Origin of the sequence: Moraxella sp. CTOTU47616 (genome assembly GCF_032017465.1) — a bacterium.
Lineage (GTDB): Bacteria > Pseudomonadota > Gammaproteobacteria > Pseudomonadales > Moraxellaceae > Faucicola > Faucicola tetraodonis.
On record NZ_DALZPU010000004.1, the window covers coordinates 57,672 to 173,014 of the forward strand.

Annotated in this window: 101 protein-coding genes (2 of these 101 cut by a window edge); 34 read left to right on the forward strand and 67 right to left on the reverse strand. The window is 44.3% G+C overall.

Going from position 1 to position 115,343, the window contains the following annotated elements; translation table 11 throughout:
• Nucleotides 1–435, reverse strand: partial view of a monofunctional biosynthetic peptidoglycan transglycosylase gene (gene mtgA / locus RTS10_RS05960; protein WP_083710758.1) — the 5' portion only. 306 nt of this gene lie to the left of the window's left edge; 435 of the gene's 741 nt are visible here — the first part of the coding sequence; it begins with the start codon at nt 433–435; the stop codon falls past the left edge of the window.
• Nucleotides 436–549: 114 nt separating this feature from the next.
• Between mtgA and RTS10_RS05965 the strand changes: the two genes are divergently transcribed.
• Both RTS10_RS05965 and RTS10_RS05970 read left to right on the forward strand, forming a co-directional pair.
• Nucleotides 550–837 (forward strand): glutaredoxin family protein, encoded by a 288-nt coding sequence (locus RTS10_RS05965; protein WP_312539611.1) that lies wholly within the window; start codon nt 550–552, stop codon nt 835–837.
• A gap of 188 nt (nt 838–1,025) precedes the next feature.
• Entirely contained in the window at nt 1,026–2,243 is a 1,218-nt protein-coding gene (locus RTS10_RS05970; protein ID WP_309592966.1) for an alpha-hydroxy acid oxidase, read from the forward strand.
• Nucleotides 2,244–2,339: 96 nt separating this feature from the next.
• Here the strand turns inward: RTS10_RS05970 and RTS10_RS05975 are convergent, their stop codons facing one another.
• The 3 genes from RTS10_RS05975 to RTS10_RS05985 all read right to left on the reverse strand — a co-directional run bounded on the left by RTS10_RS05975 (nt 2,340) and on the right by RTS10_RS05985 (nt 4,262).
• Nucleotides 2,340–2,705, reverse strand: coding sequence for a hypothetical protein (locus tag RTS10_RS05975; RefSeq protein ID WP_309592967.1), 366 nt, complete (start codon nt 2,703–2,705; stop codon nt 2,340–2,342).
• A 101-nt stretch (nt 2,706–2,806) separates the two neighbouring features.
• On the reverse strand, nt 2,807–3,460 hold the full coding sequence (locus RTS10_RS05980) for a methyltransferase domain-containing protein (protein WP_312539612.1): 654 nt from the start codon (nt 3,458–3,460) through the stop codon (nt 2,807–2,809).
• A 22-nt stretch (nt 3,461–3,482) separates the two neighbouring features.
• A complete protein-coding gene (locus RTS10_RS05985) occupies nt 3,483–4,262 on the reverse strand; it encodes a thioesterase family protein (protein ID WP_409418191.1) in 780 nt (259 codons plus the stop codon).
• A gap of 391 nt (nt 4,263–4,653) precedes the next feature.
• Between RTS10_RS05985 and polA the strand changes: the two genes are divergently transcribed.
• Entirely contained in the window at nt 4,654–7,500 is a 2,847-nt protein-coding gene (polA, locus tag RTS10_RS05990; protein WP_312539614.1) for a DNA polymerase I, read from the forward strand.
• Between the two features lie 119 nt (nt 7,501–7,619).
• Here the strand turns inward: polA and RTS10_RS05995 are convergent, their stop codons facing one another.
• The 3 genes from RTS10_RS05995 to RTS10_RS06005 all read right to left on the reverse strand — a co-directional run bounded on the left by RTS10_RS05995 (nt 7,620) and on the right by RTS10_RS06005 (nt 12,857).
• Complete coding sequence (locus tag RTS10_RS05995) at nt 7,620–8,354, reverse strand: RloB family protein (RefSeq protein ID WP_312539616.1); 735 nt, start codon at nt 8,352–8,354, stop codon at nt 7,620–7,622.
• The gene (locus tag RTS10_RS06000; RefSeq protein WP_312539618.1) at nt 8,338–9,672 is read right to left on the reverse strand and encodes an AAA family ATPase; all 1,335 of its coding nucleotides are present in this window, start codon (nt 9,670–9,672) and stop codon (nt 8,338–8,340) included. Before RTS10_RS06000 ends, RTS10_RS05995 begins: the two co-directional genes overlap by 17 nt.
• 119 nt (nt 9,673–9,791) lie before the next feature.
• On the reverse strand, nt 9,792–12,857 hold the full coding sequence (locus tag RTS10_RS06005; protein WP_312539620.1) for a valine--tRNA ligase: 3,066 nt from the start codon (nt 12,855–12,857) through the stop codon (nt 9,792–9,794).
• Nucleotides 12,858–13,008: 151 nt separating this feature from the next.
• On the opposite strand from RTS10_RS06005, the gene RTS10_RS06010 reads away from it, so the two are divergent.
• Both RTS10_RS06010 and RTS10_RS06015 read left to right on the forward strand, forming a co-directional pair.
• Nucleotides 13,009–14,082, forward strand: coding sequence for an AAA family ATPase (locus tag RTS10_RS06010; RefSeq protein ID WP_095356173.1), 1,074 nt, complete (start codon nt 13,009–13,011; stop codon nt 14,080–14,082).
• Nucleotides 14,082–14,744, forward strand: a complete 663-nt coding sequence (locus RTS10_RS06015) for a DUF3226 domain-containing protein (protein ID WP_060995081.1) — start codon at nt 14,082–14,084, stop codon at nt 14,742–14,744. Before RTS10_RS06010 ends, RTS10_RS06015 begins: the two co-directional genes overlap by 1 nt.
• A 40-nt stretch (nt 14,745–14,784) precedes the next feature.
• Here the strand turns inward: RTS10_RS06015 and purE are convergent, their stop codons facing one another.
• From purE to RTS10_RS06035, 4 genes are all read right to left on the reverse strand, one after another.
• Entirely contained in the window at nt 14,785–15,342 is a 558-nt protein-coding gene (gene purE, locus RTS10_RS06020; protein ID WP_203171455.1) for a 5-(carboxyamino)imidazole ribonucleotide mutase, read from the reverse strand.
• Nucleotides 15,343–15,462: 120 nt separating this feature from the next.
• Entirely contained in the window at nt 15,463–16,377 is a 915-nt protein-coding gene (locus RTS10_RS06025) for a bestrophin family protein (RefSeq protein WP_203171454.1), read from the reverse strand.
• 98 nt (nt 16,378–16,475) lie between these two features.
• Nucleotides 16,476–17,411 carry a metallophosphoesterase gene (locus tag RTS10_RS06030; RefSeq protein ID WP_312522674.1) on the reverse strand — a complete coding sequence of 312 codons (936 nt, stop codon included), beginning with the start codon at nt 17,409–17,411 and terminating at the stop codon, nt 16,476–16,478.
• A gap of 143 nt (nt 17,412–17,554) precedes the next feature.
• On the reverse strand, nt 17,555–18,184 hold the full coding sequence (locus tag RTS10_RS06035; RefSeq protein WP_060995078.1) for a rhomboid family intramembrane serine protease: 630 nt from the start codon (nt 18,182–18,184) through the stop codon (nt 17,555–17,557).
• Nucleotides 18,185–18,702: 518 nt separating this feature from the next.
• Between RTS10_RS06035 and RTS10_RS06040 the strand changes: the two genes are divergently transcribed.
• Nucleotides 18,703–19,917, forward strand: a complete 1,215-nt coding sequence (locus tag RTS10_RS06040; protein ID WP_203171452.1) for an OmpA family protein — start codon at nt 18,703–18,705, stop codon at nt 19,915–19,917.
• A 76-nt stretch (nt 19,918–19,993) separates the two neighbouring features.
• On the opposite strand, the gene RTS10_RS06045 is transcribed toward RTS10_RS06040, so the two are convergent.
• The gene (locus tag RTS10_RS06045; RefSeq protein WP_312539622.1) at nt 19,994–21,241 is read right to left on the reverse strand and encodes an FAD-dependent monooxygenase; all 1,248 of its coding nucleotides are present in this window, start codon (nt 21,239–21,241) and stop codon (nt 19,994–19,996) included.
• Nucleotides 21,238–22,509 (reverse strand): FAD-dependent monooxygenase, encoded by a 1,272-nt coding sequence (locus tag RTS10_RS06050; RefSeq protein ID WP_312539623.1) that lies wholly within the window; start codon nt 22,507–22,509, stop codon nt 21,238–21,240. The genes RTS10_RS06045 and RTS10_RS06050 overlap by 4 nt, the downstream gene beginning before the upstream one ends.
• Before the next feature lie 134 nt (nt 22,510–22,643).
• Between RTS10_RS06050 and RTS10_RS06055 the strand changes: the two genes are divergently transcribed.
• From RTS10_RS06055 to argG, 7 genes are all read left to right on the forward strand, one after another.
• A complete protein-coding gene (locus tag RTS10_RS06055; RefSeq protein WP_312539624.1) occupies nt 22,644–22,877 on the forward strand; it encodes a hypothetical protein in 234 nt (77 codons plus the stop codon).
• Nucleotides 22,878–23,131: 254 nt separating this feature from the next.
• On the forward strand, nt 23,132–24,325 hold the full coding sequence (gene carA, locus RTS10_RS06060; RefSeq protein ID WP_312539625.1) for a glutamine-hydrolyzing carbamoyl-phosphate synthase small subunit: 1,194 nt from the start codon (nt 23,132–23,134) through the stop codon (nt 24,323–24,325).
• On the forward strand, nt 24,326–25,177 hold the full coding sequence (locus RTS10_RS06065) for a PhzF family phenazine biosynthesis protein (protein WP_312383851.1): 852 nt from the start codon (nt 24,326–24,328) through the stop codon (nt 25,175–25,177).
• Nucleotides 25,178–25,288: 111 nt separating this feature from the next.
• Entirely contained in the window at nt 25,289–28,534 is a 3,246-nt protein-coding gene (gene carB / locus RTS10_RS06070) for a carbamoyl-phosphate synthase large subunit (protein ID WP_312539627.1), read from the forward strand.
• Nucleotides 28,535–28,688: 154 nt separating this feature from the next.
• Nucleotides 28,689–29,240 (forward strand): phosphatase PAP2 family protein, encoded by a 552-nt coding sequence (locus tag RTS10_RS06075; RefSeq protein WP_040403597.1) that lies wholly within the window; start codon nt 28,689–28,691, stop codon nt 29,238–29,240.
• A gap of 261 nt (nt 29,241–29,501) precedes the next feature.
• Complete coding sequence (gene greA / locus RTS10_RS06080; protein WP_007116148.1) at nt 29,502–29,978, forward strand: transcription elongation factor GreA; 477 nt, start codon at nt 29,502–29,504, stop codon at nt 29,976–29,978.
• Nucleotides 29,979–30,140: 162 nt separating this feature from the next.
• Nucleotides 30,141–31,505, forward strand: coding sequence for an argininosuccinate synthase (gene argG, locus RTS10_RS06085; protein WP_312539628.1), 1,365 nt, complete (start codon nt 30,141–30,143; stop codon nt 31,503–31,505).
• A gap of 56 nt (nt 31,506–31,561) precedes the next feature.
• On the opposite strand, the gene RTS10_RS06090 is transcribed toward argG, so the two are convergent.
• The 3 genes from RTS10_RS06090 to RTS10_RS06100 all read right to left on the reverse strand — a co-directional run bounded on the left by RTS10_RS06090 (nt 31,562) and on the right by RTS10_RS06100 (nt 33,908).
• Nucleotides 31,562–32,101, reverse strand: a complete 540-nt coding sequence (locus tag RTS10_RS06090) for a YecA/YgfB family protein (RefSeq protein WP_312539629.1) — start codon at nt 32,099–32,101, stop codon at nt 31,562–31,564.
• Nucleotides 32,102–32,182: 81 nt separating this feature from the next.
• On the reverse strand, nt 32,183–32,419 hold the full coding sequence (locus RTS10_RS06095; protein ID WP_060995306.1) for a PA3496 family putative envelope integrity protein: 237 nt from the start codon (nt 32,417–32,419) through the stop codon (nt 32,183–32,185).
• Nucleotides 32,420–32,528: 109 nt separating this feature from the next.
• Nucleotides 32,529–33,908: a hypothetical protein gene (locus RTS10_RS06100; RefSeq protein ID WP_312539630.1), complete on the reverse strand. Its 1,380-nt coding sequence runs from the start codon at nt 33,906–33,908 to the stop codon at nt 32,529–32,531.
• 81 nt (nt 33,909–33,989) lie between these two features.
• On the opposite strand from RTS10_RS06100, the gene serB reads away from it, so the two are divergent.
• Nucleotides 33,990–34,991, forward strand: coding sequence for a phosphoserine phosphatase SerB (serB, locus tag RTS10_RS06105; RefSeq protein WP_312539631.1), 1,002 nt, complete (start codon nt 33,990–33,992; stop codon nt 34,989–34,991).
• 99 nt (nt 34,992–35,090) lie between these two features.
• Here serB and RTS10_RS06110 read toward each other — a convergent pair whose 3' ends face one another.
• From RTS10_RS06110 to RTS10_RS06130, 5 genes are all read right to left on the reverse strand, one after another.
• Entirely contained in the window at nt 35,091–36,191 is a 1,101-nt protein-coding gene (locus RTS10_RS06110) for an FUSC family protein (protein ID WP_312539632.1), read from the reverse strand.
• Between the two features lie 165 nt (nt 36,192–36,356).
• Complete coding sequence (purC, locus tag RTS10_RS06115) at nt 36,357–37,085, reverse strand: phosphoribosylaminoimidazolesuccinocarboxamide synthase (RefSeq protein WP_096488471.1); 729 nt, start codon at nt 37,083–37,085, stop codon at nt 36,357–36,359.
• A gap of 134 nt (nt 37,086–37,219) precedes the next feature.
• On the reverse strand, nt 37,220–37,519 hold the full coding sequence (locus tag RTS10_RS06120) for a hypothetical protein (protein ID WP_060995311.1): 300 nt from the start codon (nt 37,517–37,519) through the stop codon (nt 37,220–37,222).
• Nucleotides 37,516–38,409 (reverse strand): 4-hydroxy-tetrahydrodipicolinate synthase, encoded by an 894-nt coding sequence (gene dapA, locus RTS10_RS06125; RefSeq protein ID WP_060995312.1) that lies wholly within the window; start codon nt 38,407–38,409, stop codon nt 37,516–37,518. The genes RTS10_RS06120 and dapA overlap by 4 nt, the downstream gene beginning before the upstream one ends.
• A gap of 225 nt (nt 38,410–38,634) precedes the next feature.
• Nucleotides 38,635–39,795 carry a metallophosphoesterase gene (locus tag RTS10_RS06130; RefSeq protein ID WP_312539634.1) on the reverse strand — a complete coding sequence of 387 codons (1,161 nt, stop codon included), beginning with the start codon at nt 39,793–39,795 and terminating at the stop codon, nt 38,635–38,637.
• Nucleotides 39,796–40,302: 507 nt separating this feature from the next.
• On the opposite strand from RTS10_RS06130, the gene nadB reads away from it, so the two are divergent.
• On the forward strand, nt 40,303–42,000 hold the full coding sequence (gene nadB / locus RTS10_RS06135) for an L-aspartate oxidase (protein WP_007116158.1): 1,698 nt from the start codon (nt 40,303–40,305) through the stop codon (nt 41,998–42,000).
• 83 nt (nt 42,001–42,083) lie between these two features.
• Here the strand turns inward: nadB and tmk are convergent, their stop codons facing one another.
• The 4 genes from tmk to RTS10_RS06155 form a co-directional block, all read right to left on the reverse strand.
• The gene (tmk, locus tag RTS10_RS06140) at nt 42,084–42,725 is read right to left on the reverse strand and encodes a dTMP kinase (protein WP_312539635.1); all 642 of its coding nucleotides are present in this window, start codon (nt 42,723–42,725) and stop codon (nt 42,084–42,086) included.
• Between the two features lie 12 nt (nt 42,726–42,737).
• On the reverse strand, nt 42,738–44,054 hold the full coding sequence (gene mltG / locus RTS10_RS06145; RefSeq protein WP_312539636.1) for an endolytic transglycosylase MltG: 1,317 nt from the start codon (nt 44,052–44,054) through the stop codon (nt 42,738–42,740).
• A gap of 86 nt (nt 44,055–44,140) precedes the next feature.
• Nucleotides 44,141–45,067: an aminotransferase class IV gene (locus RTS10_RS06150; RefSeq protein WP_312539638.1), complete on the reverse strand. Its 927-nt coding sequence runs from the start codon at nt 45,065–45,067 to the stop codon at nt 44,141–44,143.
• Between the two features lie 60 nt (nt 45,068–45,127).
• On the reverse strand, nt 45,128–45,904 hold the full coding sequence (locus RTS10_RS06155) for a hypothetical protein (RefSeq protein ID WP_157819351.1): 777 nt from the start codon (nt 45,902–45,904) through the stop codon (nt 45,128–45,130).
• A gap of 241 nt (nt 45,905–46,145) precedes the next feature.
• Between RTS10_RS06155 and aroE the strand changes: the two genes are divergently transcribed.
• Nucleotides 46,146–46,964 carry a shikimate dehydrogenase gene (gene aroE, locus RTS10_RS06160; RefSeq protein ID WP_060995414.1) on the forward strand — a complete coding sequence of 273 codons (819 nt, stop codon included), beginning with the start codon at nt 46,146–46,148 and terminating at the stop codon, nt 46,962–46,964.
• 116 nt (nt 46,965–47,080) lie between these two features.
• Here the strand turns inward: aroE and RTS10_RS06165 are convergent, their stop codons facing one another.
• The 6 genes from RTS10_RS06165 to rlmE all read right to left on the reverse strand — a co-directional run bounded on the left by RTS10_RS06165 (nt 47,081) and on the right by rlmE (nt 52,574).
• Nucleotides 47,081–47,803 carry a YidB family protein gene (locus tag RTS10_RS06165; RefSeq protein WP_312522336.1) on the reverse strand — a complete coding sequence of 241 codons (723 nt, stop codon included), beginning with the start codon at nt 47,801–47,803 and terminating at the stop codon, nt 47,081–47,083.
• Between the two features lie 162 nt (nt 47,804–47,965).
• A complete protein-coding gene (locus tag RTS10_RS06170) occupies nt 47,966–48,487 on the reverse strand; it encodes a hypothetical protein (protein ID WP_203171435.1) in 522 nt (173 codons plus the stop codon).
• A gap of 9 nt (nt 48,488–48,496) precedes the next feature.
• The gene (locus RTS10_RS06175) at nt 48,497–48,763 is read right to left on the reverse strand and encodes an FAD assembly factor SdhE (protein WP_065253600.1); all 267 of its coding nucleotides are present in this window, start codon (nt 48,761–48,763) and stop codon (nt 48,497–48,499) included.
• A gap of 50 nt (nt 48,764–48,813) precedes the next feature.
• Nucleotides 48,814–49,692 carry a dihydropteroate synthase gene (gene folP, locus RTS10_RS06180; RefSeq protein ID WP_062334907.1) on the reverse strand — a complete coding sequence of 293 codons (879 nt, stop codon included), beginning with the start codon at nt 49,690–49,692 and terminating at the stop codon, nt 48,814–48,816.
• A gap of 104 nt (nt 49,693–49,796) precedes the next feature.
• Entirely contained in the window at nt 49,797–51,698 is a 1,902-nt protein-coding gene (gene ftsH / locus RTS10_RS06185; RefSeq protein WP_040403605.1) for an ATP-dependent zinc metalloprotease FtsH, read from the reverse strand.
• A gap of 243 nt (nt 51,699–51,941) precedes the next feature.
• A complete protein-coding gene (gene rlmE, locus RTS10_RS06190; protein ID WP_007116170.1) occupies nt 51,942–52,574 on the reverse strand; it encodes a 23S rRNA (uridine(2552)-2'-O)-methyltransferase RlmE in 633 nt (210 codons plus the stop codon).
• A 330-nt stretch (nt 52,575–52,904) separates the two neighbouring features.
• On the opposite strand from rlmE, the gene RTS10_RS06195 reads away from it, so the two are divergent.
• Complete coding sequence (locus tag RTS10_RS06195) at nt 52,905–53,222, forward strand: YhbY family RNA-binding protein (protein ID WP_082168297.1); 318 nt, start codon at nt 52,905–52,907, stop codon at nt 53,220–53,222.
• Between the two features lie 7 nt (nt 53,223–53,229).
• Nucleotides 53,230–54,000 carry a DOMON domain-containing protein gene (locus RTS10_RS06200; protein ID WP_312539640.1) on the forward strand — a complete coding sequence of 257 codons (771 nt, stop codon included), beginning with the start codon at nt 53,230–53,232 and terminating at the stop codon, nt 53,998–54,000.
• Between the two features lie 88 nt (nt 54,001–54,088).
• Here RTS10_RS06200 and RTS10_RS06205 read toward each other — a convergent pair whose 3' ends face one another.
• Complete coding sequence (locus RTS10_RS06205) at nt 54,089–54,784, reverse strand: M23 family metallopeptidase (RefSeq protein WP_128680248.1); 696 nt, start codon at nt 54,782–54,784, stop codon at nt 54,089–54,091.
• A gap of 191 nt (nt 54,785–54,975) precedes the next feature.
• On the opposite strand from RTS10_RS06205, the gene RTS10_RS06210 reads away from it, so the two are divergent.
• The gene (locus tag RTS10_RS06210) at nt 54,976–55,464 is read left to right on the forward strand and encodes a DciA family protein (RefSeq protein WP_312383810.1); all 489 of its coding nucleotides are present in this window, start codon (nt 54,976–54,978) and stop codon (nt 55,462–55,464) included.
• Nucleotides 55,465–55,803: 339 nt separating this feature from the next.
• Here the strand turns inward: RTS10_RS06210 and lpxC are convergent, their stop codons facing one another.
• The 7 genes from lpxC to murG form a co-directional block, all read right to left on the reverse strand.
• Nucleotides 55,804–56,682, reverse strand: a complete 879-nt coding sequence (gene lpxC / locus RTS10_RS06215) for a UDP-3-O-acyl-N-acetylglucosamine deacetylase (protein WP_312539741.1) — start codon at nt 56,680–56,682, stop codon at nt 55,804–55,806.
• 194 nt (nt 56,683–56,876) lie between these two features.
• A complete protein-coding gene (ftsZ, locus tag RTS10_RS06220; RefSeq protein ID WP_065253596.1) occupies nt 56,877–58,097 on the reverse strand; it encodes a cell division protein FtsZ in 1,221 nt (406 codons plus the stop codon).
• 149 nt (nt 58,098–58,246) lie between these two features.
• Nucleotides 58,247–59,527: a cell division protein FtsA gene (ftsA, locus tag RTS10_RS06225; RefSeq protein ID WP_312539643.1), complete on the reverse strand. Its 1,281-nt coding sequence runs from the start codon at nt 59,525–59,527 to the stop codon at nt 58,247–58,249.
• A gap of 25 nt (nt 59,528–59,552) precedes the next feature.
• On the reverse strand, nt 59,553–60,428 hold the full coding sequence (locus tag RTS10_RS06230) for a cell division protein FtsQ/DivIB (protein WP_312539644.1): 876 nt from the start codon (nt 60,426–60,428) through the stop codon (nt 59,553–59,555).
• Between the two features lie 197 nt (nt 60,429–60,625).
• The gene (locus RTS10_RS06235) at nt 60,626–61,549 is read right to left on the reverse strand and encodes a D-alanine--D-alanine ligase (RefSeq protein ID WP_144918303.1); all 924 of its coding nucleotides are present in this window, start codon (nt 61,547–61,549) and stop codon (nt 60,626–60,628) included.
• Nucleotides 61,550–61,785: 236 nt separating this feature from the next.
• Nucleotides 61,786–63,195, reverse strand: a complete 1,410-nt coding sequence (gene murC, locus RTS10_RS06240; RefSeq protein ID WP_312383975.1) for a UDP-N-acetylmuramate--L-alanine ligase — start codon at nt 63,193–63,195, stop codon at nt 61,786–61,788.
• A gap of 148 nt (nt 63,196–63,343) precedes the next feature.
• Nucleotides 63,344–64,462: an undecaprenyldiphospho-muramoylpentapeptide beta-N-acetylglucosaminyltransferase gene (gene murG / locus RTS10_RS06245; RefSeq protein ID WP_312539646.1), complete on the reverse strand. Its 1,119-nt coding sequence runs from the start codon at nt 64,460–64,462 to the stop codon at nt 63,344–63,346.
• A 346-nt stretch (nt 64,463–64,808) separates the two neighbouring features.
• On the opposite strand from murG, the gene RTS10_RS06250 reads away from it, so the two are divergent.
• Nucleotides 64,809–66,875: a PhoX family protein gene (locus RTS10_RS06250; RefSeq protein ID WP_312539647.1), complete on the forward strand. Its 2,067-nt coding sequence runs from the start codon at nt 64,809–64,811 to the stop codon at nt 66,873–66,875.
• Nucleotides 66,876–66,946: 71 nt separating this feature from the next.
• Here RTS10_RS06250 and gshB read toward each other — a convergent pair whose 3' ends face one another.
• The 8 genes from gshB to RTS10_RS06290 all read right to left on the reverse strand — a co-directional run bounded on the left by gshB (nt 66,947) and on the right by RTS10_RS06290 (nt 77,709).
• On the reverse strand, nt 66,947–67,909 hold the full coding sequence (gene gshB / locus RTS10_RS06255; protein WP_312539648.1) for a glutathione synthase: 963 nt from the start codon (nt 67,907–67,909) through the stop codon (nt 66,947–66,949).
• A 54-nt stretch (nt 67,910–67,963) separates the two neighbouring features.
• Nucleotides 67,964–68,545 carry a hypothetical protein gene (locus RTS10_RS06260; RefSeq protein WP_060995581.1) on the reverse strand — a complete coding sequence of 194 codons (582 nt, stop codon included), beginning with the start codon at nt 68,543–68,545 and terminating at the stop codon, nt 67,964–67,966.
• 66 nt (nt 68,546–68,611) lie between these two features.
• Nucleotides 68,612–69,334 carry an orotate phosphoribosyltransferase gene (pyrE, locus tag RTS10_RS06265; RefSeq protein ID WP_219331900.1) on the reverse strand — a complete coding sequence of 241 codons (723 nt, stop codon included), beginning with the start codon at nt 69,332–69,334 and terminating at the stop codon, nt 68,612–68,614.
• Nucleotides 69,335–69,370: 36 nt separating this feature from the next.
• Nucleotides 69,371–70,303, reverse strand: a complete 933-nt coding sequence (locus RTS10_RS06270; RefSeq protein ID WP_312539650.1) for a hypothetical protein — start codon at nt 70,301–70,303, stop codon at nt 69,371–69,373.
• A gap of 75 nt (nt 70,304–70,378) precedes the next feature.
• Nucleotides 70,379–71,290, reverse strand: coding sequence for an NAD-dependent epimerase/dehydratase family protein (locus RTS10_RS06275; protein ID WP_312539651.1), 912 nt, complete (start codon nt 71,288–71,290; stop codon nt 70,379–70,381).
• Between the two features lie 78 nt (nt 71,291–71,368).
• Nucleotides 71,369–72,262 carry a carboxylating nicotinate-nucleotide diphosphorylase gene (gene nadC, locus RTS10_RS06280; RefSeq protein WP_312539652.1) on the reverse strand — a complete coding sequence of 298 codons (894 nt, stop codon included), beginning with the start codon at nt 72,260–72,262 and terminating at the stop codon, nt 71,369–71,371.
• A gap of 62 nt (nt 72,263–72,324) precedes the next feature.
• Nucleotides 72,325–74,004, reverse strand: a complete 1,680-nt coding sequence (locus RTS10_RS06285; RefSeq protein WP_312539654.1) for a DUF3999 family protein — start codon at nt 74,002–74,004, stop codon at nt 72,325–72,327.
• Between the two features lie 531 nt (nt 74,005–74,535).
• Nucleotides 74,536–77,709: a DUF2339 domain-containing protein gene (locus tag RTS10_RS06290; protein WP_312539656.1), complete on the reverse strand. Its 3,174-nt coding sequence runs from the start codon at nt 77,707–77,709 to the stop codon at nt 74,536–74,538.
• Between the two features lie 180 nt (nt 77,710–77,889).
• On the opposite strand from RTS10_RS06290, the gene ampD reads away from it, so the two are divergent.
• The gene (ampD, locus tag RTS10_RS06295; RefSeq protein WP_409455589.1) at nt 77,890–78,468 is read left to right on the forward strand and encodes a 1,6-anhydro-N-acetylmuramyl-L-alanine amidase AmpD; all 579 of its coding nucleotides are present in this window, start codon (nt 77,890–77,892) and stop codon (nt 78,466–78,468) included.
• Nucleotides 78,469–78,635: 167 nt separating this feature from the next.
• A complete protein-coding gene (gene murJ, locus RTS10_RS06300) occupies nt 78,636–80,222 on the forward strand; it encodes a murein biosynthesis integral membrane protein MurJ (protein WP_312539659.1) in 1,587 nt (528 codons plus the stop codon).
• Between the two features lie 145 nt (nt 80,223–80,367).
• On the opposite strand, the gene fur is transcribed toward murJ, so the two are convergent.
• On the reverse strand, nt 80,368–80,805 hold the full coding sequence (gene fur, locus RTS10_RS06305; protein ID WP_201664863.1) for a ferric iron uptake transcriptional regulator: 438 nt from the start codon (nt 80,803–80,805) through the stop codon (nt 80,368–80,370).
• Nucleotides 80,806–81,126: 321 nt separating this feature from the next.
• Between fur and RTS10_RS06310 the strand changes: the two genes are divergently transcribed.
• A complete protein-coding gene (locus RTS10_RS06310; protein ID WP_007115778.1) occupies nt 81,127–81,510 on the forward strand; it encodes an outer membrane protein assembly factor BamE in 384 nt (127 codons plus the stop codon).
• An 87-nt stretch (nt 81,511–81,597) separates the two neighbouring features.
• On the opposite strand, the gene RTS10_RS06315 is transcribed toward RTS10_RS06310, so the two are convergent.
• The 6 genes from RTS10_RS06315 to RTS10_RS06340 form a co-directional block, all read right to left on the reverse strand.
• Nucleotides 81,598–81,873 (reverse strand): RnfH family protein, encoded by a 276-nt coding sequence (locus RTS10_RS06315; RefSeq protein ID WP_312539660.1) that lies wholly within the window; start codon nt 81,871–81,873, stop codon nt 81,598–81,600.
• Nucleotides 81,870–82,961 carry a hypothetical protein gene (locus tag RTS10_RS06320; RefSeq protein ID WP_312539661.1) on the reverse strand — a complete coding sequence of 364 codons (1,092 nt, stop codon included), beginning with the start codon at nt 82,959–82,961 and terminating at the stop codon, nt 81,870–81,872. The genes RTS10_RS06315 and RTS10_RS06320 overlap by 4 nt, the downstream gene beginning before the upstream one ends.
• Before the next feature lie 302 nt (nt 82,962–83,263).
• Nucleotides 83,264–83,872 (reverse strand): TerD family protein, encoded by a 609-nt coding sequence (locus RTS10_RS06325; protein ID WP_007115781.1) that lies wholly within the window; start codon nt 83,870–83,872, stop codon nt 83,264–83,266.
• 91 nt (nt 83,873–83,963) lie between these two features.
• Nucleotides 83,964–84,716 carry a TIGR00266 family protein gene (locus RTS10_RS06330; RefSeq protein ID WP_309575017.1) on the reverse strand — a complete coding sequence of 251 codons (753 nt, stop codon included), beginning with the start codon at nt 84,714–84,716 and terminating at the stop codon, nt 83,964–83,966.
• Between the two features lie 159 nt (nt 84,717–84,875).
• The gene (locus tag RTS10_RS06335) at nt 84,876–85,451 is read right to left on the reverse strand and encodes a TerD family protein (protein ID WP_312522357.1); all 576 of its coding nucleotides are present in this window, start codon (nt 85,449–85,451) and stop codon (nt 84,876–84,878) included.
• Between the two features lie 329 nt (nt 85,452–85,780).
• Nucleotides 85,781–86,854: a DUF475 domain-containing protein gene (locus RTS10_RS06340; RefSeq protein WP_312539662.1), complete on the reverse strand. Its 1,074-nt coding sequence runs from the start codon at nt 86,852–86,854 to the stop codon at nt 85,781–85,783.
• A gap of 274 nt (nt 86,855–87,128) precedes the next feature.
• Here RTS10_RS06340 and RTS10_RS06345 point away from each other — a divergent pair, with 274 nt between their 5' ends.
• The gene (locus RTS10_RS06345; protein WP_007115786.1) at nt 87,129–88,040 is read left to right on the forward strand and encodes a LysO family transporter; all 912 of its coding nucleotides are present in this window, start codon (nt 87,129–87,131) and stop codon (nt 88,038–88,040) included.
• A 19-nt stretch (nt 88,041–88,059) separates the two neighbouring features.
• Here the strand turns inward: RTS10_RS06345 and RTS10_RS06350 are convergent, their stop codons facing one another.
• Together RTS10_RS06350 and nemA are read right to left on the reverse strand one after the other, a co-directional pair.
• Nucleotides 88,060–88,431: a hypothetical protein gene (locus RTS10_RS06350; RefSeq protein WP_312114662.1), complete on the reverse strand. Its 372-nt coding sequence runs from the start codon at nt 88,429–88,431 to the stop codon at nt 88,060–88,062.
• Nucleotides 88,432–88,639: 208 nt separating this feature from the next.
• Nucleotides 88,640–89,764 (reverse strand): N-ethylmaleimide reductase, encoded by a 1,125-nt coding sequence (gene nemA, locus RTS10_RS06355; protein WP_312539663.1) that lies wholly within the window; start codon nt 89,762–89,764, stop codon nt 88,640–88,642.
• 394 nt (nt 89,765–90,158) lie between these two features.
• Here nemA and RTS10_RS06360 point away from each other — a divergent pair, with 394 nt between their 5' ends.
• The gene (locus RTS10_RS06360; protein ID WP_050325430.1) at nt 90,159–91,337 is read left to right on the forward strand and encodes an iron-containing alcohol dehydrogenase; all 1,179 of its coding nucleotides are present in this window, start codon (nt 90,159–90,161) and stop codon (nt 91,335–91,337) included.
• A gap of 61 nt (nt 91,338–91,398) precedes the next feature.
• On the opposite strand, the gene RTS10_RS06365 is transcribed toward RTS10_RS06360, so the two are convergent.
• From RTS10_RS06365 to RTS10_RS06400, 8 genes are all read right to left on the reverse strand, one after another.
• A complete protein-coding gene (locus RTS10_RS06365; RefSeq protein WP_312539664.1) occupies nt 91,399–92,907 on the reverse strand; it encodes a cation:proton antiporter in 1,509 nt (502 codons plus the stop codon).
• A gap of 170 nt (nt 92,908–93,077) precedes the next feature.
• Complete coding sequence (locus RTS10_RS06370) at nt 93,078–94,745, reverse strand: GAF domain-containing hybrid sensor histidine kinase/response regulator (RefSeq protein ID WP_312539665.1); 1,668 nt, start codon at nt 94,743–94,745, stop codon at nt 93,078–93,080.
• A gap of 45 nt (nt 94,746–94,790) precedes the next feature.
• Nucleotides 94,791–95,591: a tRNA threonylcarbamoyladenosine dehydratase gene (locus RTS10_RS06375; RefSeq protein ID WP_227522669.1), complete on the reverse strand. Its 801-nt coding sequence runs from the start codon at nt 95,589–95,591 to the stop codon at nt 94,791–94,793.
• An 8-nt stretch (nt 95,592–95,599) separates the two neighbouring features.
• Nucleotides 95,600–96,520 carry a TatD family hydrolase gene (locus RTS10_RS06380; RefSeq protein WP_312539666.1) on the reverse strand — a complete coding sequence of 307 codons (921 nt, stop codon included), beginning with the start codon at nt 96,518–96,520 and terminating at the stop codon, nt 95,600–95,602.
• A gap of 148 nt (nt 96,521–96,668) precedes the next feature.
• Nucleotides 96,669–96,842, reverse strand: coding sequence for a hypothetical protein (locus RTS10_RS06385; protein ID WP_312539667.1), 174 nt, complete (start codon nt 96,840–96,842; stop codon nt 96,669–96,671).
• A gap of 169 nt (nt 96,843–97,011) precedes the next feature.
• The gene (locus RTS10_RS06390) at nt 97,012–97,266 is read right to left on the reverse strand and encodes a hypothetical protein (protein WP_312539669.1); all 255 of its coding nucleotides are present in this window, start codon (nt 97,264–97,266) and stop codon (nt 97,012–97,014) included.
• Between the two features lie 164 nt (nt 97,267–97,430).
• On the reverse strand, nt 97,431–97,835 hold the full coding sequence (locus RTS10_RS06395) for a DUF596 domain-containing protein (protein ID WP_083106467.1): 405 nt from the start codon (nt 97,833–97,835) through the stop codon (nt 97,431–97,433).
• Nucleotides 97,836–97,840: 5 nt separating this feature from the next.
• Nucleotides 97,841–99,421, reverse strand: coding sequence for a peptide chain release factor 3 (locus RTS10_RS06400; protein ID WP_312539670.1), 1,581 nt, complete (start codon nt 99,419–99,421; stop codon nt 97,841–97,843).
• A gap of 221 nt (nt 99,422–99,642) precedes the next feature.
• Between RTS10_RS06400 and RTS10_RS06405 the strand changes: the two genes are divergently transcribed.
• Nucleotides 99,643–100,791, forward strand: coding sequence for an AI-2E family transporter (locus RTS10_RS06405; RefSeq protein ID WP_312539671.1), 1,149 nt, complete (start codon nt 99,643–99,645; stop codon nt 100,789–100,791).
• A 13-nt stretch (nt 100,792–100,804) separates the two neighbouring features.
• On the opposite strand, the gene RTS10_RS06410 is transcribed toward RTS10_RS06405, so the two are convergent.
• Complete coding sequence (locus RTS10_RS06410) at nt 100,805–101,908, reverse strand: RNA-guided endonuclease InsQ/TnpB family protein (protein ID WP_312114646.1); 1,104 nt, start codon at nt 101,906–101,908, stop codon at nt 100,805–100,807.
• 427 nt (nt 101,909–102,335) lie between these two features.
• Between RTS10_RS06410 and RTS10_RS06415 the strand changes: the two genes are divergently transcribed.
• Nucleotides 102,336–102,824: an FKBP-type peptidyl-prolyl cis-trans isomerase gene (locus RTS10_RS06415; RefSeq protein ID WP_065254139.1), complete on the forward strand. Its 489-nt coding sequence runs from the start codon at nt 102,336–102,338 to the stop codon at nt 102,822–102,824.
• 308 nt (nt 102,825–103,132) lie between these two features.
• The gene (locus RTS10_RS06420; protein WP_060995603.1) at nt 103,133–103,342 is read left to right on the forward strand and encodes a CsbD family protein; all 210 of its coding nucleotides are present in this window, start codon (nt 103,133–103,135) and stop codon (nt 103,340–103,342) included.
• Nucleotides 103,343–103,671: 329 nt separating this feature from the next.
• Here the strand turns inward: RTS10_RS06420 and RTS10_RS06425 are convergent, their stop codons facing one another.
• Nucleotides 103,672–105,855, reverse strand: a complete 2,184-nt coding sequence (locus RTS10_RS06425; RefSeq protein WP_312539672.1) for a carboxy terminal-processing peptidase — start codon at nt 105,853–105,855, stop codon at nt 103,672–103,674.
• 151 nt (nt 105,856–106,006) lie between these two features.
• Nucleotides 106,007–107,779, reverse strand: a complete 1,773-nt coding sequence (locus RTS10_RS06430) for a proline--tRNA ligase (protein ID WP_312539673.1) — start codon at nt 107,777–107,779, stop codon at nt 106,007–106,009.
• A 296-nt stretch (nt 107,780–108,075) separates the two neighbouring features.
• On the opposite strand from RTS10_RS06430, the gene RTS10_RS06435 reads away from it, so the two are divergent.
• The 6 genes from RTS10_RS06435 to RTS10_RS06460 form a co-directional block, all read left to right on the forward strand.
• Nucleotides 108,076–108,780 carry a DUF4230 domain-containing protein gene (locus RTS10_RS06435; RefSeq protein ID WP_312522367.1) on the forward strand — a complete coding sequence of 235 codons (705 nt, stop codon included), beginning with the start codon at nt 108,076–108,078 and terminating at the stop codon, nt 108,778–108,780.
• Nucleotides 108,781–109,109: 329 nt separating this feature from the next.
• The gene (locus RTS10_RS06440) at nt 109,110–110,741 is read left to right on the forward strand and encodes a hypothetical protein (RefSeq protein WP_312539674.1); all 1,632 of its coding nucleotides are present in this window, start codon (nt 109,110–109,112) and stop codon (nt 110,739–110,741) included.
• Nucleotides 110,742–110,891: 150 nt separating this feature from the next.
• Nucleotides 110,892–111,422 (forward strand): GTP-binding protein, encoded by a 531-nt coding sequence (locus tag RTS10_RS06445; RefSeq protein ID WP_312522369.1) that lies wholly within the window; start codon nt 110,892–110,894, stop codon nt 111,420–111,422.
• Nucleotides 111,423–111,566: 144 nt separating this feature from the next.
• Nucleotides 111,567–111,998 carry a roadblock/LC7 domain-containing protein gene (locus RTS10_RS06450; protein ID WP_128680284.1) on the forward strand — a complete coding sequence of 144 codons (432 nt, stop codon included), beginning with the start codon at nt 111,567–111,569 and terminating at the stop codon, nt 111,996–111,998.
• A 429-nt stretch (nt 111,999–112,427) separates the two neighbouring features.
• Nucleotides 112,428–114,836, forward strand: coding sequence for an ATP-binding protein (locus RTS10_RS06455; RefSeq protein ID WP_312539675.1), 2,409 nt, complete (start codon nt 112,428–112,430; stop codon nt 114,834–114,836).
• A 142-nt stretch (nt 114,837–114,978) separates the two neighbouring features.
• Nucleotides 114,979–115,343 carry the start of a response regulator gene (locus RTS10_RS06460; RefSeq protein ID WP_312539676.1) on the forward strand. 565 nt of this gene lie beyond the right edge of the window, so 365 of the gene's 930 nt are visible here — the first part of the coding sequence; it begins with the start codon at nt 114,979–114,981; the stop codon falls past the right edge of the window.

Below are 115,343 nucleotides of genomic sequence, written 5' to 3' on the forward strand. Positions count from 1 at the left end.
ATACGAGCGATTGGGGTATAAAAATAAATTCTTGGCAAGCTGTTGGCTAATGGTTGAGCCGCCCGCGCTGATAGCCCCCGCTTTTTCATTTTTCTTAATCGCATTCTCAATGCCCTGCACATCAAAGCCAGCATGATTGACAAAGTTGGCATCTTCACTGGCAATCGCCGCGCGTTTTACATTCACCGAAATTTGATTATCATCCACCCACGTCTGGCTGACAGGGGCAAAATTGCCCAAGCGATACAGTATCATGAACATACTGTTATTGATAGGCTGGGTTTTCCAGACAACCAATAAGGCTGCAACTATTACATGAAACGCAACAAAACAGGCAATGACTATGAGCAAAATACGCTTGAACCAGCCGCCAAACCCGATACCGCGGTTGGTGGGTGGTAAAGCTGTGTTGACAGGTTTGGGCTTTAACGACATTTTGGTAGCGGGTTTGGTCACGGTGTATTCCTAACGGCGGGGGCAAAAGCAGCGATGGCTTAAGCTAAAAATATAACGTATTATGGCATTTTTGGCTACATGCTAAGGCAGAATATGTCCGACTTCGACGCGCAACACATGACAAATCCGCACGATCACATGATGGCTGACCCAACTACTTGGCGATTATATGGCACAGTCGGGTGTCATCTGTGTGAAATCGCTGAAAGCTTATTGCTGCAAGCACAAGCCGTTGCCGATATACGCTGGCAGTCGATTGATATTGCCGAGCTGCCAGAACAAGAGATGCTGAAATTTGCTGATAAAATACCTGTGTTGGTCACCGCTACCAAGACGTTATATTATCCTTTTTCCATCATGGATGTTATGGCGTTAAGCTGAAAAGCCCATATAGATTATTGGCATAATATTAAAAATTTAATTCATTATGTCTTGGCAGATTTTTTTTATAATCAACTCCTTAACGCTTATTGCCCATTGTTCGCATCGCAATCTGATAAATCGCAACCTAATAATCCTTATGCGTATTATTTTAAAAGCATAGCTAGCCCCTTTGCAAAGGACACACCATGAAAGACTTATCCAAAATGACGCATATCGAAGACTTACGCCGCGTGGCCGAGCGTAAAGTGCCGCGTATGTTTTATGATTATGTAGACTCTGGGTCGTGGACGCAGACGACCTATTACAATAATGAAACCGATTTTGACCGTATCAAATTACGCCAAAAAGTGCTCCGCAACATGGATGGACGTAGCCTAGCCACCACTATGATTGGTCAACCTGTCACCATGCCGGTGGCCATTGCACCCACGGGATTTACTGGGATGATGTGGGCAGATGGCGAGATGCATGCGGCGCGGGCAGCAGAAAAATTTGGTATCCCCTTTTCGCTATCCACCATGAGTATCTGCTCGATTGAAGATGTCGCCACCCATACCACGGCGCCTTTTTGGTTTCAGTTGTATGTGATGCGCGACCGTGAATTTATGAAAAATCTCATCGCCCGTGCCAAAGCAGCCCATTGCTCGGCATTGATTTTGACCGCAGATTTACAAGTGCTAGGACAACGACACAAAGACATTAAAAATGGCTTGTCTGCCCCACCCAAGCCTACTATCACTAACCTACTAAACCTCATGACCAAGCCTGAATGGTGCTTGCATATGCTCGGCACCAGACGTCATACCTTTGGCAACATCGTCGGACATGTCAAAGGCGTGGAAAACATGTCATCGCTGGGTGCTTGGACGTCGCAGCAGTTTGACCCGACGTTAAGCTGGGATGATGTGGCATGGATCAAAGACTTATGGGGTGGCAAGCTTATTATCAAAGGCATCCTTGACCCTGATGATGCTGTGATGGCGGTACGCAGTGGCGCCGATGCGATAGTAGTGTCAAATCACGGCGGACGTCAGCTTGATGGCGCGGCATCGAGTATTTCAATGCTGTCAGATATCGTACAAGCCGTACAAGCAGAAAGTGGCACCCATGCCACTAGCTGCGAGATTTTCTTAGACAGTGGCGTACGCTCAGGTCAAGATGCGCTCAAAGCCATTGCCCTTGGCGCAAAAGCCGCCATGATTGGTCGGGCATTTTTGTATGGCTTGGGGGCGTATGGCGAGGACGGTGTGCGCCGCGCGCTTGAAATTATCTACAACGAGATGGACATCAGTATGGCATTTGGTGGCTATACCAATATCCAACAGGTGAGCAAAGATATTCTCATCAAAGGCACGTATGAAGACTTGCTGACTCGTCCCTTCATTGTGCGAGAGCGTACTTAGTTGACCGTAGCAAACAGAAGGACGGATGTTAAGTGTTTGTGCACTTTGCCCGTCCTTTTGCTAACCTCTTGTTAACAGCTTTTTTTAAAGCTGATTTTAAAGCTTAGGTAATTGTTTTTGAAGCAGGCTTGCATCCATTTCCCGCGCTTCAAAACCCTGCGCTTCTCTCCAGCCTGCTTCATCACCAAAGTACAAGCGATTAAATTGTTCATCACGATAAAACCGCATGGGCTGACCATTGTCGCCTTGAATCACAAAATTTTGTACAACTTCGCGAAATTTGGCACGGATATTGGCTTCATTGTGGTCGCTTGCAAGCGTCGGGGTGATGATATAAGCCAAATCGCTGTAAAGCTCGGGGCTTAACTGTCTAAACACCGCCTTGTTCTCAAGTAACTTGTGGACGATACGCTTCATATCCTTCAAACCAATCGTGCCTTCATGAAGTTCAAGAAACATCATTTTGATTGCCTCAATGTGTATCAGTATGTATCGCCAAAAAAATGCTAGGGTAACGATTAGCAGTTGAAAAATTAGTGGTTTAACGATTAGTAGTATAACCCTTAAAAAATACGTGCGTTCTCTACCTTCTTTTGGCTTAGGATAAAAAATAATTCGCTACCCTGTCTGGGCTTAATTGAATTATAGCAAGGCGCCAGTTTATCAATGGTGAAAAACTGCTGAAATAATGTTTCATATTCCTGCTTGTCGCCACCAAACGGTGGATTGCTTTCAAAATGCTTATCTAGCAACAAGCCCACCAATTTACCCGTGGGTTTGAGGAGCTTTTGCATTTGCTTGGCATAATCGCTGCGTCTACTGGGGTCAATCGCGCAAAAAAACGTCTGCTCAATAATATAATCAAACTGATACTGCGCAGGGTCTAAGCCAAAAAAATCCGCTTGTAGCAGGTGCGCTTTGGGAAAACTGGGATAGCGCTTGGCAAAATTATCCAAAGGCAGCCTAGCAAAATCCACCACATAAACATGGCTAAAACCTTGTTCATGAAGATAGCCTGCTTCGTAGGCGTTGCCCGCCCCCGGGATTAAAATCTGTACCGATTTACTCACGCCGTTGTCGAGTAAATGCTCGATATAGGCTTGCAGGGGTGGCGAAACTTTACCGATGTCCCACCCAGTGTAGCCATTATCATAGCGTTTTTGCCAAAATTCGGCGTCGTTGACCGAGTGTTCAGTTAGTCTGTTGTTATCTTCCATGATTGCTGCTCCTGATAGTTTTTTAGGCTTTTCGAATGGTTAAAATTTGCTCGCTTCGACCAAATGCGCCGTGTGCGTCATGCAGCACGCTACTGGTCAGACCTACGCCATCGCCCCCAAATTGTTGCACGGTCTCAAGTCCCAACCAACGCCCAACAGGCATACGGTGCAGATGGATTTGCAAATCTAAATTGGGGAAAAACCATTCAATGGTATTGGGTTGATGAATACGCGGTACCACGCCATTGGCGGTATCGACCATGCCCATCAAATGCACAAAGTCGGAGGTGGGCGGTACTTGACCGTTTTCTTCGACCATGTCGATATCGGTATTGATCCACACGATGCCATCGCCTTGGCGGTTATCGGGGTCAGCTTTAAGATAAATACTGTCAATATAGCCGCCGCCCCAATGCTTCATACCGTCCCAGTTCGGGTAGCTTTCTGGATGACCGATTCGCTCATCTTCCAGCCCAGCAATCTCTGATGTGTCGCTGGTTTGCATACGCCACGCGCGGGCAACGATACAGGTTTTGCCATTGGCCGCCATTGTGGTTTCGATCAGTTCGATAGTGCGACCCGGACGGATGATGTGGGTGGTCACGCTAACATCGCCAAAATGAATCAGCCCAAAAATATCCAGACTGATGCGCCCGATACGCATATCACTGCGCGGTTTAAATTGTTCAAGCTCGTAAGCCAACAGTCCGGTCGCTGCCGCCATGTGTTGTTCGTTGTCATTCCATGCGCCTTGGCAGTGGATATTGCAGCGGTAGTTTGATGTGGTGATATCATCGGTCATGGTGCGGTCAAGCAGTGTGTAATAGGTATTGCCCATAAAGTTCCCTTTCGTGACTAAAAATTGGTTGTGCCTAAAAATTGGTAAAGTGCCTAAAATTGCTAAAAAATTGTAGCACATTGGCTATCGGCTATTGGTGGAATTTTTGCAAAGTTGCCGCTATCACGACCCCCAAAACTTCGCACTTGCTTAGCATACACCCGATTTGCATCCGCCAAAATCTATTCACCTTCTGCCAATCGATGAGTTTGAAATGCTTAACGATTAGCCGCCAAAAGCCAGTATAATATGCGGATAATATAAAATTTTTTCCTGTATTTTGACACTATCTTATATTTTGATACTCGCCTGTATTTTGACAGCATATTTTAACAACATAAAGATAAGTAATCCTATGACTGCAACTGCCTTACTTGATACCGATCACATCAACACCGACAAGCCGCCGTTTATCTTGGTGGACGGCTCGTATTATATGTTCCGCAATTTTCATGCCTTGCCTGTCACCATGCAAACTACCCAAGGCTTGCACACCAACTCCATCCGCGGCACGCTCAACGCACTCAAAAAACTGATGGAAAAATACCGCCCGACGCACATGGCGGTGGCGTTTGACACCAAAGCGCCGACCTTTCGCCACAAGCTTTCCCCCATTTATAAAGGCGACCGCCCAGAAATGCCCGCCGAGCTTGCCGAACAAATCCCTTACATTCACAAAATGATACAAGCGATGGGCATACCGCTACTCGCTATTGAAGGCGTAGAAGCTGACGACATCATCGGCACACTCGCCCACCGTGCTTGCCTAGAAGGTCATCATGTCATCATCTCCACAGGCGACAAAGATATGTGCCAATTGGTCAATCCCTGTGTCATCGTGGAAAACAGCTTTGATGACAAACGCTATGACATCGCAGGGGTCAAAGACAAATTTGGCGTCGAGCCGCGTCAAATCATCGACTATCTCACTCTCATGGGCGACGCATCGGATGGTATCAAGGGTGTCGCAGGCATCGGCGCAAAAACCGCGCAAAAACTGCTTGAGCAATACGACAGCATTGACAATATCCTTGCCAATGTCGACCAGTTAAAAGGCAAGCAACAACAAACCTTTTTGCAAAGCACCGACAGCATTGCGCTGGATAAACACTTGGCGACCATTATTACCGACCTTGATATCGTGCCTGACTGGGAGACTTTGCGGCTACCCACTGACCCAAGTTTTAACATAGCAGAAAAACGCGCAATTTTTACCGAACTGGAATTTAAAAGTGAAATAGCGTCGCTCAATCATCCGTTTCACCCGTCCAATAACGGCAATTTTAAAGCCGCTGAGCCTGCTCAAAATGCTGTGGTGGAAGCGATTAAAGCTAGCCAAGATAGCAAAAATACTGCCAAAAAGCAGTGGCATACTGTCACCAGCCAAGCCGATTTTGATACGTTAATCCAACGCCTTGGCGCATCAAAGCATTTTGTCATTGATACCGAAACCACCGATGTAAATTGGCAACATGCCGAGCTTGTCGGCTTATCGTTTGCGCTGCAGTCTCATGAAGCCTATTATGTACCTGTTGCCCACGTTGATGAGATGGGCAATCGGATTGAACAACTTGCCCGTGAGGATGTTTTAGCCCAGTTAAAACCGATTTTGCAAAATCCACAAATCGGCAAAATCGGTCAGCACTTAAAATATGACGCGCATATTTTGGCAAATTACCATATCGACTTAATCAACGAGCCGAGCAACTGGGCAATGGATACCATGCTTGCCAGCTATGTGATTAACGCTGTTGCTACCCGCCACGGTATGGACGACTTGGCGCGCCACTATCTACACACCCAAACCATCACCTTTGAAGATGTGGCAGGTAAAGGCGCCAAGCAAATCACCTTTGACAAAGTCCCTTTAACCGTGGCAAGTGACTACGCCTGTGAAGACGCCGATATCACCTATCAGCTATTTGAACTGTTTAGCGAAAAACTCAAAGCCGAACCGAACAACGCCAAGCTACTCCATGAACTAGAAATCCCCGTTGCCCAAATCCTGTGCCAAATGGAGCATGATGGGATTTTGCTCAATAAAGCGTTTTTGGGGGAACTATCCGCGCGCTTTGATGAAAAAATCCAAGCACTTGAAACAGTCGCCTTTGCGCAAGCGGGCGAAACCTTTAACCTTGCCAGTCCAAAGCAGTTGGGTGAAGTGCTGTTTGACCGCTTAGGCATCACAGGCGGTAAAAAAACCAAAACAGGTCAATACTCCACCAGTGAAGCGGTGCTTGCCACCATCGACCATCCGCTAATTGAAACCGTGCTTGAGCATCGCAGTCTGTCTAAGCTTAAAAGCACCTACACCGATGCGTTGGCAAACGTGGCGGACAGCAACGACCGTGTGCATACCAGTTATCATCAAGCGTTGACGACCACAGGACGGTTGTCATCGACTGAGCCGAATTTGCAAAATATCCCGATTCGCACTGATACTGGGCGGTTGATTCGTGGCGCGTTTATTGCCCCCAAAGGTCGCAAAGTGCTATCGGCGGACTATTCGCAAATTGAGCTTCGGCTGATGGCACACTTTGCCAATGATCCTGTGCTCATCCGTGCGTTTCAGGAAGGGCATGACATTCACCGCGCCACTGCCGCTGAGATTTTGGGCAAGGCGTTTGATGATGTGACGAGCGAAGAACGCCGCCAAGCCAAAGCGGTGAACTTTGGGCTACTCTATGGCATGAGTGAATTTGGGCTTGCCAAGCAGTTGGGCTTTACTCGCCAGCAAGCGCAAGACTATATCAAGCTGTACTTCGCCCGCTATCCCAATGTGCGTGCCTATATGCAAGCCACCCGTACGGCTGCGCAAAACCAAGGCTATATCACCACGATTTTGGGGCGTAAGCTATTCACCCCCGATATGCAGCACCCCAATCGCGGCGTGCGCCAAGCGGCAGAACGTGCGGCGATTAATGCGCCACTACAAGGCAGTGCTGCCGATATCATCAAACTTGCTATGATTGCAGTAAATAATGTATTGCCAAAAGAAAACGCTAAAATGCTCTTGCAAGTGCATGATGAGTTGGTGTTTGAAGCGGATGAAGACAAAGTCGATGAAATCGCTAAACTTATAAAGAACGCCATGCAAGAGGTGTTGTCAAAAACCGCTAAGGAAAAAGGCTGGGATGTGGATTTTGCGGTGCCGCTGGTGGTTGAAGTGGGTATTGGTGATAACTGGGATGAAGCGCATTGATTTTAAATGTAAAATAGAACCCACAGATTTTGTGGGTTTTTTATTCCAATTTTTAGTATAAATAAAAAAATATATGATCATATATAATCTTTAATAGTCAAATTTTTTATAAAGCCTAATTATTGAGCAATAAAATATATACTATTATTTGGATATATTATTATTTTGGGCGTTTCCGTTTTTAAATGAATTAAATATTTAATTAATTCATGAACTTGCGTACTAGGATTCGTAACCCCGTTACTGATAGCAATTTTTAAGGTATTTTGAGAATTAGCTAACGGAATCTTTATATCAATATTTTTTAAAAGTTCATAACTCTTAGATTTACCTTTATCATAATTTTCATTAAAAGTTTTCCTCCATTCAATATTTAGTAGTTTCACGCAGTTATCACCAGAACTATTATTGCCAGTACTAACAATTTCTTTAGTATATTGGGTAAAATGGCATAAATACCAGTATTCAAAACAAGGATCTGAGGCAACCCAATGAATTGGATAGCCATTGTTTCTATATTGGTTTACCTTATTTAGTGCATTACTGAAGTTCGGATGTTTATCTCGATCAACTAGACAGAATACTTGATCGTATTTTGCAGCTAGATTGGTTTCGTTTAAGCTCTTCTCATAAATTTCAATAGCCTTATTAACAACTGACATAGGGTCTGAGCCACAATCACCTGTAACTCTAACATTGGCAGAAGATAGTCTTTCAGATCTAATTAAATCTTCGAAGTATTTTGGGCTAGACTTTGAGTCTTCACAAACAATCAATACCCGATCATAATCTTCTACTTTTGGACCCTTACGTACAAGACTTCTATTCGTTGGCCGTCTACTTTGATTTACCATCAATGAATTCCTCATACTTAAGAATTTCTTGGATTGGAAATTGGAATTCATCAATAATCGGCTTTCCTCCATAGCGTCCATATAAGTAGCATTCCTCAATATCATCCCGCTCTTTATGAGGGCTAAAATCAGTTAATGGATATAGATTAGTTTCCATCAATTTATTTTTTTCACAAAACCAAATCTGATCACGACGTAGTAAATCTTTTCTTAGAATAGATGTTTCATGAGTTGTAAAAATTAACTGACCATTTTTGAAATTTTCTTTAGAGTTAAATATTTTTACTAGATAGCGTACTAAATCAGGATGTAAACTTTTATTAAATTCATCAATTACTAATGTACCACCATTACCTAGCGTTAAAAAAATTAAAGAAGCAAACTCAAATATTTTCTGTGTTCCATCTGACTCTTCACTTAACATTATTTCTACTTTGCCACCTTGAGAATCAGTATGCACAAAATATACTTCATCTTCTTCTAAAATATCTTTAGTAATTCGGTTTTGTAACTCCACTGGCAACCCTTTAGGGAACTTAATATTCTTAATATTTGGTTTTTTAAAAATAATGTCCTGAACATCAATATCTGCTTGTTTTAATAAAGATAATATCAGCTCTTTTATAGCTCCATGTGATTTACATGCTTCCTTAGTAACCTTATTATCAATCCTATCCCCACCTATAATTTTTATGTTATCTGTTAAAGCATTATAAATGGGTTTTAATTGTTCACTATTTAAATGCACTGCAGTTGAGAGAAAAAGTTGGTCTGATCGAGTGTTCTTTTTCCATGTACTCTTTTCACCTTTAAATATTGCAGAATCTGTCCATTTATACTCTTTTTTTTCTTCATCATATATACGATGAAACCACGATTGTTCACGACTTTTAGGATAAACGCTTAACCATTCTTCAAATACAATTTTTTGATTAGCCGAAAAACCATACTCTACTTTTGTAGGTTGCATAATATTTTCTGAATTGGGTAAATTTACAACAAAAATGATATTAAATGTTGTAGGCTTTACTCGGCTTATAGGGCAAAATCTAAAAGGAATGACATTAATAGGTTCATCAATATCTTTCTTAAATGAGTCTTCAATAATTTCCTGCATATGAAATAAAGACTTCAATAAGCTTGTCTTACCTGATGCATTCGCTCCATAAATAACTGCTGTTTTAAGCAATTCAGGGGTTACAGGTGCTTTAGAGTCAAAATAATTATGGGGATATTCATTTGAACTATTTTTTACTAATGATAGTATTTGCTCTTCTTTAATAGATTTAAAGTTCTCTACTGAATACTCTATGATCATAACTAATATTCCAATTTAAAAAACAGTTTTTATTCTTATAAAAACTGTTTTCCAAGGGTTTTTTAAGTATTATTTACCTAAAATATCACTAAAAATGATTTTTGTCTATATCCAATCAATCAAATTGCCTTTAATTGCTCTATTTGCTTATTCATTTCCGCCAGTTGATTATCCATTTCAGCAAGTTTCGCTTTCTCGCTTTCCACCACATTGGCAGGGGCTTTACTCACAAATGCTTCATTAGACAGCTTACTACGCAGACTTTCAGCTTGTTTGGTAAGTTTTTCTTGCGCTTTGGCAAGGCGATTAAGCTCCGCCGTTGGGTCAATCAAGCCTTTCATCGGCACGAGCACTTTTAACTGCCCGACCATACTCGATGATGACAACGGTAACGCTTTATCAGCGCCGTCACCCGCATTCACAATAGTCAGCGTATCGACTTTGGCAAGCGATTTAAACTGATTTTCAATACGGCTAAGACGCGCGGTTTCCTCATCGCTGATATTGTCAAGTAGCACAGGCAGGCGCACCGCATTGCCAAGCTTCATCTCACCGCGGATGTTACGAATCGCCCCAATCAGCGCTTGTAGCCACGTCATGTCATGCTCGGTCTGTAGGCTGATTAGGCTATCATCCGCTGTTGGGAAGGCAGCAGTCATAATACTGTCAGTTGCTTTTTTATCGATGATAGGCGCAATGGTCTGCCAAATGCTCTCGGTGATATACGGCATAATCGGATGGGTAAAGCGCATGGCGACTTCAAGGCAGTTGAGCAGCACATAGCGGATTTGGGCTTTACGCTCGGCACTCACCGACTCATCGTTTAGGCTCGATTTGGCAAGCTCGACATACCAGTCGCAGTATTCATTCCAGATAAACTCATAAATATCTTGGCTCACCAAGTCAAAACGGTACTGGCTCATGTGCTCATGGATGGCTTTCACCGTGGAGTTTAGACGGCTCATAATCCACTGCTCTGGCAATTCCCACAGTGCGGTATTGGCGGTTTTATCAATGTTTAGCGCATTGCCGTCTTTATCGACACAGTTCATCAGCACAAAACGGGTGGCGTTCCAAATTTTATTACAAAAATTGCGATTGCCTTCAATGCGTTTGAGGTCAAAATTGATATCACGTCCCGTACTGGCAAGCGACGTGAAAGTAAAGCGCAGCGCGTCCGTGCCAAACGCAGGGATACCGTCGGCAAATTCTTTGCGCGTGGCTTTTTCGATTTTTTGCGCATCTTTCGGGTTCATGAGACCTGTGGTACGTTTGGCGACTAGGGTTTCTAAATCAATGCCGTCAATCAGGTCAATCGGGTCAAGCACGTTGCCTTTGGATTTGGACATTTTTTGCCCTTGTCCATCACGCACCAAGCCATGCACATACACCGTCTTAAACGGCACTTGCGGGTTGCCGTCTTTGTCTTTGATAAAGTACATGGTCATCATCATCATACGGGCAACCCAGAAGAAAATGATGTCAAAACCTGTGACCAATACGCTGGTTGGGTGGAAGGTTTTGAGCGCTTGGCTGTAGTCGTCAAAGTTTAGCTCACCTGTCCAATCAAGGGTGCTAAACGTCCACAATGCCGAGCTAAACCAAGTGTCTAATACGTCACTATCTTGGCGCAGCGCTAGGCTGTCAGCAAGGTGGTATTTTTGGCGGACTTCTGCTTCATCTCGCCCGACATAGATATTGCCCTCGTCATCGTACCACGCAGGGATACGGTGTCCCCACCAAAGCTGACGGCTGATACACCAGTCTTGGATATCGCGCATCCACGCCATATACATATTTTTGTACTGGGCAGGGACAAACTCGGTGCGCCCGTCTTCCACCGCGTCGATGGCAGGTTTTGCCAGTTTTTCGATGGACACATACCATTGGTCAGTGAGCCACGGCTCAACGATTTCACCACTGCGGTCACCTCTATGAGCTTTGATAGTATAATCTTCAACTTTATCAAGCCACCCTTCTTTTTCAGCTTGCTCAACTAATTTTTTTCTTGCATCGAACCGATATAATCCCCTGTATTCTTCTGCAATACAGTCATAACCATTATATCCATGTTGAGTAAAATTAGTTTTTACCCCATTTATTTCTTTGGATTCAAATTCATCAGGTCTATGCGATTGACTATTTCTTTGACTTGATTGTTCTAAATCAAACATCGGATTAGACAATAAGTTTGCATAACTATCAAAGATATTAATCAAGCCATCATCTGCAAGTTCATTTTCTCTAATAATAAATACGCCAGAATCTTTATGACGTTTCCAAACCTCATAATCATTAAAATCATGAGCAGGAGTAATTTTTACACAACCTGTTCCAAAGTCTGATTCCACATAGTCATCGGCAATAACTGGAATTAATCTTCCTGTAATTGGTAACTTTAATGTTTGCCCAATTAAATCACTATATCTTTCATCTTTAGGATTAACAGCAACTGCAATGTCACCAAACATTGTTTCTGGTCTTGTAGTTGCTACAACAAGATAGTTTTTCCCATCTTTAGTTTTAGCATTTTCATTAGAAAAATAATATCTAAAATGCCATAAAAATCCTTTCTCATCAGTTTTTTCAACTTCCAAATCTGATAAAGCTGTTTGTAATTTAACATCCCAGTTGACTAGACGTTTACCGCGATAAATCAGTCCATCTTCGTACAGACGCACGAACACTTCTTTGACGGCATTGGACAAGCCATCATCCATGGTAAAACGCTCACGGCTCCAGTCCACCGAGCTACCTAGACGGCGGATTTGGCGGGTGATGTTGCCACCGCTCTCGGCTTTCCACTCCCAAATCTTTTCAAGGAACTTTTCGCGCCCCAAATCATGGCGTTTGATGCCTTGGGCGTTCAATTGACGCTCAACGACCATTTGCGTGGCAATCCCTGCGTGGTCAGTGCCTGGTTGCCAGAGGGTATTTTCGCCCAGCATTCGGTGATAGCGGGTGAGCGTGTCCATGATGGCATTGTTAAAGCCGTGCCCCATGTGCAGTGAGCCTGTGACATTCGGCGGTGGCAGGGCAATAGAAAACGATTGTTGTTTATCATAGCTTGGCTGAAAGTAGCCTTTGTCTTCCCACACTTGGTACATGCCGTTTTCGACGTCGCTTGGGTTGTAAGCGTTTTCTAAAGACGTTAAGGCTTGGGCGATTTGATGTTGCGTGCTCATAGATGGTCAACTTTTGCAATAAAAAAGAAAGGAATGTCAAAAAGGTAATTAACGGATTTTACCGTAAATTGCCTAGATTGTAGAGTATTTTGTGGGTAAGATAGCGGTTGATAAAATAATAAATGGGTTAATAACTCGTAAGGTTTGCGTTATGCACTTAGACTCTCTAAAGATTAAGAACTTTCGGATTTTGGAAGATGTGACGATTGAGAAATTGGGTCATGTGAATTTGATTGTGGGAAAAAATAATTCGGGGAAAAGTACTGTTCTTGAAGCCTTAGCTTTGTTAGCGAGTGGGTTTAATCCTGAAGTAATGCTATTTATTTCAAATAATAGAAATGTATATCGTCATCTAAATACAAAAGACATAGAATCTAAGGTATTTTCAATTGAAAATATTATAAGTAAATCTAATGAAGACCCCTTTTTGAATTGGACTTATATTGGAAATCAAAGCCATTATTTAACTTTTGGTTATGTTAAGAATGGTAAAAATAATAATTTGGACATAGATAGAGAAAAAGGATATTCATTTACCTATTTTATTGATGATAGAAATTTTATGAACTTTGAAGTCAAAGCTATAAGTAATAGAGCTTTATTTATGGATATGTCCGAAAATTCACATCATATGAAAAAGAAAGCTTTTAATTTTGGTTATATCACTACTAATAACATTGACTTAAATTTGTTTGCTTCTTCATGGGATAAAATTGCATTAACAGATGATGAAAATTTAGTTTTGGAAATGCTTAAGTTGATTGATAGCGATATAACTAACTTGGCTTTTCTAAGTTTGGTGGATTCTGAAACAAGAATACCATTTGTTAGACTTAAAAATATTGAAAGAAGAATACCATTACATCAAATGGGTGATGGAATTTTCAGACTATTACAGATTATTTTAGAAATTCCAAAGTCAAAAAATAGTATCCTTTTAATAGATGAATTTGAAAACGGACTACATTACAGCGTTCAGCCCAAAGTTTGGGAACTTATCTTTGAACTCGCCCACCGCTTTAACATCCAAGTATTTGCCACTACCCACAGTTGGGACTGTATCGAAAGTTTTTCCCAAGTCGCCAAAGACCGCACCGACATGGAAGGCGTACTATTTCGCATGGGTCACAGCGTCCGCAAATCTGATAAAGGCAAACTTATCGCCACCGTATTTGATGAAGATGACTTATACAATCTAACCAAAATGAATATTGAGGTTAGATAATGATAAAGCACCTTATTGTTGAAGCAGAATCAGATAAATTATTTATCCAAACTTTTTTGCGTCATGAAAATCTAAACCTTCAATTAAACATTGACGTAGCAACACCCCAAGACCTTGAGCCAACCGCCTACACGACAAAACAAGCAGTATTGCAACAGCTGCCAAGGTTAGTAAAACTTTTAGAAACAGGACAAGTAAGCCATATTGGTATTTTGGTTGACATGGATTTTACTGATAAAACCGATATTAAAACCCAAAATCTACGGCAAATTAGCGAGCGATTAAACCCATTAGGATTTTATCAATTCCCACAACAAAATGATGAATTAGGTATTTATTTTGAAAATTTAGATTACGATAACCCAATTGGCGTTTGGCTAATGCCAAATAATCAAGATGAAGGCTATCTCGAAACTTGGATAAAAATGACGATGCCAACGAATGAACAAAATCATTTTGGACAAATCGAAAACTTTATCCATAGCCTTGGAACAAGCCATTTTAAAAATCCTACCACATCACTGGATAAAGCACGGATTTATACATGGCTTGCCACCCAATCAAAACCCACCCAAGATTTATCAAAAGCCTTGGCACTAGCTGACCCAAACACCGCTACCTACCAAAATTTTAAAAACTGGCTTATTACCACATTTGGATAAAGCAAAAAACCGCCATTTTAAAGGGCGGTTTTTATTAAAATCAATCCATTTTACCAGGCACAGGATTATCCAAAATTGTTTGGGTTTGTTTGGCGCGAAAATCACTGATTTTTTGCGCAAGGGTGCTATCACCAATCGCCAAAATTTGCGCTGCCAGCAGCCCTGCATTTGCCGCGCCCGCTGCCCCGATGGCAAGCGTACCCACCGCCACCCCTTTGGGCATTTGCACGATGGATAGCAAACTGTCCCAGCCGCTTAGGATGGAGGACTTGACAGGCACGCCAAGCACAGGCAAATCTGTCTGAGACGCACACATCCCGGGCAGATGCGCCGCGCCGCCTGCCCCTGCGATAATCACAGACAGGCCGCGAGCTTTGGCAGTTTTGGCATAGTCAAACAATCTATCAGGGGTGCGATGTGCCGATACCACTTCACACTCAAATGGCACCCCAAAATCCGCTAACATTTGCGCGGCGTTTTGCATGGTTTCCCAGTCAGATTGACTACCCATGATGATACCGACTTTGACTTGACCTTGTGGCGATGGGATGGGAGGTGGTAGCTGGTGTGTTTGGGCGTTTGGCTGACTTGCTGACATGGAAAATTCCTTTTGCCAAAAAATTGACGGACTAAAAATAAAAAAACGTGCATGAAATGCACGGTTAAAACTTAATATAGCATGATTTTTTACCCTTGAAAATCAAAATCTATGAGGTAACTATATCACCACATTGGCGGGTACTCGCGGCTTTTGCTCAGGGGCAAATTGTTGATGACTAAGCATGGCCAGCTGCGTCTCAATCGTATCGCACATCATCCCTAGGGGCAATTCGTTTTCCCCCGTACCAAACGGCTCGCTGATTTCATCGACGATTTCATTGAGCGCCATAAAGGTGTAGCCAACAAAACTGACTACAAATGGCGTTACCCAGCCAATCGCATTGCCCAATCCAAATGGCAGCATAAAGCAATACAGATACACAGTGCGATGCAGCAGCACAAAATAGGCATACGGAATCGGTGTGTTATTAATGCGTTCACAGCCCGCTTGGATATGGGCAATTTCACCCAAGGTGTTATCTAAGCTTTGCCACTGCCAAACATCGATTTTTTGCTCGGCTTGCCAGTTGGCGAGCATCTGCCCCATGATTTGGGTCAAGCGTAAGGCAATAAAGTTTTGCCCAACCACGGCTTGCTGTTCTTCAACCGTTAATAGCCGCTGCAGGTTTGCTGTATTATCCTCACTCCGCAGCTGTTGGCGTAGACTGTGGACAAAAGCGATTTGATGACGGATAAAGGCTTGTTTTTCCGCCATACTGACATTCGGCAGTGTCATCACTTGACGGGCGATGTTGCGACTTAGCCAAACCAGCGTGCCCCACAGCTTGCGCCCTTCCCAAAACCTATCATACGCTGCGTTATTACAAAACCCGTGGAAAATCGCAAGTGAGATACCGAGTATCGCAAACACCGAAGGATTGAGCGGTACAGGCTCGGTGGCGATATGGGTTTGATAAAAATAGATGAAAAAGGAGAAAATAAACAACAAAACTTGTGGCACAATCAGCCGTTTAAAGTACGAGCCTTGCAGCACAAATAGCATCTTTAGCGGCTCAATCGGACGTCGAATCATACCTAACCCATCTTAATCGTTTGCTCACTGGCTATCATTATTAGCCGTAAGCTTTAAACAAATATTTTAATTTATGTTACACCCATTTTAGCCTTGGGTTAATGCTGATATTGAATAAAATTCGCTGAGCTCAAAGCCGGATGATCGGTATCAAATTGATAAGCCGTCAAAAACCCATCTTTGGCAGCAGAATAATCCACACAGACCACTTGATGACTAAGTAGCTCAGGCGTGCCATTGAGCCAATAATGCCCGACAAAAATAGGTTTGTCGTGGTCAAGACCAAACAAAATCTCAGCGCTCAGCGTGTCTTTAGGGATATGAATCAAATCCTCTTGACTGGCGCGCGCAATCTGGTGAATCGGCTGAAACGACAAACTAGGCTGCCACCACTGCACGCGTACATTTTTACGTTGATGACCTTCTTTATCGACCAAATGAATGCCTTCAGGTAGCGGTGCTTCCACACCTTTAAGCACTCTTTCCAGTGCCTCAAAAGGTGGCGTGCCTTCCTCACTGGTTTTTTGTAGCGCAACGGGCGTCAAGCGATTGTCGGTCGTTAATAACGGTTTTAAAATCGCCATCGCATCACTGTCCCAACAAGCATGCACAAAACACGCATCATCCAATGCTAGCCACAGCGGTAATTCATAAAACCGCTTGAGCCAAAACTGGTGCAACTCACTACCAAACCCTACTTCATCAAGGAACGCTTGATGCTGCGAGGTATTTTTATCATTATGTTGTCGTAAATATTGGCTTGCATCGCGGGCATCGGGTGTTGCGTAAGCTAACGCATTATACTCGTGATTACCCATGACCGCGAGCGCTTGCCCGTGGTCAATCATCGCAAATACGATAGATAAGGTTTGCAGCTGTTGACTGCCCCTATCAATCAAGTCGCCTATAAAAATCGCTTGGTGATTAGGAGGCGCTTGAAAACACTGACCATCATGTTGATAGCCCAACTGCGTCAGTAACCCAATGAGTTTATCTGCCTGACCATGCACATCACCAATCACATCATAAATCATATTTTTTACCTTTTACTGCTTTTTACGACTTTACCGTTAACCAGCCAAGCGACTGTTAACTAGGCAACCTGTGGCTGTACAACCTATGAATGGGCAAGCTGTAATCAGGCAAGCGGCGCCACGCAATTTTTTGCCCCCAAATGTTAGCCACCAAAGCCTAAAAATCTTGGGTGCATTAATTGGTTAAAAAAATGCGCCACAATACCGGGCTCAATGGCAATCGTGGCTAACATACCAAAAATACCACCCACCAAATGTGCCGAATGATTGATACTACCGCGACCTTGCCCATCCGCCCACACACTATACGCCACATACGCCACCGCGAACACAATCGCAGGTACAGGAATCACAAACAGCAACAATGTCGACCACGGATTCATCAAGATATAGCTAAAAATTACTGCTGAAACAGCGCCCGATGCGCCTAGACTGCTATAGCGAGGATTGTTCTTTTGTTTTAGATAGGTTGGCACAATCGCCACCACCAAAGCGGCAAGATAAAACAGCACAAATCCTAGACTGCCGAGTTTGGACATGAACAATCCCTGCACCGCTTGTCCAAACGAATACAGGGTAAACATATTAAAAAATAAGTGCATCCCATCGGCATGGATAAAACCATGGGTGACAAAGCGATCGACTTGCCCTCGCTTCACCGCAGGCGGATAAAAAATTAACCTTTGCATCAGTTGGGGCGATTGCCAAGCTAATAAACTGACAACCACCGTAATGATAATGATAAATAAAGTATGGTTAGAAAAGAGTGACATAGCACCTCAAAATAGCAATAAATAATGATAAGTAGGATTATGATAAAGATAGCGTATTATCTCAATAAGCCAAATGTGAATTTATTGATGATAGGTAATACATAAATCTGCCTTGCAGTATAACGTTCAATTTGCCGTATGAAACTAATGACAAACCCTTCAAATTTTAGCAACACACTTTTACCCAAGTTTACCCAAAATGGGGAAGATTTGAATTTTTAACACAATATTTACGCAATAGTTACCTTAACATAACTGAAGGCGTGCCGATTTTGCTTTAATTTATTAGCTATATTTGAGTAATACTGCAAAAGACTTAACAAAATCTGTTGAATTGCGGCAGTCTTTCTCAGTATTGTTAAGCGTAAACTAAATAGCAATGCAATAACAAACCCAACAACCATAAATAATAATTTTTGAAAACATATAATAGAATTATTGGCTAGTGTGCTGGATATAACAATAATACATTGGTTTTATGGTGGTTGATAACCCTTTATTTTTTTGAGGATTGAATTATGAATATCATTGAACATTTAACCCGTACAGTAACACCCGTTCTTTTAAATAATGCAACTGACGAAAACCGCTCATCTTTATTAGAAAAATTATACGCTATTATGGTTGCCCGTCTTGCTGACGGTACCATCTCCAACAGCTTTGCTAATGCAACCATCGCTGATGATGACCATGGCTTTTTTGACCGTGTACTACCAGATACTACCCACCGTACAGAGCTAGTCCAACAGCTTTCACGTCATTACAGTGTACCAGAGCAAGAAACTAGTTCGTTGGTAAGCCGTGCTGCGCCGCTGGTACTGCGTGAATTACGCTCACTTGCAGGTACGACACCGCTCAATACTTTCTTATCAAACAATATTGCGTCTGTGGCTTCTGTGATTCCTGCTTGGGCATATGCATTTATCCCAGCGGGCATTTTGACTATGTTGAATTTGTCGCCTGCGCATGCAGCCACCACGCCTACTGTCCAAACCACTACTCGTACAGAGGAGCATTTGGTTGCTACGCCTAAACGCGATGAAGGCGGCTTGATGAAAATGTTACTGCCAATCATTGGTTTATTGATTTTAGGCGCACTCGCTTGGGCTTTATTAAAATCATGTAACAAAACTGAGCCAGTCGCGACGCCAGTTGTGGCTTCTACCACTGCTTCAACAACGACAACGACTACCACGACTGAAGTCTCTGCGGCAAGTGCAACAGATACCTCAGCCCTAGCTGTGGCGTCCGCTACTGATACCGCTGTTGCTAGTATGCCAATGGCTTCTGGCACTACGATGACCACCACTGAGACAACGGCAACAACTATCTCTAGCACTGAGCCTTCAGTGGTATTTGAAAATGGTCGCTTAAGCTTTTACTTTGCTACAGGTAAAGCACAAGTTGCTGGTAATGCCAAAGAAAAAGCCAATGATATCCTTGAAGCCGCTAAACAAGGCAAAAAAATCGGTATCAGTGGTTATACTGACAGCACGGGCAATGCCGCTGCCAATGAGAAGTTAGCAAAAGAGCGTGCCCAAGCGGTTAGATCATTCTTAGTAGCTAATGGTGTGCCACAATCACAACTTGAATTGATCAAACCTCAAGACACGACAGGTGCTGCAGGTAAAGACCAAGAAGGCCGCCGTGTCGATGCATACATTGTTGATGACAATGCAATTCCTGCAACCGGTACCACAACCGTTACAACCATTGCAAGCCCAGCGAATTAAACCACCTTTCACAGTTGCTTCATCATTAAAAATCCTCGATAGCCTATCGAGGATTTTTTTTTGCTGTTAAAAATTTTTAGATGCCACTGGCTTTTTGGGTAAAAAATTTCATCAAGGGTGTGATTTTGCTAACCACGCTCACGCCTTCACTGCGTAGCTGCTGAATCGGACGTAACTGTGTACCAAAAATCCAATTAATCCCAGAAAAACTGTGCATCATCATCGCGTTATTAGCATAGCGTTGACGCTCATAACGCTGTAAGGTCGCAAAACTTGCCCATACCTTATTGCCTGACCGCTGATAATCTTTTTGTAAAATATCGCTCAAGGCAATAATATCGAGCATACCCAAGTTTAAACCTTGTCCCGCCAAAGGATGCACCCCATGTGCGGCATCGCCAAGCAACGCCAAGTTGGCTTTGACATAATTTTTGGCATGTTGGGCACCCAGTGGGAAACTGGCGATTGACTCAATCTCAGTGATATCCCCTAAGGCATAGCCACTGGCAAAGGCGAGTTCTTTGGCAAGCTCTTTTGGCGTGAGCGTAAGTAAATCAAGGGCAGCATTGGTCGGCAATGTCCATACCACCGATTGCCAATGTTGCGGGTTCGCCTGATCGTCAGCCGTCACATCTGCCAACGGTAAAAGTGCCAAAGGCCCTGTCGGCAAAAACACTTGTCTGGCTGTCGCCTTGTGTGGCTGCTCGGTTTTGATGGCGCAGCAGATTGCCGTTTGCTGATACGCCAAAGTATCTAACCCAATCCCTGCCGCTTGGCGTACCATAGAGCCGCGCCCGTCAGCCCCGATTAATAGCTTACCTTGATGCGTGGTGCCATCGTCTAAGCTAACTTGATACCCTAAATCTTCACCTTGCCACGCAATATCAGTGACCTTATGCCCTGCAATATGGCGCAAATAGGATTGACCCTGATGGACAAGACGCTCATCGTCAAAACCGTCATACAGCGCTTTTTCGATGATAAAAGGTTCGACCATACTGCCCAATAATTGCGGTGTTTGAGCATCACCAAAATTTAGCTCACCCACGCCATTGGTTTGCCATACCTGCATTTGGGTATAGTCGGCTTTGCGTTTGCTTTGTTCAATACGCTGCCATGCACCAACCTCTTTGAGTAGGTTGATACTGGCAACGCTTAGGGCATAGACACGAGCATCACGCTGGGTGAGTTTGTCGTGCCAATCGGCTGCTAAAAGTTTTGGGCGAGCATCGATTAAGGTGACAGGATGGCGCGCTTGGGCAAGCTTTAGTGCTAAGATTGTCCCAACGATACCGCCGCCGATGATGAGGGTATTATTTTTCATGATTTCAGCCCCATCGCAAAGGTAGCCACAGCTGGCTTCACAAATGGCACTTTATCAAAGGCAATCAAGCCCACATTGCGAGCGATTTTTAATAGTGGATTTTGTAGCATAAAGCTATACACGACGGTATCGCAGAAAATTTCTACCCGTTTTTGGTCGGCTTTACGGCGTTTGGCATAAGTTTGTAGCATGCGACTATCGCCGATATCTTCGCCGCGCATCACTTGCTGTGCCAGCATTTTGGCGAGCGTATCAGCATCGCGCATACATAGGTTAAAGCCTTGTCCTGCCACAGGGTGCAAGGTGTGGGCAGCATTGCCCATGATGACGCAGCGTCCTTTGACTTGACTATCTGCCAATATTTTCACCAGTGGATACGCGCCGCGTTTACCCGCTTTGACAAACTTGCCTGCTAAGCTGCCAAAGGCTTGTTGAATGGTGTCAAGAAAGTATTGGTCGTCGTCTAGATAGCGCTGTTCTTCGCCTTTTGGGCACACCCATACCACAGAGCGGCGGTAGCCTTGCTGGGCTTGTCGTCCATCCCCTTGACTGATATCAAACGCATCAACCAAAGGCAACACAGCAACTGCGCCCATTTTATTAAAGCGTTCAATCGCTTGATGCTGGTGCGGTTTGTCCGTCATGACCACGCCCACGACACCTACTTGGTGATAATCGTGTGCAGTTGCGCCAATGCCCAGTAGTTGCCGGCTTGGCGAGTGCTGACCATCACAAGCCACCAATAAATCAGCTGTTAAGGTTTGGCGAGCTTGGTGGGCTTGGTCAAAGCGAATGGTGACATCGGTTGCCGTCTGTTGTATATCGGTCAAAGTGGCACCGTCTAGCAAGGTTATCAGCGGATTGTTTTGCACGGCGAGCAGTAATTTTTTGCCAAGCCATGCGTTTTCCATCACTTGTCCAAAACTTTCTACTCCTTCAGCGTGTTTGTTGAGCGTCGCTTTACCAAAACTACCTTCTTCACTGATGTTAACTTCATCGATGCGGCAGGCATGGCTTTGTAAATCATCCCATAGCGCTTTGCCATTAAAGGTGATACCACGATAAATTTGTACCGTACGGCGTGACAGCGCGATGTTACGGCTGTCAAATTGCGCGCGGTCTAAGTCATCATCAGGGCTGATGGTCGGATAGTTGGCTTTTTCTAGTAACGTACTTGAGATGCCTTTGTCGGCAAGCAGTAAAGCAAAGGATAAACCAACATTGCCGCCACCGATAATCACCACAGTTTGGGGGGTAAGAATATTCATGATTGTTCTCTTTTTTAAAGGGCGGTTAAAGCGCACCTTATCAGAATTTTTTACCAGTTTAGCACAAATCCTTACGCGCTTTGTGGCGGCAATTGGGTAAAATCCATAAAGCAGATGTTCAAGGAATAAGCAAAATGCCAGTGCTGCAATGGTTATTGCTGTTTTTGCTTAGGAGTATATTTTATGGTTGGGTGCTGCTGGAAAATGGCGCAAAATGGCTAGAAGGTTGGCAATCGTGGTGGCTAATTGGCTGGTTTTCGCTAGATTGGACAGTCGAGCAAATCCGCTTGTATGTACTGATCATCTGGATTGTTGAAACGATTTGGTTTGTGGTCGGTTTGTTTCAACCAAGTTTACGTAGTTTTTAGACTGTATTTCGACAAAAATTTTGGCTACCTTTTTTTGTGAGGTTCTGTTAAAATAGGCAAAATCAAACCTTAGCGAGTTGGCATGATAAAGTTAATGGCACAGACTGGTAACGCATTAAAACCAGTTAGCTATTTTCTTTAAAATCAATGTCTTCTCGCTTTTTTGTGGGCGATACTTTTTACAGTTGCATTGACTGGGCATAATTTACCGTCGCACACATAGGTAGAACACAGGATACGAGCGGAGGCACTAGGTGAATACGAATTACGCAAAAGCAATTTTGGCATTGGCAGATGGTACGGTTTTTTATGGTCGCAGCATCGGTGCTAGCGGACACACCGTTGGTGAAGTCGTGTTTAATACCGCGATGACAGGTTACCAAGAAATCTTAACCGACCCAAGCTACGCCCAGCAAATCGTCACCTTAACTTACCCGCATATCGGTAACACTGGCACCAACGATGAAGACACAGAGTCAGGTCGTATTCATAAAGTGTGGGCAAATGGACTGATTATCCGTGATTTGACCATGGCGACCAGTAACTTTCGCTCAAGCCAATCACTGAGCGAGTATCTGATTAACCATAACACCGTTGCCATCGCTGATATCGACACCCGTAAACTCACTCGCCTATTACGTGAAAAAGGCGCACAAAACGGTTGTATCATGACCGCCGATAGCGACGGTCAGCTCGATGAAGCCAAAGCAATCGAACTTGCCAAAAGCTTTGCCGGTATCAAAGGCATGGACTTGGCGAAAGTCTGCTGTGACCAAGCAGGTTTTACGTGGACGCAAGGCTCATGGCAATTAGTAAGTCCAGAAGTGAGCCCAACTTGTGGTCGCTTTAAAGAATTGGGCACTGACATCGAGCAAAAATTTAACATCGTGGCGTATGACTTTGGCATCAAAACCAACATCTTGCGTATGCTCGTTGACCGCGGCTGTCATGTCACCGTTGTGCCAGCCCAAACGCCTATCAGCGAGGTACTCAAACACAACCCAGATGGTATTTTCTTATCCAATGGTCCTGGCGACCCTGAACCTTGTACTTATGCCATTGATGCGATTAAACACATCATTACGCAAACCGATATTCCGCTGTTTGGTATTTGTCTAGGTCATCAGCTATTGGCACTGGCTAGCGGCGCGCAAACCTTGAAGATGAAATTTGGTCATCATGGTGCCAACCACCCTGTGCAAGATATTGAAGCAGGTACGGTGATGATTACTTCACAAAACCACGGTTTTGCGGTGGATGAAGCCACCCTGCCAAGCAATGTGAAAGTGACGCATCGCTCATTGTTTGATGGCTCAAATCAAGGCATTGAGCTCACTAATAAGCCTGCGTTTAGTTTTCAAGGACATCCAGAGGCAAGCCCAGGACCCCATGACTGTGCGCCACTATTTGATAAATTCGCAGCTATGATGGCAAAGGCGAAAGCGTAAATGCAACAATACCCTTTTCACCTGGTTAATGTCTTTGCCGAAAGCCATTTTGGTGGTAATCCGCTTGCCGTATTTCCCCATGCCGATGGGCTAAATGATGAGCAAATGCAGTCGATTGCTCAGCAGTTTAACTTGAGTGAAACGGTGTTTATCTTTGCGCCCACTGATTTACATGGTACAAAAGCCGTCGCCAATTTACGTATTTTTACCCCAAATTATGAAATGCCACTGGCAGGTCATCCCACGCTTGGCTCGGCGTTTGTTTTAAAACAATTAAATGATTTATCGACTAATTTTATGCTAAATACAGTCGCCAAACCCGTACAAATCACCGCCAACGACAGCCATATCACGCTATCGCTAACAGGCTTTGACCATCAAATTAGTCACGCCACCGCAGAAGAATTAGCAAAGGCGGTCGGCTTGACGGTGAATGGCATTGATAGTCAAGCGTATTGGCTAAATAGCGGTTCACCCCAGTTGTTTTTGCAGGTATTGAGCAAAGAAAGTCTGTTTAACGCCAAGATTGATAAAGATTTATTGGCAACAATTTGCCAAAAAAATCAAGGACGAGAGATGATTTGTCTTTGGGCGATGGAAAAAGACATTATCTTCGTGCGTTTTTTCTCTTTAGAAAATGGGACAATTATCCAAGACAGCGGAACGGGGTCAGCGTGTGCCAATTTGGGGGCGTATTTTATCCTACAAAATAAATACCCAATTGCCAAAACCATTTATCAAGGCGATGATATGGGGCGACCCAACCGCTTGACGCTCAACGTCGATAACGAGCAAAACATTTTTGTGGGTGGCAATGTCATCGAAGTGGGCAAAGGTGAGTTTTATTTATAATAAAAAGTGCGTTAATCGCGCTTTTTTTAAAATTAGGATTTTAAAACATCATTTAGTACTCAGTTTTTTATTTTAAATTTTAAGTAATGCAGTTAAAAAGGGTGTAAAGCAATGCCAAAACGTACCGACATCAAATCCATTCTTATCATCGGCGCAGGTCCTATCGTCATCGGACAAGCCTGTGAATTTGACTATTCAGGCGCACAAGCTTGTAAAGCCTTACGTGAAGAAGGCTACCGCGTCATTCTGGTTAACTCAAATCCCGCCACCATCATGACTGACCCCGTCATGGCAGATGCCACCTACATCGAGCCCATCACCTGGCAAACGGTAGAGCGCATCATTGATAAAGAACGCCCTGATGCTATCTTGCCAACCATGGGCGGACAAACCGCGCTCAACTGTGCGTTAGACTTGGACAAGCATGGCGTACTCGCCAAATATGGCTGTGAGCTGATTGGCGCGACCAAAGACGCCATCGAAAAAGCCGAAGACCGCAATTTATTTGATAAAGCGATGAAAAAAATCGGCTTAGAGTGCCCACGCGCCGAAGTGGCCGAAACCATGGAACAAGCCTTCGCCATTCAAGCCAAGGTCGGCTTTCCCTGCATCATTCGCCCATCGTTTACCATGGGCGGTTCGGGTGGTGGTATCGCTTACAACCGTGACGAATTTGTCGAGATTTGTGAGCGTGGTTTTGACTTATCGCCCACTCACCAACTATTGATTGACGAAAGCTTAATTGGTTGGAAAGAGTACGAGATGGAAGTTGTCCGTGACAAAAAAGACAACTGCATCATCGTCTGTTCGATTGAAAACTTTGACCCTATGGGTGTGCATACAGGCGACTCTATCACTGTGGCACCTGCTCAGACTTTGACGGATAAAGAATACCAAATCATGCGTAATGCGTCATTGGCGGTGCTGCGTGAGATTGGTGTGGAGACCGGTGGTTCAAACGTACAATTTGGTATTGACCCAAAAACAGGTCGTATGGTCGTCATCGAGATGAACCCACGTGTCAGCCGTTCATCCGCCTTGGCATCTAAAGCCACGGGTTTCCCGATTGCCAAAATCGCAGCAAAACTTGCGGTCGGTTACACGCTCGATGAACTTAGCAATGATATTACCGGCGGCTTGACCCCAGCTAGCTTTGAGCCCGCCATTGATTATGTGGTAACCAAAGTACCGCGCTTTAACTTTGAAAAATTCCCCCAAGCTGATAGCACCTTATCTACCCAGATGAAATCGGTGGGTGAAGTGATGGCGATTGGTCGTAACTTCCAAGAGTCGATGCAAAAAGCGTTACGCGGTCTTGAGATTGGGGTGAATGGTTTTGATGAGTATCTTGATTTCAATCAAGACGACGATACCATTCGCAGTACCTTAAAAGTTAAGTTAAAAACCCCCACACCTGACCGTATTTTCTATATTGCTGATGCCTTCCGTTTTGGCATGAGCATGGATGAGGTGTTTGAGTTTACTCGCATTGACCCTTGGTTTTTAGTGCAAATTGAAGACATCGTCAAAACGGAAAAATTGGTGAAAGAAACTGGCTTTGGCGGTTTGACTCGCGACAACTTGCGTCAATTCAAACGTAAAGGGTTATCAGATTTACGCTTGGCAACGCTCTTGGGAATTTCACAAAAACAACTGCGTAAAAAACGTTGGGATTTGGGCGTGTATCCTGTGTACAAACGCGTGGATACTTGTGCCGCGGAGTTTTCAACGTCAACCGCTTATATGTATTCAAGCTATGACGACGAATGTGAAGCCAATCCAACCAACAACAAAAAAATCATGGTTATCGGTGGTGGTCCTAACCGCATTGGTCAAGGTATTGAATTTGACTATTGCTGTGTGCACGCCGCCTTGGCAATGCGTGAAGACGGTTATGAGACTATCATGGTCAACTGTAACCCTGAAACGGTTTCAACTGATTATGACACCTCTGACCGTCTGTACTTTGAGCCTATTACGTTAGAAGATGTGCTTGAAATCGTGCGCATCGAAAAACCCGAAGGCGTGATTGTACAGTACGGTGGACAAACGCCATTAAAATTAGCGCGCGCATTGGAAGCTGCAGGTGTGCATATTATCGGTACAAGCCCAGATGCGATTGATAGAGCTGAAGACCGTGAACGTTTCCAACACATGATTCAGCAATTGGGCTTTACTCAGCCACCCAACGCCTTGGCGACCAGTACCGAAGACGGTATCGTCAAAGCGACGCAAGTGGGCTATCCCCTAGTTGTCCGTCCCTCTTACGTGTTGGGCGGTCGCGCGATGGAAATCGTCTACAACGAAAACGAACTGCGTCGTTATTTGCGTGAAGCTGTACAAGCGTCCAATGAAGCCCCTGTGTTACTTGACCGTTTCTTGGATGATGCGATTGAAGTGGACGTGGATTGTATCTCTGACGGCACCAATGTGGTGATTGGCGGTATCATGCAGCACATCGAACAAGCGGGCGTGCATTCAGGCGATTCAGCCTGTTCAATCCCCCCGTATTCACTTAGCCAAGAGATTTGCGATGTGATGCGCGAACAAACCGTGGCGATGGCAAAAGAGCTGGGTGTGGTGGGCTTGATGAACGTCCAATACGCGGTCAAAGATGGTGTGGTTTATATCCTTGAAGTCAATCCACGTGCCTCACGTACGGTGCCTTTTGTATCAAAATGCATCGGCACTTCACTTGCACAAGTCGCTGCGCGTTGTATGGCGGGCACAACGCTTGTGGAACAAAACTTTACCACTGAAGTGATTCCAACATTTTTTGCGGTCAAAGAAGCGGTCTTCCCTTTTGCCAAATTCCCAGGTGTTGACCCCATTTTAAGCCCTGAGATGAAATCGACGGGTGAAGTCATGGGCGTGGGTCAGACCTTTGGTGAGGCTTACTACAAAGCCATCATCGGCAGTAATGATAGATTGCCCGGTTTGCCAGTGGAACATGAAGTTAAAAAAGTGTTCTTATCGGTGCGTGAAAGCGACAAAGCCAATCTGGTACCAGTGGCAAAACAATTTGCCGACTATGGCTTTAAACTTGTGGCAACCTCAGGCACCCAAAAAATCTTGACCGAAGCCGGTATCGCCTGTGAGCGCATCAACAAAGTCACCGAGGGTCGCCCACATATCGTCGATGCCATCAAAAACGGTGAGATTGCGATTGTGGTCAATACCACTGAAGGCAAACAAGCGCATGAAGACTCGTTCTCAATTCGCCGCTCAGCCTTACAGCATAAAGTATTTAATGTGACTACCTTAAATGCCGCGGCGGCAGTTACCCAAGCGTATAAAGTGCAGCTACCATTTGATGTGTATAAGCTTCAAGCGCTACATACACAGACACAGGAATAACCACCGCTAGTCTAAAATACTGATAGCCAGTGCTGTCAGTATTTTTTTATGGGCTAAGATAATCCTAAGGTTTGGGGTGTAGACTGGGTTTGCCCTAAGTATAGCCATGTTTATCAATGTTTTGACCATTAACCACAATCAGGGTGTGAATGCCATGAGACAACCTTCTAAGACCTTTAACATCATACTGCTCGCTGCTGTATTAGCGCCAACGACAACGGTATATGCCAAAAGCGATAGCGAAAAAGCGGGCGATATATTGCATATTGCTATCCCGGTAGCAGGCTTAGGCATGGCACTTGCCAAACATGACCAAGAGGGCGTATATCAACTAGGCAAAACCATGGCAACCAATTTGGCGGCTACCTATGCGCTCAAATACGCCACCAATGACACCGCATGGGGCGAACGTCCCAATGGCGAAGATTACTCATTTCCGTCAGGGCATGCTAGTGATTCTTGCGCGGGCGCGACTTTCATCGGTCAACGCTATGGCTGGCGCTATGGCTCGATGGCAATGATTCCTGCCGCCTATGTGGGCTGGTCACGGGTGGATGCCGACAAGCACCATACCCGTGATGTGGTTGCTGGCTGTGCGCTGGGTGTCGTCAGTGGTTTGGTGATGACGCAACCGTTTGACAATGCCACTATCTTACCTTGGTATGAAAATAAAGCCGTGGGTGTTACCATCAGCTCAGCTTGGTAATGTCAGGTTCATACAGTCAATTGAGTGAATGCTTTGCATCACAAGCCGTTATCAAGTAAAATACCGTTATTGTGGTGATTGACGCAGCACAGCAAATTTTTTACTAGAACCTTGTTAGGCAGTAGCCCTGTCTAGCATGGTTTTTTTCATCTATACAAAATAGATAATGGTTAATCACGAGCGTTGATGACCATTTTTTGTGACTTGTTACTTTGGCAATCTTGCCGTTTGAATCCCTATTTGTGACAAAAGGAATCCCCTATGCAACGTTATCCAATGACGCCTCAAGGTCACGCGGCTTTAGAAGAAGAGCTCAAACAGCTCAAAACCGTTGACCGTCCACGTATTACCGCGGCGATTGCCGAAGCGCGCGAACATGGCGATTTAAAAGAAAATGCTGAGTACCATGCTGCCCGTGAGCAGCAAGGATTTTGTGAAGCCCGTATTCGCGATATCGAAGCCAAACTGGGCGGCGCTGAAGTCATTGATCCGCTCAAACTACCGCAAGAAGGTCGCGTGGTGTTTGGCGTCACGGTAGTGATTGAAAATCTCGATACGGAAGAGCAAAAACGCTATAAGATTGTGGGTGATGACGAGGCGGATTTTAAAGCCAATAAAATCTCGATTAACTCGCCCATCGCGCGCGGTCTGATTGGTAAATCAGAAGGTGATGAAGCCAAAATCCAAACCCCAAGCGGTGAAGTCGAATACGAAATCGTCGAAGTTTTGTACCAATAACCGCTATTTAGCCGATAAAGCCAATCAAATGATTGGCTTTTTTATTGTGACAAATTATGGGTAATTGTCAAAAAATGGCGAAAAACACGTTGACAAAAATGTTACAATAATTCGATAGGTTGATTTTACAGATTATTTTTTGATGACTTGATAGGAAAGGTTATGAGCCACGATACCACAAACGATGCCACCAATAACGCCACCATTTTACAATCTGTCCCCGTCGGGCAAAAAGTCGGTATCGCGTTTTCAGGCGGACTTGACACCTCAGCTGCGCTACTTTGGATGAAGCAAAAAGGCGCGCTGCCATACGCTTATACCGCGAACTTAGGTCAACCTGACGAAGACGATTACAACGCCATCCCCAAAAAAGCCGACCAATACGGCGCGGTCAAAGCGCGTTTGATTGATTGCCGTTTGCAATTGGCGCTTGAAGGTATTGCTGCAATTCAATGTGGTGCGTTTCATGTCAGCACCGGTGGTATGCCCTACTTTAACACCACGCCACTGGGTCGTGCGGTCACAGGCACTATGCTAGTGACTGCCATGAAAGAAGATGATGTCAACATTTGGGGCGATGGCTCAACTTATAAAGGCAATGACATTGAGCGTTTTTACCGTTATGGGTTACTCACCAACCCTGCCCTTAAAATCTATAAACCGTGGCTTGACCAAACCTTCATTGATGAATTGGGCGGTCGTAGCGAGATGTCACAGTTCTTAATCGACAATGGCTTTGACTACAAAATGTCCAAAGAAAAAGCCTACTCAACCGACTCAAACATGCTTGGCGCAACGCATGAAGCCAAAGACTTGGAGTTTTTGGATGCTAGCATGCACATCGTTGAGCCGATTATGGGTGTGGCATTTTGGGATAAAAATGTCAAAATCGATAAAGAAACGGTGACTGTACGCTTTGAACAAGGCATGCCCGTGGCAATCAACAATGAAACCTTTGATAGCCCAGTGGATTTGATTTTAAAAGCCAACGAAATCGGCGGTCGTCATGGTCTTGGGATGAGTGACCAAATTGAGAACCGTATCATCGAAGCCAAATCACGGGGTATCTATGAAGCTCCTGCCATGGCGCTGTTGCATATTGCCTATGAGCGTTTGGTCACTGGGATTCATAACGAAGACACCATTGAGCAGTACCGTATCAATGGTTTACGCCTAGGTCGCTTGTTGTACCAAGGTCGCTGGTTTGACTCACAAGCCTTGATGCTTCGTGAAACCGCCCAGCGCTGGGTCGCCAAAGCTATCACGGGTGAAGTCACCATCGAGCTACGCCGCGGTAATGACTATACCATCTTAAATACTAAATCCGACAATTTGACCTACCAACCAGAACGCCTATCAATGGAAAAAGTGGAAGATGCGGCGTTTACGCCAATGGATCGTATCGGTCAGCTGACCATGCGCAATCTAGATATTTCAGATACTCGGGCTAAATTGGCGTTATATAGCCAATCAGGTTTGTTATCCAATGCCAACGGCTCAGACGTACCACAACTAGAGCAAAAATAATGCGGTAAATAAAAAGGGCGTATTCAATACGCCCTTAGTTTGTTACAACCCATCATTTAGTCGTTGGTGTGAAATAACAAAAATAACTCAACGATATTTTTTTCTATGGCTTGTGCCATTTGGCTCATGGTTTCTGGGTCTTTGAGTAGCTCTTGCATATCCGGTTGGTCTTCATCGATGCCACTAAACAAAATCATCGGTAACGTCAGCATTGCCACATCTTCTTCGCTGTCGTCATCATCAAACCAATCATCTTCTTCGTCATCGCTGGCATACATGGCATCAACAAAGCCCACCGACCATTCGCTAATTTCTGAGTTTTCAATATCGAGATAGTCAGTTTCTTCGACATCAAAAGGCAGCTCAATTTCACGCTCATCTTGCAGCATGGCTTGCAGCTCATCACGCCACTGTTCAATGGCTGCTAGCACATCTGGCTTGACTTGTTTTTCATGCCCTTCAAAAAGATAGGTTTGCCAATTGTGTAAAGGTTTGCCGACAATAGAGGCGGTTAAAAAGCCGTGTGTAGCGATGCTCGATAGCCCAAATTCATTGTCATCACTGTCTAAAAAATCGATTAAATCATCAAAATCCATGGTGGTTATCCTAGTATTTTATCAAAAAAGCGGATTGAAAAAAGAAAGGTTAATACCGACTGTATTAACCTTTTGCTTGACTTACAACTCATCATCGTCAAAATCGTCGTCATCGTCTAAGTCATCAAGATCGTCATCAAAACTGTCTTTAAGTGAGCGCTCTAGACGCTTTTCTTCCAATAAATTATCAATCAAACGACGTTTTTCAAGACTACTTGCCCGACTTCGACCCGATGCGTCGTCATCCACGAGTCGCGCGTCATCGTCATCATCAAAACTGTCATCTTCAAAGCTATCATCAATATCTGGATCAGCCATTTAGTGCTCCTTTCGCTGGTCGATTCGATAAATTTGCAATTTCATAAAGCCTTATAATGGGTTTTGTCAGTCAAGTCAAGTGGCGAAAGAAAAAATAACCATGATTCGTTTATTTTTCTGTGGCGGTCAAAATATCATCGCGTTTGGCAATGAGTTCGGTCATCAAGGTTTCTGATAAACCGTTGTACCAAACCATCTCACGCTCTGTGATAGTGGTCGGATGTTGCAGGTTTTTAAACTGCACTTTACCATCTAAAGTTTTAAGTAAATCCAGCGGATATAGGAGCAATAAACCATCTTCTTTGGCGTGGTTGGCCATCAGTTTTTGTACGTCATCGAATTGATGACTGATACTGGTACCGATGGTTAATGGCAAGGCAAAACGCGATAGCTCACGGTGTTTTTCGTATACGACTTGGTTGAGGATAATCAACAATTTTGACAACAACACCGCTGCCAGTGGCAATTGCTCGGCTTTACCTGCTAGATGAATGACCGCGCCTTTGGCATTAAAATGCGAGTTGTCTTTGATATACACGTCTTTGATATAGCGATTTAACACATTGTTTGACGGATTAAATAAGCTGTTTGATGCGCGCATCAATAACTGATTACACAATTGAAAATATGGTTTTGCAACTTCAGGTGCCACCCGTTTTAGCAGATGATACTGGTCATAAAAATGAATTTGTAATTCAATTTCGGGCTGTTTTTGGCTGTCCACTGTATTTTCTTGAGCCAGATTGTCAGTCGCTTCAGTGGCTGTAGGCTGGGTTTGGTGAATGTCTTTAGCAGATTTTGATTTTTCTCGATTTAAAAAATCATTGATGGTTTTGCCAGTGGCGGCAGGTTGCGCGGTGGCGTTGCTATCCCCTATATTGTACAAGGTGTCTTCGTCTAACTGCAATTCACCATCGGCTGTCAATGCAGGGTTGGTGGATGCTAGGCTACCACGCGCAAGCGCGATATGCTGCTGGACTTTTTCCCCCAATTGCGCAAGCTGTTCCTGCGTTGGGCGCGCCATATAGCCATAAATCAACCATAAAAACCCATGCAAAATTGCTGACCCTAATACAAACAACCATTGACTACTGACAATCTCGCCTTTGGAGACCGCTTTCATAATGATAGTGGCGTGACCGAGAACTTGGTTGTTTTGGATAATGGGTTTATCAATTACCTGCCCCACTTCGTTTTGCGCTTGTCCCGTTTGCACCAGCGGCTGATTGTTTTGGTCACTGATGACAAGCTTGGCGACTTCCTGATCAACTTGGTAGCGGTTTGCCAAGACGCTCAGGCTAATTCTATCTTGGCTCGTGATGCCCACCATGGCTTCTTTGGCTAACTGTTCAACAATTTTTTCACCCTTTTGGGTACGCTGCTCGTATTGGGATTTTTCACTACTAAAAGTAAGCATCAAAAAATGTAAACAAAAACTAATAAGTAGCACAATAGCGAATTTGCCTTGACGGGGAGCTAGATGATTCATGGGTAGATTAAACTTTCTTTAGGAGCGATTAAATGCTACATTATCATGTTTATTTTTTTGGCATACAAGGGGTAAACTACCATGACGACGAATTTTTTGTATCAACTTAATCAGCATTTTCCCCATAGTTACGCGATTACCCTAAGCGCTGCCAAGTTTGAATTGGGGCTATTGAGCCAAGTCAGCGAAACCCTTGCAAGCCTTCACCCTGCCATTCGCCTCTTACATCAAGATACCTTAGTCAATGAGCTTGATTGGCAAGCCAATGACACACTCGCCCAAGCTGAGCAAACCAGTCCTGTGACGACAATTCGCTGGATTGTGACGCTGGAATCAGATAGCGATATCAGCGACTTACCCCAACGGGTCAAACAAGTCGCCGCCAACAACCTCTATCACGTAGATATCAATGTCATGCCCCTTGCGACATTGGTGCGCCCGCATAAACTGGCGTTGTTTGATATGGATTCGACCTTGATTGAGCAAGAAGTGATTGTGGAATTGGCAAAAAAAGCCGGGATTGGTGAGCAAGTTGATACTATTACCGAATCTGCCATGCGCGGCGAAATTGATTTTGCCCAAAGCTTTACTCGCCGTGTGGCTTTACTTAAAGGGTTATCAAGTGAGGTGCTCGAAGACATTATTGCCAATCACATTACCTTTAGCCCAGGGGCAAAACGCTTGATTAGCGCACTGAAAAATCATGGTTACTATGTGGTATTGGTCTCAGGCGGCTTTAACTATTTTGCCGAATACGTGAAAAACAGCTTAGGAATGGATGAGAGTTATGCCAATGACCTAGATATCGTCGATAATCTAGTGACAGGTGAAATCACCTCAGCGATTGTAGATGGCAAGCGTAAAGCCGAAATTTTGCAAGCCGTGGCACAGCGTCTAGGCATTAAGCTGTCAGAGACTGTCGCTGTCGGCGATGGCGCTAATGACTTGCCAATGCTAGGGCTAGCTGATATCGGTATAGCCTATCGTGCCAAACCGATTGTGCGCGACCAAGCGAATTATGCGGTAACGGTCGCAGGACTCGATGGGGTGATGACTGTCTTGGGATTGAGCGATTCATGTTAGCGGTTAGTTTTAAGCATTAGTGTTAAAGACGAGTTTTAAAGATTATAAAAAAGCCACCCAGATTATCGAGTGGCTTTTTTGTTTTTTTGGATAAAAAAGCTATATTGGCAATTTCGCCACGACTTTATCGACGATGACTTGTAATTTTTGCCTCACTATCGGTGATAAAATGACAATACCGCCTAGCACACCCATGAGACAGCCGAGCACGGTATCCCAAAACCGCGTGACGATAATCTCACTGATTGCGGTAGGCTGCACCGCGCTGTACTCTGCCAAAAAGATGGTCAGTGGGGTGATAAAAATAACCGCCACCCCATAATGGCGTACCACAAAAGTCTCAATACAAAACATCATGCCAAAAATGCCTAGTGCCACACCCATATCGCTCAAATGCACCGATAGCAATAGCCAAGCTAGCAGCATACCAATCGCTGTACCCACAATACGATGTATCTGCTTGATCCATATGCTTTGAAAATTCATCCCTTGCATGATGACATAGCAGCTCATCGGCACCCAATAGGGCTTAGGCATCTCTAGCCACAGCGCGAGCAGCAATGATAAGGCGATAAACGCTGATACAATCAGGGTATCACCCAAAATCACTTGCACGGGCATCGGTGCCTTTACCGGCAAGACAGGCTCGTTATAAATCAGTAGTAATGCATAAAAACATGCCACCATCCCCGCAAACAACGCGCCCAATGCCACCACGCCAATCAGCTGTGGGATTTGTGACACGGGTGCAGGCATAAACAGCGCAATCGCTGATGCCATGATGATAAACAGCCCAGCAGGCGGTGGTAACTTATAATAACGGCTAAACAGCGTACACCAAAAGGTCACAAAAAACATCAGGGGAATTGTCAGGATGGGTACGTTGTGGGCGACCAAACCAACGGCAAAACACGCCACCATCCCAAAACTACACGCCAATACCGTGGTCATGCGAGACAATAAAGACCCAGTATAGGGTAAGTTTAAAATCACCATCGCACCGAGTGACGCGAGTAGCCCCATGCGTAAATCACCCAGATACGCGCCTACCATCACTGGAAAACTAATCGCAAATGCCACAAACAATGGCATATGCCAAGGTCTAGGATTGCGATTGAATTGGGTCAAGGTGGTAAGCGGGTGCTTGATATATTGATGAGTGATAGGGTTGTCCAAATGAAAGACTCTTTTATTAATCATATTGAGGGCTAAAAACTTAAACTTAAACTTAAATAACCTGCTAAAAACACAAAACTGGAGCAAGCCCCAGTTTTAGATGTTTATCTATTTCACATGTCATCCAAATTTAATTGGACTTAATTAGATTCGCTGTAGCGATTAGCTAGCTTGATGAATGCGTCCGATTTATCGACCTGACTCATCAACCAAAGACACGCCAATACGTTGGGCAACTTCTTCATAACCTTCGACCACATCACCTAGGCTTTGACGGAAACGGTCTTTATCCAGTTTTTTCTTGGTTTGTTTGTCCCAAACGCGGCAACCATCTGGCGAGAACTCATCGCCCAGTACGATACGGTCTTTGAATACCCCAAATTCTAGTTTGAAATCCACCAACATCAAACCACCGTCATCAAACATTTTTGATAACACGTCATTGACTTTAAAGGTTAAGGCTTTCATTTCATCCAGTTGAGCTTGCGTTGCCCAGCCGAGTGATACCGCTAACGAATCATTTACCATCGGGTCGCCCAGACCGTCATCTTTATAGAATAATTCAAAGGTAGGTGGCGTCAAGGGTTGACCTTCTTGTAAGCCTAAGCGACGTACTAGGCTGCCTGCCGCATAGTTACGCACCACACACTCGACAGGAATCATTGTTAGGCGTTTGACCAGCACCTCTTCATCCGATAATTGCTGTTCAAAATGGGTTTCGATGCCTGCTTCGCTGAGTTTTTGCATGATAAAGGCATTAAAGCGGTTATTGACTTTGCCTTTACGCGCTAACTGTTCGATACGCTCGCCGTTGAACGCAGAGGTATCATCACGAAATTCTAAAATCAGATAATCTGGATTGTCAGTTTCGAAGACGGATTTTGCTTTGCCTTTATAAAGTAAATCGAGTTTTTGCATGGTAATTCCCAAATGGCTGTTTAAGATTGGCTAAGGTTGGCTCAGTGTAGCTAATTTATGACAGTTGCATTGATTGGCTGATACGCGGTTAGCAACACCAGCTGCCAACTATCATAGATGCGGTCAGCCACTCTTTATTTTACGGTGCTAATTGGACGCGGTAGCTCAAAACGCTTACTGCCTTCTTTTGTGATTTTTAACGTATTTTCACCCGATTGCGGCACTGCATAAACTGGCGTAAAAGGTAGCGTTTGTGCATCTGCCGGTAATTGGATGGGTTCAAGTTTTTTGGTTTTGGTATAGTCCAAAGAATTGTCGCCAACTTTACGTTTAAAAGTAGTACAGCCTGTCATAGCAATGCTAGCAGAGGCAATGATAGCTAGGGCTAGCTGGGCGTTGAATCGATTGTGGTTAGCGCTGAGTGTTTTTTTCATAGTAAACCTGCTTTGGCAAGTGCTTCATCCATCACTTGTTGGTGTTCTGGGGTAAGCCAAGTTAATGGTAAACGGATACCTTGCTCGATATGACCCATTTTGTATAAGGCATATTTTGCAGGAATGGGACTTGACTCGATAAATAAATCTTGGTGTAAATGGGCTATTTTTTGGTTTAATGCTTCGGCTTGTTCAAACTCACCTTTGAGTGCCAAGCCAAAAATTTGGCTCATGATTTTTGGTGCGACATTGGCGGTCACTGAGATATTGCCTTTTGCCCCATGACGCATCAGTGCTAACGCGCTTTCATCATCCCCTGACAATACAATCATGCGACCTTTTACTGCTTCAATCAGTTTGGCACCACGCGCCACGTCACCCGTCGCATCTTTAATCGCGATGATATTTTCGATGTCCGCTAAGCGCTCGACAGTGGCTTGCTGCATATCAACAACAGTGCGCCCGGGTACGTTGTACAGCACTTGGGGAATGTCCACGGCTTCAGCAATGGCTTTATAGTGTAAGTATAGCCCTTCTTGGGTCGGTTTGTTGTAGTAGGGGACAACCAACAGCACGGCATCAGCGCCCGCCTGTTTGGCGTGCTGGGTCAGCTCAATGGCTTCAACTGTATTGTTAGCGCCGGTACCCGCGATGACGGGAATACGACCACCCACTTGCTTCATGGTAAATTCAATGACATCCACATGCTCTTGCATGGATAAGGTTGCGGATTCACCCGTCGTACCAACCGATACCAGTACGTCCGTACCTTGCTCGATTTGCCAATCAATGAGATTTGCCAATGATTGCCAATCGACGTCACCATTGCTATGCATAGGTGTAATCAACGCGACCATAGAGCCTTGTAGTTTATCTAAAATGGGGGTCATAACAATACCTTGGACAAAACCTTAAGTAGAATATGTAACAGCTGCGACAATTTTTTGAAAATTTTTGTCTAGTGTAACATACATTTGGGGCGAAGTTTAAGCGCTTTGATAGCAAACGCAAGTTTCTCCACCGCTGTAGCAAATCAGGTTATAGAACCCACTCAACCAGATAATAAGGCAGCAACTGGTTTATAGTCGCTGGCTCACAGTGGCGAATGGTATGGGTTAAGCATCAACCGTTTGAACCTGGATGGTTAGCACATCAATGGTGGGCGGGCAGTTAAACCGAAACGGCAACCCTGTCACGCCAATCCCGGTATTCACCCATACCTGGTAACGTTTGCTGGGTTTATTAGCCGCATTGAGTGGTTGGTGAGGATAGTCGGATTGTTTGGCTGTATCTGGTCTGCGTAACCCTGCCGCCAGTTTATTACCTGTCAATGCTCTGACCATCAGCGGTGTCAATACAGGTATATTGACCTGCCCACCATGCGTTTGCCCCGCAATCACCAAAGTATCGTTGTTGGCGTCACTTAACGTTCGCGGATTGGCTTCTAACTGCTTGATATCATGGGTGGCAATCACTAATGGCTGCCCCGCGCTGCGCTGCTGTTCAATCACGCGCGGTAAATCCATTGTACTGCCATTATGAATGCCTATGATTTTTATCCCGGCAATGCGCAAGCCTTGCTCAGGCAATAATTGAATACCGAAGGTTGGCAAAATATTCATTAACTGCATATTGCTAGCAGGTTCGCTATTTTGTGCATCATCGACAACCTGCTGGGTATCGGCATCGCTAAGGACGGTATAGCAAGGCTTGTTCAGCGTTTTAAATGGGCTTAGATGGGCATCCAAAGTTGTCGCTTGATATAACCAATCACCCAAAATCAGCACCGCATCAACATCTAAGCGGTTAAGGCATTTCACCAAACGCGCTAACTGATGGGGGTTAGAAAATATACCAATGTGGATATCACTCAGCACCGCAATTTTTGCAGCTTGTCGTTTGATAGATTGTGATAATGGCGCAGCCAGTGAAATATCGGTCGCAGGTTGATAGGTCGCAGATACGGTCAAATTGATTGAAAAATGCGAAACGCGCAGCCGATTGGGCTCAACCCAGCTCATATAGATATACAACAAGGATAACGCGATAAGCAGCCAGTAAATAATTTGGTTGTCATACAGCAGTTGCACGTTTGCCCACACCAACAACCAAACAAACCAATAGCGCGCGTAGAAACTGACCAGTTGCAGCAGGATTTGCAGATTATCCGTCCGGGCTTTGATTTGCACGGTTTTTAGGCACGACCATAGGATTACCAAAACGGCAATGAGCGCTCCAAGATGACCTAGCCAACTGCCAATCATGCTACCACCCATATCAAGCGTTACCTAAATTTACTGAATAATCAATAATTTGCATGACAAATACGTATAAAAAAAGCGCCCATTATAAATGGCAATGATGAATATGACAATTTAAACTATCATCATATCGCAAAAAATGGATTAACAGCTAGGCGAGTTTTTTGTATTAAATTGCTTTAAAAAACGCCTGACTTTGCATTTTCCCCCATTGTCTGTCAGCGACGGCAAAACAAAGACGAGCGCGTTTGCATACGTCGTACCCTGTTTAGCCTTAACCATGGGCTATTTAGATGGGCTAGCTACTTAAAAAACAAACCATAGAAAAAATCCGCCATCATTTATAAAAGCTGATATGATAGCTTATTTTCCCATGGCTTTTTAACCATAGCCTTTTAACCATAGCTTTTAAAATAGCCTTTTAAACACAGCCTTTTAAATGTAGCACGGTGACCCAATTTGCTCAGCGCTTGCTTAGATTTTTTGGCTCTTTAACTCATTAATTTGAAGGACGTCAGCGTTATGACAGCAAGCGTTAATGTGTCAAACTCCCCTATCAAAGAAACTCTCCAGCCGCAAGCACAGGCTAACCATCGCCACGCGTTTGATGTGGTAATTGTTGGCAGTGGCGGTGCAGGTTTATCGTTAGCTTTATCCTTGCCAAGCCATCTATCGATTGCGGTTTTGGCAAAAGACAAGCTCACCGAAGCCAGCACTTTTTATGCCCAAGGCGGCGTGGCAGCAGTACTATCGGATGATGACTCGGTTGATGAGCATGTCGATGATACCTTGATTGCAGGGGCAGGTCTTTGCCATGAAGATGCGGTACGTTTTACGGTAGAGCATAGCCGAGAAGCGGTGGAGTTTTTGCTCAAACAAGGTGTCAAGTTTACCTTGGATGAGAACGAAACCTTGCACCTGACCCGTGAAGGTGGTCATACCAAACGTCGTATCATCCATGCGGCAGATGCCACTGGGGTGGCCATTTCTACCACGTTAGTCAAACGTGTCAAACAATGTCCGAATGTCAAACTGTTTGAGTATGTCGCTGCCATTGATGTCATCACCACCAACAAACTTAGCAAACACAACTACAGTCCGATTAGCGAGCCCAATCGTGCCGTGGGGCTGTACGCCCTTGATTTGGCCACCAATCAAGTCATTACCTTTACCGCGCCCTTTATCGCCTTAGCATGCGGCGGGGCATCAAAAGCGTATTTGTATACATCTAACCCAGATATTGCCACGGGCGATGGTATCGCGATGGCATGGCGCGCAGGTTGCCGCGTTGCGAATTTGGAATTTAATCAGTTCCATCCTACTTGTCTATATCATCCAGAAGCGCGTTCGTTTTTAATCACCGAAGCCATGCGCGGTGAAGGTGCCTACCTGCGCCTGCCAGCAACCAAAGAACATCCAGAAGGTGAGCGCTTTATGCTTCGCTTCGATGAACGGGGTGAGCTGGCACCGCGTGACATCGTGGCTCGCACCATCGATTTTGAGATGAAGCGTTTGGGAATACGTCATGTTTGGTTAGATATTACTCATAGAGACCCAGCGTTTATTAAAGGTCATTTCCCTATGTTATATGAGCGGCTACTAGAGCTGGGCATTGACATGACCCAAGATAAAATCCCCGTGGTACCCGCCGCTCACTACACCTGTGGCGGGGTGATGGTTAATGAAAACGCCCAAACCGATGTGTTCAATCTATATGCCATGGGCGAAACGTCATTTACGGGTCTGCATGGCGCCAATCGCATGGCGAGCAACTCGCTATTAGAATGTTTTGTGTATGGGATGACTGCAGCGCGCCATATTGCCGCCGCATTTGCAGAAAATCGCGTCCCCCCCATTCCTGCTATTCCTGATTGGGACAGCCAACATGTAACCGACCCTGACGAAGAAGTCATCCTACTACAAAACTGGGATGAATTGCGCCAAAGCATGTGGCACTACGTTGGTATTGTGCGCTCAGACAAACGCCTACATCGCGCACTCAACCGCATTTTGTTGTTAAAACAAGAAGTAAATGATTACTACGCCAACTTTGTGGTCAGCAAAAATCTGATTGAATTGCGTAATTTGCTGCTAGTCTCTGAGCTCATTGTGCGCTCGGCGCTACGTCGCCACGAATCGCGGGGACTACATTACAACAAAGACTTTCCACAAACTTTGCCAGTGGCGGCAGACGTGATTTTAACCCCATCTATGCCATAGTATGGGTTAAATAAAAAAGGGGATGTTGATCATCCCCTTTTTTCAAAATAATTGTAAAAGCTTTATAACACTAAATAACGACATTAAATACCCAGCTGCGTTAGCACTTTTGCCAACACTTCATCAGGTGTACCCTGCGCATCAATGCGTTTGACGCGCTGCGGTTCTTGCTGTGCTTGATAAGCAAACCCTTGATGCACCCGCTCAAAAAACGCTAGCTGATTTTGCTCAAAGCGGTCTAATTTGCCGCGATTTTTGGCACGGCTCATCCCTTCTGTCACCGGTAAATCTAGCCAAATGGTCATATCTGGCATTTTTGCCACAAAATGCCTAATCAGTAATTCAATTTTGCTAAGTTCTGCCCTATCGCCCTGTTTGCGCCCAAACCCTTGATAGGCAATGGTGGAATCGGTAAAGCGGTCGCACAGCACCCATTTACCCTGAGCGAGCGCTGGCAAAATCACTTGCGCCACATGATCGGCACGCGCCGCAAACATCAATAGCAGTTCACTGTCCTCTGTCATGGTCGTTGCTGGGTCAAGTAACATGGCGCGTAACTTCTCAGCAAACGGACTACCGCCCGGTTCACGGGTTTGGATAAAGTCAATGCCTTGCGCGGTCAAATGCGCTGCCACATTGGCAATCAAGGTAGATTTACCCACCCCTTCGGTACCTTCAAATGAGATAAATTTTTCGCTAATGCGGGCTTTCGCAGCTGTTTGCATGGGTATCGTTTTTTACTGACCTAATTGGCTGTTTTGGCTGGCGCGTTTTTCACGCATCACCCGCAGATAGTCTTGTACCGCTTGGTTATGGTCTTCTAAATTACTGGTAAATTTATGACCGCCATTACCCGTTGCCACAAAATACAGCGAATCAGTTTGATTTGGGTGAAGTGCCGCTTTAATGGATGCAATACTTGGCAAGGCAATCGGTGTCGGTGGTAAGCCGTCAATTTGGTAGGTGTTATAAGCGGTTTTTTCTTCAAGGTCAGATTTGCGAATATTGCCATCGTAACGATCGCCCATGCCATAAATCACGGTCGGATCGGTTTGCAGGCGCATATTATTCTTCAGACGATTGACGAACACGCCTGCCACTTCACCCCGCTCACTTTCGACACTGGTTTCTTTTTCAATAATGGATGCCATAATTAGCGCTTCATACGGTGTGTTGTACGGGAGATTGGCTTGGCGATTGTTCCAATTTTCCATCAACGCCGTGTGTTGACGGGTAAATAAATCCGTTAGCACTTTTTTATCGCTACTGCCTTCATTAAAATAATAGGTGTCCGGTGAAAACCAACCTTCAAGGTTGCCATTCGGATGGTAGTCAGCAGGGATATTGAGCCCAAGTTTATCGACGTCAACTTTGCTACCATGGATAACTTCGTTTTTAATCCCTTTATTGTCCATCAAATGTTGATATAAATCTTTGGCTGTTTTGCCTTCAATGATTTGCACTTTGATAAAAGCGACTTTTTCACCTTGTTGTAGCATGGCTAAATAATTGGCAAAACTTGGATTTTCAGGCAGTTGATAGACCCCTGAATGGAGCGGTTTATCCACCGTCATTTTGATATATAGTTTGGCGAGTGGCGCGACGAACAGCTTTTTCTTTTTATCCCAGTCGTCTACCAGCGCATAGTAGGTTTGACCTTTATTGATGGTCACCATCTGCTTAGGCTGGGTGATAGTGCCATATAGGGTGTTGTACCAAGCAAATAACAACCAGCCTAGCACCAATACAATAAACCCCACTAGCCCCAGTAGACGGTATTTATTTTTTTTGTTTCTACCGGTGATGTGGTCATTGAATTCTCGCGTTGAACGATTAATCAGACAAGCATCATTAATATTGACGTTTTTGCTATGCGGGTCTTCGTCATCCTTATCATTGATATCCTTGTCATCGATACCCTTATCTTTGCTATGATTGTCCTGCAATTGAGAATCTGGAATATCCGCGGCGTGAGGGGCGTCACTGTGCTGAGTAGGATGATGCTCAGAACCGTCTGAGTTACTAGACATATTATTATCAGATTGGTCGTTCATAGAGAAGGCTTATATTGACTCAATAAGCGAGAATTTAACAATTAATGACAAAAATAGCAATTTTTTTTAGTTACCAGCAACAGGATTTAAGTTAATTTTTGCGCATAGATTGGGGTCAAATCAAGCGCGGTTGACTGCCCATTGGGTAGCATCAATGCCTGAATGGGCAAAATCCCGCGTACAGCATTGCAAAAGAACAAGCTTGTGATATTGGCTAACTCCTCGCTGGCTAAATACCGCTCCTCATGAGCCCTATCAGAGTCGGCAAACTTAGCCAATAACACCTGCCGCATCACCCCTTTTACCCCTGAGCGGTTGATGGGCGGTGTGTACCACACGTTTTCATGATTAAGCTGATAAAACACATTGCAAAAGGTACCTTCTACCCAATGCCCCATCACATCTTGTACCAGCCCATCAATCATTTGCGCATTTTGAGTTTGGTGCTGCCACAGCTCGTGACTTGCCATCACTTTATCTTGGGCGTTTAGTAGCTTAAGTCCTACCAAGGGTTTGGGTAGACACGCAATTTGCTGCGTAAGACAGATGGCGGTAGCGGCAGATTGGATGATGACTTGATTGGCTTGCTGTGATAATGGCTTATCCGTGCGCATAAGCTTAATAAAAGCGTCAAATTCAGAGTTACAAAATCCATAGCCTTTGATAGGTTGGTTTTTTCGGCAGACTATCAGCTTGAGCATACCGTGATTGAGGGTTTTAGCAAAATTGGCTAACTGACTATTAAAGTATGCGCGAATAGTATGATTGGGGGATTCTAAATTGGCTGCGTCTAAATTGGCTGCGTCTAAGTCCGCGTTGGTTAAATTGAGTTGTAACGCATGGGCACTCTCGTCGATTCTATCTAAGTGGTAACTCAGCCAATTGATTTGTCCTGCCACCACCGCCATGGTGGTAAAAAACCCATCGCCATACGCTATCACCCGTGAGTCAATATCGATAGCGGTGATTGGCGTTTGCTTGGCATACTGAGCATCAGATAATGAATACCACATGGTTATTTGGCTACTTGATTAAATTAATAGTTGACTGTATGACAGTGAAAGCCGCAGCAATTAGCCGCTTTTTTTAGCGGTTTTGGCGGTGACAGTGGGTTTTCTGACCACCAAATCACAATGATAATTGTCACAGCGTGCTAATTCTACCAAAATTCCGTGGTAGCTCGCATTTTTAATCGGCTGTCCTTGCACCATGTGGGCAACAATGTCTGAGCCATCTTGTCCAAACCAATTTTGGGTCAGGTGAAACGCTGTTTTGGCATGCTTGATGCTGATGTTTTTAACGCTGGCATTGTCATAGGCACTGGCATAATACCACTGTACCTCGATATACATAGGCGAATCAAGCAAATCAAAATACGGCTCGCCAGTTTTGGCAAAACTATATTTACTTGCCACATTGCTTCGGTAGTCCAAACTTTGCGTATCAATGGTGATGGGTTGACCCAATAATAACGTCACAGCGTCGATATCGTGAATACTGACTTTGTTTGCCAGCGTTTGTTGCTGCCATTCATTGATGGGATAGACCACAGGTGTTGGCTGCGAGGTAGGGTTGATAGACGGATTGGCGGCTGCGGTCGATGCGGTAGTGCTAGCAGTCACACTGGCATTATGCTGTGAGGCGATTTGTTTGACCTTATCACAGCCAGTTAAGGTGAGTGTTAGAATAACGCACCCCCCGCCAAGATTTTTTAGCCAAGTGGGTTTATTTTGGGTAACGCTTTTTTGGGCAGCGCATTTTTTGGTAGCGCCTTTTTGAGTAGCGCCTATCGGATGTTCTGAGCGGTTTTGACGCGGTAAAAAAAGCGGTTTGCGGGCAATTAGCTTCATTGTGTAGTATATAACGGGTTGGTGTGGATAGCGCATTGTAACAAGGCATTGACAGCAGTTAACAGTACGCTTTTGTTGTTATTTTTAGCCAAATCGATGAAATGCTACGCTTTACATCCACCCAATCATAACCTAGCCAATCAAAACCTAGCCAATCAAAACCCAGCATTGATATAGCAGCTACAGTTATTGTAAAGTGAGGGGAATTGGTAATTTTGCTCATCGTATTATAGGTTTTCCCATGTCATCAATTCCTGATTCAAACGTCCGTTATCATTGCATGGTAATCGGCAATCCGATTGCCCATAGCAAATCGCCTGATTTGCACCAAGCCTTTGCCAAACAAACTGGCATCACCTTGTCTTACCAACGCCAATATTGTCCCAACGATGTCGAGAGTTTTACCGCTGTCATCGAAGCATTTTTTGCAGGCGGTGGGACAGGGGCAAATGTGACCGTACCTTTTAAAGAGATGGCATTTTCGCTGTGCCAGCAGCGCGGTGAGCTATCTGAATACGCGCGCTTGGCGGGTGCAGTCAATACCCTTGCCATTAAAGCGGGCAAACTGTATGGCGACAATACCGATGGTCGCGGTTTGGTGGCGGATTTATTGTCGCAAGGCGTCAGGTTAAAAGACGCAAACGTTGCTATTTTAGGGGCAGGTGGGGCGACTCGTGGCGCGATTTTGCCGTTGCTAGATGCGCAAGTAAAATCGCTGCATATTGCCAATCGCACAGTAGAAAAGGCAGAGAATTTAACCCGATTATTTGATACCGATAAGCTCACCTTTTCAAGTTTGACGGATTTGCCCAACGATATTGAGGTGATTATCAATGCAACGTCGATAGGTCTGAGCGGTGACAGATTGCCGTTTGCCAAGGATATGACTGTCGATTTTGCGTATGACATGATGTATGGCAAACCATCAGCGTTTTTGGACTTTTTTAAGTCGAAACATGCCAAAACCTCGGATGGCTTAGGAATGCTGGTCAATCAAGGGGCATTAAGTTTTGCGCTTTGGACGGGTAAACAAGTCGATTTGACGAATTTTCATTTTTAGCTGTTTTATAAAAAAGCAGTTAGCACTCGCCTATGCTTTAGATGAAATAGACAAAACCAAAATTTGCCCAATAAAAAAAGCCAGTGACAAAACTGGCTTTTTTTAGTCAGGCTAATTTAGCGATTCGCCTTGCCTAATTGCGCCAAAATATCACTGATTTCTTTATTGGCTTGGCTTTCGGTTTGGGTATCACCATGTGGTGTCAAGTTGTCAAATAACTGTGGCAAAAGCTCCGCCATACTTTGACGGACTTCGCTTTGGTCGACACCAGTTTGTGCCGCAACTTGCGCCAACTCATCATTATCAAATAGCTGATTGATATCATTAGCATCCAGTGGTTGGTTTGATTGGTCAGCACTCATCCAAGAGTTAGCTTGATGACCGAATCCCATATTTTGAATTTTATTAAAGGCCCCTGATAGTCCCCCATTACGCTGAATAAACATCAACGCGATTGGCAACAAAGCCGCCATTAACATACCCTTACCACCAAAGCCACTTTGGCTTTGTGGAAATTGGTTCATACCTACGTTATTGCCTATACCACCGCTTAGGCCGCCGCCCATGCCTCCCCCTAGCACGCTACCCAGCACTTGTCCTAGCACGCCACCTTGGGACATACCTTGATTTTGGTTCATTGCCATACCGATGATATCATCCAAACCAAAACCGTTTGACTGCATTTGTGGCTGCTGCACCCCGCCGCCTAAAACATTACCAAAAATATTCCCTAGGCCGCCCATATCGACTTGGCTTTGACCGCCCATTTTGCTTTGGCCCATTTTGCTTTGAATGGCACTTTGCGCCACTTGTGTTACTAGACTTGTTAATAGACCCATGGTCATTCCCTTTTATCTTTTTCAATGATTGTTGTATATCACCAATAATACCGCGCTGACGCATGCCAATTGCGCTTAATTTCAAACTAAAATGCGCAGTCGCCTCAACACTTGGTTGATTTAATTGTAGCAATATTGACTATAACTTATACACCATTTTTGTTATCGCCCTACTGTGTTCGCTAGCACCTTAAATTGCCGCCAGGTATCGCTATCCACTTGATCTTGCCAAATGGTTACACTGATTTTAGCTGGCACTGATTCTATCAACCCAAACGTTAAAATCATTAGGCACCCCATATCAGCGATGCCCAGCAAATTTGCCTGCCAAACCGCTTGCTTACCCTGTTTAGGTACTTTGACAACCCCACGTACCCACTGGATTTGCCAAGTTAAAAAATCAAAGTTGTCATAAGGTAAGGTTTGATTGTTACTTTGCGGTTTGGCGTGTAACGATGAAATAGCCAATAAGTGACAACTAGAGACTTGCCCGAACCAAAGACTGGCTATAGCGACCATACCTAGTAAAAGTTTATAGGTAAGCGCCAAAGGTACGAGTGCCAAAATGCCAACAACCACCCATAAACAAGCTCCCCAAAGCAGTTTTTTATCCACACTGGGTTTGAGCGTGGCATCAATATCAATAAATGCGGTGTTATGACGCGACAAGTAGCGCTCGTTCATCTAAATCAATTAAGAAGAAGCTTTTAATGATTTGAGCTTGGCTATCAAATCAGCAAATTCTGGCTTGGTCGGATGATTGTGTAAAAACCAATCCAGCAAATCAGGATCTTCTTCTTTCACCAATTCTGCAAAAATTTGCTGCTCTCGTGAGTCGGCTTTTAGATAGTGCGCTCTCACATACGGGTCAAAATAATAATCGAGTTCTTTTAGACCGCGTCTGGCACGATAGATGACTTTGCGCTGCTCTAATGTAGGTTCTGGCTGATTGTCACTCATGATAAATCCTTGTCGTTGCGCGTTAAATTCATGTATTTTTTTACCTGTTATTAAGCTTTTGCCTGTTGCGTCGCTTGCCACATCGCAAGCCCTGCTTTAGTCGCTGCTACATTATGGGTGCGCAAGATACACGCCCCTTGCTGCACAGCAAATAGCCCTGCAACCATACTAGCAACATCTCTATCGGTAGGGTCATGGGGTAGATTGGCTGACTTGAGGACTTCCCCAACAAAGCGTTTACGGGATAATGCCACCATGACAGGTAAGTTAAACGTATGCAACCGATAAAATTCATTCAGCCATGCCAGATTTTGCTGGGCGTTTTTGGCAAAGCCAAACCCTGGGTCAATGATAAGATTGTCACGTCTGACCCCACCCTCCATAACCTCATCAATGCGCTGCTGTAACTCGCTAATAACATCGGTATATAAATCTTGATAATTATCTAGCTGATTCATGGTCGTTGGCTCACCGCGCATGTGCATGAGCATGACAGGGATATCGAGTTTGGCAGCGGTAGCAATGGCATCGGGGCGCGTCAAGGCTCGTACATCATTCCAAATTTTGGCGCCGACTTGACTGGCGAGTGTCATCACGGTCGGGCTACTGGTATCGACCGACACCCACACTTGCTCACCAAAGTTATGATTAATCGCTTCAACCACTTTGATGACGCGGTCAACTTCTTCTTGCTCACTCACAGGGCTGGCATTTGGGCGAGTAGATTCACCACCCACATCGATAATCGTCGCCCCGTCTTTGATCATCTGCTCGGTATGACGCAAGCCTTGGTCGATATGATTATATCGACCACCATCAGAAAATGAATCTGGGGTGACATTTAAAATACCCATGATATGGGGATTAGATAAATCGAGCGTTTGATTATGATAATGAATGGCAAAGTTGGGAATGGGCTGTAACTGCATGATGTCCACAATGATTGCTAAAATTTTTTACTATTTTAAGTGAAAAACAAAAAAACCGCTATCAAGTTGGTAGCGGTTTTTGAGTAACTCATATCATGGATAATTTACATTGCAGGTAACGGCGGCGGGGTTAAGCCCGACCCACTTGACGGTGGGTTGCTTGGTTTATCGAAATTTACTCTAACAGGCTCTTGATAAACTTTAGGCTCGCGTGGTGGGATACCCGCCATAATATCTTGCAATTGGTCACGGTCGATAGTTTCCCATTTCATTAACGCGTCGACCATGGCATGCATTTTGTCCGCATTACCTTCAATTAATGCACGTGCGATATCATACTGCGCTTCTAGGATACGACGAACTTCGTCGTCCACTTTCTGCTGGGTCGCTTCTGAAATAGTGCGAGATGAGGCACCAAAGTAACCTTGGTTTTCATCTTCTTCATACACCATCACACCCATGGCATCTGACATACCGTATTTGGTAACCATGGCACGTGCCATTTTAGTAGCACGTTCAAAATCATTTGACGCGCCAGTCGATTGCTGATTGATAAACACTTCTTCGGCGATACGACCACCAAACAAAATCGCAATATCATTTAGCATTTTTGACTTATAAACGCTGGTCTGATCATGCTCTGGCAATTGCCAAGTAACACCTAATGCCCAACCACGCGGCATAATAGTGACCTTATGGACAGGATCGGTACCCGGTAGCATTTCGGCCACTAAGGCATGCCCTGCTTCATGATATGCCGTTGCACGACGCTCTTCTTCACGCAGTACCATCGATTTACGTTCTGGACCCATATACAGCTTGTCTTTGGCTTCTTCAAAGTCGTTCATATCAACTGACGCTTTATTGTTACGTGCAGCAAATAGTGCCGCCTCGTTCACCAAATTCGCTAATTGTGCACCACTAAAACCTGGGGTACCACGCGCCAATGAACGAATATCGACGCCAATTGTTGAGGGCAATTTTTTCATGTGTACACGAAGAATTTGCTCACGGCCTTTGATATCAGGCAAGCCAACTTGTACTTGACGATCGAAACGACCTGGGCGCAACAATGCTTTATCGAGTACATCGACTCGGTTGGTTGCAGCAATCACGATTACCCCGTCATTGCCTTCAAAACCATCCATCTCAACCAATAACTGGTTCAAAGTTTGTTCACGTTCGTCATGACCACCGCCCATACCCGCACCACGATGACGACCGACAGCATCAATCTCGTCAATAAAGATGATACAAGGGGCATTTTTCTTGGCTTGTTCAAACATATCACGCACACGGCTTGCACCGACACCTACAAACATCTCAACAAAGTCAGAACCTGAAATTGAGAAGAATGGTACTTTCGCTTCACCTGCAATCGCTTTGGCAAGCAAGGTTTTACCAGTACCGGGTGGACCTACCATCAACACACCACGTGGAATAGTCGCGCCAAGTTTGGTAAATTTTTCTGGGTCACGTAAGAAGTCGACAATTTCTGTTACTTCTTGCTTGGCTTCATCACACCCTGCCACATCTGCAAATGTCACTTTGATTTGGTCTTCTGATAGCATTTTGGCTTTAGATTTACCAAAACTCATCGGACCCATGCCGCGACCACCGCCTGCACCACCGCCGCTCATATTACGCATGATGAACAAGAACAAACCAATAATCAATAGCACTGGGAAGCTTGCAATCAGTAATTGCATCATCACACCTTGACGTTCAGGGGTGGCGCCTTGAACTTCAACATTATGCTTGATAAGCTTTGGCATTAGCTCAGTGTCAGTGACCGCAGGACGCACTGTCTCAAAAGTTGAGCCGTTTTTCTTTTCGCCAGAAATTTGCTCACCGTCAATTTTGACACTTTTGACCTGGTCAGTTGCCACCGCAGTGACAAATTGGGAGTAATTGAGCTTATCAGGTTCATTGCGGGTATCAAAATTGCTAAAGACTAGCACTAATACCCCTATCACAACTAACCACAATAAGGTATTTTTTACCATGTCGCTCACGTTGTTTTTCATCCTTCGCGTTAGGGGGTTGATTAAAAAGTGGGGTTAAATCAAAATGTTTACCAAAGATAGGTAGATTTTTCACCAAAAATAGACGTTACATTAATCTTTCAATATAGCATGATATATGGATTTACCTTAACATTATCAAGCGGATTCTCTGTTATTTTCTAGTAAAAACATATTACCAATTTTTATCCAGTCAACTTCACGAACCCACTGAATCGAATTATCTTATTTGGTAGCAATCCAATACATTTCTTTTGAGCGCGCGCGTGACGCTGCAGGCTTGATACTGCGCACTTTACTAAAACGCTGCTGCATATTTTTTCGTAAAGCATCAGAGCCTTCGCCTTGGAATACCTTAATCACTAAGGTGCCACCTTCAGGGAGCACTTGCTCGGCAAAGTCCATGGCAAGCTCACACAAATAAATCATTCGTGGCTGATCGACTGCAGAAAACCCTGAGGTATTAGGCGCCATATCAGATAGCACCACTTCCACTTTTTTATCGGCGACTTCTGCCATGATGTTGTCAAACACTGCTTGCTCACGAAAATCACCTTGGATAAAGGTCACATTCTCTAGCGTATCCATCGGCAAGATGTCTGAGGCGATAAGTTTGCCAGTGTCACCGACTAGTTTACCCGCAACTTGCGACCAGCTGCCTGGGGCAGAACCCAAATCGACCACCGTCATGCCTTTTTTAATCAGCTGCAGTTTTTCGTTGATTTCTAGCAATTTGTAAGCCGCTCTTGCCCGATAGCCATCGCGCTGGGCAAGTTTGACATAGTGGTCGTCAATGTGCTCTTTCATCCACGCACGGCTACTTTTGGACAATTTTTTGTTGGTAATACGCGTTGCCATAATTCTCTACAAACTACCCTTTATATATAGTTTAAAAATTCTTCATTTAGGATTTGGCTAAAAAACCCAAAGCCATCCTAGAATGACTATCGGTAAATTTTGACAATCTCAAGACTTAAGGCTGTTATTTTAGCATATTTCATCAAGTTAGCTTGTGTTAACTCATGGATTGGCTATTGATTTTTTTAATCCAGTGATTTTTGTAGATTGATAAGTCATGGCAGCGTTTTTGCCTATGTGTTTTTGCCTATGTATTGCCCATAATTTATTAGGCAAAATGATTAATATGGTATAATGCTAGCTAATTTTCTTATAGGTCAATTGACAGTTATGGCAAATTCAAGCTTATCAAATGCTGATATCAAACATTTAAAAGGCATCGGTCACCAGCTGAACCCGGTGGTAATGATTGGTGGTCAAGGCGTTACCCCAACCGTTATTGAAGAAATTGGGCGCGCACTGACCGATCATGAGCTGATTAAAGTAAAAATCCCAGCCGGTAGCAAAGCAGATCGTGACGCTGTGGCAAATGCGATTGCTGAAGCCACTGATGCGATTTTGGTCACCAGTATCGGTCGTATGGTGCTATTATTACGTCGCAATCTGGACGCCAATCCTAAGTTATCAAACTTGGTACGTTTTGGCTAAGGCTACAATGGACACGTTACAGGGTGAGACATTCGCACTGACGAGCACGGTTGAACCATTCACCGTATCGGCAATACTGGACTACCAGCTATCAGTACAGGTGGTCGCTGATAGTAAATTTTTAACGCTCTTATTTGATGCTGCCCATCCCAAGATTGATGATAGTCAAACCGCTCTACAAGCTGGTCTATGGGCAAATTTTCCGACATTTAGCCCATCGGCACTTCAACGTGTAATGCGTCAAGATTATTTATGGCAAGCAGATTGTTTTGAGTGTTTTATTGCCAAAGATAGCCAAGCGGATAGCCCGTATCTTGAGGTCAATTTGGCGACCAATGGTGAGTTTAATCTTTATTATTTTGACAGCTATCGGACACCGAATGCATTACCCCCTCGGCGCTTGCCTATCACAGCGCTGACTTATGGTGAGGATATCAATTTTTTTAGCCAGGCGGTTACACAAGATAGCGAGCTTCCGCTTGTTTTTTGGTGTTCTGCAAGTCCATTACTCCTCACCCATGTACGAGCGGTACAGCAGCAATATGGGTTTAGCGTTGGTACTTTTCGTGTCGGTATGACATTTGCCAAATCAGCATTGGATAAGTTGGTTGGTGCAAATGGTAATTATGCGCTAAATCCAACGCGTGTGATTCAGCAACCGCCAGACAGCGGCTTAGCAGATAACTCAGCTCCAACCGTCGATGAAATGAGTTATTGGGCCATACAGCATGCACATCCAGCGGACTTTCATAACAAAGCACACTGGATAAACACCTAAATTATGATAGTTTTAAACCATAGCGCAGCGAAAAATAAAAAACTGGCATATAAGCCAGTTTTTTTTATATGCCGAGATATAATAACGATTAACGTGCTGGCGCCATTGCCAAGTAAGTTTGCGGATTGACGGCTTGACCATTTTGGCGTACTTCATAATGTAGGTGCGCGCCTGTTGAACGACCCGTGTTGCCTACCGCAGCGATTTGCTGGTTTGCATACACCGTATCGCCAACGTTAACATAGTTTGCAGAAGTATGTGCGTAACGGGTAACAGTACCGTTGCCATGATCTACTTCAACATAACGACCATACCCAGTACCCCAACCTGAGAAAGTCACCACACCATTACCTGTGGCATAAATAGGGGTGCCAATGGGGGCAGCAAAGTCCATCCCTTTATGAAACTGTGATTTACCAGTGACAGGGTGGATGCGATAGCCAAAACCTGAGCTCATGCGCGCAGATGACGTAATTGGGCGCAACGCCAACATGCCATTACCCGCATAGCTGCCCATTGCAGGCATGTTGATAATGGTGGTTGGCTGAGTCGATAGCTTTTGTGCTAAACTTGCGAGGCGGTCTTCTTTTTGCTGGGTTTGCTGGCTTAGGTTTTTGATGGCGGCATTAACGGCATCTGAAGGCAGATAATAATCTTCACCATCATCTTCACGGACAATGACTTGACTGGTTTTACCGGCATTGGTAATCGATAGAATTTGAGCTTGTGCAACACTCATTGTGGTTAAAGCAACAACTGGTAATGCGATTAGAGCTAACTTCATCTTTTATCCTTTGTTAAACCTTATGCTATTAAACCCTATGCCAATGTCATGTGAACGCTGCTTTAGCGCATTGGCAAGATTTAATTCACTATAACTTGGTCTTAAAATCACCTACACTAACACTAAGACCCAATACTAAGACTAAATCAAAATTTTTGTCGCTTAACTACCCACCACACTGCTCATTGACTATGAAAAAACCAACCAACCATCTTGCTTCCCGCACTGAGCGTCTTGCCAACTATCAATTACCGTTTCAAAAAAAGCTGCAGCAGTTACAGCAATTGACGAACGATGTTCGCAGCGCTTGGCAAAACGTGTTGCCTCAAGAGGTCTTAGCAAGCTTACAAGTGATTGCTTGTGAATCGTTTAGACTTGTGGTGAGTACGAACAGTCATACCCTTGCCAATCACCTCAATTACAACCAGCAGCACCTACTATCAACCCTGCAAGCGTTCGACAACAATTTTCATCAATTTAATCAGTTACGTTTTCGGGTGGTGATTGTCAAAGCTATTCATGGCTCGCAAATGCCAGGTTTACAGTGTAATCATAATGTTAGCAATGTAAAGAATTGTGAGCTAAGCGAATTTACGAAGCGAAATATAACACAGCTATGTGACCTTGTCACGGATAACGAGCCACTTAGAACGGCGTTACAAAAACTGATAAAAGACTAAAATAGCCAAGTTACAATGTAATATTATGTAAATTATGTTACTAATATAGTAAGATTCATTAATAGAGTAATGGCTTGTGCAAGTGAAAGTAAAAAACTAGAAAAAAATTAACAATTAATAGGATAGATAAAGATATCTTTTTTTTTATTTTTAGTGCGCTTATAGTAGCTAGTGGCTAAAAAAAGATATCCAAAAAATTAAATGATAGAATTGGGGGGTTGGGTTTAATTAGTGTAATAAAATGATAACTTCTTGATGAAAAAATGTTACTAATCAAACAATAGGCAAAATTTTTTGATTAGTAAAAATACACAATAAAATTAATAAATTTAAATAAATCTAGTTAACATTGTCATTATTTGTTACAACTTTATAGTTATTTTCATCGCTAAATAAAGCCTGTAACAATTTATTATTGAGCGCATGACCTGATTTATAAGCGTAAAATTCACCCAAAATTTGGTGCCCGGCAAGGTATAAGTCACCAATCGCATCTAGTACTTTATGGCGTACAAATTCATCGTCAAAGCGTAACCCTTCAGGATTAAGTACGCCGCTATCATCTAAAACAATGGCGTTCTGCATACTGCCCCCCAGCCCTAGGTTATTGCTTTTTAGGTACTCAATATCTTTTAAAAAGCCGAATGTGCGCGCTTTGGCAATATGCTCGATAAAATTGCCTTCATTAAAATCCAATTTAAACTTTTGATGTGAGCCATTAAACGCAGGGTGATTAAAGTCAATTTGGAAATCTAACACAAATCCATCGTAGGGACGAAATCCTGCGACTTTATCCTCCACGCGAACCTCAATCGGTTGCAACACCTGAATATAGCGTTTGGCAGACGTTTGCTCGGCAATACCCGCTTGCTGCAATACTTGTACAAATTCGATGGCACTACCATCCATGATTGGAATCTCAGGGGCGGACACTTCAATTTGTAGATTATCAATTTGAAGCGCAGCGATTGCACTCATCAAATGCTCAACTGTCCCAATACGCTGACCTAACTCATTGGTGAGATTTGAGGACATCATGGTATCGGTTACCGCATGATAGATAGCGGGAATGGGCTTTGCCTGTGCCACATCGCTACGTAAAAATTGAATCCCATAGTCAATGGGTGCAGGAGAAAAGCGCAGGTGTACAGGGTTACCACTATGTAAGCCGATGCCTTCAAGATTAATGGGTTGTTGAATAGTACGCTGCTGCATAATGCCCCCTAGTAGATTGCTCTCATCCTTAGCCAAAGCTAGGTTGATATAATTTGTTACATTTGGCTATTCTACCATTGTCCCTTGCTACATCATAGTGATGCTTGATTGATTTTATCGACCTTTATGATTGACTACAGTGATAAAAAAACCTCACAACAATTAAGCTGTGAGGCTGTTAAAAATCCTACGGTATCTTAGCGATTTTGCTGACGACGTAGATAATCTTGAATACTGTTGCCTGTGCGTTGTGGCTGCGATGATTGCGGTTGCGCTGGCGCAGGCTCAATAGCTTGCTGTACAGGTGGCTGAGGTGCAGGGATGGGTTGTGGTATATCACGGCGTGCCGCATACGCAGGTTCATGCGTGCCTGCTTCTACTTTGTGGGTGCTAGAGGCATCTGAGACAAAATCTCTAGTTGTATGCTTTGGGGTATTATCTAGTGTAAGACCTGTTGCCACCACGGTCACTTGGATTTCATCGCCCATGTCTTCATCAAATACCACGCCATAGAAGATGTTGGCTTCATCAATATCCACCAAGCTATGCACTTTTTGGGTGATGCGCTCTTGCTCTTCAAAATTGAAGTCTGAGCTAGCCACCACGTTGACCAAGAGACCTTTGGCATTTTTAAGTAATAAGTTGTCAAGTAATGGGCTCTTGATGGCTTTTTCAGCAGCGATCTCAGCGCGGTCTTCACCACTGCCTTTACCGATACCCATCATCGCATGGCCTCGGGAAGTCATTGCCGTGCGAATATCGTTAAAGTCGATGTTAATAAAACCATCTTTTGAAATCATATTAGAGATACCTTGCACCGCTTGAAGTAACACTTCATCGGCTTTTTTGAAGGCATCTTTCATAGAGATTTTGCCATACACTGTCATCAGTTTATCGTTGGGGATGGTGATGATGGAGTCCACAAAGTTAGAAAGCTGCTCAATACCTTCTCTAGCCACTTTATTGCGTCTGCCACCTTCAAAGGTAAATGGCATGGTCACCACCGCAACGGTCAAAACGCCCAGCTCTTTGGCTAGTCTGGCGATGACTGGCGCAGCGCCTGTACCTGTACCACCGCCCATACCCGCGGTAATAAATACCATGTCAGAATTCTCTAACAATTGACGAATTTGTTCTTCATCGCTCTCAGCTGCTTCACGACCCACTTCTGGATTGGCACCTGCCCCCAAGCCGCGGTTGTTATTTTTGATACCGAGCTGGATTTTATTAGGCGCTGACAGGCGGTCAAGCGCTTGTCTATCAGTGTTGGCACAGACAAAGGTAATGCCTTTTACACCATTTTGTACCATGGTTTCAACGGCATTCCCACCGCCACCGCCGACACCGATGACGGTTAAACGGGCTGAATCGGCAAATGTATCAGTGTGATCTTGTACAATACTAAACTTCGCTTCCATAATTGAAAATCTCCGTATACTGTCAAGTAGGCTTGAGCAGCATAAATAGCAAACATATTAAATTAAATATCAAATAAATCATTACACAATTAGTGGATTTTAGAGTCAATCATAACATGAGCACTCTTAAAATACTAAACATCTCTTTTTTAGAAAAATTTACCAAAAAATTTATTCACAATTTTGAGTTTTTCTCGCATGGGCTGAACCTGCAAAGAGTCGGGTGAGCTTTTCTCGCTATGATGAAATGCCTCACTTTGACTATATAACAGTGTGCCAAACGCGGTTTGGTATTTACGCTCACCAATCATCGTCGCAATGGTGCGAAGCTTGTCATCATCACCATATTGGGTGTAGGCAGAAATCGCTGAGTGTTGATTGACCTTATTGACTTTATTGGCAAAGATTTTTTTGGCTAATGGCAATAATCCACGCATTTCAGCACCACCGCCCGTGATCACATACCCTTGCTGTAAAAAATCACTTAGCCCCTCTTTATCCAGCTCTCTTTTAATATGCCCTAAAATACTGATATAGCGGGCTTCAGTGACTTCAAGGAGTTCAAGCATATTAATGGTTTTTTCATCGTCATGCTGTGAACGCTTGATGGTAAAAAATTGGCTTGAGTCAATCCCATGACGATCGACATTGGCTTGGGATTTTTTCATATTCTCTGCTTCAGCAATGGTGACATCTAGCAGCATAGAGATATCCAGTGTCGCGTGATGTCCGCCTTCGGCAAAACAATGGGTATAAATCAGCTTATCTTCACGGTAAACGCAGATACTGGTCGTCGATGCCCCAATATCAATCAGACATACGCCATGATATTTTTCTTCGGGTAATAAGCCGTATTCGGCGGTAGATACCGCATCAAATAGCATTTGGTCAATACTAACATCACATTCTTGCAGCAGTTGCTGCAAATTTTGGCGACCTTTGACCGGCATCATCATCAGATGATAGAGCACCATCAAGTCACTCGCTTGCATCCCAATCGCATCATCAATCATCTCAGCATTGCCATCTAGGGCAATACCTTGCTGGGCATAATGCATCAAATACAAATCATCTTGGAGATGTTTGGTTTTGGCTTGGGTTAGCGCGGCAACCACGTCTTTGGCTTGTACGATATCGTGTTTGATTTTGACTTCGCCCACACTATTGACGCTTTGCAAATCTGGGGTAGAAAAGCTCAGCCAAACACTGTTGACACGGCAATTTGCCATGTCTTCAGCGTTTTGAATAGATTGTTTGATGGCAGATTTTAGGCGTTCGCGGTGGCGAATGGTACCTTGCGAGAAATCATGATTTTTGACAGTAGATAAACCGATAATACGAATATCTTGCGCACTGTGGATTTGCCCAATCACAGTATGAATAGCAGTAGCACTTAGGTGGACGACGACGATCAGATCTGGCTTTTTCATAGAACACTACAAAATTATATTTCACCTAATGGCTGGGGTAGGCTGGCGTTTTTAAGGCTTCAGTTTTTGAATCGGTTGTTGAGTTGGCATCGGTCACCGGTTTAGTATCATCCGATTTATTGACGACAGTTGTATCACTGGCTTGCTGTATCATAGGTCGTTTGGTAATTGCCATGCCATTTTTATAGCGTAAATCCACCGTTTGCAGCGTTTTAAGCTGTGGTTTAAGCTGATTTTGTAACATGATGCTCAGTCGATACAGTTTTTCTGAGGTATTGTCATTATCAACCAGTACCCGAAGTCCGTTATCAAAACGAAATAGCCATGCCATTCTGGGCGTTACAATGACTTCTTCAATTTTTATACCCAGTGGCATAAACCAATCACTGACTTGCTTGATTTGCTGCATCATCACAATGGCATTTTGGCTATCGCCTTGTAGCTGCATTAGGCTGGTATTATTTAGGTCATTGCTATCGGCAGGTTTAAATACCATGCCATTGGCATCGACTAAACGCTCACTACCAAACTTGGCAACGGCTTGGCGCGGTACTACATTGACCACAATACCTTGTTGCCAATCGCGGCGCACATCGGCTTGCCCTACCCAATCTACCGTTTCAAGTTTTGCCAAATAGCTTTGCAAATCAGCCTTGAGTAAATTTGTGTCTGCTTTTTCGCCCAATAATTGCTGAAGCTGCAGGGTTTGCTGGGTATTTAACCCTTTATGCTGCAAACTGATGGCTGCATTGGGTAATTTATTGAACACATTAATCGCCAAAGCCGCTAATATCAGCAACAATAACACAACGCCAAGCATTAACAACTTTGGCAGCAGCTGATGAAAGCGATTAGGGAGCGTAGTATCTAGAGAAGCAGTTGCCACAAATGAATTTGCCATATTGACCAATCATAACTCGGTCTAAAATTATTAATTACTAAAATCTCAACAACAAAAATCACAATAACTAAAAATATTACAAGGATTTATGCTTAGAAGCATATCATAGCAAATTCAATGAAATGAATGGTAAATAGATAATACGCTTCTAGACAATTCAAGTACTTTTTTTGTAAACAAATATAAACGAAAACGACTTATTCGCTCAACGTTTGTTCTAAGATACGCACACATAGCGTCGCAAAATCCATGCCACGCGCTTTTGCTGCCATCGGCACCAGACTATGACTGGTCATGCCGGGCACTGTATTGAGTTCAAGCAGATATAGCGTGCCTTCGTCATCTCGTAAAAAATCCACGCGTGACCAACCTTTGCCCCCAATGGCGGCAAACGCTTTTCTTGCGATTTGTTGCATGGTTTGTTCTTGCGCCTCGCTCAAATCTGATGGGCATTGGTAGACGGTATCATCACGATTGTATTTGGCTTCGTAGTCATAAAACTCAGTGGTTGGGATGATGCGAATACTGGGCAACACCTCATCACCGAGGATTGAGCAAGCATACTCACCGCCTGTGATGGCTTTTTCTGCCAAAATAGCGCCGTGGTATTGTTTGAGCTGTGGGTAGGTCTTGGCAAGCTCACCCGCTTCTTTAATTTTAAAGACGCCGACACTACTGCCTTCGGCGGCGGGTTTGACAAACAGCGGCAAACCTAGCTGCTGTTCGATAGCGGTAAAATCGGTATTGTCGTCAAGCACGACGTAAGGTACGTTTGGTAGATTTAACGCTTGCCAAACTAGGCGGTTGCGAAACTTATCCATGGCAATCGCAGAGGCTAACACGCCACAACCGGTATACGGAATATTAAAACCGTCTAGCACCCCTTGTAGGCTACCATCTTCACCAAAAGTGCCATGCAGCACATTAAATACGCGGTCATAGTCGCGCAGTTTTGAGATATCTGTTTCTTTGGGGTCAAAGTGATGGGCATCCACGCCTTTAGCGAGTAGCGCATCAAGCACAGCTTGACCACTCGTGAGTGACACTTCACGCTCGGCACTCCAGCCCCCACAGACAACCGCCACTTTACCAAATTGTTTGACATCGATAAGCTCTGACATATTGATTCCTAATTTTTTGTTAACCGAATTCATTGCTATAATTATTTCACACAAATTTTTAAACTATCGCTTGGCTATGACTTAGCTATGGTTTAGGTATGGCTTGCAATTTTAGCTCACTCATAAAATAATCGCCTGCTGGCAGTATGGGCAAGCTACAACAGCTTTTCAATACCTTAAGTTTCATAACCGCTTGCCGCGTGGTTTTTCAATCAAGCGGTTGTTCAATCAAGCCGTTATTTTTCAGTTAAAAATAAATTGTTTTTTGCCAAATCTAGACAGAGTTGACCCACGTTACCCGCCCCTTGGGTAATCAGCAAATCATTGCCTTTTAACATACTACCTAGCACCTGACGGATTTGATCCATGTCATTGATGTTTAGCATAATTGGCTCAACTTGTCCGCGGGTGCGGATGGTACGGGCAAGGCTGCGACTATCTGCGCCTTCAATCACCGCTTCACCTGCGCTATACACATCGAGTAGCATCAACACATCGACTTGTGACAATACGTCCACAAAATCATCGAAGCAATCACGGGTACGGGTAAAACGGTGAGGCTGGAAAATCATCACCAAGCGGCGATCGGGATAGCTTTGGCGAGCCGCTTTGATAGTCATTGCCACTTCGGTTGGGTGGTGACCATAGTCGTCAATCAATAGCACATCGCCTGCGCCATCTTTTACAGGGTAGTTACCATTGTTTTCAAAACGTCTGCCCACGCCAGCAAATTTTTTGACCGCTTGGCAAATGGCTTCATCACTGACACCTTCATCGGTGGAGATGGTAATAGCCGCTAACGCGTTATAGACATTATGAATACCAGGAATGTTCAAAGTAATCGGCAGGGGCTCACGGTCTTTACGCAGTACGGTAAAATGGGTTTTGGTGCCGTCTGCCACCACGTCAATCGCTTGCACATCGTTATGTTTTTCTAACCCATAAGTCAACACAGGGCGCGCGATTTTATCAATCAGTCCGTACAACTCTTTGTCATCACCGCACAATACTGCTAACCCATAAAACGGCATATTTTGTAAAAACTGCACATACGCCGCTTTTAGTTTGTCAAAACTGCCGCCATAGGTTTCCATATGGTCTTGGTCAATATTGGTGACAATCGCTGCCATCGGGCGCAGCGATAAAAACGACGCATCGGACTCATCCGCTTCCGCCACCAAATAACGGCTTTGACCCAATGACGCGTTTTTGCCTGACGCGTTAAGTTTACCACCAATCACATAAGTAGGATCCAAACCCGCTTCGGTTAAAATCATGGTAAGCAGGCTAGTGGTGGTAGTTTTGCCATGCGCACCCGCTACCGCAATACCATGACGGTAACGCATCAGCTCACCTAACATATCGGCGCGGCGTACCACAGGAATACGTCCTGACAAGGCAGCTTGGATTTCTGGGTTGGTACGATCAATGGCTGATGACACCACGACCACATCGGCTTCACTGATGTTTTTGGAATCATGCCCGATAAACACTTGAATGCCCATTTGGGTCAAACGGTCGGTCACTGGGCTTTGTTTGATGTCTGAACCGCTAACCATATAGCCATGATTATGGACGACTTCGGCAATACCGCACATCCCTGCCCCACCAATACCGACAAAATGCACGTGTCGAATACGGCGCATCTCTGGGATTTCGACCACACGCTTGGTAATTTTTTTGGTGACACTGTTGGTTTTTTCAGGTTTTTCAGTGGATTGGGCAGTGGCAGTTTTGGCTGATTTTGACATAGACAGGCTCAATGATAAATGACTTATAAGTTGTAGAAAATAATTAAGGTTTTAACTGGGATAAAATGGCATCGGCAGCCAACTGTGTGGCATTGGGTTTGGCAAATTCACGTGCTTTTTCTGCCATCGCTAAAATTTGATGACGGTCGAGCTTGGCTAAAACCGCACTTAAACTCTCTGCCGTTAATTCTTTTTGCGGCATTAAAAATGCGGCGTCATGTTCTGATAGGGTTTTGGCATTTGCCGTTTGGTGATCATCGACTGCATGGGGCAGCGGCACAAATACCGCAGGCAATCCAACCGTGGCAACTTCTGTGACCGTGAGCGCCCCAGCACGGCAGACTATCACATCTGCCCAGCTATATGCTTCTGCCATATCTTTGACAAATGGCAAAATCTCGTACTGGGTTGATTGTAATTGTGCTTCGCTATATACCGCTTGGGTAGCCTCTTGGTTGTTTTTACCACATTGATGCCGCACTTGCCACGGCTTGGCGTCTGGCAGACTTTCTAATTTTTTTAACGTAGGCGCGATATGATTATTTAATGCCTGAGCACCCAAAGAACCGCCAATGACCAATAGCTTTAAAGGACTGGTATCATTGACATCAATACGGGCTTTTGGTGGCGGTACCTGTACGATAGCCTCACGTACGGGGTTGCCAACTGTCATCACTTTATTAGAAGGTAGTTCGGTAAAGGTATTTGGGAAGGCTTCTAACACTTGATTAGCAAGCTTAGATAGATAGTTATTACTCATGCCTGCGATGGCATTTTGTTCATGAATCAAAATGGGTATTTTACAAAATTTGGCAGCCAATCCGCCGGGTGCGGTCACATAACCACCAAACCCTACCACGATGCCGATTTTATTGGTTTTGATGATTTTGATAGCGGCTAATGTTGCTTTGAGTAAGGTTGACGGGGCTTTAAATAAGCGTTTGATACCGTTCCCGCGTAACCCCTGCATATTGATGGCATGGTAGGTAAAGTCGTAATGTTGTAGTAACTCATTTTCCATACCGACTAGGGTGCCGAGCCAATGCACTTGGGCACCTGATTGTTGTAACGCTTGAGCCACTGCAATCGCTGGAAACACATGCCCACCCGTGCCTGCTGCCATCATCAGCACGCGCGGTTTTTGCATCGTTGGCTCACTCATCTTATTATCCTTGACCAATCCAATCTAGGTGAGGTGGGGATTAAAAAACCCCGTATGACTGACCGTTTATCGGGAAAAACAATCACCATAAAAATGGCAAAATCATAGCATTATTTCACCCAATAATAAAGTAAATCACTTGAATTGCTAAGTAGCGTGAAGATTTTGCAGCCATGGTATCGCTTTATATTCAAAGCGGATGATTAGTTGTAACCGTTCTGTCATGAATCAGTCAAGCCACTGTCACATATCCCCTTTACCATACTCAGCATAATTGTTTCTGCATTATTTCAATAAAATTTATTTCGTAGCCAACTGCTAACTGCTATCAGCAAGGAATTCACTCATGACTGGAATTAATCAATTAAACCAAACCATTAGCCGCCGTAATGTCATTCGTTTTTTGGCAGGGGTGCCTGCGTTGCCACTTGCAACAGGTTCTGTCGCTACACTATTAACCGGTTGTGGTAGCGATAATAATTCAAATGGCTTTTTAAACCCAACACTTACTCCATCATCTGACTATAACTCAGCCTCTAAAGTACTAGGTAATTTATCTGCCAATACAGTTACCTCGGTAGACTTTGTGGGTATGCCTGCCCCTACCACAGTGGCTGACATGGCTAAAACAACCGTTAATTCAAAACTACAAGCCAAAATGCAAGATGGCTCTACCAAAACTTATAATTTAGTTTATACCAAAATCTTTAATACAGGCGAAACGGTCAAAAATGCCAAAGGTGGTACGATTATTTCGGGCGGTTATTTTGATATTAATGGCAACCCCATTATGGATACTTCTGCTGGCACCAGTCGCCAGTTTTTCTCAGATTGTCCCGATGGTACATCATTGTTAACAGTGCCGAATGCATCAGTCAGTGGCGTTAAAAATCCTGTGTTTGCGGTAGTACAGTTTGAATATACCACCAAGAACCTAAAAGGCGACAGCATGTATGGCAAATTGCCATCACCAATTGCGGTGTTGACCTTTGACCAAGACCCAACCACAGGCGCGTTAACCTTTGTACAATATGCCAATGTTGATACATCACCCGCTAAAGGCTTGTGGATTACTTGTGGGGCGTCATTGTCACCTTGGGGTACGCATTTATCTTCAGAAGAATATGAGCCAAATGGTTTAATTACCATTAACGGTAACACCTCTGATGCTCAGTTTGCTGCGTTTAGTAAAAATACATTCGGTTCAGAAACCGCTGCTAATCCGTACGATTATGGTCATCTACCAGAAATTACCGTAAACAAAGATGGTACAGGTACATGTAAAAAACATTACTGTCTGGGTCGATTATCACACGAATTAATCCAAGTAATGCCAGATCAACGTACTTGTTTAATGGGTAATGATGCGACTAATGCGGGCATTTTTATGTTTGTTGCTGATAAAGCGGCAGACTTATCATCAGGTACATTATATGCCGCCAAAATGACCCAAACTTCAGCAGGTGGCAATCAATTAGGTGATTTTAAAGTTGAATGGATTAAACTAGGCTCTGCTACTAGCTTAGAAATTCAATCAATGGTTCGTAACAACATCAAGCTATCTGATTTTATGGATGTGCAAACCAAAGACCCAGCTGATAACACCTATACCAAAATCATGTACAACGGTGCTGCAAACTGGGTAAAAATGAAAAGTGATTCAGCAACTGCGCATAAAGCTGCTGCATTCTTAGAAACCCAGCGCTATGCTGCCCTAAAAGGTGCGTCAATGGCATTCACCAAAAACGAAGGCACCACCGTGAATATGGATGACAAAAAAGCCTATTCAGCCATTTCTTATCAATACAAAAGTATGGTTGGTGGTCACAAAACCAATATAGCAAGCTATGGCGTAAACGTTGGCGTACTAAATGCAGGCGGTACTTATACGCATGACTTAACTGGCGGTCAAAAAGATACGGCGGGCAACGCAATTAACTCAGATTGGGTATCTTCACGTATGTACTTAACATCTGATTTAGCAGGTCAAGACCTAGCAACACCTGATGCGTTAGGCAACACAGCAAATCAAGACAAAATTGCCAATCCTGACAACCTAAAATACTCTAAAGCATTCAAAACATTGTTTATTGGTGAAGATAGTGGGATGCATATCAATAACTTCTTATGGGCATACAATACCCAAACTAAGTCATTAGCACGTATCTTATCAACGCCAGCTGGTGCTGAATCAACAGGCTTACATGCGATTGACGAGATCAATGGCTTTACCTACATTATGTCAAACTTCCAGCATCCTGGTGATGAGTTAATAAGCACAGATCCTACAAAACCAACTAATTATCAAAAAGCAATGGGCAGCGCGAAAGTCCAACAATTAGTTGACGCTGTAAATGAGAATTACAGTAACGGCTACTCAGGTGGTGTTGGTTACTTAGCATTCAAAGCTTAATACCCTGCCAAGCGATGATATAAAAAACCCAGTCTATGACTGGGTTTTTTATTTTGCTTTGACAATGACAGCTAGTGAATTTGCGTTTCAATATGCGATTCAATAAACGCAATAAAATCCTCTGCGATATGCGTGCCGCATTGGTCGTCAATCTCACGCACGCAGGTGGGGCTAGTCACGTTAATCTCTGTCACTTTACCACCAATCACATCGAGTCCGACAAAGTACAAGCCTTTTTGCAGTAGCACAGGCGCCACTTGCTCAGCAACTTGGCGCTCTTGCGCTGACAATGGCATGGCGACACCACGACCACCTGCGGCTAGATTACCGCGCGTTTCGCCTTGGCTTGGGATACGCGCCAAGCAATAATCCACGGGCTTACCACCGACAATTAAAATGCGTTTATCGCCGTCCTTGATTTCAGGCAAGTATTTTTGCGCCATCACAGGCAAGCTTTCAAGCTGGGTTAGCATTTCAAGGGTTGAGCCAATATTAGGGCTATCGGCGGTCAGACGAAAAATGCCCATTCCCCCCATGCCATCAAGCGGTTTGACGATGACATCTTGATGGGTTTTGATAAAATCACGGATATGCGTTTGTTTGTTGGTCACAATCGTCGGTGTCATCAGCTCAGGAAATTGCGTCGCAAACAGTTTTTCGTTACAGTCACGTACGCTTTCTGGGTTATTGACCACCAATACACCTGCTCGCTGAGCGTATTCTAGCAAGTACAGGCTATACAAAAACTGCATGTCAAACGGGGGGTCTTTACGCATCAAGATGACGTCAAATTCACTAGCAGGCTGCGTGGTCTTTTCCCCCAGTTCATAAAAACGTGCAGGGTCTTTAAACGTTTTGAGCGATTGGCTATCAATTTGCAATGCGCCATTATCGAGCCACAAATCGTGAATTTGGCAATAACGCGCCGTGTGACCACGATCTACAATCGCCCATAGCATCGCAAGCGTGGTATCTTTTTTGTAGTTTATAGTGTGGATATCGTCCATAACGATTAGAAAATTCAGTGGTTTCATTTAGTATCCTTGTTAGTATGCTTGTTCAATTTTTATCAATTGTTCGTTTTGCTATTAAAACATCGATTCGACCGCATTGCCATTACTATCGTAGCGCATACCGCTGGTCGGTTGTTCATTGGTAAACCAAAAATGGTATTCAGGATTTCCCGCTTGGCTGTAAACAATCGCTTCTTGTACCACACCCTGACGGAACAATACTTTTTGTTTGATACGGCTATCGGACAATCGATACGTCACCCAACCATCATATAAACCGTTAACCAAATCAGTGCGAAGCTGGGTCACAAAATTTGGATAGTACACCACCAAAAATTCATCGAAGTAACCGTTCTTCACAAAGGTGGTAAATTGCTCCCCTTCTGGCATCACGCCATTATAAGGACCATCGGCAATGCCTTGTGGCGCAGCTTGCGGTGATTTTGGCGGCAAGATAAGGCTATTTAAAGCATCATAAAACGGCTGTTGGTCAGTTGCCACATTGACAATCGCAGGCGGTTTGCTACCCTCCGCCATCATTTCATTGATACTACTACAACCTGCAAGCGCAAATAATATTGCCGATAAGGTAAGTGCAGTGCCAACACGTAAAAGGTGTGCAGTTATTAGTGTGGTGGGCAAGGCTTTTGTCAACATAGCCGTCCTCTTCAATGGTTAATTAAAAACAATCTATCGTTAGCGGGGTTGGGTGATAGCAGCCGCTTATTGAACGCCGTATTGCTCGCGGTAAGCTTGCATTTTGGCAAGTTCCTCCTGCGTGCCATTTTTGGCGACATACTCGGTAATGTCATCCATCGTGACCAAGGCAAGTACCGGTACATTGAGGCTTTGTGCCAATTCTTGAATGGCAGATTGTTCGCTTTGACCTTTTTCTTTACGATCCAGCGCAACGATAATCCCCGCGACTTTGGCCTCTGATTTTTCTAATAGCGCAACGACTTCGCGCATCGCTGTACCCGCGGTCATCACATCATCAATCACCCAAACTGATTTGCCTTTGAGATCGGCGCCAACCAGCATACCGCCTTCACCGTGGTCTTTGGCTTCTTTGCGGTTGTAGCCCCAATCGGCATTGATTTGGTGATTGTTCCACAGTGCTTGCGCGGTCGCCGCCACAAACGGAATACCTTTATATGCTGCCCCAAAAATCACCAAATCGCTACTTTCGGTAGATTGTAGCTGCTTGGCAAGGGCATCAGCATACCCATTTGCCAACACCGACAATAGCTCACCTGTTGATAACAAACCTGCGTTAAAAAAATACGGGCTTATACGACCTGATTTTAGGGTAAATTCGCCAAATTTTAATACATTGTTTTTGAGTGCCACTTCAATAAAATGCTGGGGAATAAACTGCGGTGCGTGAGCGGCTTGGGTTTGAGAGGATGGGGTTTGAGATGCTTGGGCTTGAGATAATTGCGACATACGCGACTCCAAAAAAGAACAAGTTAAAAAATACCATTAGCCGCCTGTGATTGGGTTTTGCGAGCTAATGGTGATAGTACGTTTGCTGATGGCTGTTTGCTTACCCACTTGCCAGTCGATGGCAATGGCGGCGAGCGCAACATGCGTCGGTTCGATATATAAATCGTCATGCCGGGTCAAAAAATGCAATTGGGTGCGATGCGCCTCGATGTATTGATTGATAGCATCAGCCAAGTCTTGCAAGGTGATTTGGGGGTTGAGTGATTTGCGTGATTTGCACTGGCATAGCAAAAACACACAAAGCATAATATGGTACATTTGTCCCATCAGATACAGTTTGGTTTCGATATTAAGTAGCGCTTGGTTATAGGTGGCGTCAGACTGTGTGCTGGGGGCATCGTTGGCTTGATGTGCGCAGGAATTTTGCACTGTCTGCTGTGACAAGGATGTTGTAAGCGTATTCATGATCGCTAAATGTGGGTATCGACCCATCACCTCTTTCATCAGTGAAACACTGCTGTCATTGACGAGCTGTGGCAACAAAGACAGCGGTAAATGCAATGACGGGTGTTTGCTTTGGCTGCTATTGGCGTGCTGTTGCTGTTGCTGGATAAAGTGCCGCATCTCAATGGTTTGCTCAGATAGTAACTGCTCTAGCATGTCAGATTGATGACTTTGCGGACTTTTTTTAAGGGTTTTTGTTGTGTTGTCCTTCATTGGGTAGGGCTTGGCAACCTCTTTTACACTAGCGGTGAGGTTGTTGGTATCCGCCACTGGCAATGAAAGCGGTTTTTGCATATAGACGTCAATGGTATGACGCGCCGGTATGACGCGCTTATCAATCGGGCGACAAGGATCGGGCAAAGCCAATCTTTCTGCCTCAGTCATCACATTGGGATGGCGTAGCTGGTCTCTGTCTTTAACCACTTGGCTTTTTGCGGCTTGGCGCTCAGTATTGGAATACGTCATGGTATACACGGCTATAAAATCACAGATAGGTAAATGATGAAAAATTTTTGTTGAAGCTTACCACCCATCACTAAACTAATCGCCTAAACTCGACAAAATATGCTGATAGCCTGACTGCCAATCTGGGTAGTTGAACCGAGTAGCAGGCAAATTAGTGATAATGCGTTTGCCCGTTGTTGGCTCTATACAGGGCAGCGATAAGCTCAAGCCCTGTGCAGTCGCCAAATAGTTTAGCACAGTATAGAGCGGGACTGGCGCGTTATCTGTCGCCAAGTAAACTGGCACGGTTTGACCCGCATTGATGACGGTGACAATGATGCTGACTAAATCTGTATCCATAATACGATTAGTCCATGTATTACTCGGATAATCGCTCGCCATATTTGTCGACTGCGCTGCGAACTGTTTTGCCATGGTCAGTAAACGCAGTCGTGACTGCCCATAAATCCCACTTGGACGAATGATAACGCTCTTATCTTCAAAATGCTGCTGCAACAACTGCTCAGTCTGTAAAATCACTTGAGAAGTGGCGCTCGCTGGCGCTGACACAGGGGTATTGATATCAATGACTTCGCCCGCGTTTTGTCCGTAAACGCCTGTCGAAGAAATAAATATCACACGCTTGAGGTTTGGCAGATGGTCACCCAATCGCACCACATTCTCGGCAATTGCATAATAACTGTCACGGTAACCTTGTAGCGACAGGTTATCTGGACTGACAATGATACAGATTTGGCTAATTTGGCTTGACCATTGACTTAGCTGCGCAATGGCTAACGAGCGCGCATCACTGGCAACAAAATGTAGATTTTGCTGATATAAATGGTCATTATCGGGTGGCAGCTTGGCTGTCATGGCGTCACAGAAAGCCAAATCTGTCGGCGTGGAGCGGCTGACACCAATCACGCAATGCCCCTGCGCCGCTAATTGCTTAGCAACTGGTAAACCAATTTTGCCCAGTCCAATCATTAAAATGGTTTGCATCATGCTATGACCTATCGTGAATGGCATTAAAAAAGCTGACTATTTTAAATCGATTTTAAATCGATGTATTTTTTAACCGATTTATTGTTGAAAGCGCATCGATAAATCAATGGCTTTGATATGCTTCGTCAATGCACCCATTGAGATAAAATCCACCCCGGTTTCTGCCACTTGGCGTAGATTGGTAAGGCTAATATCACCTGAAGCTTCAAGCTGGCAAGGCTTGCCAAGACTAGCAACCTGCTCGACCGCTTTTTGGGTATCTTCAATGGTAAAATTATCGAGCATCACGATATCAGCATTGGCAGCGATGGCTTGGTGCAACTCATCAAAATTTTCTACTTCGACTTCCACTGGCTTATTGGCAATCTGACGCGCCTGACTGACTGCTTGAGCGATACCGCCACACGCCATGATATGGTTTTCTTTTATCAAAAAGGCATCGTATAGCCCGATACGGTGATTATTACCGCCGCCACATAGCATGGCGTATTTTTGCGCATGGCGTAGCATTGGCAAGGTTTTACGGGTGTCTAACAATTTGGTCGGTAGTTCTGCGATGACCGCCACATGGTTGGCAACCACAGTGGCAGTAGATGATAAAGTCTGTAAAAAATTGAGCGCGGTACGTTCACCCGTCAGCAGTGCCCGGGTGTTACCGATGAGCGTCACCAAAACTTGATTAGCTGTCACAGCGTCACCGTCTTTGACTGCCCAATCAAGCTGCATATTGGGGTCAAGCTGGCGAAATACTTCATCCACCCATGCCTTACCCGCGACCACCATCGGTTCACGACAAATAATGGTTGCCGTATCGCGCTGTGTTTCGGGTATTAATTGGGCATTAATATCCCCAGTGGCGATGTCTTCTTGCAGCGCAAGTGCGACTTGTTTGGCGATTTCAATACGTAGTAGTGAGCTGATGTGCGGGGTGGTGACCGAGGTGTCACTAATGGTTGGGCTAGCAGCAGACATGCAAATAATCCCTTATTGTCGATGGGGCATTTTCGATGAAGTATGTTAGATTGTATTATCGCCTATTCTTTGGGGGCTTGGGTAGTAGTTTGTTGATATAAACGCAGGGCAATCAACGCCAAAGCGGCTACAATCGCAGCGAGTACACCCCACAGTGCCCATGTTTTGTAGCGTTCAAACGACGCGTTGGGATTATTTAATGCCTCGATATTTTGCATTTGTCCTTCAACGGTATTGCCGAGGCTGGTTAGTTGTTGGTTGGATAGCGTGATGTTGGGTTGTTGTAATATGCGTGGCTCGTTAATCACCAGTCGATAAGGCGCTGTGCCTTGTGCTAGAAAGTAAATCTCATACATGGGCGTTAACAGATTGACCGGCAAATCATCTTGCTGCATTTGACCGCCCAATTGCAGCGACTTGGTCAATGTCGGTTGCCAACTGACCGTGGTATGGTTTTTATCAATTTGTGAATTGGCTAAAGTTTTATCATTACTTACATTAGCGGTTTTGTTGATTTTAGCCAATTGATTGGCTTCTTGCTCAGGTACCTTGATGCTCACTTGCCACAGCTGATTTTCGGGGACAAAAAAACTCACCCCTGTGGTCAACATGGGCTGAGCAAGGCTAAGCCGCCATTGGTTGGTGTCATCTTTGACTTTTGAAAAACTGGCGCGGGTCAAGAAGAAACTTGCCTCACTCACCATGCGATTTAAACTGGCTGCCTCAAGATTGATAGGCTGATTTGCCACCACTTGCCAATACCGATAATTGGCTTGCTGCGGCTCGATGGCAATAGCATTGCCTGTCGCTATCGGCTGATTGCTGCCATCAGCTTGCGGCGCTACCATTTGGCTATGTTGGGCAGGCTGGCTAGGTTGACCACGTTGGCTAGGGCTAAAGGGGCTGACCACCGTTTGGCTGACCATCTGCCAGCTTTGTAAGTCATCACTGCCATAAATTTGCAGTTGCAGTGGGCGCTTGCTGGGCTGGGCTGAATTCACGGGTAAAAATTTTAGCCAAAGATTGACTGCTTGCTCGGTTGATAAAGCAGGTTGGTTTTTGGCAAAGTTGGGATTGGTTAACCACCAAGTTCTGACCGGGCTATTGGTAACAGCGGCGACTGGGTTTGAGGGTAAATTACTAAGGTCAATATTAATCGATTGTTGGTTGTCTGGGTTATCAACCTGTACGGACAACGCATGGCGTAATTTTTCCACCGCATTGGGATTATCTGTCTCTACGCTAACTACTTGCAATACTTGATTGACGGATGATTGTTTGCTGACAGGGCGAATTGCCATCGGCATAATATGACCTTTGGCATCAACCAATCGGTAATTTTGTTTATCGCTAATAGTTGCCCCATTTTGCTGCATGATTAAAGCTAACAAACTGGGCGTTAACGACGAAAATTTTACCAGTTGGGCGCTGTTGGGGTTGTCCGCTTGACTCTCTCCCGGTAAATCAATGTCGATTGCAAAGCTATTTTGCAATGCCTCAAAGCCATAGCTGATACTATCAGTGTCATGCGCTTGCTCTGACTTGTCAACGATGGCAGGCGCTACCGTGGTCGTGGTGGTTTTTTGCGAGGCAACAGTGACGGATGCCGTTTGCGCGGGGTTTTGGGCATCTGCTTGCGTGTAAATGATAGCTACTAACAATAGCGGCGAAACTAAAGTTGCCGATAAAATACAGGCGCGGTGTTTGGCTAATCTCACGTGACAGTGCTTATTTTTTTTCATTTTTACTTCATTGTTAATTTATAGTTACTATAGAATTCATAGCTCCTATATAATTGATATGGCTTTACAAGCTCACCCATTGCGATGGACATTGACAAAAACTCCGACCAATTAGACTTAACCAAAAAACAGCGTAGCGTGTGTTTGGGTTATCGACATAAAGCCGTCAGTCATAACTAATCTAAAAATTTGGAAATCCTAACATCACATGGTTAGCATCATTAGACAGTATCAACCTTAAATTTTTATGTTAGAAAATAATAAATAGCATTCTAACTTATTGATAGTAATTAGATTTATAATTTGGTTAACATAAAACTTTGCCCTATAAGGATATTAACAATACCCACTCAAAACTTCTATACCGTGCTACAAACCACTAACAAGAGAACCGATATTTTGGATAAATTCCAGCCAGATGTTACAATTTAAAGACAATTAGGCAGCAAGTCTTTGTGCATTTAGCTAAGCCCGCCTGTCGTAAATACGAAAAATAACCCACGTTATTCACGATTTTTAGTAGGGGTTTACCTAGCTTTTTTTGTCTGCATTGGGTTTGTCTAGCTTAAGTTTATCTGACTTTGGTTTGCCTGATTTGGGTTTGCCTGATTTGGGCGGTAAGGGTGCAAGATAACCAATGACTAGCATCAACAAGCCTGCCCCGATAAAAGACACCACACGCAGTACCGCACTGGTATTAGACATATCAATCAATACCAACTTGGCAACCACCATGGTTAATAATGCGATACCGGCAAACCATACCAAGCGAATGGCTTTTTTGTTTGCCAAGAACATCAATACCATCGCAATGACGGTCCATAAGATAGTCAGCCCCGTCTGTACCATACTGACTGACCAAGCACCATTTTCCCACGTCGGTGTGCCCCAAACGCTGGCAAACCCACGCACCAACATACTGCTGACCGTCAAAAATGCCCCTAGACCGCAAACCACCAAAACGATAGTACGATAGTTGCTATCAACTTTGAGTGCCACATAAGATTGGTACAGTAAAATGCTGATTAAGGTCAAATCCAGCGGATTGAGCAGGGGCAGATAAACGCCCAATAGCTGACCGTCTAACGAGAAATTGGCAGACAAACTCCAAATAAAGGTCATCGGTAGCAAAATATAAGCACTGTGTTTAAGTAGCCAATCAACCTCTAACCAACCAAGCAAACGACCACCAAACGCCTGAAGTTTTGGCAACAACAACAAACTCATCAGCCCAAGCACAGCCAGCACGGTCGGTAAAATAGTGATAATGGCTCGAAGCTCCTGGGCATGTTGCCAATAGTTAAATGGCACTTGTTGTAGCATCCAAGTTAGCATGGCAATCAGTACCAAAAACCAAACGAGCGCGTCAACGCTTGTATCGGGTCGGTCGCGGTGCCAGCGACTAAGCAGCCACGCGCCTAGCAATTTTGCGATGGCTAAACCGCCGAGCATGGCGAGCAAATAACGCCCCAACCCGCTAAATGCTGTGATGTGATAATCGTTTAGGTCTACAACCGTCTCGACCTTAACATGGGTGAGACAGACTAGCACCCAACTCATCATCGCAAACGGTAAAATCAAGCGGCTCACCTTACGCATACTGCGCCAAACAAAACGCTGATGCATCAGTTGTCCCACAATTAAAAATACCGCCATACCCACGGCAAGTTTGATAGTGGTGGTTTTGCCATCGTTGTTCCAAAAGGGGGCAGCGGATAAAATCGCCGACAGATACAGCACAAACCCAACAACCACAAGCGCGGTGGCAACAAAGCTGTGACTGGCATTATCAGCAATTTGTTGAACCCGTTTATACGTCGTTTTGACTGCCTCAGGTTGAGTTTGAGGCTGAGTTTGAGGCTGGGCTTTAGCTTGGAGTGTGGCTGCCGTTTGGGGTGTGGCTGCCGCGATATTGCCCCTACCATGACGCAAAATAAAAGCAGACAGCAGTACACACGCAGCCAATACGGTCAGTGGCAAGGTGGATGAAGCAGCCACTATAGACATTTGGTGCGGAATAGATAATTGATCCAGTAGCCCATACCAATGCCGCATGAGGGTATCAAAGCCCACCAATAACACGATACTAAAGCCTTGCAATGCCAACCCAAAATATACCGTCCAGCGTCTTTGGGTACGCGCACCGAGCCACACCAATGCAGCACCTTGCACTGCCCAACCGATACTAATCCATTTGGCTGATAGCGCCAGTGGTATCACCAAAGCCAAAAACCCACAGCCGAGTGCAAGGCTGGCTTCAATGAGCAGCTCAAAGCTGTTATCAAATTGGTTGTTGGCTTGTGGGTCGCCTGCGATGCTACGGCGATGATGTTTGAGCAGCCACAGTCCTAAATTCAAATAAATAGCCGATAACGCACTGCTCGCAAAGGCCAGATGATAAGGCAAATCATTGAGCAAGCTTGCCATCAGCCCAAACCCTAGTAACGCTGTACCAAACAACAAGCCTGAATCTATCGATAGAATCGGGCGTTTGGCTAACCCCCTGTTCATTTGTAGCAGCGTTTGGTTATAGCTCACGACCTGCTGAGAGTATCTAACTGCAATAAACAAATACAGCGCCATGTGCCCAACCAATAACCCCAGCAGTTGCCAGCGTAATGACAGCCAGCCTGCACCTGCACTATTGCCACTAAATGCACGAAATCCCCACACATACGCAAGCCCAAAGGTCACTGCTAGGCTGAGCGCATTGAGCAATTTCCAAGTGCGATAATGGGCAATCACCGCAACCGCTATATTGAGTAATAAATAATAACTAAATAACATCACCACACTACCGTCAGGTCGGCTGACCAGTATCGGCGCAAAAAACGCCCCACCGAATGCCAAGACCGCAAGCGGCAGCGCATTTTGCCACACCGAAAACATCACTGTTAACCCTGCTAGTAACGCAAGCACGCCGAAGGTTAAGGTTGATGGTAGTAGTCCATACAATTTAAAACTCGCAAACACCGTCAAATAAATCACCGCAAAGCCGACGCCTTGCAAGGTTAAACCGTAACTGCGTTTTTTGGCAGTGGTGCGATAGCCGACTACCGTTATCACAAAGCCACCTAACGCTACCAGCGCCATGCGCACGGGCATCGATACCTCAATATATTGGCTGGCAAGTTTGAGTAATAGCACCACGCCCACTAGCAACACCAGTGCACCGACACGCACCACCAAGTTTTCCCCAAAGAACCATTGGGTGGCACTTGCCCAAAGCGATGTCACAATATTGGTAGCGCTTTCATCATCTCTTAAAGAATGAGAAGAAGGAGATGATGACTGTGGCAAAGTGGGTTTATGCGGTGGGGCTGCGTCATTCACGGACGGCTGCGTTGCCGTTGGCGCAGTTGAACTAACCGAAGCGTCAAGCGTGTTCGCCATTGGCAAAGAGGCAACTATTGAGAGGGGCGCTGGGGAGGGCGTTGGGACGGTGGCTTGACTGATGGGCTGCGTAATGGGGTCAGTAATAGGGTCAGTGACAGGCTGATTTTGGCGGCTATCGCTTGCCGATTGCTGGCTAGATGATGGCTTTGCCTCGCTGCTTAGGATATACACGGTTGCCATGACGTCAGCGAGTTGTTTTTGCAGATTGTCGAGCTTGGATTCAAGCCGGGTAATTGCTTTTTGTTGGGCAAAAATTTTATAAAGCGCCCCCACGACTGCCAGTATCAACGCCGCTATAATCGTATCCATCAAATGCTCTACCCTTGTTATCAGCTTAGCGATAGCATACCATTTTTTTGCAAAATTGCTTTTTTTTAACTGTGTCTTTCGGTTAAGGTGATGATAAGCCCATTTTATGCTAAATTAGCCACATGATTAAGTAGCGTTTTACCAACTATTTGAAACACCATTTTGATGATTGGGCGGGGTATGGTTATGTCGAGATTTAGCATTGAGCAGGGTTTGTTAAGCCCATGCGAGTTTGTGGCGTCACCCAATTTTGGACAACGCCCCGACCCTAACGATATTCACCTCATTGTGATTCATAACATCAGCTTGCCGCCCAGTGAATTTGGTCTAAAAGATGACCAAGGCGAGCATTTTGTTCGTGCATTTTTTCAAAATCAGTTAGACCCCAAAGCCCATCCGTATTTTGCAACCATCTATCAGCAGCAGGTCTCCGCGCATTTGTTTATTGAGCGCGACGGTAGGGTCACGCAGTTTGTGAGCTTTGATGAGCGGGCTTGGCATGCTGGCAAATCTAGTTATTTGGGCGTGCCAAACTGCAATGACTATTCGATTGGGATTGAGCTGGAGGGTGATGATTATAGCGAGTTTGATGATAGGCAATACCAAGCGTTAAGTGGCGTGATTGCCGCGATTTATCAAGCTTATCCCAAAACCATTAATCATATAGCCGGTCATAGCGATATCGCGCGCGGTCGCAAGTCCGACCCGGGGCTGTATTTTGATTGGGTGAAACTAAGAAAAATGGTCAATAAAAGTTAAATCAGCCATTAGATGCCATTAGATGACTTTCAAAAATTTATCGTATGGCAATTTTGTAGGATAACGATTTTGTAAGATAACAATTTTGCAAAGTAACAGCGCCCAAATCAAACTACGAAATCCCATCACCACACCCACTTCTCGGCAAAACTTGCAGCGATTGTTTCATGTCAAAACTTATCAAATCCACCGCTATTATTAGTTTTTTTACCTTATTTTCACGTATCTTGGGTATGATTCGCGACATGGTATTGATGAGTGTATTTGGTACGGGCGGCATGATGGATGCGTTTTTGGTGGCATTCAAATTGCCCAATTTTTTGCGGCGGCTGTTTGCTGAAGGCGCCTTTGCCCAAGCTTTTGTCCCTGTACTATCCGATTATCAACACCAAGCCCAAAATAACGACATGACCGATAGCAAAAAAGCCTTGCTTGGCATTCAAATTCTTATCAGTCGGGTGGCAGGTACGTTATTGTTGATTTTATCAGGTCTTACCGCCGTGATAGTCATTTTCGCGCCCGCCGTGATTGCTGTGTTTGCGGTGGGGTATCTGCATGAGCCTAGCAAATTTACAACCGCAGTTGAGCTACTTCGTATCACTTTTCCTTATTTGTTATTTATCGCCATGACCGCGTTTGCTAGTAGTATTTTGCAAAGCGTGGGACGGTTTGCCTTGCCTGCCTTTGCACCGGTGATTTTAAATGTGTGTATGATTGTGGGCGCGATTTGGGTAGCGCCGCTGCTTGCCAAGCCAATTTTGGCAGTCGGTTATGCAGTTGCGGTGGCAGGTGTGCTGCAGCTATTGATTCAATTACCGCAATTGCACAGCCATCATCTGCTCGTGATGCCCAAGGTTAGCTTTCGTCATCCTGGCGTGCGACGGATTTTAAAACTCATGCTCCCTGCGCTGTTTGGGGTATCGGTTACCCAAATCAATATGCTGGTCAACACGGTATTGGCTTCAACCATGGTCGATGGTTCGGTCTCTTGGCTTTATACCGCAGAGCGGATGAGTGAGCTGCCGCTAGGGCTGATTGGGGTGGCGATTGGTACGGTGATTTTGCCCATTCTATCCAAAAGTATCGCAAGCGATGACCATCAACAATTTAGACACACCCTAGATTGGGCGACGCGATTGACGGTGCTGGTCGGCGTACCTGCATCCATCGCGCTTGGCATGATTAGTAATGTGCTTATGATATCCCTGTTTGAACATGGCGAATTTGTACGGCAAGATGCCATGATGAGTGGGCTTGCGCTACAGTGCTTAGCGGGTGGGATTTTGGCATTTATGCTGATTAAAATATTTGCCCCAGCTTTTTTTGCCCGTCATGACAGTCGCACCCCTGTCAAAGTCGGTGTGATTAGCGTGATTGCCAATGTCGTGTTAAGCCTAATACTGGCTGGGTTATTTAAAAAGTGGCAAATCGCACCCCACGCCGGGCTAGGGCTTGCCAATACACTGGCGTCTTTTATCAATGCGGCGCTGTTATATTTTTATTTACATACCCAAGGTATTTACCGGTTTGGTGCGGCTTGGCGACGATTAGCGATTATCTTTGCCATGGCAAATGGGGCAATGGGGTTGGCACTTGCCGCTGGTATTCATTTTTTCCCGATTACCGCGCATCAAGGTATTCGTATTGTTGCGCTATTGGCGCTGTGTGTGGTGGGCGCTATGGTGTATGGCGCAGCGCTATTAATCGCTGGCTTTAGGCTATCAGAACTAAGACCGCATCATAGCGTTCAATAAACAATAGACAACGGAAAACAGACAAAAAAACGGCTAAATAAAATTTATCTAGCCGCTTTTTTTAACTGAAGTTTTTAATTGAGTTTTGTGACTGATCTTTGCACGTAAATTTTTTAACCTATTCATCTATTAAGGCGCCAATGCATTAGCGCTTTATCGAATTTTGGCAATCTTTATTGTCACAAATTCCATATAGTACCAGCGAATGCCCTGATAGGGTAAAGCCAAAGTCTTTGGCGACTTTTTCTTGCAGCGCTTCGATTTCTTCATTGTGAAATTCAATGATTTTGCCGCATTGGTCGCATACCAAGTGGTCATGGTGCTCATCTTTGGCGATTTCAAACACTGACAAATTGTTTTCAAAATTGTGACGCTCGACAATCCCCGCTTGTTCAAACTGGGTTAACACGCGGTAAACAGTCGCAAGCCCCACGTCTTCACCGTGCTCCATCAAGGCTTTATACACATCTTCCGCGCTCATGTGATGGGATTCGGCTTTTTCTAGCAATTCTAAAATTTTCAAACGCGGTAACGTGACTTTCAAACCGGCACGACGCAAATCTTGGTTGGTAAAAGACGACATAAAAATCCTCGCACCTATCAGGTGTCGCTTATAAACTAAAAATTATAACTATAATAACAAATTCGATAAAATCCCACAGTAAAAAAACGTGACATCACTGGCAAAAGCGCCCTTTGAAAGATAACGGGCGAATGCAGGCTAAAGACAAAGTACGCCAACCACCAGAACGCCAAATACCAAACCACCACGGCGTTTTACACCCAAATATTAACTGTATGTAAAATAATTTAAATTTTGCGGTCAATAGGTAGGCAAAAAAACCCAAATCACGTATGATAAGTCGTAAATTTTATCGTTCACCATCTCAAAGCGGTTTGACAAATGACATCTATCACAACACTATCAAAAAAACTGGCAGTCCTGCCTTTGGTTGCCGTAATTAGCAGCGTCAGCGTATTACCAGGTTGCTCATGGTTTAGCGTGTACAAAATCGATATCCCACAAGGCAAGCCGATTCATGAAGACAAATTAAGCCAAGTGCAAGTGGGTATGAATGCCAATCAAGTGCTGTATATACTAGGTAGCCCAACCTTTAGAGACACTCTAAATCCGGTACGTTGGGATTACCTGTATGATTTTACCCCAGGTACTAACGCCAAACGCGCCAACAAGCCCGCGATTCACAACGCCCAACAATACGCCAAAATTTATTTTGACCAAAATGGTATTGTCACCAGCATTGAACGCCCAGCGGTGACTCAGTAAGTTTTTCTGATTAAAAAAGCCAATCATTGCCGTGATGCTGTGATTGGCTTTTTTTTGTGAGATACACAAGAATACTGGGTCACGCCCTCATCGGTTGGATTTTTTGGACAGTAATTTGCGTTTGTTTTGCGAGTCGATGGTCAAAGGGCGATAGATTTCGATTCTATCACCTGTGTTGATAGCACTTTGCCAGTCTAGTTTATGGGAAAACACACCGACACTATAGCTAAAAATCTGCGGATACTGCTGTTGCCAGCCTGTTGCATTGACTGCATCAATCACGCGGCTATCATCAGCAAGTTGCAGGGTTAACCGCAACTGTGTTTGGCTATCAGGCGCAAAGGCTATATCTACAGTAATCATTTCGCCAATCCTAGCACCCACCCCACCATCGCCAAAATCACCGCCAATGGCACGATAATACGCACCGCAATGCGCCAAAGGTTATATAAGCCTTCCGAGCTAAAATTCAATGATTTGCGCAAATGGCTGATTTTCATTTGCCAGCCTGCAAATACGGCTAGCCATACCGCCGTGACTAAACTTATCACGATAATCAACTGATTGAGCCAAGCGGTTGGCACCATGGCTAGCGCAAGACTAAGCACTGCCAATACCACCAATGCCAAAAAATTAAATTGCTGTTGTTGCAAGCGTAGTGACACTTGATGGGTCAAGATATGCAGTAAATACGCTGCCCCTGCCAGCATCGCCAATGCATTCAGCACTGCCGCCATTGCGCTGTTTGGCGATAAAGTCATGGCAATCAGCGCACCCGCTAATAACTGAAAACTCCACACCGGTAATACATAGCGACTCGCGGATTCGCGTGCGTCATCGGCAGCCGTGTTGCTCATTGTGAGCATTTGGTGGGTGCGCGCATGCCAGTATAGTCCTGTACCTGCGCCAACACAGACTAGCGCCAACACGACCGCCCCTGCCCACTCCGTCAAGGACGTGGCTGTCATCTGCCACGCCACAAACCCACCCTGCATGACATTGACAACCAACGCGGCAACAGCAAAACCGACCGCCAACCAACCTGCCAAATGCTTGATAAAACTCAAACCAATTACTATCAGCACCATGATGGCTAGCAAGGCAGGCAAAGCAATATTGCTTACTAGCGGATGGATAATCTCGCCACTACTTGCCAGTAAATGCCCCACGACCGCCAGCAGCAGCACAATAGTCAGCCAACCAAACCCGCGCCAAACCGTTGACACGTCAGCTTCACGGGTCAACATGGGCAGACCGACCAGCGGAGAGGTACCACTACGATGCGCCAAACCAATCTCTGCAAACACTAATGGCAAGCCGACCAAGGTCATCGCCACCAACCACAACAACCAAAAATCAATCTGCCCAATGTAGTCACGGCTAAACCAAGTAAAAACCAGCAGCGGCAGCAAGCTTGCTATCAACATCGGCTGTAAACGATTAAATGGCATGGTGTTGGATTCCTTTGTAGCGGTAAGTTGTTATCATAAAATTGTTTGAGTCGCTAAAGTGATTTTAAAAAAGTGACTGTAAAAAAAGCGACTTTGAAAAACTGATTGTAAAAAAAGTGATTTAAAATTAAACGCTGCAAAAACTAAATCGCCGCTATTTTAGCAAACCCACACCGTATGCAAAACCCACCAACGCAAAATCCACACAAACTTATCAAAAATAGCTGTCAAAATAAAAAACCCTGCGTATCACAGGGCTTTCTTTATGGCTGCGCATTATTGCTTAACATCAAAAAGCGCAGTTACACGTGCGGTAAAATCGCAGGCATCAAATCATGAAAGGTACGACCTGACGCGGTTTCACCAATGGCATGCATTTTCCACTCACCGTTATGACGATAAATTTTTGCCAAAATCAGCGCTGTATGACTGCCTTGGGCTGACAAATCATAACGGGCAACTTCACTGTTATTACTAGCATTCACCAAACGACAAAACGCATTATTGACCGTGGCAAAAGTTTGACCCGTAAAGCTATTGACAGTAAAAACCAAGGCTTGCACATGGTCAGGGATACGAGATAAATTAACATTAATCACTTCGTCATCGCCATCACCAGCACCAGTGCGATTATCGCCTGTGTGTTGTATGCTACTGTCTTTTGACTGCAATTGTCCAAACCAAATCGCATCCACCATTTGTTTGTTGGCATCAAGCATGATACACGACGCATCCAAGTCAATGCTGCCGCCTGCGCTGCCACCACCACCGAACAAGCCACCCAAAAATCCACCTGATTTTTGCGGCGCAGCACCGACATCCCAACCCAGACCCATTTTGATTTGACTGAGTGCGCCACCTGCTTCTTTTTCTAACGAGATTTTTTGACCTTTCGATAAATTCACTGCCATGTTGGTTTCCTTATTTTATGTTTTTACTATTCTATCTAGCTATGTTTTAAGCTATGTTTTAAGAGGTTAATAACGGTTTAGCACAAATTGATTATAACAAACCGCCCAAAATACCTTCATTGCCACCGCGTCCGCCTGAGTTTGACCCCAGTAAACTTTGAATCCAGCCTTGGTAAGTATCACGGTTGCGCGAGCAAATCACTACTTTGCCCTGACCTGAGAACTTTAGTACCATGCCTTCGCCACTCGTGACTGAATTGATGATATTGCCCAAAAAGCCTTTTTTCTGGCTGGTCGCCATTGACAGGCTATATTGCAGTCGGCTATCCCAGCATACCACGTGACCATTATCAATAATCACATCTTTATCAGGCGTGACATCAATCTCAAACAAAGAACCAAACCCAGATACCACGAGCTGACCTTGGCCTTGCGTTTGCATGACCATAAAGCCCCCCGTATCGCCAAATATAGCGCCGCCTAAATTGCGCTGTATATTGGCACGCAAATCAACGCCATTGGTCGCTGCCACAAAGGCACCGTCACTGAGCGTATACTGATTGGCACCGACGTCTAAAATTTGCATATCACCATCAAGTGTGGGCGCAAGTAAGCAGTCACCCTCACCATTGACCGCTTCAATTTGCTGTTGAAAAATCGACTCGTCATTGGCAAATCGGCGCATCAAAGCTTGCATGATGCCGCCACGCATCTGACCTTTAAGCTCAAGATTTGACTCCATCATGACCATGGCATTGGATTCGCAATAAATCGAATCGCCTTTTTTGAGATTACAATGCAAAAATGGCTCAATCGTCCCAATCATACTAAACGTCGCTGCCATAGGTTAATGTATCCTTATAAAATAACTGGCAAAAATGATAATAAAAGTAGCTAAGTTTGAAAAAGTCCTTAGGCTGAAAAAAGCGCTCAGGCTGAAAAAAAGGGGCAAGCCGATGCCACCCCATTGTTAAAAAAATGTTAAAAAATTTTAGCCAAAAAACTAAACAGCAACGCCATATGACGCAGCCAATGGCCCTAAACCGCCAGCAAAACCTTGTCCAACCGCGCGGAATTTCCACTCGCCATTGTTCTTATAAAGTTCACCGAAAATCATCGCCGTCTCGGTGCTGCTGTCTTCTGACAAATCATAACGAGCCACTTCGGTGCCGCCTTGGGTATTCACGATGCGAATATAAGCGTTTGCTACTTGACCAAAGTTTTGGTTACGCGCTTGACCCTCATAAATCACCGCACAAAATACCACTTTGCTTACATCAGCTGGGACTTTAGACAAATCTACTTTGATGACTTCATCATCGCCATCGCCTTCACCGGTGCGGTTATCACCCGTATGCTCTACTGAGCCATCGGATGATTTTAGGTTGTTAAAGAAAATAAAATCTGCATCTGTTCGTACTTTACCCGATTCATTGACCAAAAACGCGACCGCGTCTAAGTCAAAGGCTTGCCCGTCAGTGGCACGTGGGTTCCAGCCAAGACCAACGGCCATGTTGGTTAAATTCGGTGCTTCCTTTGATAAATTAACATTACCACCTTTGGTTAAGCTAATTGCCATTGTTTTATCCTTTGTAATAAATTTTTGAAATCAAATAAGAAAATCGATGTCCGTTGTCATGCGCTGCGCCTTTCAAGCTCAGACTACAAGTGCCTAGAACAAAAGCGCGCCCAGAATAAAAGACTCAAACACCGTAAAAAATCGCCTAAAAAAACAAAACGTGAGCCGAAACTCACGTTTTAACTATACCTTTGGTGGTAGAATTTGTCCACCATTCGGCTACATTAAGCTGTTATATTTATGTGTCAAAAGCTTAAGGGATATTAAGCTCAAGTCAACATCCTACATACCGCTACGGTTAGGCATGAGCCCCTGTCTTTTAGCGTCTTTTAGTGTTTCGCCAAGGCTGCTTCGCGTTTACGGTAACTGATAGAGTTAATCACTGCCCATACGATAAAGGCAATCCCAATCAAACCCGTCACGATTTCTGGCACTTCGATATGCACAGTTGCCAATAGCATGATGACCGCCAACGCGCCAATCGCATAATGCGCGCCATGCTCTAGATAAACAAACTCATCAAGCGTGCCTTTTTCTACCAAGAAAATGGTCATGGATCGCACAAACATCGCACCAATTGCCAAACCGAGCATGATGATAATCACGTCATTGGTAATGGCAAACGCACCAATCACCCCATCAAAACTAAACGACGCATCGAGTACTTCTAGATACAAGAAACCTGCGATACCGCCTTTGGCAATCGCGCCAGCGACTTCTTTGCCTTCAATCACATCGGGGGTTGATTCATCATCATCGTCCGCGCCTTCTAAAAGGCTTGATAACACATTGGTTGCTAGATAAATCAAAATACCAAACACACCTGCAGTCAATACCGCGGCTTTACGCGCTGGATCTACCCAAAACAGTGCTATCATCAATAACGCCAATGCCACAAACACGCTCATGGCATCGACTTTGCCAAATCGTGCCAATTTACGCTCAAGCCATTCAAACCACATCACTTCTTTTTCATCAAAGATGAAGTTTAAAAAGACGAGCAACAAGAACATACCACCAAATGCGGCAATCTCAGCATGGTGCTCAATGAGCTTTGCCGAGTATTCTTTCGGGTTGTTGAGTGCCATGTTGATGACATCCATCATGCCCATATCCGCAGTCACCGCGACGATGACAATCGGAAATACCAGACGCATACCAAATACCGCGATGAGCATACCCACAGTCAAGAAAATCATTTTCCAAAACTTATCCCAGGTTTTGAGTACCGAGGCATTGACCACCGCATTATCAAACGACAGTGAAATCTCCATCACTGCCAAAATCAGCGTGACAAACAGCGCCGACATCATAGTGCTAACGCCACCATGTGAAAAACCCCACCACGCTGCAATTGCCAATGCAATCGTGGTAAAGACAATATCAAAATAAAAATGTCTCATAACAATCCTACAAATTGAAAAAATTAACGGCTAATAAAGTCATCTAACGCGTAAGATGATTGGATGTGCCTATCTTACACAACTATTTGTTCAATCATACTACAAATGTGTTACCAAACAATTGATTGCATGCTTAAACCATGCATTATGGCAAATATTCGCCAACTTGATGCATTTATGGGTACAATAGCGACTTTTAATTTTTTAAACCAAGCGCTGACTGCAAAATATTGCGATTAGCCTGTGTTTAAACCCTGTTTGGAAGCGTCGCGGTATGTTAGAAAACTTTATCACCCTTGTTCTGATTCTTACCCCCTTGGTGGTCGGGTTTTTGCTGCCATTACCGCAACGATTCATGCCGCTGGTAGACAAGCTACTGACCAACTTGGTGTTTGTGATTTTAACCTTTATTGGTCTTTCGTTGTCGCAGATTCCTGACTTATGGGCGCAGATTGGGTTTATTGGCACCAATGTGGCGATATTGGCGATTTGTACCCTAGGGGCAGGTTTTATCAGTTTGCTGATATTTGACAGGCTGCATCCTTGGCAACGTGCCCTCCCCCATGAGCATAGCCAAGCAGGTTTTAGCATCACCGGAAGTCTCGTTCAGTTGGGCTGTGTGGTATTGGGTTTTGTACTAGGCAAATTATTGCCAATAACGGATTTGCCGATTGATGGCATCATCAAGGGCTTGTTGATTTTGCTGATTTTGTTGGTGGGTTTTCAGTTGTCGCATTCGGGGATGACGTTGCGGCAGGTATTGGTCAATAAACGCGGCGTACAAGCCTGTGTGATTTTTTGTCTCAGTGTGGCAGTCGGTGGTTTAGTGTATGCACTGATAATGCCTGATGTGACCTTTACCCAAGGCTTAGCGCTATCTTCTGGCTACGGCTGGTATTCGTTGTCGGGAATTATCATGACTGATGCGTATGGCGCCGTTTGGGGAAGTGTGGCATTGCTCAATGATTTGTTACGTGAGTTCACGGCGCTACTGTTTATCCCTATGCTGATTCGCAAATACCCAACCACGGCGGTGGGTTTGGGCGGGGTGACCACCATGGATTTTACCTTGCCGGTCATCCAAAGCTCAGGGGGAAATGAAGTGGTACCGCTTGCCATGAGCTTTGGATTTTTGGTCAATATCATCTCACCGGTGTTAATGGTGGTATTTTCAAGTTTTGGCTAATAGCACAATCCTTATTAAATTAATATGCGCAAAACTCAACTTGTTGGTCGCCATATGGACTGCGTACTGTCACATAATGCAGACCTTTGGTGCGCGTATGAATACGATAGGTATTGTCGTCAATCCATTGACCTCGCAGCACACCCCGTGCATCTCTGATGTGGATACCGTCTTCCATATTGGCGGCTTTGACTTCAAAATCTTGGTTTTTTAGCAGATACAGACTGTAGGTTTTACTTTTGCTAAAATTGCCTGAATAACTGGCGCAGTAACTACCCTTTGGGAAAATAATTTTGGTAGCTGTCGCGGCAGTGGCAGTTTGGGTGGTTACCGCTACCGATAGCATGGCTATAGCTGCGCCAAATAAGGGGGCTGTAAAACGTGTTTTCATTTCGTTCTCCTTGTCTTTGTTTGACTATTTTTTGATATGACAATTTCCTATTACCGCTTGATTATTATTAGCAGATTTTCTAGTCACTTTCATGATAAGTTCAGTAAAAAAATTTGTTTGTTTTTCACTCACCATAAAAAACCCCGCTCATGTCATCACACGATCGGGGTCTTCGTATTCGCTAATACGATTATTTTCGCTAGTACGATTATTGGGCTAACGCAGGATAATCGGTATAGCCTTCTTGATCGCCACCATAAAAAGTGGCTGAGTTCGCTTTATTAAGCGGCGCATTTTGCTGAAAACGCTCAACCAAATCTGGATTTGCGATATAACTGCGACCAAAAGCGACCGCATCAATCAACCCATCACGAATCAGCGTGTCTGCTTTTTCTGCGGTATAGCCACCAGCACCGATAAGCACGCCGTGATAAGCATCACGAATTTGGCGACGGAATTCTGCGGTAAAGGGTTTTCCACCTGCCCAGTCTGGCTCGGAGATATGTAAATAGGCTAGGTTAAAGCTATCGATCAGTTTGATGATTGCTAACGCATCGTCTTCACTACCGGCATCCACACCATTGAATTGACCCAGTGGCGAGATACGGATACCCACTTTGTCACTGCCAATCGCGCTAGTAACTGCAGTTAGAATTTCTTTCAAAAAGCGCATACGGTTCTCTAAGCTACCACCGTATTCATCGCTGCGTTGGTTAACGCTCTCATACAAGAATTGATGAATCAAATAGCCGTGTGCACCGTGGATTTCAATAACATCCATGCCCGCTTCAATCGCATTACGCGCGGCATTGGCAAAATCATCGACAGTTTGTTTGATTTCTGCAGTGGTCATCTCACGCGCTGGCGTGGCAGTCACACGGTATACTTTGCCTTCGTCATCTCTTAACGAGGTGCGTACCGCATCACCCAAATCCACGGTTGATGCCGATACAGGCGGCTGACCTTGTGGACGCAAGCTATAATGCGATACTACCCCTGTGTGCCATAGCTGCATAGCGATATGACCGCCTGCTTGGTGTACGCTATCAGCAATCATTTTCCAGCCTGCAATTTGTGCATCACTAAAAACACCGGGCGCACCTGCGTAGCCTTTGGCATCGGCTGAGATATCCGTGGCTTCTGTGATAATCAAACCACTGCTAGCGCGCTGGGTATAATAGGTTGCCATGAGTGGCGTTGGCAAGCCACCAATATTTTTTGTTCCATTTGGCAAATCAGCACTACGCAGACGGGTCAATGGCGCCATAAAGACGCGGTTTGGCAAGCGCATCGCGCCCACGTTAATCGGTGATAAAAGAGCGGAGTAAGACATACATTCCTCGTGATTGTTGATTCATCTTTCGTTGAGTTATTGGACGCTGCTAGCTTCAAGTCATAACAAACTTGATAAAAAAATTGTTGCAGCATCCTTGTTTATAAGGGTTTTAGACTTATATACGTTGCTATCAAACTTCGTCACAGCGTAATTTTCACAGGTTAATCTGCTGTTAGAAGCTTGAGCAAAGACTACGTTTTAGCAAGCATTTGTTTTACAAATCATTTGTTTTTAAAAAGCTTTTGCGAGTTTTAGACAAATTATTGCAATTGCTTTCACTATTTTATTCTATGATAGCGCTGTGTTTGAGCGTAACGTTTACTTAATAAGTGCCATGGTGCATTTTTACAAGTGGCAATGTTTTAACAATAACAATTTCTTAAGGATCGGCATGAATAATTTCCAATATTACAACCCTGTGCGTATCGTATTTGGCGAAGGTCAAATCAAAGAACTCGCCAATCTTGTCCCTGATAATGCCCGTGTACTTATCACCTATGGCGGCAGCTCTGCCAAAAAAACCGGCACACTCGATGAGGTCAAAACCGCGCTACAAGGTAAACAGCGTGAAATCTTTGAATTTGGCGGCATTGAGCCAAATCCAGAATTTAATACCTTGATGAAAGCCGTCGATATGGTACATGCCAACAACATTGATTTTTTGCTCGCTGTCGGTGGTGGTTCAGTACTTGATGGCACCAAATTTGTTGCATTGACTGCCACCTTAGATGACGACAAAGACCATGAAAAAGCGTGGGAAGCATTAAAAGGATATACCCGTGATATTCAAAATGCGCTACCGCTCGGTACTGTATTGACTATTCCTGCAACAGGTTCAGAGATGAATTCAGGCGGCGTTATCAATCATAGTGAGCGTCATGCCAAATTGCCTTTTGGTAATCCGCTAGTATTCCCGCAGTTTTCGATTCTTGACCCTGCCAAAACCTTAACGCTACCTGAGCGTCAAGTGATGAATGGTGTAGGCGATGCGTTTGTGCATGTGATGGAGCAGTATCTGACTTACCCAGTCAATGCCAAAGTCCAAGATAGTTTCTCTGAAAGTCTGCTCAAAATCTTGATTGAAGAAGGCCGTGCCGTCAAAGCCAACCCTAACGACATGGAAACGCGTAAGAACATCATGTGGACAGCGACAATGGCACTCAATGGTCTCATTGGCACTGGCGTACCACAAGACTGGACCACCCATATGATTGGACATGAACTCACGTCCCTACACGGCATTGACCACGCCCGCACTTTGACCATTGTGTTGCCTGGGGTGATGCGTGAGCTCAAAGATAGCAAAAAAGACAAGTTACTACAGTACGCCAAAAACGTTTGGCATATCACTGAAGGTAGCGATGAGGATAAAATCGAACAAGCGATTGTCAACACCGAAAACTTCTTCCGCGAGCTTGGCTTACCGGTGAGATTGTCAGATGCCGACCTTGATGCGTCTGCAATCGCGCCAATTTTAAGCCAATTAGAAGAACATAATATGGTCAAACTTGGTGAACATCGTAGCAATGATTTGGCAGTGTCTGAGCGGATTTTGCGCGCAGCCATCTAATCATCTAATGCTATAAAAAAAACCTAGCGATTGGCTAGGTCTTTTTTTGTGGTAGCAACAGTTAAAAACCATTGGGATGGGCCAATTCATCATGCCCATCTTTATCAATCACTTTTGGCAGTGGCAACGCCATACCGACACTACTAGGCGTCTCTTGAATCACCACAGGCGGCGGCTGGTAACGGGTAATCACTTCATTACCCTGCTCATCCTCGCTGAGCACATACTGGTAGCCTTTGCGATTAAAGCGTTTAACTAGCCTTTGATACCACCCTGCAAAACCCGTTTTGGGTTCGTTTGGGTTATGATAAAACGCATTCATTACTGCAGGTAGCCCCAGACCACATACCACGCCCGACATCAATACCACGATAAAGGTATAACCCACCAAAAAGCTGCTATAGGGCTGCAATTCAGGCACGTTAGAAACTGATAAAATCAACGCCAAAGAAATTGCCCCGCGTACCCCGCCCCACGATAAAATCGTCAAACTGCCGTTATAACTAGTTTTTCGGACATCAGATAACAGGCTAAATGACGCAAAATTTGCCAAAAAGCGAGATAAATGCAGACAAATAAATGCCACCACACCGCCCAAAATCAACGAGGTATTCAGCTCTAAAATAAATAGCTCCAGACCTATAAGGGTGAACAAAAATGAATTGATAATCCCCTCAATGGCGTGCCAAAAGTGATTCACATAGGTGATTTCACCTTCTTCTAAAATCTGGTGCCAACGGTTACCGACAATCAAGCCCCCGACCACACAAGCAATGGGCGCGGAAGCATGCGCATACAATGCCACCAAATACGACCCACACGCCAAAAATGCCGTGGTCAAAATCAGTGACTCCATTTCGTGTTTACCGCTTAAAATCCGCAGCGTCATCTGCCCAAAAAACCAACCAATAATCCCTGCGACCACGATTTCATACAACAACACTTCTACTGTGGTCACGATGCTAAAGCCATTGCCTTGCAGACCATGCAAAATAGTCATAAATAGCGCAATACACACCGCATCATTGAACAGCGATTCGCCTTCTAGCTTAATCATCAAATGGCGCGGCGCTTTGATAGAGCTAAGCACGCCTTTGATGCCAATCGGGTCAGTCGCGCCCAGTGCCGCGCCCAATAACAGCAATACCGCAAACGGGATATTTGCCCCTGTGAGCCACTGAAATCCAAACATGAGGCTTGCAAAAAACAGCGCACACAGTGCCAATGCGATACTTGCCAAAATCCCAATCGGTTTCCAATAGTTTTTCAGATCAGATACCTTAAATGTCAGCGCCGATGACGTCAAAATAAAACAAATCACCCCATTGATTAAAAAATCGTAAAAATCGATATCACGCACCGCATTTTGGATACTGGTGATATTGATGGTAATAAACTCGTTGCCATTGAGCAGGCTTGCACTCCACTGCAAAATAAAAACCAGTACCGCCGACACAATGGGCACTCCAATGGCTTGTGGAAAGTCCAAAATCCGCTTGTTAAATAGCGTGGTAATGATGGACAAAGCACAGACAGCTGCCAAAATTTGTAAAAAAATAAAATTTCCCATAGGCGTTTTTTTAGCTCTTAATTCTATAAAACACTGTCGCCAAAGCCATTTTTAGCCGTGACAAAGCAAAAATACTTCAACAAAAATAAAACCCTACTACAAACTGTGGTAGGGTTTTACCGTAAGCAATTGTTTGCGCAAATGCAAGCAAATTTTGTGATTAATATCTCTTAAACCGTGTTGGCGACATGATGCAGCCAGCGCTGAATCATCACATCAAGCGCTTCAGGCTTATAGGGCTTGGTACAGTAATCTTGCATACCCGCATTAAGATATACTTCTTTGTCCCCATGCATGGCGTGTGCCGTCACTGCAATAATAGGCGGCAACTGATTGAATGATTGTTTGAGCATCTTGGTGGCTTCCACCCCATCCATGATGGGCATTTGATGATCCATCAAAATGATGTGATATTTGCTAGGGTCAGCTTTATAAAAATTGACGGCTTCAAGCCCATCTTTGGCTCGGGTGACTTCATAGCCATATTTTTTTAGGCTTTTGACCGCGACCATGGCATTTAGCTCATTGTCTTCTGCTAGTAGAATATGGGCAGGTAGATGTTCTCGCGGTTGTATTGCGGTTTCATCATGACGTTGGTGCCACTGCTGATAGCTGATTTCATCGGTTGCTATCATTGGTAAAGTTAGGGTAAAGGTTGCGCCTTTATTTTTTTCACTGGTTACCTTAATCGTACCACCCATCCCTTCTGCCAACGCTTTGCACACAGATAGCCCTAGCCCTGTACCACCATATACACGATGAGTAAACTTATCAGCTTGATTATACGCATCAAAAATCACTGCCAATGATTTAGGCTTGATACCAACACCTGTATCAATCACATTGAATTTGATTTGGTGCTTATCACAGCCCTTCATGGCTTGAATGGTCACTTTACCCTGTTTTGGGGTAAATTTGATGGCGTTATTGACTAGATTGATTAAAATCTGTCGCAGGCGCACAGGATCGGTGTTGACATATTTGGGCAAGTTGTCAGGGTAGTCGAGTACGAGTTCCACGCTGTTTTCTTGCGCAGTGGCTAAAAAGCATTGATACACGTCTTGGCATAGCTGGGCTAAATCAACGGGGATACTCTCAAAACGTATCTTACCTGATTCTACTTTGGATAAATCCAAAATGTCGTTGACGATGGTAAGCAGATGCTCATTGGACGATTTAATCGATTTGATATAGTGTTGCTGCTGCTTATCAAGCGGTGTCTGCTCAAGTAATTCAAGCATACCCATGATACCATTCATCGGCGTGCGAATTTCATGGCTCATATTGGCCAAAAATGCGGTCTTTACCTCATCGGCGCGTTCAGCTTGGTAACGCTGCTGACGTAATTTTAAGGTATCACTCACCATCGCCGCCAAATCTGCTAACACGCGTTGTTGATTGGCATCAAAATCTTGATGCGGCTGGTCGTCAATCACACATAGGGCGCCCAAAGCAAATTCCCTACCTTGACTATCGTGAACTACGATGGGTGCGCCAGCATAAAACCGAATATAAGGGTAACCGGTGACTAAAGGATTGTTTTTAAATCGCGTATCTTGGTGAGTATCGAGCGTGACAAAGGTGTCATTTTGTGTAATAGTGTAATTGCAAAAAGCAACATCACGGCTGGTTGAAGGTTCTTTTAGACCAATTCTTGACTTAAAAAACTGGATATCAGCATCCAAAAAAGTAATAGCGACAATCTTAGTACCAAAAAACGCCTTAGCCAATGCGCTAATACGCTCAAATTCGGCTTCTGTATTTGTTTGGATAATATGGTACTCATCCAATACCGCTAGACGCTGTTTTTCATTGCTTGCTATAGGATATGATATCATCTCATTAACACCGTCCTACTACGTGATAAAAATTAAACGCTGAGGTTATTTTAACGCTTCAGCCACCAACATCATCCCCACCACTGAGGTCACTGCAACGGCCGATCCATAGCCGCCACAATGCAAACCACCTGCTTGACAAGACTTATCAACAATCGGTGGCTGTGATGAAAACACACAACGAATACCGAACTTTTCTTTCATCGCACGATTGATGCCATAATCTTGACGAAGTCGCTGTCTGACTTTAGCCAGTAGCGGATCTTGATAAGTATCCTTAAGATCTGCCACCTGAATTTGGGTCGGATCCGTCTTGCCACCTGCCCCGCCCGCCATAATTAACTTTAATTTATTAAATCGGCAATGCAACGCAAGCGCAAGCTTGGCATTCATATCATCGACACAATCTAACACCACAAGCTGTTTACCTGACTGTTTAAGCTGTGATTGCAAAGCACGATTAGGTATTAACAATTGTACGTTGTCTTGGCTCAAAAAATCGTCAATCAAATGTAATTTGATATGCGGATTAATTTCTTTGATACGTGCTGCCATGGCTTCAATTTTGCTTTTACCAAAATTGCTATCGGTAGCGGGTAATTGTCGATTGACATTGGAAGCTACTAGCACATCCATGTCAATTAATGTCATCTCGCCCACACCTGTACGAGCCAGTCCCTCAGCTGCCCATGAGCCCACACCGCCCACGCCTACCACATACGCATGCAGATTCTCAAACTTACTAAATTGCGCGGCACCATACAGTTTTTGGGTACCCGTAAAACGGCGTTCGTATTGGGCATCAGTTAATGTCATATCAGGCGTCATTTCGGCTGTCATTGTCATGGTTTATCTTAATCTTGGTCAGGGTTTATATTCAATTTGTTTGGGATAGGATAATCCCAGCTGACTTGTAGTGCAGCGCAGCTATTTTGCCACAACTGTTCGGCGAGCCGTGATTGATCTTTTCTTAATAAGTCTGATAATGCTGTCAACACGTACGGCAGATTGGCAGGTACATTGCGCCTACCGTGCGTCCCATGACAGGGCAGCGGCGTAAAGTCTGGGCAGTCCGTCTCAATCACAATAGCATCAAGCCCAACGGTTTTGACAAGTTCTGTAAGGGTATGGCGCAGTTTTTTGGCATTCGGATTGGTCACTTGCCCAGTGATGCCGATTTTAAAGCCCAGATTGACCAGCGCTTTGGCTTCTTGGATACCGCCACTAAAGCTATGGGCAATGCCGCCTTGGGTAAATTTTTGTGATTTTAACATTTTAATCACATCGCCATGCGCGCGGCGAATATGTAGCAGCGCCGGCAGTTGGTATTGTTTTGCCAATTCAAGTTGCTGAACAAAAAAATCTTGCTGCCTAGCGTAATTCTCCGCAGTTTTCATCGGCGCAGTAAAAGTATCAAGCCCGATTTCCCCAATCGCAATGGGAGAATATTGCTGAATAAACTGCTCTAGCCGCTGCAAATCGCTGTCTTTATGCTCAGTGATATAAAAAGGATGCAACCCAAAAGCTAAATGCGCCAAAGGTGTGGCTTTGCCTTGCTGCCCATAACCTTGCATTTGCTGTTGGCACGCCAACATTTGTGCAAAATACTTTGCTAAAAAGCCTATCAAAACCAGATGATGAACGCCATTATCCCATGCCAATTGGGATTGGATTTCACGGTCATGATCGAAGCTATCCACATCAAAATGGGTATGCGTATCAATTAATGGTAATGGTAATGGCAAATCAAACGAGCAAGTCGGATCATTTATCATAGTCATATCATTTCAAATACTGTGGTTTGACATTGCCGTTTAGCTCGCTGTAAGGCACCGTCAATTGCGGTGCAGCCCACGCACGTCATCTATTTATCCTTTATTTGTTATCTGCCCATAGCTTTACATAAAAGTTTTAGCCATTGTTTTAGTTATGGTTATCCTGCTCAGTATTTTTATTGATAGGCGTCTCAACTGTATTTTTAGCGGATAGACTTTTACGGTAATCGGCTACTTTATCAGCCCGTGGACTACTACGTCTAGGTAGCAACAATAAAGCTGTCGCAGCAACCCCTAGTTTAATCACCCTCGATATGCTCATACCTTTCCTTTCCCTGCCTTAGTTTTTAAACCTTAGCTTTTAACAGTATTGCCATAAAAAAACCCATCAGTCGATACCCGTTTAATGGTGGACTAATGGGCTGTTTTCAAATACCGTTATGGATATAGCTGTTATATGATAACGTAATTTGATAAGTATTCGATAAGTTTTAGAATTTTTTACCCAATACTTTTGCAGCTAGCTCTTTACCGACGGTAAATGCGGTAGTTTTATTAGGCTTAGTGGCAGTTGAATCTGCAGCGCCATTGTCATTATCAGCAGGTACGGGGTTATTTGCTTGGCTACCAGCCTTGTTTTCAATAGTTGGCTGGGTTTTGTTACGACCTTTTAACATATAATAAGCGGCACCAAGTACGCCAAGTTTAATAAGGTTTGATTTGTTTACACCATTAGGAAATTGCATAGTATCCTCACTTGTTATTGTCGATTATTCAAAAAAATATAGTAGTTGCTAAACTAAGCTAATGCCTATAGTTTAACAAATTATAAAGAATTTTACTAAAGTAGTTGAGTTAAGAATCTTTATATTTTGCCATAGTTTAGTTACGGTTTGGTAAATAGATAAATTCATGTCCAATGCTCATATATTGACCCATCATCTTGCGGAAATAGCCAAACAAATCCCGCAGGACATTCTTCAAGAAAAAACCAAATATAAAACAAGCCATCGTCTGTTAATAAAGCTTTTTCATGACTGGGAAAAGCGGTTTCCCATAACTTAAGTTGCTCATCAATCGAACCCGTTAAGAAACAGTCATTTTTGCCAAGTTTAAAATAACCATTTTCAAGAGCATAGCGTATAAAGTCAAAAAAAAATTTTTTCTTAAATTCGAAATCGTGCGTATCCCCAAACTCAGATAAATATTCATTATCCACAATACTTTGCCAAACATTATGGGATGTTAATCCCTTAACGTCATTTGCAAAAAAATTCAGAGCTTGTTTATACTTAGCTGAATTCAACTCGCACATAAAAATCAATGCTCACGGGTGGCGCTAAAGGTAATTTCTGGATAACGCTCTTGCATCAATTTAAGATTAACCCGGCTTGGGGCAAGATAGGTCAAATAACCACCGCCATCAACAGATAACTGGTCGTGGGCTTTTTTCTTAAACTTCTCAAACGCCACTTTGTCATCACAATGCACCCAGCGCACCGTCGCAATCGACACAGGCTCAAAGGTACATTGCACTTTATATTCTTCAAGTAGCCGATGCGCGACCACTTCAAACTGTAGCACCCCTACCGCGCCCAAAATCAAATCATTGTTGATTTGCGGCATAAATACTTGGGTGGCGCCTTCTTCTGATAGCTGCTGTAAACCTTTTTGCAGTTGTTTGGATTTTAGTGGGTCTTTAAGTACCACACGGCGAAATAATTCTGGCGCAAAGTGGGGAATGCCTGTAAAGTTTAAAGTTTCGCCTTCGGTAAAGCTATCGCCAATTTGGATGGTGCCGTGATTATGTAAGCCGATGATATCGCCCGAATACGCTTCTTCCAGCGCTTCGCGGTCACCTGCCAAAAATGTCAAGGCATCTGAAATGCGTACTTCTTTGCCCAAGCGCACATGTTTCATTTTCATGCCTTTTTCGTACTTGCCTGAACACACCCGCATGAAGGCAATACGGTCACGGTGTTTTGGGTCCATGTTAGCTTGAATTTTAAAGACAAAGCCGGAGAATTTTTCTTCATCGGCTTTGACGGTGCGTTCGACTGTGTCATGGTCTTTAGGCGCTGGGGCGTATTGGGTAAGTACATCAAGCACCATGTTAATGCCAAAGTTACCCAACGCCGTACCAAACAACACAGGCGTTTGTTTACCTGTCAAAAACTCATCAACATCCCAATCTTCATGTGCCATTTTTGCAAGCTCTAGGCTTTCTTCAAATTCACGGAAGGCAATTTCACCGATTCTCTCGCGGACATCTGGATAGTCATAGCCGTCACGGCTCTCAATCTCGACAATCTCAGTACCATGACCTTTTTGATAAAAGTAGGTTTTATCTTCGCTGATGTTATACACCCCAACAAAATGCTGGCCCGTACCAATCGGCCACGTCATCGGCACACATTGGATTTTTAGGACGTTTTCAATTTCATCAAGCAGTGATAACGGGTCACGGATTTCGCGGTCAAGCTTGTTGACAAACGAGATAATCGGCGTATCACGCATCCGACATACTTCCATCAGCTTGATGGTTCGCTCTTCAACCCCTTTTGCCCCATCAATCACCATCAGTGCGCTGTCCACCGCGGTTAAGGTACGATAGGTATCTTCTGAAAAGTCGGCGTGACCTGGGGTATCTAGCAGATTGACCATGTTGTCAGCATAGGGAAACTGCATCACTGAGGTGGTAATCGAGATACCACGCTCTTGCTCCATGCTCATCCAGTCAGATGTCGCGTGTCTGTCGGTTTTGCGTGATTTGACTTCACCTGCGCGCTGAATTGCTTGTCCCCACAGCAGTAATTTTTCGGTCATGGTGGTTTTACCGGCATCGGGGTGCGAGATAATAGCAAAAGTGCGGCGTTTGGCGATTTCAGAATGTAGTGACATAGTGTTTGACTTAAAAGTAGCGAGGCTTGGTAACCGATAAAAGAAAGAATAAAAAAGATGGCATATTGTAGCCGATTTTACGTTTGATTGCGATTTTCACGGGTGATTATTGCGCATCACGCACGCGATTTTGACAAAATTTTGTCATAAATCTAATACTTTAATCACTAAAATTGTGTTAGTTTTATCTCATCTTTTTTTATCTTGTTAAGATGTTATTTATGACCGCTGAACCCCTTGGCAACAATCCTGAACCCGCACTTGAAAATAAAAACAACGCTTCGACCAGTGCTCATTTGGGCGATCCTTTTTTGACCAATGATCGGTTACAGTGGTCAGATATGAAAAGTTTTTTGTTAGCGATTAGCAGTGTGATTGTTGTCTGGCTGCCTGTGCTATTGCTCCACCTGACTTTAGTGCTTTTTGCCACCTTAATTACTTATGCGCTGGTTCGCGGCATTGCTGGCTGGATTTATCGGCATGTCATTGCCTATATGCATAGCGCCTCGCGTCAGCAGCGTGTGGGTAAAGTCGCAGAATGGTTTGCTATTGCCATTTTGGCGACCATAATTTCGCTTACTGTGTATGTATTTGGCGATTGGATTGCTGATAAAGCGAGTATTGATGTCTTTAATAAGCTTATCCGACAGATATTGGACATATTTGACCAGCTTCATACCCTACTACCCGCAAGTATCTCTCAGCATCTACCCATTTCAGTCAGTTCATTTCAAGCTATGCTCATGAGTACTATCAAAAGTCATGCGCCGCAACTACAGTTAGTGGGTATTCATACGTTACGCGGGCTTGGTTATGTGCTAGCCGGTGTTGTGATTGGTTGTATTGTGGCATTGCAAGTACCTGTGAATAGCGCGGCGCATAAAACCCCATTTACCCAGCATTTGCGCCAAAAATTTGATGAACTTATCATGGGGTTTAATGATGTATTTTTTGCGCAAGTCAAAATCTCTAGTATCAATACCATCTTAACTTCGGTGTTTTTGCTAGGGATATTACCTATACTCGGTCATCCGCTACCGATGGCTTGGACCGTTGTGCTTATCACCTTTTGCGCAGGGCTATTCCCTGTCGTTGGTAATTTGGTCTCAAACATTGTTATCGTTTTGCTCAGCCTCACTCACGGGCTTGGCATCAGCATTTTATCGCTTGTGTGGTTGGTGAGCATTCATAAACTTGAATACTTTTTAAATGCGCAAATCATTGGTCACAAAATCCGAGCGTCTGCTTGGGAATTGTTGTTATTTATTTTGGTGCTTGAAGCAACGTTTGGGTTAGCGGGACTGATCAGCGCGCCAGTGATTTATGCCCAAATCAAACGCATTTTGGCAGATAGGGGCTGGGTTATTTGACTTCCTCCCCTCCCTAAAGTGAGGGGATTCCTTCTGCAAGACGGTCAAGCCCGACCGCAAGAATGTTCCGACTGGCATTAATATCTCTATCATGCCATGTGCCACACTTTGCACAAGTCCATTCTCTTATTCGCAAACCTGCTCTACCGCTCAAGCTACTGGACATATCGCCACAGCACGAGCAAGTTTGGGTAGTGTATCGCTCTGATACGATTTCAAAACGACAACCTGCGTTCTCGCACTTATAGGTCAGTTGTCGTTTCAATTCAAACCAACCTGCATCGTAAACCGACTTGGCTAGTTTGCCTTTTTTATTGTTAAATTGGGTGGTTTTTACATCACCAACCACGATTAGGGCGTTATTCTTAACTAGCCCTGTGGTGAATTTGTGTATGAGGTCTTGGCGTGTATTTTTAATTTTGGCATGGATTGCCTTGACACGCTGTTTGTTTTTGGCACGTTGAGCGGTAGCTAATGCTTTGGCATATTTGAGCGTTTGCTTGATGGTGAGTTTGTCACCGCTTGAGGTAGTGGCACTGTCTTTAAGCCCTAAGTCAATGCCTACGCTACCCGTTCCGCATTGTGTCTTGGGATAGTCTTTGACGGTGATACAGGCATACCAACGGTTACGGCTGTCTTGGACTAGCTCGCAAGTGTTGATTTGATATAGGCTAAGGTTGTAGCTGTCCCATAGGTCAATGACTAGTTTTTGTCCTTTGGCTAAACTAAGCTGTAAGGTGGATTTTAAGCCTTTTTTACCAATTTGGTGTGTGGCGATGTGTTTGATGGCAGATTGTTTAAACGGTAGCCAACCTAAGCTTTTACGCTTAGAGCTTGGGTTATTGGTTCGCCAGTTTAGTTTGGCTTTTTTGAATTGGCGACGCGATTTGGCGTGGGTTTCGTTAATGGCTTGAATAGTTTGACTATGCAAGCCTAGCAGTTCACCGCTACCTTTGGTGTATTCGTTTAGATCATAGGCACAAAAGAATTTCCCAGTTTTTTGCAGATGCTTGTAACTCAAGTCATTGACGTAGTTCCATACGAAATTGACCGAACCACTTAGGCGGTTAAGCTTTGCTGTGTGTTTATCTCGTATGCGTAGCTTGAGTGTTTTCATGCAAATTATTTTAGCAAAATTTATGCAAGCGTTATAGTGTACAAGTTGCCTTATATCCACCGCCTAAAGGCGGTGGTTTTACGGCAACGGCTGATAAAATCACCTACTGGCTACAGGACTCTTTAACAAATAATTTGCCCGATAAATTGAATTTTTAAATCTTATCGCCATTAATAACAGAACACGACTTTATTGTTACAGTGTTGTATGGTTGAATGATTAAAAATGTGTTTTAAAGTCTATAACTGCCAAATTTTTAATGATTGATGTTACAATTTACATTAACACTTTTTGGCGTATTTTGAGGTTTAACCAAAAGTTCAAAGATTTTCACGGTAATGATAGTGAAAAATCCTAGCAATTTTAATTTATTGTGCCAAAAAAGCGATTTGCCAATCCATTCATTGATTCATAAGGAATTTTAGCGATGTCTACTATCAATAATAACAACGTTGTACATTTTCATTACACCTTAAAAGACGACGAAGGTAACGTCATTGACCAATCACCAGAAGGTCAACCTTTAGCGTATTTACATGGCTACCAAAACATTATTCCAGGTCTTGAGTCACAATTGGCGGGCAAATCAGTGGGCGACAAATTTACTGCAAGCATTGAACCTGCAGACGCTTACGGCGAATTCGATGATGCTGCAGTACAAGAAGTTCCACGCGAAAACTTCCAAGGTGTCGAAGATATCCAACCAGGTATGCAGTTCCAATCGCAAACTGAAGACGGTCATGTGATGTTAGTCACTGTGAAAGATGTACAAGAGGACAAAGTGATTGTTGATGCTAACCATCCCCTAGCAGGTAAAAAACTTCATTTTGATGTGGAAGTGGCAAGCATTCGTGATGCATCAGATGAAGAGTTACAACACGGTCACGTACACGGTGCAGGCGGTCATCACCACTAAGTTATCATTAAAGCTTAGAAAGATTAAATGGAAGGCTATATTTATAGCCTTCTTTTTTTGTGCAAAATTTTACCCTATGAAATACTTTTACGGGGTGTAAGAAACGCTTGATATTATTTACAAAATCATTGATTTAGTTACGTTTTTTGATGCTTTACTACAGTTTTTACCACACACTGTGCGCTAGATTTAGGCATAATAGTTTTATACCCAACAAACAATCCAAGCAATAATAAAGACGCAGGATTGGGTATATATTTTTAATTATTTATATAGCATTAAATTAATTACAAAAAAGGATACTACTCATGAACGAGAATACAATTAAAGGTCAATGGGAACAAGTTAAAGGCGCTGTAAAAGAAACTTGGGGTGACTTAACTGATGATGAAATTACCCAATTGGAAGGTAATCGCCAAAAGCTATCAGGTAAAATCCAAGAGCGTTATGGCCGCGCCGAAGATGTGGTAGAAAAAGAAATCGACGACTGGTCAGCCCGTCATGACTATCGTTTCTAGAATAGATTAACTCCTCCTCCAAAGTAAAAAAGCCATATCAGATGATATGGCTTTTTTACCTGCTATCCTAGCATCACTGACCTCATCCTTAAGGTCCTTACTAACTGGTAGTGAATTTCTTGACTCATCCTAAGTCTCACTCCACGTGTTTATCAAGCATCATTCCTTAATACTACGATAAACCATTCCTTTATTGGCAATTCTGTCCCTATCTCAATCCTTGAGAACCATCCCTGTGCCGTTGAATGTATTATTACAAAATTTACCATTCGGTAACAGTCGTACAAACGTCAATGCATGTAAGCTTTTGCTTACACACATTTTTGCCATTAGGGGCGTTGGTTATTGGCTGTCTGTGCATCAAGCATCACATTAGCCGCTTCAATCACAAAAGCTTCACTTTCAGGCAGCTTTGGACGTTCGGCTTGTTTTAGACGGCTACGGACTTCTAACTCTGCATCTTGCGCAGCTTGGTACGCTGTCCACGTGCTATAGGGGCTTTCCCCATTGGCTTGGCGTCTCGCATTTTCTGCCGCCAACATTTTTGCCTCAATGTTTTTGCGGAAAGTACGGCGGTCATTGATGTCTAATTTGACAGGTTTCTTATCATCTTCCTCATTACGGATTCTGTTGAGTTGGCTTAGATAAGCGAACTGGGCATTGGCTGCTTGACGCTGCTGTGACAAGGCATTGAGTGATTGCAAGGTCTCACCGGAATAGTTGCCCGCAGGTTGGTACGGCGCGGCACGAATGGTATCCCATGCCAGTGGGTTTTTCATGCTACGTTCACCAAACTCCATGCCTTCATAGATATTGACTAAGCGCACATCGGGTACAACGCCTTTATTTTGGGTACTGCCGCCTGTGATACGGTAGAACTTGCGCTGGGTTAAGGTCGCTGACCCTAAGGCAAGGTTATCAAGCTGAATTTGTGCTGAGCCTTTACCTGTGCTCGTGCTGCCGACAATCAGACCGCGACCATAATCTTGAATCGCTGCGGCAAAAATCTCGCTGGCTGAAGCCGAGCCTTGGTTAATAAGTACGGTCATCGGGCCTGTATACAGCTGCTTACCTTTATCTTCGTCTTCATACACTTGGATATTGCCGCGATTATCACGAATTTGTACCAGCGGACCTGACTTGATGAACAAGCCAATCATTTTGGCGACTTCATCGAGTGAGCCACCTGGGTCATCACGCAGGTCTACCACTAGGCCATCAATGTTTTGCTGGTTTAAAGCTTTTAACGCGTTTTCCGTATCAATGCTGACACTACGATAGTCTTCTCCCGCACGGCGGGCTTTATAGTTGAGATAAAAACTTGGGATTTCTAGCACACCGATTTTTTTGGCTTGTCCGTTTTTATCTTTGATACTAATCACCCGATGATTGACGCCCGATTCTTCTTGCTGAATCACGTCACGTATGAGGGTGACATTACGCGCGCTACTGTCTGGGGTGTTAGGCGCTTTGACGCGCACGGTGACGGATGAACCTTTTTTACCGCGAATGAGGTTCACTACTTCCCGTGTCGAATAACCGACGGTATCGACCATGCCTTTATCTTCAGTGGATACGCCGATGATTAAGTCATTGGGTTTGATTTGACCCGAACGAGCGGCAGGCCCGCCATCAACTAGGCTGATGATACGGGTGTAGTCAGGATTCTTGCGATCGGGCTGAATCGAGACACCGATACCGACCAATTCAAGGGTCGATTGGATTTGCATCTCATTAGCTTGCACGGGGGCAAAATAATTACTGTGCGGGTCATAGGCTGCCATCGCTGCATTTAACAGGGTTTCAACGATTTGGTCGCTATCGATACGCTGTAGCTGCGCATATTGGCGCTTTAAACGCTGGTCTAGCACTTGGCTTGGTGAGCGCGTTTCGTTTTTGACTAAATCACTGGCGTTGTATTTATCGGCATTTTCTTGCAAAAACTTGTCTTTGTTTTTGTCTTCATCTTGATTGATGGTCATACCAATCAGCTGGTAGGTCAGCTGTTTGCGCCAAAAATCGCGTTGCTCGGCAACGGTTTTAAAACGTGGCAATTTTTCACGGTTCATAATGACCGTTTCATTGCTCTGTAAGTTCACAGGGGATTTTAATAAGCTATCGGCAAAGCTGTAATACGCTTTTGAGCGCTCAATAAAACGCTGATAGATGTCAAAACCCGCTTTTAAATCACCGCGTTTGAGATAATCGGCAAAACTATTGCCATATTTTTGGGTAAATTCATCAATATCGGACTGCAAAAACACGCTATGATTGGGGTCAAGCGCATCAAAATAGTCGCTTAAAATTTGCTTGCCCGTTGCAGCGTCCATTTTTTTATCTAGATAATGGCTACGATCCAACAACGCTGCGACTTGCCGAGTCACCTGCCGCTGCTCGTTATTGATCTGTCCGACGCTCGTCGATGCTGCAATGGCGGTTTGGTAACTTTGTCCCAGTATCGCCCCACCCATCAACAGGGCAAATACACTGGCGGTAAGTTGTTTGTATTGCATGACTTTCCTTACTCTATTTAATGAAGCGATAAACAGAAAAAACTGACAGCCCATCTTAGCACTGTCAGTTTTTCCACACCATACAAAACGTGTAAATGTTCGACTCAAATCATCTATCAAACCTCACCGTTTGTAGCGGTAAGTTGTTGTGTTAGCCAATCAATTGATTGTCTTTAAACAGTTGGTTTAATTGCGCGGCAGTGAGCAACTGTTTTTCACCGTCTTGGCGATTGACATATTCATATTTCACCTCGCCTGTTTCACTGATATTTTTCTCTGAGATAACAATACGATGGGGAATACCAACGAGCTCTAAATCGGCGAATTTTACCCCCGCGCGCTCGTCTCGGTCATCAAGTAGCACATCAACACCTTGGGCTTTTAGCTCAGTGTAAAGCGCTTCGGCAAGTTGCATTGCTTTGTCCCCTTTCGCTGGGTCTAGAGCATCTTTCATTTTGCCTTTAATCATCGGTACAATCGCCACAGTGAATGGCGCAAGGCTCTCACCTGTGCTACTGGTTTTCCAAATGATACCATTGTCATCGTGGTTTTGTTCAATTGCGGCGGCGACGATACGGGTCACGCCGATACCATAACAGCCCATCATAGTAATGACAGGTTTGCCCTGCTCACCCATCACCGCACAGTTTAACGCTTTGGCGTATTTGTCACCCAACTGGAAAATATGACCGACTTCGATACCGCGGCGGATTTGTAAGGTACCTTGTCCATCTGGGCTTGGGTCGCCTGCTACCACGTTGCGGATATCAGCAATTTCGGTGATGGTCGCATCACGCTCCCAGTTGACGCCCGTGGTATGAAAATCTAGCTTGTTGGCACCGCTAACAAAATCTGACAACACCGCAGCGGCACGATCTACAATCACTGGCATGTTCAAATCAAACACCCCGATATACCCTTTGTGCAGCCCCGCTGCTTGCATCGCCTCTTCGCTCGCCATGGTGAGTGGGGCTTTGACTTGCGCCAATTTTTCAGCTTTGATTTCATTTAGGGTATGATCGCCCCGTAACACTAACGCGACTAAGGTGGCTTTACCTTCTGCGGTAGGTGCACCTTCGACGATTAAAGTTTTGACCGTCTGTGACAATGGCAAGCCTAAATGCTTAGCCACTTGCTCACAGGTTGGCATATGGGGCGTGCTGACATCGGCTTTGTCCTGCGTTGGGGCAGCACGTTCACCGACCGCCACCGCTTCAGCAAGCTCAATATTGGCCGCATAATCTGAGCTATCTGAAAATACGATATCGTCTTCACCACTGCCGGCTAGGACTTGAAACTCATGCGACGCAAATCCCCCAATCGAGCCGGTATCGGCTTGCACCGCACGAAAATCTAACCCAAGACGGGTAAAGATATTATGATAGGCGCGATACATATCATCATAGGTGCGCTGTAATGACGGTTGGTCGATATGAAACGAATAGGCATCTTTCATGATAAATTCACGTGAACGCATCACCCCAAAGCGTGGGCGAATTTCGTCACGAAATTTGGTTTGTACTTGGTAGTAGCTCACAGGGAGCTGTTTATAGCTTTTTAGCAAGTTACGCGCGATATCGGTAATCACTTCTTCATGCGTTGGGCCTAACACAAAATCACGTTGGTGACGGTCTTTAAACCGCAGCAGTTCAGGACCATAGGCTTCCCAGCGACCGGATTCTTGCCAAAGCTCGGCAGATTGCACCACAGGCATGAGCAGCTCTTGGCAGTTGATGGCATCCATCTCTTCACGGATAATTTTTTTAACTTTTTGTAAGGTTTTTAGACCCATCGGTAGCCACGTGTAGAGACCCGACGCAGATTTACGAATCATCCCTGCACGGAGCATTAATTGGCTGGAGATGATATCGGCATCACTTGGGGTTTCTTTTAACGTTGCAAAAGTAAATTGACTGGCTCGCATGGCACACCTTGTTTGTACGGCTTGAAATAAGAAAAAAACGAGAATGGATAGACTATTTGGTAAACCGATTATCTTATTTTATGCCACTGGGTGGTGCAATAGTTTTTTTAATTTTTGCCAAGTCGATGCCGTATTTTTGGACTTAGCTTTTTTAATTTTAGCATTTTTATAAATTAGGAAAATCATTATGACAATTTGGTCATACCCATTGGCTATTTAAACTAGCTACATTGAAATCATGACAAGTCATAACCATACAAAATAGCATCCACTATTAAACTGTTAGGAATGGATACATGACCCAACTACCCACTTCATCTTCTACGCCATCACCTGAGGCAAAACCGACTGCAAACTTGCCAGAACCGCCTGCACCGGGTAACAAAAAGCCGGTTTCTTTTTGGGTAAGTTTATTTTTACTGGCGGTGATTGCGGTGGCGGGTTGGCTATTTTTGCAGTGGCAACAAGCAAATACCCCTAAAAAAGTTGAGGTATTAACCCGCGAAGGGGTGGTTACTAAGATTCAAAGTCTCAATCGACTACAAACCGTGGCATATAACATCGATACCGTTATCACCAGCCAAAAAGAAGGCAATTGGTATGCCCTGTGGCAAGATCAACAAAAGGGGCTTTTTGTCGCTCATGGACGGGTGACCGCGGGCATTGACTTAAATCAATTAAAACCCACTGATGTACAAGTGACCTCAGATGGTAGCCATGTCAGTATCACCTTGCCCGCTGCGCAGATTTTGGATAGTTATTTAGATAACATTGAAGTGTATGATATTCAAACAGGGGTATTTGGCATGGTGCAAGCCGACCCGCAAATATTTAACCAAGCGCAAGTGGCTGGCAAAAACCAAGTGCTGACATCGGCTTGCCGCTCTGGCATTTTACAAACTGCCAACGATAATGCCCAAAAACAAGTGCAATCGCTATTTGCACTGGCAAATGTACAAGTCACTGTGAAAGTTACTGCGCCCACTAACAATTGCCGTTAAACCGATTGTTTGCCTATCAATAAAACCAATCCAAGGATAAAAGCGTTTTTTTGTTTTATGTTATTTTTGTGCGCTGGCAGAATTGGTATGAAAGGCATAAATAATGGATATGTAACCTACCTTAATAATAAGAATGTTGCTAAAATCTCAACTTTATAACCCGCTAGTTTTAGACGACATTTATTTGCTACTCTCATCAAAAATTGCAATAATAATAGCCACTTAACATGTCCATTTCAACAAGGGTTATGTTAATTTATTGCAAGGATGCTTGATGGCGTTTTAGTTGTGTAAAAGATCAATTCGCTAGCTGTTGGAGAGTTTACTGAATGAATGTCACGTCTGCCTCAGATCGTCTAAAAAAAGTAATGCGGATTGCTTTGGTTGGCATCAAGCCTGGCGACCAAGTGATGCTAAAAGGGTATCTACGCATCTTGCTTAGACTCGAAGCAGACCTTGAATGGGTATCAGCGAACAATCAGCAAATTGATTTATTTATGGTCAATCATGATTTTCGTCATGCTGAAAGCGTTCAAAAGTTAATTAGTAGCAAACCCAATACGGCCACTATTTATACCGCTCGTAGTGAGACGGAAAACGGCTATTTATCGCAAGATTTATTGGTGTTGCCGCTCAAAGATTTAGAGCCGCTCAGTGAGTGGTTGTTTTCACAACTACCGTTTTTTTCTGGTGTGTCTGTCAGCAATAAGGCATCCACTGCCGCTAAACTCACCGCTGATGCCTTTGACGCTTCTCAATCAGCGACAGATACTATAGCCAACCAGCGCGTAGCTTCAAATCCGCCTGCTCAAGCTGCCAATCCATCATCTGGTGTTGCACACTCTGCGCAAGCTTCAGCTGTTACAACTAGTCATACCCACAATGCGCCTAATCAACTTGCCGAATCCAGCCAGTCGATGGCATCAACCACCACTAACGGCACTGTCAATGATGAGTATTTAATCGGATTTGCCCAAATTTTTAGTCAGATTGCCCAGCGCCATAATGAAGTGCTGAGTATCAAAAGCCCTGCTGGCACCTTATTTGCCTATATCAATCCAAAACAGCAACGGGTTTGGGAGGTGTCTGAGTACATCTCATCCAATCAGCCTTGGATTATCTCGCTTGCTGATGATGTGGCTGCCAATCAGCTAGATGTCAAAACTGCTAAAAACTTGGTGCAATGGCTATGGGACTTGGCTAGCACACATGGTCAAAAATTTGAAGGTTTGCTAGATTCGCACATCAACTACCATATAGACAGTTGGGTAAAACCTATCCATGATGCCGACCAACATGACCATCTTAAAATCCAATGTGTACTAGAAGCCCGTTCGTTAACGATTGATGAATTGGTAGCACGCAGTCAATGTTCGCTACCCCAAGTCAAAAAAACACTCATTGGTTTATTTGTGGCAGGTGCATTGCCTGCTTCGGTCTATCAGCAAACTATCGCTCAGCTCAATAGTAAAACGATTAGCCAGCCAGTGACTCCATCCATGTCGCCAGCAGAAATATCACTGCCAAAAATGTCACCCGCTCAAGTGACAGTAGCTGAAATGACACCCGCTGAAAGCACCCAGACTGAGCCGCAGCCAATTACGCCCAGTGCGCAACCTGCTTTTGTTGAACAACCTGCTGCATCTGCTACGGTACCACCCACAGCGTCTGCGAACCAACCTGAGTCAGCCCACATCCAGCATCAGCCACCCGCGCCTACCAAACCTCAATCAAAACTCGATGAAATCCTTAGCCGCCGTGCTATGACAGAATCATCAGCCAATACCTTGTCCAATATTGCAACTACCTACAATAGCCCTTGGAATAATAGTACCACTGAGCCTGAACCCATCTTAGCGAGTGCTACATCGTCACAAGGTTCAACCTCGCCCACACAAGAAACTGGCAGCAATAGCATGATGGGGTTTTTAGGACGTCTACGTCGACGCTTGGGATTGTAAATCTTTCGTTAAGATGATTGATAATTTGATTATATTATCAGGGATTTATTAATTTTTTTTACTTAACAGCGTGGTTTCGCGTATGATACTAACGCAATTTTTTTCCTAATATTGTATTTATATTAATGCAATGAGTGTAAGGCTTTCTACATGCAACGTCTCAAAATTGTTTTTAGCGGACCTATGGGTGCGGGAAAAACCCAAGCCATCGCAAGCTTATCGGATATCCCTGTGGTGTCGACTGAAGTAAAAAATACCGACCTTCATGTCAACACCAAGGCATTGACGACGGTGGGTATGGACTACGGTGAATTGGTGCTAGAAGGTGGCATCAATATCGGGCTATATGGCACACCTGGGCAGGAACGCTTTAACTTTATTTGGCCGATTTTGTCGCAGGGGGCGATGGGGGTTATTATTTTGATTGACCATGCCGCCCAAGACCCTGTGGCAGATTTGGCAAATTATTTACAGACGTTTACTAAAATTTATACGGGTCGTATCGTTGTGGGTATCAGCCAAGTTGATAAAATGCCTGAGCGCGACTTTGGCATTTATCATGACTGGTTGGCTGCCAATGATAAGAATCTGCCTATTTTCCCAGTCGATATGCGAAAAAGAGAAGATGTGCTGTTACTGGTTGATACCATTATTGCATCACTTGAATTGACAGCGCAGTGAGCGCATGATTGAATTACGGTATATGGCTTACGTTAACAAGCTATTCGGTAAACGCAGCCATTTGACTTAGATATTGAGCGCAGCGACTGACAAACTCGACAGCAATTTTAAAACCGTTACGCTAGTAAATATTTGGATACCAATATGAATGACCAATTGTTTCAAATGGAAAGCCGCATTAAGCCCAGTGAGCAATTTATTGCCCTATCTAATGAAGTATTGCACGAACTCATTCATACCACGAGTGGCATTGAAGGGGTGTTGTTGTCATCAACCGATGGCTTTGAAGTCAATTCAATTTTTCAAAAAACCTATGATGGCGGTAAATTATCCGCGGTCGGCAGCTCAATCTTGGCATTGGTACAGGCATTGACCGCCGAAGCGCAGCTTACTGGCTGTCGCTCAGTCATCCTAGATGCCGAAAACGGTAAAATCATGATTAGCGCCGTGCCTAGTCAGTTCCAGCCGATGATTGTGATTGTGGTGACCAAACAACAAGTCTTGCTCGGTCAAATCATGCACGGTATGAATAAAGCGATTAACCGTTTAATAGAGCTCGATAAAGAATTTCATTAATACACAGTTAATTTATATCATATCTACTGTAAAGCCCTCAACAGCATTGAGGGCTTTTTTCATGTCCCTCATATCCAACCTGTCAAACAATCAATTTTTGACATTTTCTACAGTTCATCCGACTTTTTATACAACTTAATTTTAATAATTTAGCAAAATGTGATTTAAAAATTGCTATGGATTGCCCCATTACCTTTCATCAGTATAATTCATCATTTTGTCATATAACCTGACTACACTACCGTCACCGACGGACGATGGTTTATCGATTTTCTCAATAGGATGAGGCAATTTGGGAAATTGAGATTAACCATCGTTTTTATTTTGCGTTAACGGCTGCTGTTAGAGTTTGTAAGCTTTTTTACTTGGGGCTAAGCGGTGCAATAGGTCATTTAATTAGCCAATCAATTTGCCAACAGATAAGTGACAATGATGAATTTTTCCAACCTTACCACACGTTTGCTATGCGTATTATTGCTGGTTTTTTTGGTGTTTTTGGCGATGGTGTATTGGATTATTGACCAAAAAGCCAAGCCTAACGTCGCCAAACTGACCTCTCAGACTATCATTGAAACTGGCAATGAGGCGGTGAATGGCATTTTGTCGCGTGTGAGTCAAATTGATGGCATGGCAGTGACAGCCAGTCGTATGACTGGCAGTTTGCCCAAAAATGCCGATATCATCAACACCAGTGTTGGCAATCTGATGGCAAATATGGATAAAGGCATTTTCGGCGGCGGTGTGTGGTATGACCCTTTGATGTACAAACCTAACGTCGATGAAGCCGCGTTTGTTTGGCAACGGGACATGCAGGGTGTTATGCAATCTGCCAGTCAATATCAAACCATCAATCCTGGCTATCAATCACCAAGCAAACTTACCGCAAATCGGGTAGCCGACCAAAAAACCCAACCACAGCTTGCCATGCCCTACTACCGTGACTGGTGGTATGTGCCTGCCGTGTATGCCAATCATGACCACTGTGTGTGGAGCCGTGCTTATATTCACCCGGCGACCAAACAGCCCGTCATGACCTGTGCCAAGGCGATTTTTAATGCGCAAAACAATGGCTTTGAAGGGGTGGTGAGTTTTGATGTACTGCTCGGCCGTATGCAATCGATGGTCAAAGAATGGCAGCGCAAAACAGGCGGTTATGTGTTTTTGGTCGATATGAACAACAACTTTTTGACTTTCCCCAATGAAGCACAAGTCAAACAAGTGACCGCTACTAACCCGCAAGGCGAAATGATGGATGTTAATAGTTTTGCCAAGAAAAACCCTGATTTTGCCCCCATTGCCAAAAGCTTAGACAACATCAATGACAACCTCATCAAACAAGCGCAAAAACTAGATGGCGGTAAATTTGATTTTACGGCCAATACGCTAGTGAGTAGTACCAACCTACAAAAAATCTCTCCCTCAGAAGCACGCATCATTTCAGCCATGCTAATGACCCAAAGCGGGCAAAATGAAAATCTCAACGCCACCCATTTTGTCGAACAAGTCAGCTTAGACAACGATTTATTGCTCAAAACCCCTTCCACAGCGTTTATTTTTGCCATGCCAATGACCAATTGGAAAATGGTCATCGTCAAACCCAATCAAGAACTGATGTTATTTGCCAATCAGCTAGGTAAACAGTTGCAATGGTATATGCTATTGGGTTTCTTACCCGTACTGCTATTAAGTGGTTATATTTTCCACCGTATTTTGGCGTTACCGCTGCACCAAGTCGCTCGTAACGTCCGTGAAATCGGTCAGTTGATTGCACAAAAAAAATATCTATCTCTGCGTGAGCACAAATTGCCACCGGCAAACATTCAAGAAATTGGCGTGATTACTGACTCGATGAACCAGCTGGTTGATCGGGTGGTCGAGAACGAAGGCGCATTAGCAAAAGTCAATGAACGCTTAGAGCAGCAAGTGGCAGAGCGTACCGAAAACTTGCACCAAGCATTAAAAGATTTAAAAGCCTCTCAAGTGCAGTTGGTACAATCAGAGAAAATGGCAACCATCGGTCAAATGGTCGCGGGTGTTGCCCATGAAGTGAACACGCCATTGGGCTATGTGGGTAGTAACTTAGAGTTGATTGATGAAAATATCGTACGTTATGACGAATTGATTGACCATGCCCAGCAGCTCAAACAGCTGATGCAAGATTCGCCGGCTGATACGGCAACCATCAATCAAACCATTGAACAAACCATTGCTTGCAGTGATGAATTGGTCGCCGATGCGGTGAGTGATGATTTGCATGGATTGGTGGATGACGCCAAATTTGGGGTTAGCCAAATCTCAGAATTGGTCGTCAATTTACGTGATTTTTCTCGCATCGACCAAGCCAAAATCAAAGCCGTCGATATCAACGACTGTATCAAAAACTCCCTAGTCATTGCCCGTAACAATATCAAGCAGTTAGAGGTGATAACTGAGTTAACTGCTATCGAACCGGTCAGTTGTAACCCATCCCAGATTAACCAAGTGCTGCTAAACCTATTTAATAACGCAGCACAAGCGATGGGGCAAACTCAGCACCCTACATTACACATTACTAGCACAGAAGACGGCGCCAATGTGTATATCAGCGTGGCGGACAACGGTACTGGGATGAGCGCTGAGACCCAAGCCAAGATTTTTGAACCATTCTTTACCACCAAAGCGGCAGGCGAAGGTACGGGACTGGGTCTTGCTATTTCGACCCAAATCATGCAGCAGCATAACGGCGATATTCATGTGCAATCACAACTTGGCGAAGGCACGACATTTACCATTAGATTGCCCAAAACAGCGATTAGCAGCGAGCAATCACCCAAGCTTTTAATCGCAGAAGAAAGCTAATGCTGATGTTAGATAACCGATAGCTGACAGGCAATCTGCTCAGCCATACACGAGCCACACTTGATTGTGGTCAATTTTAATTGTAGCCAATTTTAATTGTAGTCAACCTTGATTTTAGTCAACATACCTAAGTGACATGACCATGATAACGACTGTAACCAAACCCAAAATCGCCTTTATCGATGATGAAGACCGCATTCTACGCAGCCTAAAAATGCATTTTCGCGCCACCCATGATGTGTTTACCACCACAGAGCCCGATGAGCTACTAAGCTATGTACAAAATAACGAGGTCCAAGTGGTGATTAGCGACCAACGCATGCCAAAAAAACTGGGTGTCGAAGTACTAAAAGAGGTCAAAAACGTATCACCCCATACCATCCGCATCTTGTTGACCGGCTATGCAGACTTAACTGCGGTAATTGATTCCATCAACGAAGGGGAGATTTTTCGCTATATCACCAAACCTTGGCAGACGGATGAACTTAAAAGTATCGTCAATCAAGC

What these genes read in the sequence shown, in the direction of transcription:
- gshB (WP_312539648.1), bottom strand. Translation starts at nt 67,909, where the DNA reads ATGAAACCACTGAATTTTCTAATCGTTATGGACGATATCCACACTATA.
- RTS10_RS06390 (WP_312539669.1), bottom strand. Translation starts at nt 97,266, where the DNA reads ATGCAATTTCCTAATGGTGTAAACAAATCAAACCTTATTAAACTTGGC.
- RTS10_RS06170 (WP_203171435.1), bottom strand. Translation starts at nt 48,487, where the DNA reads ATGAACGAGCGCTACTTGTCGCGTCATAACACCGCATTTATTGATATT.
- RTS10_RS06430 (WP_312539673.1), bottom strand. Translation starts at nt 107,779, where the DNA reads ATGCGAGCCAGTCAATTTACTTTTGCAACGTTAAAAGAAACCCCAAGT.
- RTS10_RS06450 (WP_128680284.1), top strand. Translation starts at nt 111,567, where the DNA reads ATGAATGACCAATTGTTTCAAATGGAAAGCCGCATTAAGCCCAGTGAG.
- rlmE (WP_007116170.1), bottom strand. Translation starts at nt 52,574, where the DNA reads ATGGCAACGCGTATTACCAACAAAAAATTGTCCAAAAGTAGCCGTGCG.
- RTS10_RS06435 (WP_312522367.1), top strand. Translation starts at nt 108,076, where the DNA reads ATGACCCAACTACCCACTTCATCTTCTACGCCATCACCTGAGGCAAAA.
- RTS10_RS06345 (WP_007115786.1), top strand. Translation starts at nt 87,129, where the DNA reads ATGTTAGAAAACTTTATCACCCTTGTTCTGATTCTTACCCCCTTGGTG.
- RTS10_RS06055 (WP_312539624.1), top strand. Translation starts at nt 22,644, where the DNA reads ATGCCAGTGCTGCAATGGTTATTGCTGTTTTTGCTTAGGAGTATATTT.
- RTS10_RS06040 (WP_203171452.1), top strand. Translation starts at nt 18,703, where the DNA reads ATGAATATCATTGAACATTTAACCCGTACAGTAACACCCGTTCTTTTA.
- RTS10_RS06385 (WP_312539667.1), bottom strand. Translation starts at nt 96,842, where the DNA reads ATGAGCATATCGAGGGTGATTAAACTAGGGGTTGCTGCGACAGCTTTA.
- RTS10_RS06395 (WP_083106467.1), bottom strand. Translation starts at nt 97,835, where the DNA reads ATGTGCGAGTTGAATTCAGCTAAGTATAAACAAGCTCTGAATTTTTTT.
- RTS10_RS06010 (WP_095356173.1), top strand. Translation starts at nt 13,009, where the DNA reads ATGCACTTAGACTCTCTAAAGATTAAGAACTTTCGGATTTTGGAAGAT.
- RTS10_RS05975 (WP_309592967.1), bottom strand. Translation starts at nt 2,705, where the DNA reads ATGATGTTTCTTGAACTTCATGAAGGCACGATTGGTTTGAAGGATATG.
- RTS10_RS06165 (WP_312522336.1), bottom strand. Translation starts at nt 47,803, where the DNA reads ATGGGTCTATTAACAAGTCTAGTAACACAAGTGGCGCAAAGTGCCATT.
- RTS10_RS06015 (WP_060995081.1), top strand. Translation starts at nt 14,082, where the DNA reads ATGATAAAGCACCTTATTGTTGAAGCAGAATCAGATAAATTATTTATC.
- serB (WP_312539631.1), top strand. Translation starts at nt 33,990, where the DNA reads ATGACGACGAATTTTTTGTATCAACTTAATCAGCATTTTCCCCATAGT.
- RTS10_RS06370 (WP_312539665.1), bottom strand. Translation starts at nt 94,745, where the DNA reads ATGATATCATATCCTATAGCAAGCAATGAAAAACAGCGTCTAGCGGTA.
- RTS10_RS06250 (WP_312539647.1), top strand. Translation starts at nt 64,809, where the DNA reads ATGACTGGAATTAATCAATTAAACCAAACCATTAGCCGCCGTAATGTC.
- RTS10_RS06050 (WP_312539623.1), bottom strand. Translation starts at nt 22,509, where the DNA reads ATGAATATTCTTACCCCCCAAACTGTGGTGATTATCGGTGGCGGCAAT.
- RTS10_RS06285 (WP_312539654.1), bottom strand. Translation starts at nt 74,004, where the DNA reads ATGAAAAAAAATAAGCACTGTCACGTGAGATTAGCCAAACACCGCGCC.
- aroE (WP_060995414.1), top strand. Translation starts at nt 46,146, where the DNA reads ATGTCATCAATTCCTGATTCAAACGTCCGTTATCATTGCATGGTAATC.
- RTS10_RS06310 (WP_007115778.1), top strand. Translation starts at nt 81,127, where the DNA reads ATGACATCTATCACAACACTATCAAAAAAACTGGCAGTCCTGCCTTTG.
- RTS10_RS06260 (WP_060995581.1), bottom strand. Translation starts at nt 68,545, where the DNA reads ATGTTGACAAAAGCCTTGCCCACCACACTAATAACTGCACACCTTTTA.
- pyrE (WP_219331900.1), bottom strand. Translation starts at nt 69,334, where the DNA reads ATGTCGCAATTATCTCAAGCCCAAGCATCTCAAACCCCATCCTCTCAA.
- nadB (WP_007116158.1), top strand. Translation starts at nt 40,303, where the DNA reads ATGACAGCAAGCGTTAATGTGTCAAACTCCCCTATCAAAGAAACTCTC.
- RTS10_RS06130 (WP_312539634.1), bottom strand. Translation starts at nt 39,795, where the DNA reads ATGGGTGGTAGCATGATTGGCAGTTGGCTAGGTCATCTTGGAGCGCTC.
- RTS10_RS06380 (WP_312539666.1), bottom strand. Translation starts at nt 96,520, where the DNA reads ATGATAAATGATCCGACTTGCTCGTTTGATTTGCCATTACCATTACCA.
- RTS10_RS06455 (WP_312539675.1), top strand. Translation starts at nt 112,428, where the DNA reads ATGATGAATTTTTCCAACCTTACCACACGTTTGCTATGCGTATTATTG.
- RTS10_RS06405 (WP_312539671.1), top strand. Translation starts at nt 99,643, where the DNA reads ATGACCGCTGAACCCCTTGGCAACAATCCTGAACCCGCACTTGAAAAT.
- RTS10_RS06095 (WP_060995306.1), bottom strand. Translation starts at nt 32,419, where the DNA reads ATGGCTGATCCAGATATTGATGATAGCTTTGAAGATGACAGTTTTGAT.
- RTS10_RS05980 (WP_312539612.1), bottom strand. Translation starts at nt 3,460, where the DNA reads ATGGAAGATAACAACAGACTAACTGAACACTCGGTCAACGACGCCGAA.
- murJ (WP_312539659.1), top strand. Translation starts at nt 78,636, where the DNA reads ATGTCAAAACTTATCAAATCCACCGCTATTATTAGTTTTTTTACCTTA.
- RTS10_RS06100 (WP_312539630.1), bottom strand. Translation starts at nt 33,908, where the DNA reads ATGAATCATCTAGCTCCCCGTCAAGGCAAATTCGCTATTGTGCTACTT.
- RTS10_RS06315 (WP_312539660.1), bottom strand. Translation starts at nt 81,873, where the DNA reads ATGATTACTGTAGATATAGCCTTTGCGCCTGATAGCCAAACACAGTTG.
- RTS10_RS06320 (WP_312539661.1), bottom strand. Translation starts at nt 82,961, where the DNA reads ATGCCATTTAATCGTTTACAGCCGATGTTGATAGCAAGCTTGCTGCCG.
- RTS10_RS06035 (WP_060995078.1), bottom strand. Translation starts at nt 18,184, where the DNA reads ATGTCACTCTTTTCTAACCATACTTTATTTATCATTATCATTACGGTG.
- RTS10_RS06335 (WP_312522357.1), bottom strand. Translation starts at nt 85,451, where the DNA reads ATGGCAATTAGCTTAACCAAAGGTGGTAATGTTAATTTATCAAAGGAA.
- carB (WP_312539627.1), top strand. Translation starts at nt 25,289, where the DNA reads ATGCCAAAACGTACCGACATCAAATCCATTCTTATCATCGGCGCAGGT.
- tmk (WP_312539635.1), bottom strand. Translation starts at nt 42,725, where the DNA reads ATGCAAACAGCTGCGAAAGCCCGCATTAGCGAAAAATTTATCTCATTT.
- RTS10_RS06350 (WP_312114662.1), bottom strand. Translation starts at nt 88,431, where the DNA reads ATGAAAACACGTTTTACAGCCCCCTTATTTGGCGCAGCTATAGCCATG.
- mltG (WP_312539636.1), bottom strand. Translation starts at nt 44,054, where the DNA reads ATGAACGACCAATCTGATAATAATATGTCTAGTAACTCAGACGGTTCT.
- RTS10_RS06290 (WP_312539656.1), bottom strand. Translation starts at nt 77,709, where the DNA reads ATGGATACGATTATAGCGGCGTTGATACTGGCAGTCGTGGGGGCGCTT.
- RTS10_RS06110 (WP_312539632.1), bottom strand. Translation starts at nt 36,191, where the DNA reads ATGATTAATAAAAGAGTCTTTCATTTGGACAACCCTATCACTCATCAA.
- fur (WP_201664863.1), bottom strand. Translation starts at nt 80,805, where the DNA reads ATGTCGTCTTTTACCAACCAAGATTTGCGTCGTGCCGGTTTGAAAGTC.
- RTS10_RS06360 (WP_050325430.1), top strand. Translation starts at nt 90,159, where the DNA reads ATGAATAATTTCCAATATTACAACCCTGTGCGTATCGTATTTGGCGAA.
- RTS10_RS06340 (WP_312539662.1), bottom strand. Translation starts at nt 86,854, where the DNA reads ATGAGACATTTTTATTTTGATATTGTCTTTACCACGATTGCATTGGCA.
- RTS10_RS06205 (WP_128680248.1), bottom strand. Translation starts at nt 54,784, where the DNA reads ATGAAGTTAGCTCTAATCGCATTACCAGTTGTTGCTTTAACCACAATG.
- RTS10_RS06030 (WP_312522674.1), bottom strand. Translation starts at nt 17,411, where the DNA reads ATGATTTATGATGTGATTGGTGATGTGCATGGTCAGGCAGATAAACTC.
- nadC (WP_312539652.1), bottom strand. Translation starts at nt 72,262, where the DNA reads ATGTCTGCTGCTAGCCCAACCATTAGTGACACCTCGGTCACCACCCCG.
- greA (WP_007116148.1), top strand. Translation starts at nt 29,502, where the DNA reads ATGCAACGTTATCCAATGACGCCTCAAGGTCACGCGGCTTTAGAAGAA.
- ftsA (WP_312539643.1), bottom strand. Translation starts at nt 59,527, where the DNA reads ATGAAAAAGCCAGATCTGATCGTCGTCGTCCACCTAAGTGCTACTGCT.
- RTS10_RS06230 (WP_312539644.1), bottom strand. Translation starts at nt 60,428, where the DNA reads ATGGCAAATTCATTTGTGGCAACTGCTTCTCTAGATACTACGCTCCCT.
- murC (WP_312383975.1), bottom strand. Translation starts at nt 63,195, where the DNA reads ATGCGCCGTATTCGACACGTGCATTTTGTCGGTATTGGTGGGGCAGGG.
- RTS10_RS06045 (WP_312539622.1), bottom strand. Translation starts at nt 21,241, where the DNA reads ATGAAAAATAATACCCTCATCATCGGCGGCGGTATCGTTGGGACAATC.
- folP (WP_062334907.1), bottom strand. Translation starts at nt 49,692, where the DNA reads ATGCAGTTACAGCCCATTCCCAACTTTGCCATTCATTATCATAATCAA.
- RTS10_RS06330 (WP_309575017.1), bottom strand. Translation starts at nt 84,716, where the DNA reads ATGGCAGCGACGTTTAGTATGATTGGGACGATTGAGCCATTTTTGCAT.
- RTS10_RS06365 (WP_312539664.1), bottom strand. Translation starts at nt 92,907, where the DNA reads ATGGGAAATTTTATTTTTTTACAAATTTTGGCAGCTGTCTGTGCTTTG.
- RTS10_RS06005 (WP_312539620.1), bottom strand. Translation starts at nt 12,857, where the DNA reads ATGAGCACGCAACATCAAATCGCCCAAGCCTTAACGTCTTTAGAAAAC.
- dapA (WP_060995312.1), bottom strand. Translation starts at nt 38,409, where the DNA reads ATGACCCCCATTTTAGATAAACTACAAGGCTCTATGGTCGCGTTGATT.
- ftsZ (WP_065253596.1), bottom strand. Translation starts at nt 58,097, where the DNA reads ATGGAAGCGAAGTTTAGTATTGTACAAGATCACACTGATACATTTGCC.
- purC (WP_096488471.1), bottom strand. Translation starts at nt 37,085, where the DNA reads ATGCAAAAACTCGATTTACTTTATAAAGGCAAAGCAAAATCCGTCTTC.
- RTS10_RS06155 (WP_157819351.1), bottom strand. Translation starts at nt 45,904, where the DNA reads ATGAAGCTAATTGCCCGCAAACCGCTTTTTTTACCGCGTCAAAACCGC.
- RTS10_RS06445 (WP_312522369.1), top strand. Translation starts at nt 110,892, where the DNA reads ATGCAACGTCTCAAAATTGTTTTTAGCGGACCTATGGGTGCGGGAAAA.
- RTS10_RS06415 (WP_065254139.1), top strand. Translation starts at nt 102,336, where the DNA reads ATGTCTACTATCAATAATAACAACGTTGTACATTTTCATTACACCTTA.
- nemA (WP_312539663.1), bottom strand. Translation starts at nt 89,764, where the DNA reads ATGTCTTACTCCGCTCTTTTATCACCGATTAACGTGGGCGCGATGCGC.
- RTS10_RS06195 (WP_082168297.1), top strand. Translation starts at nt 52,905, where the DNA reads ATGGCAAATTCAAGCTTATCAAATGCTGATATCAAACATTTAAAAGGC.
- RTS10_RS06025 (WP_203171454.1), bottom strand. Translation starts at nt 16,377, where the DNA reads ATGATTCGACGTCCGATTGAGCCGCTAAAGATGCTATTTGTGCTGCAA.
- RTS10_RS06410 (WP_312114646.1), bottom strand. Translation starts at nt 101,908, where the DNA reads ATGAAAACACTCAAGCTACGCATACGAGATAAACACACAGCAAAGCTT.
- RTS10_RS06075 (WP_040403597.1), top strand. Translation starts at nt 28,689, where the DNA reads ATGAGACAACCTTCTAAGACCTTTAACATCATACTGCTCGCTGCTGTA.
- purE (WP_203171455.1), bottom strand. Translation starts at nt 15,342, where the DNA reads ATGTCAGCAAGTCAGCCAAACGCCCAAACACACCAGCTACCACCTCCC.
- RTS10_RS05965 (WP_312539611.1), top strand. Translation starts at nt 550, where the DNA reads ATGTCCGACTTCGACGCGCAACACATGACAAATCCGCACGATCACATG.
- RTS10_RS05985 (WP_409418191.1), bottom strand. Translation starts at nt 4,262, where the DNA reads ATGACCGATGATATCACCACATCAAACTACCGCTGCAATATCCACTGC.
- RTS10_RS06400 (WP_312539670.1), bottom strand. Translation starts at nt 99,421, where the DNA reads ATGTCACTACATTCTGAAATCGCCAAACGCCGCACTTTTGCTATTATC.
- RTS10_RS06200 (WP_312539640.1), top strand. Translation starts at nt 53,230, where the DNA reads ATGGACACGTTACAGGGTGAGACATTCGCACTGACGAGCACGGTTGAA.
- RTS10_RS06270 (WP_312539650.1), bottom strand. Translation starts at nt 70,303, where the DNA reads ATGACGTATTCCAATACTGAGCGCCAAGCCGCAAAAAGCCAAGTGGTT.
- RTS10_RS06175 (WP_065253600.1), bottom strand. Translation starts at nt 48,763, where the DNA reads ATGAGTGACAATCAGCCAGAACCTACATTAGAGCAGCGCAAAGTCATC.
- RTS10_RS06325 (WP_007115781.1), bottom strand. Translation starts at nt 83,872, where the DNA reads ATGGCAGTGAATTTATCGAAAGGTCAAAAAATCTCGTTAGAAAAAGAA.
- RTS10_RS06425 (WP_312539672.1), bottom strand. Translation starts at nt 105,855, where the DNA reads ATGCAATACAAACAACTTACCGCCAGTGTATTTGCCCTGTTGATGGGT.
- RTS10_RS05995 (WP_312539616.1), bottom strand. Translation starts at nt 8,354, where the DNA reads ATGGTAAATCAAAGTAGACGGCCAACGAATAGAAGTCTTGTACGTAAG.
- ampD (WP_409455589.1), top strand. Translation starts at nt 77,890, where the DNA reads ATGGTTATGTCGAGATTTAGCATTGAGCAGGGTTTGTTAAGCCCATGC.
- RTS10_RS06275 (WP_312539651.1), bottom strand. Translation starts at nt 71,290, where the DNA reads ATGATGCAAACCATTTTAATGATTGGACTGGGCAAAATTGGTTTACCA.
- RTS10_RS06420 (WP_060995603.1), top strand. Translation starts at nt 103,133, where the DNA reads ATGAACGAGAATACAATTAAAGGTCAATGGGAACAAGTTAAAGGCGCT.
- polA (WP_312539614.1), top strand. Translation starts at nt 4,654, where the DNA reads ATGACTGCAACTGCCTTACTTGATACCGATCACATCAACACCGACAAG.
- RTS10_RS06120 (WP_060995311.1), bottom strand. Translation starts at nt 37,519, where the DNA reads ATGAAAAAAACACTCAGCGCTAACCACAATCGATTCAACGCCCAGCTA.
- ftsH (WP_040403605.1), bottom strand. Translation starts at nt 51,698, where the DNA reads ATGGTAAAAAATACCTTATTGTGGTTAGTTGTGATAGGGGTATTAGTG.
- RTS10_RS06375 (WP_227522669.1), bottom strand. Translation starts at nt 95,591, where the DNA reads ATGACAATGACAGCCGAAATGACGCCTGATATGACATTAACTGATGCC.
- RTS10_RS06000 (WP_312539618.1), bottom strand. Translation starts at nt 9,672, where the DNA reads ATGATCATAGAGTATTCAGTAGAGAACTTTAAATCTATTAAAGAAGAG.
- RTS10_RS06150 (WP_312539638.1), bottom strand. Translation starts at nt 45,067, where the DNA reads ATGTGGTATTCATTATCTGATGCTCAGTATGCCAAGCAAACGCCAATC.
- RTS10_RS05970 (WP_309592966.1), top strand. Translation starts at nt 1,026, where the DNA reads ATGAAAGACTTATCCAAAATGACGCATATCGAAGACTTACGCCGCGTG.
- argG (WP_312539628.1), top strand. Translation starts at nt 30,141, where the DNA reads ATGAGCCACGATACCACAAACGATGCCACCAATAACGCCACCATTTTA.
- RTS10_RS06090 (WP_312539629.1), bottom strand. Translation starts at nt 32,101, where the DNA reads ATGGATTTTGATGATTTAATCGATTTTTTAGACAGTGATGACAATGAA.
- RTS10_RS06065 (WP_312383851.1), top strand. Translation starts at nt 24,326, where the DNA reads ATGCAACAATACCCTTTTCACCTGGTTAATGTCTTTGCCGAAAGCCAT.
- RTS10_RS06440 (WP_312539674.1), top strand. Translation starts at nt 109,110, where the DNA reads ATGAATGTCACGTCTGCCTCAGATCGTCTAAAAAAAGTAATGCGGATT.
- RTS10_RS06235 (WP_144918303.1), bottom strand. Translation starts at nt 61,549, where the DNA reads ATGTCAGAGCTTATCGATGTCAAACAATTTGGTAAAGTGGCGGTTGTC.
- RTS10_RS06210 (WP_312383810.1), top strand. Translation starts at nt 54,976, where the DNA reads ATGAAAAAACCAACCAACCATCTTGCTTCCCGCACTGAGCGTCTTGCC.
- murG (WP_312539646.1), bottom strand. Translation starts at nt 64,462, where the DNA reads ATGAGTGAGCCAACGATGCAAAAACCGCGCGTGCTGATGATGGCAGCA.